This is a genomic window from Bacteroidota bacterium, assembly GCA_026391695.1.
Lineage (GTDB): Bacteria > Bacteroidota > Bacteroidia > Bacteroidales > JAGONC01 > JAPLDP01.
In genome coordinates, this window is the sequence record JAPLDP010000085.1 from 1 (window position 1) to 84,374 (window position 84,374).

Annotated in this window: 84 protein-coding genes and 1 tRNA gene; 29 read left to right on the plus strand and 56 right to left on the minus strand. The window is 43.4% G+C overall.

What is annotated here, in order from left to right; translation table 11 throughout:
* Nucleotides 1–209: 209 nt before the first annotated feature.
* Both NT175_12710 and NT175_12715 read right to left on the minus strand, forming a co-directional pair.
* Nucleotides 210–428 carry a hypothetical protein gene (locus tag NT175_12710; protein MCX6235556.1) on the minus strand — a complete coding sequence of 73 codons (219 nt, stop codon included), beginning with the start codon at nt 426–428 and terminating at the stop codon, nt 210–212.
* Nucleotides 429–689: 261 nt separating this feature from the next.
* On the minus strand, nt 690–2,138 hold the full coding sequence (locus tag NT175_12715; protein MCX6235557.1) for a T9SS type A sorting domain-containing protein: 1,449 nt from the start codon (nt 2,136–2,138) through the stop codon (nt 690–692).
* A gap of 571 nt (nt 2,139–2,709) precedes the next feature.
* On the opposite strand from NT175_12715, the gene NT175_12720 reads away from it, so the two are divergent.
* Together NT175_12720 and NT175_12725 are read left to right on the plus strand one after the other, a co-directional pair.
* A complete protein-coding gene (locus NT175_12720) occupies nt 2,710–4,149 on the plus strand; it encodes an MBL fold metallo-hydrolase (protein ID MCX6235558.1) in 1,440 nt (479 codons plus the stop codon).
* A gap of 62 nt (nt 4,150–4,211) precedes the next feature.
* On the plus strand, nt 4,212–5,534 hold the full coding sequence (locus tag NT175_12725; protein MCX6235559.1) for a T9SS type A sorting domain-containing protein: 1,323 nt from the start codon (nt 4,212–4,214) through the stop codon (nt 5,532–5,534).
* A 60-nt stretch (nt 5,535–5,594) separates the two neighbouring features.
* On the opposite strand, the gene NT175_12730 is transcribed toward NT175_12725, so the two are convergent.
* Nucleotides 5,595–5,954: a DUF3795 domain-containing protein gene (locus NT175_12730; protein MCX6235560.1), complete on the minus strand. Its 360-nt coding sequence runs from the start codon at nt 5,952–5,954 to the stop codon at nt 5,595–5,597.
* 608 nt (nt 5,955–6,562) lie between these two features.
* Here NT175_12730 and NT175_12735 point away from each other — a divergent pair.
* Entirely contained in the window at nt 6,563–7,837 is a 1,275-nt protein-coding gene (locus tag NT175_12735; protein MCX6235561.1) for a CBS domain-containing protein, read from the plus strand.
* Nucleotides 7,838–7,853: 16 nt separating this feature from the next.
* Entirely contained in the window at nt 7,854–9,110 is a 1,257-nt protein-coding gene (locus NT175_12740; protein ID MCX6235562.1) for an Nramp family divalent metal transporter, read from the plus strand.
* Between the two features lie 217 nt (nt 9,111–9,327).
* Here NT175_12740 and NT175_12745 read toward each other — a convergent pair whose 3' ends face one another.
* The gene (locus NT175_12745; GenBank protein MCX6235563.1) at nt 9,328–9,615 is read right to left on the minus strand and encodes a hypothetical protein; all 288 of its coding nucleotides are present in this window, start codon (nt 9,613–9,615) and stop codon (nt 9,328–9,330) included.
* Nucleotides 9,616–9,848: 233 nt separating this feature from the next.
* Between NT175_12745 and NT175_12750 the strand changes: the two genes are divergently transcribed.
* Nucleotides 9,849–9,923: transfer RNA gene (locus NT175_12750), tRNA-Val, on the plus strand.
* Nucleotides 9,924–9,973: 50 nt separating this feature from the next.
* Here NT175_12750 and NT175_12755 read toward each other — a convergent pair.
* The gene (locus NT175_12755) at nt 9,974–10,537 is read right to left on the minus strand and encodes an outer membrane beta-barrel protein (protein ID MCX6235564.1); all 564 of its coding nucleotides are present in this window, start codon (nt 10,535–10,537) and stop codon (nt 9,974–9,976) included.
* Complete coding sequence (locus tag NT175_12760) at nt 10,509–11,363, minus strand: metallophosphoesterase (GenBank protein ID MCX6235565.1); 855 nt, start codon at nt 11,361–11,363, stop codon at nt 10,509–10,511. Before NT175_12760 ends, NT175_12755 begins: the two co-directional genes overlap by 29 nt.
* A 121-nt stretch (nt 11,364–11,484) precedes the next feature.
* Here NT175_12760 and NT175_12765 point away from each other — a divergent pair, with 121 nt between their 5' ends.
* Together NT175_12765 and NT175_12770 are read left to right on the plus strand one after the other, a co-directional pair.
* Complete coding sequence (locus NT175_12765) at nt 11,485–12,018, plus strand: hypothetical protein (GenBank protein MCX6235566.1); 534 nt, start codon at nt 11,485–11,487, stop codon at nt 12,016–12,018.
* Between the two features lie 43 nt (nt 12,019–12,061).
* Nucleotides 12,062–13,303: a penicillin-binding protein activator gene (locus NT175_12770; GenBank protein ID MCX6235567.1), complete on the plus strand. Its 1,242-nt coding sequence runs from the start codon at nt 12,062–12,064 to the stop codon at nt 13,301–13,303.
* A 56-nt stretch (nt 13,304–13,359) separates the two neighbouring features.
* On the opposite strand, the gene NT175_12775 is transcribed toward NT175_12770, so the two are convergent.
* The 3 genes from NT175_12775 to xseA are packed head-to-tail and all read right to left on the minus strand — an operon-like array spanning nt 13,360 to nt 15,963.
* Nucleotides 13,360–14,370 carry a hypothetical protein gene (locus NT175_12775; protein MCX6235568.1) on the minus strand — a complete coding sequence of 337 codons (1,011 nt, stop codon included), beginning with the start codon at nt 14,368–14,370 and terminating at the stop codon, nt 13,360–13,362.
* A 38-nt stretch (nt 14,371–14,408) separates the two neighbouring features.
* Nucleotides 14,409–14,639 (minus strand): exodeoxyribonuclease VII small subunit, encoded by a 231-nt coding sequence (xseB, locus tag NT175_12780; GenBank protein MCX6235569.1) that lies wholly within the window; start codon nt 14,637–14,639, stop codon nt 14,409–14,411.
* Nucleotides 14,602–15,963, minus strand: coding sequence for an exodeoxyribonuclease VII large subunit (xseA, locus tag NT175_12785; GenBank protein MCX6235570.1), 1,362 nt, complete (start codon nt 15,961–15,963; stop codon nt 14,602–14,604). Before xseA ends, xseB begins: the two co-directional genes overlap by 38 nt.
* Before the next feature lie 573 nt (nt 15,964–16,536).
* Here xseA and NT175_12790 point away from each other — a divergent pair.
* A complete protein-coding gene (locus tag NT175_12790) occupies nt 16,537–17,319 on the plus strand; it encodes a glycosyltransferase family 2 protein (GenBank protein ID MCX6235571.1) in 783 nt (260 codons plus the stop codon).
* Between the two features lies 1 nt (nt 17,320).
* On the opposite strand, the gene NT175_12795 is transcribed toward NT175_12790, so the two are convergent.
* Nucleotides 17,321–18,136, minus strand: coding sequence for a DUF362 domain-containing protein (locus tag NT175_12795; protein MCX6235572.1), 816 nt, complete (start codon nt 18,134–18,136; stop codon nt 17,321–17,323).
* A 253-nt stretch (nt 18,137–18,389) separates the two neighbouring features.
* Here NT175_12795 and NT175_12800 point away from each other — a divergent pair, with 253 nt between their 5' ends.
* From NT175_12800 to NT175_12810, 3 genes are all read left to right on the plus strand, one after another.
* Nucleotides 18,390–19,403 carry an endonuclease gene (locus tag NT175_12800; protein MCX6235573.1) on the plus strand — a complete coding sequence of 338 codons (1,014 nt, stop codon included), beginning with the start codon at nt 18,390–18,392 and terminating at the stop codon, nt 19,401–19,403.
* Nucleotides 19,404–19,518: 115 nt separating this feature from the next.
* Nucleotides 19,519–20,352, plus strand: coding sequence for a CHAD domain-containing protein (locus NT175_12805; GenBank protein ID MCX6235574.1), 834 nt, complete (start codon nt 19,519–19,521; stop codon nt 20,350–20,352).
* A 226-nt stretch (nt 20,353–20,578) separates the two neighbouring features.
* Nucleotides 20,579–20,803 carry a DUF302 domain-containing protein gene (locus NT175_12810; protein MCX6235575.1) on the plus strand — a complete coding sequence of 75 codons (225 nt, stop codon included), beginning with the start codon at nt 20,579–20,581 and terminating at the stop codon, nt 20,801–20,803.
* A gap of 20 nt (nt 20,804–20,823) precedes the next feature.
* Here the strand turns inward: NT175_12810 and NT175_12815 are convergent, their stop codons facing one another.
* The 43 genes from NT175_12815 to rpsL form a co-directional block, all read right to left on the minus strand.
* Entirely contained in the window at nt 20,824–22,950 is a 2,127-nt protein-coding gene (locus tag NT175_12815; protein ID MCX6235576.1) for a ComEC/Rec2 family competence protein, read from the minus strand.
* A gap of 82 nt (nt 22,951–23,032) precedes the next feature.
* Nucleotides 23,033–23,974, minus strand: a complete 942-nt coding sequence (locus NT175_12820; protein ID MCX6235577.1) for a tetratricopeptide repeat protein — start codon at nt 23,972–23,974, stop codon at nt 23,033–23,035.
* Nucleotides 23,975–23,982: 8 nt separating this feature from the next.
* A complete protein-coding gene (locus NT175_12825; GenBank protein ID MCX6235578.1) occupies nt 23,983–24,597 on the minus strand; it encodes a tetratricopeptide repeat protein in 615 nt (204 codons plus the stop codon).
* Between the two features lie 67 nt (nt 24,598–24,664).
* A complete protein-coding gene (lpxB, locus tag NT175_12830) occupies nt 24,665–25,804 on the minus strand; it encodes a lipid-A-disaccharide synthase (GenBank protein ID MCX6235579.1) in 1,140 nt (379 codons plus the stop codon).
* Nucleotides 25,805–25,817: 13 nt separating this feature from the next.
* Nucleotides 25,818–26,105 (minus strand): hypothetical protein, encoded by a 288-nt coding sequence (locus NT175_12835; protein ID MCX6235580.1) that lies wholly within the window; start codon nt 26,103–26,105, stop codon nt 25,818–25,820.
* Entirely contained in the window at nt 26,095–26,874 is a 780-nt protein-coding gene (gene surE, locus NT175_12840) for a 5'/3'-nucleotidase SurE (protein ID MCX6235581.1), read from the minus strand. The genes NT175_12835 and surE overlap by 11 nt, the downstream gene beginning before the upstream one ends.
* Nucleotides 26,875–26,992: 118 nt before the next feature.
* Nucleotides 26,993–27,577 carry a Maf family nucleotide pyrophosphatase gene (locus NT175_12845; GenBank protein MCX6235582.1) on the minus strand — a complete coding sequence of 195 codons (585 nt, stop codon included), beginning with the start codon at nt 27,575–27,577 and terminating at the stop codon, nt 26,993–26,995.
* Between the two features lie 9 nt (nt 27,578–27,586).
* The gene (locus NT175_12850; GenBank protein MCX6235583.1) at nt 27,587–28,108 is read right to left on the minus strand and encodes an HAD-IIIA family hydrolase; all 522 of its coding nucleotides are present in this window, start codon (nt 28,106–28,108) and stop codon (nt 27,587–27,589) included.
* Between the two features lie 41 nt (nt 28,109–28,149).
* On the minus strand, nt 28,150–28,935 hold the full coding sequence (locus NT175_12855; GenBank protein MCX6235584.1) for a DUF2520 domain-containing protein: 786 nt from the start codon (nt 28,933–28,935) through the stop codon (nt 28,150–28,152).
* Entirely contained in the window at nt 28,935–30,239 is a 1,305-nt protein-coding gene (gene eno, locus NT175_12860) for a phosphopyruvate hydratase (protein ID MCX6235585.1), read from the minus strand. The genes NT175_12855 and eno overlap by 1 nt, the downstream gene beginning before the upstream one ends.
* Before the next feature lie 3 nt (nt 30,240–30,242).
* The gene (gene rplQ / locus NT175_12865; protein MCX6235586.1) at nt 30,243–30,863 is read right to left on the minus strand and encodes a 50S ribosomal protein L17; all 621 of its coding nucleotides are present in this window, start codon (nt 30,861–30,863) and stop codon (nt 30,243–30,245) included.
* Nucleotides 30,864–30,868: 5 nt separating this feature from the next.
* Nucleotides 30,869–31,861: a DNA-directed RNA polymerase subunit alpha gene (locus NT175_12870; protein MCX6235587.1), complete on the minus strand. Its 993-nt coding sequence runs from the start codon at nt 31,859–31,861 to the stop codon at nt 30,869–30,871.
* Between the two features lie 48 nt (nt 31,862–31,909).
* The gene (rpsD, locus tag NT175_12875) at nt 31,910–32,518 is read right to left on the minus strand and encodes a 30S ribosomal protein S4 (GenBank protein MCX6235588.1); all 609 of its coding nucleotides are present in this window, start codon (nt 32,516–32,518) and stop codon (nt 31,910–31,912) included.
* A gap of 86 nt (nt 32,519–32,604) precedes the next feature.
* A complete protein-coding gene (gene rpsK, locus NT175_12880; GenBank protein MCX6235589.1) occupies nt 32,605–32,994 on the minus strand; it encodes a 30S ribosomal protein S11 in 390 nt (129 codons plus the stop codon).
* Nucleotides 32,995–33,049: 55 nt separating this feature from the next.
* Nucleotides 33,050–33,430, minus strand: coding sequence for a 30S ribosomal protein S13 (gene rpsM, locus NT175_12885; GenBank protein ID MCX6235590.1), 381 nt, complete (start codon nt 33,428–33,430; stop codon nt 33,050–33,052).
* A gap of 53 nt (nt 33,431–33,483) precedes the next feature.
* On the minus strand, nt 33,484–33,600 hold the full coding sequence (gene rpmJ / locus NT175_12890; GenBank protein ID MCX6235591.1) for a 50S ribosomal protein L36: 117 nt from the start codon (nt 33,598–33,600) through the stop codon (nt 33,484–33,486).
* Between the two features lie 27 nt (nt 33,601–33,627).
* A complete protein-coding gene (infA, locus tag NT175_12895) occupies nt 33,628–33,846 on the minus strand; it encodes a translation initiation factor IF-1 (protein MCX6235592.1) in 219 nt (72 codons plus the stop codon).
* 25 nt (nt 33,847–33,871) lie between these two features.
* Nucleotides 33,872–34,642 carry a type I methionyl aminopeptidase gene (gene map, locus NT175_12900; GenBank protein ID MCX6235593.1) on the minus strand — a complete coding sequence of 257 codons (771 nt, stop codon included), beginning with the start codon at nt 34,640–34,642 and terminating at the stop codon, nt 33,872–33,874.
* Nucleotides 34,643–34,678: 36 nt separating this feature from the next.
* Nucleotides 34,679–36,046: a preprotein translocase subunit SecY gene (gene secY / locus NT175_12905; protein MCX6235594.1), complete on the minus strand. Its 1,368-nt coding sequence runs from the start codon at nt 36,044–36,046 to the stop codon at nt 34,679–34,681.
* Between the two features lie 6 nt (nt 36,047–36,052).
* Nucleotides 36,053–36,499: a 50S ribosomal protein L15 gene (rplO, locus tag NT175_12910; GenBank protein MCX6235595.1), complete on the minus strand. Its 447-nt coding sequence runs from the start codon at nt 36,497–36,499 to the stop codon at nt 36,053–36,055.
* Between the two features lie 26 nt (nt 36,500–36,525).
* Nucleotides 36,526–36,705, minus strand: coding sequence for a 50S ribosomal protein L30 (gene rpmD, locus NT175_12915; GenBank protein ID MCX6235596.1), 180 nt, complete (start codon nt 36,703–36,705; stop codon nt 36,526–36,528).
* Nucleotides 36,706–36,726: 21 nt separating this feature from the next.
* Nucleotides 36,727–37,245, minus strand: a complete 519-nt coding sequence (gene rpsE, locus NT175_12920) for a 30S ribosomal protein S5 (protein ID MCX6235597.1) — start codon at nt 37,243–37,245, stop codon at nt 36,727–36,729.
* Nucleotides 37,246–37,250: 5 nt separating this feature from the next.
* Nucleotides 37,251–37,613: a 50S ribosomal protein L18 gene (gene rplR / locus NT175_12925; GenBank protein ID MCX6235598.1), complete on the minus strand. Its 363-nt coding sequence runs from the start codon at nt 37,611–37,613 to the stop codon at nt 37,251–37,253.
* 28 nt (nt 37,614–37,641) lie between these two features.
* Nucleotides 37,642–38,199: a 50S ribosomal protein L6 gene (gene rplF, locus NT175_12930; protein MCX6235599.1), complete on the minus strand. Its 558-nt coding sequence runs from the start codon at nt 38,197–38,199 to the stop codon at nt 37,642–37,644.
* 16 nt (nt 38,200–38,215) lie between these two features.
* Nucleotides 38,216–38,614 (minus strand): 30S ribosomal protein S8, encoded by a 399-nt coding sequence (gene rpsH, locus NT175_12935; GenBank protein MCX6235600.1) that lies wholly within the window; start codon nt 38,612–38,614, stop codon nt 38,216–38,218.
* 37 nt (nt 38,615–38,651) lie between these two features.
* Nucleotides 38,652–38,921, minus strand: coding sequence for a 30S ribosomal protein S14 (rpsN, locus tag NT175_12940; protein ID MCX6235601.1), 270 nt, complete (start codon nt 38,919–38,921; stop codon nt 38,652–38,654).
* A gap of 5 nt (nt 38,922–38,926) precedes the next feature.
* A complete protein-coding gene (gene rplE, locus NT175_12945; GenBank protein MCX6235602.1) occupies nt 38,927–39,484 on the minus strand; it encodes a 50S ribosomal protein L5 in 558 nt (185 codons plus the stop codon).
* Nucleotides 39,484–39,804 (minus strand): 50S ribosomal protein L24, encoded by a 321-nt coding sequence (gene rplX, locus NT175_12950; protein ID MCX6235603.1) that lies wholly within the window; start codon nt 39,802–39,804, stop codon nt 39,484–39,486. Before rplX ends, rplE begins: the two co-directional genes overlap by 1 nt.
* Before the next feature lie 24 nt (nt 39,805–39,828).
* Nucleotides 39,829–40,197, minus strand: coding sequence for a 50S ribosomal protein L14 (gene rplN / locus NT175_12955; protein MCX6235604.1), 369 nt, complete (start codon nt 40,195–40,197; stop codon nt 39,829–39,831).
* Nucleotides 40,198–40,199: 2 nt separating this feature from the next.
* A complete protein-coding gene (gene rpsQ, locus NT175_12960; protein ID MCX6235605.1) occupies nt 40,200–40,454 on the minus strand; it encodes a 30S ribosomal protein S17 in 255 nt (84 codons plus the stop codon).
* Between the two features lie 11 nt (nt 40,455–40,465).
* A complete protein-coding gene (gene rpmC / locus NT175_12965) occupies nt 40,466–40,690 on the minus strand; it encodes a 50S ribosomal protein L29 (protein MCX6235606.1) in 225 nt (74 codons plus the stop codon).
* Nucleotides 40,691–40,695: 5 nt separating this feature from the next.
* A complete protein-coding gene (rplP, locus tag NT175_12970) occupies nt 40,696–41,124 on the minus strand; it encodes a 50S ribosomal protein L16 (GenBank protein MCX6235607.1) in 429 nt (142 codons plus the stop codon).
* A gap of 34 nt (nt 41,125–41,158) precedes the next feature.
* Entirely contained in the window at nt 41,159–41,881 is a 723-nt protein-coding gene (gene rpsC / locus NT175_12975; protein MCX6235608.1) for a 30S ribosomal protein S3, read from the minus strand.
* 38 nt (nt 41,882–41,919) lie between these two features.
* The gene (gene rplV / locus NT175_12980; GenBank protein ID MCX6235609.1) at nt 41,920–42,372 is read right to left on the minus strand and encodes a 50S ribosomal protein L22; all 453 of its coding nucleotides are present in this window, start codon (nt 42,370–42,372) and stop codon (nt 41,920–41,922) included.
* A gap of 23 nt (nt 42,373–42,395) precedes the next feature.
* On the minus strand, nt 42,396–42,662 hold the full coding sequence (gene rpsS, locus NT175_12985; GenBank protein MCX6235610.1) for a 30S ribosomal protein S19: 267 nt from the start codon (nt 42,660–42,662) through the stop codon (nt 42,396–42,398).
* Between the two features lie 22 nt (nt 42,663–42,684).
* The gene (gene rplB / locus NT175_12990; GenBank protein MCX6235611.1) at nt 42,685–43,509 is read right to left on the minus strand and encodes a 50S ribosomal protein L2; all 825 of its coding nucleotides are present in this window, start codon (nt 43,507–43,509) and stop codon (nt 42,685–42,687) included.
* Between the two features lie 4 nt (nt 43,510–43,513).
* Nucleotides 43,514–43,804 carry a 50S ribosomal protein L23 gene (gene rplW, locus NT175_12995; protein MCX6235612.1) on the minus strand — a complete coding sequence of 97 codons (291 nt, stop codon included), beginning with the start codon at nt 43,802–43,804 and terminating at the stop codon, nt 43,514–43,516.
* Nucleotides 43,805–43,843: 39 nt separating this feature from the next.
* Nucleotides 43,844–44,473, minus strand: a complete 630-nt coding sequence (rplD, locus tag NT175_13000) for a 50S ribosomal protein L4 (protein ID MCX6235613.1) — start codon at nt 44,471–44,473, stop codon at nt 43,844–43,846.
* Nucleotides 44,464–45,093, minus strand: coding sequence for a 50S ribosomal protein L3 (rplC, locus tag NT175_13005; GenBank protein ID MCX6235614.1), 630 nt, complete (start codon nt 45,091–45,093; stop codon nt 44,464–44,466). The genes rplD and rplC overlap by 10 nt, the downstream gene beginning before the upstream one ends.
* 38 nt (nt 45,094–45,131) lie before the next feature.
* Nucleotides 45,132–45,437 (minus strand): 30S ribosomal protein S10, encoded by a 306-nt coding sequence (rpsJ, locus tag NT175_13010; GenBank protein ID MCX6235615.1) that lies wholly within the window; start codon nt 45,435–45,437, stop codon nt 45,132–45,134.
* 55 nt (nt 45,438–45,492) lie between these two features.
* On the minus strand, nt 45,493–47,595 hold the full coding sequence (gene fusA / locus NT175_13015) for an elongation factor G (protein MCX6235616.1): 2,103 nt from the start codon (nt 47,593–47,595) through the stop codon (nt 45,493–45,495).
* Between the two features lie 28 nt (nt 47,596–47,623).
* Nucleotides 47,624–48,091 carry a 30S ribosomal protein S7 gene (gene rpsG, locus NT175_13020; GenBank protein MCX6235617.1) on the minus strand — a complete coding sequence of 156 codons (468 nt, stop codon included), beginning with the start codon at nt 48,089–48,091 and terminating at the stop codon, nt 47,624–47,626.
* Between the two features lie 68 nt (nt 48,092–48,159).
* Nucleotides 48,160–48,540, minus strand: a complete 381-nt coding sequence (rpsL, locus tag NT175_13025) for a 30S ribosomal protein S12 (GenBank protein ID MCX6235618.1) — start codon at nt 48,538–48,540, stop codon at nt 48,160–48,162.
* Nucleotides 48,541–48,550: 10 nt separating this feature from the next.
* On the opposite strand from rpsL, the gene NT175_13030 reads away from it, so the two are divergent.
* From NT175_13030 to NT175_13045, 4 genes are all read left to right on the plus strand, one after another.
* The gene (locus NT175_13030) at nt 48,551–48,880 is read left to right on the plus strand and encodes a hypothetical protein (GenBank protein ID MCX6235619.1); all 330 of its coding nucleotides are present in this window, start codon (nt 48,551–48,553) and stop codon (nt 48,878–48,880) included.
* 173 nt (nt 48,881–49,053) lie between these two features.
* The gene (locus NT175_13035; GenBank protein MCX6235620.1) at nt 49,054–50,127 is read left to right on the plus strand and encodes a glycosyl hydrolase 53 family protein; all 1,074 of its coding nucleotides are present in this window, start codon (nt 49,054–49,056) and stop codon (nt 50,125–50,127) included.
* Nucleotides 50,128–50,196: 69 nt separating this feature from the next.
* The gene (locus NT175_13040; GenBank protein ID MCX6235621.1) at nt 50,197–51,270 is read left to right on the plus strand and encodes a glycosyl hydrolase 53 family protein; all 1,074 of its coding nucleotides are present in this window, start codon (nt 50,197–50,199) and stop codon (nt 51,268–51,270) included.
* A gap of 56 nt (nt 51,271–51,326) precedes the next feature.
* On the plus strand, nt 51,327–53,693 hold the full coding sequence (locus tag NT175_13045) for a DUF4982 domain-containing protein (protein ID MCX6235622.1): 2,367 nt from the start codon (nt 51,327–51,329) through the stop codon (nt 53,691–53,693).
* Nucleotides 53,694–53,766: 73 nt separating this feature from the next.
* On the opposite strand, the gene NT175_13050 is transcribed toward NT175_13045, so the two are convergent.
* Genes NT175_13050 through NT175_13060 form a run of 3 tightly spaced genes read right to left on the minus strand, consistent with a single transcriptional unit; the run spans nt 53,767 to nt 59,576 of the window.
* Nucleotides 53,767–54,909 (minus strand): SusE domain-containing protein, encoded by a 1,143-nt coding sequence (locus NT175_13050; GenBank protein MCX6235623.1) that lies wholly within the window; start codon nt 54,907–54,909, stop codon nt 53,767–53,769.
* Between the two features lie 20 nt (nt 54,910–54,929).
* Entirely contained in the window at nt 54,930–56,513 is a 1,584-nt protein-coding gene (locus NT175_13055; GenBank protein ID MCX6235624.1) for a RagB/SusD family nutrient uptake outer membrane protein, read from the minus strand.
* A gap of 24 nt (nt 56,514–56,537) precedes the next feature.
* Nucleotides 56,538–59,576 carry a SusC/RagA family TonB-linked outer membrane protein gene (locus NT175_13060; GenBank protein MCX6235625.1) on the minus strand — a complete coding sequence of 1,013 codons (3,039 nt, stop codon included), beginning with the start codon at nt 59,574–59,576 and terminating at the stop codon, nt 56,538–56,540.
* 254 nt (nt 59,577–59,830) lie between these two features.
* On the opposite strand from NT175_13060, the gene NT175_13065 reads away from it, so the two are divergent.
* From NT175_13065 to NT175_13130, 14 genes are all read left to right on the plus strand, one after another.
* Nucleotides 59,831–60,565, plus strand: a complete 735-nt coding sequence (locus NT175_13065) for a DUF5668 domain-containing protein (GenBank protein ID MCX6235626.1) — start codon at nt 59,831–59,833, stop codon at nt 60,563–60,565.
* Nucleotides 60,565–61,635: a histidine kinase gene (locus NT175_13070; GenBank protein ID MCX6235627.1), complete on the plus strand. Its 1,071-nt coding sequence runs from the start codon at nt 60,565–60,567 to the stop codon at nt 61,633–61,635. The genes NT175_13065 and NT175_13070 overlap by 1 nt, the downstream gene beginning before the upstream one ends.
* Nucleotides 61,628–62,377 carry a response regulator gene (locus NT175_13075; GenBank protein ID MCX6235628.1) on the plus strand — a complete coding sequence of 250 codons (750 nt, stop codon included), beginning with the start codon at nt 61,628–61,630 and terminating at the stop codon, nt 62,375–62,377. Before NT175_13070 ends, NT175_13075 begins: the two co-directional genes overlap by 8 nt.
* A gap of 320 nt (nt 62,378–62,697) precedes the next feature.
* Nucleotides 62,698–65,817, plus strand: a complete 3,120-nt coding sequence (locus NT175_13080; protein ID MCX6235629.1) for a hypothetical protein — start codon at nt 62,698–62,700, stop codon at nt 65,815–65,817.
* Between the two features lie 132 nt (nt 65,818–65,949).
* A complete protein-coding gene (locus NT175_13085) occupies nt 65,950–68,523 on the plus strand; it encodes a TonB-dependent receptor (protein MCX6235630.1) in 2,574 nt (857 codons plus the stop codon).
* Between the two features lie 7 nt (nt 68,524–68,530).
* Nucleotides 68,531–69,445 carry a formyltransferase family protein gene (locus NT175_13090; GenBank protein ID MCX6235631.1) on the plus strand — a complete coding sequence of 305 codons (915 nt, stop codon included), beginning with the start codon at nt 68,531–68,533 and terminating at the stop codon, nt 69,443–69,445.
* Nucleotides 69,442–72,609 (plus strand): hypothetical protein, encoded by a 3,168-nt coding sequence (locus tag NT175_13095; GenBank protein MCX6235632.1) that lies wholly within the window; start codon nt 69,442–69,444, stop codon nt 72,607–72,609. The genes NT175_13090 and NT175_13095 overlap by 4 nt, the downstream gene beginning before the upstream one ends.
* Before the next feature lie 28 nt (nt 72,610–72,637).
* Entirely contained in the window at nt 72,638–76,402 is a 3,765-nt protein-coding gene (locus NT175_13100) for an ATP-binding protein (GenBank protein MCX6235633.1), read from the plus strand.
* 27 nt (nt 76,403–76,429) lie between these two features.
* Nucleotides 76,430–77,050 carry a hypothetical protein gene (locus NT175_13105; protein MCX6235634.1) on the plus strand — a complete coding sequence of 207 codons (621 nt, stop codon included), beginning with the start codon at nt 76,430–76,432 and terminating at the stop codon, nt 77,048–77,050.
* An 11-nt stretch (nt 77,051–77,061) separates the two neighbouring features.
* Nucleotides 77,062–80,169: a T9SS type A sorting domain-containing protein gene (locus tag NT175_13110; GenBank protein ID MCX6235635.1), complete on the plus strand. Its 3,108-nt coding sequence runs from the start codon at nt 77,062–77,064 to the stop codon at nt 80,167–80,169.
* 269 nt (nt 80,170–80,438) lie between these two features.
* Nucleotides 80,439–81,308, plus strand: a complete 870-nt coding sequence (locus NT175_13115; protein MCX6235636.1) for a competence protein CoiA family protein — start codon at nt 80,439–80,441, stop codon at nt 81,306–81,308.
* A gap of 512 nt (nt 81,309–81,820) precedes the next feature.
* Nucleotides 81,821–82,003, plus strand: coding sequence for a hypothetical protein (locus NT175_13120; protein ID MCX6235637.1), 183 nt, complete (start codon nt 81,821–81,823; stop codon nt 82,001–82,003).
* Nucleotides 82,004–82,115: 112 nt separating this feature from the next.
* On the plus strand, nt 82,116–83,051 hold the full coding sequence (locus NT175_13125) for a hypothetical protein (protein ID MCX6235638.1): 936 nt from the start codon (nt 82,116–82,118) through the stop codon (nt 83,049–83,051).
* A gap of 426 nt (nt 83,052–83,477) precedes the next feature.
* Nucleotides 83,478–84,251: a hypothetical protein gene (locus NT175_13130; GenBank protein ID MCX6235639.1), complete on the plus strand. Its 774-nt coding sequence runs from the start codon at nt 83,478–83,480 to the stop codon at nt 84,249–84,251.
* Nucleotides 84,252–84,374: the final 123 nt, after the last annotated feature.

Below are 84,374 nucleotides of genomic sequence, written 5' to 3' on the forward strand. Positions count from 1 at the left end.
TATCAGAAACAAGATGGGTATTTGGGCTTTTTGTATCTTTACTCATGGAAAAGTTTGTTTAAAAGTTTATACACCTCAAAGATAATGATTATCAATGAGATAACAAACTTTTCCATTTTTTTATGAATAATTCAGGTTAGAGTACGGATTTCTAAAATTAAACTCTTTGGTAAAAGTGAGATTGAATTCGTTTCAACAGGTAGTCCCTTCTATTCATTAAGAATATTTAAAAATCCTTTTGTAAAAGCTTGTCGTTTAAACTCTAAGAATTTATCATCAAGTTCAATTATTAGTTGGGCATTGTAAACAACAAATTTGTCTTTATAAGAACTATCAAATTTTTTTGCCTCAAAAATTTGATAACCCATTCCTGTTTCAGGTACGGATAGAAACTTTTCTGTGTCTGAGGAATAGGCTTTGTAAATCATTGTTGTGTTATTTTAAAATTGCTGCTAACTATTCAGGATTTCATCTGCAAATTACGAAAAAAATAAATATTAAAGACAATTGGATATTTATAGTAGATAAATCTGGGTTGAACAAAGCCACCTATACATCAGAAGTACTAACTAGGAGAAAGCAATATTCATTTACTAATTGACAAAAGGCTTATAGGATATACAATGAGGGAATAGGACATACAGTTTGTCCTACGGACGCAACGAATGCTTAGTTGTTATAGGCTGTTTTTAATTCTTAATCAATGTAAATGTCTGCTTAGTATCGTCTCCAAAACTGAACATATAAATACCTCCCGATAAATTACTAAGTTCAATTGTTGAATTTTCAGTATTCAGTTTTCCTGTCATTGCTATTTTGCCCAATTGGTCGGTAATGGTATAAGTAGCACCAATCAGACTTGCATTCACCTGAACATTTATATTGCTGTTGGTAGGGTTTGGATAAACCTTAAACAGATTTTGTTCAACGGCTTCGCTGATTCCGAAATTGTTAATCACAGTTAATATTGCAACCGTAGAAGTATCGCTGCAAGAAATAGAAGTTACAATGCAACGGAATTGTTGATTGTTATTTGCAAGTGTTGTGTTTGAAACAGTCAATGTGTCATTTGTTGCTCCGCTATATTGACCAGCATTGCTAATGTTCTGAAAACCCAAGCCTGCATCTGTTTGCCATTGGTAACTAATATTAGTTCCTGAAACGTGAAGAACAAATTGCGCGCTAACGCCAACGTTTACATTTTGGTTTGCCGGCTGAGCAATAATCGAAAAGCACGCCTGAAACAACACAGGACCATGTGGTGATGCCAATTGGGTGGTAATCAGGTTCTGAACATTTGCTCCAAATAAATCACTCCGGAATACACGGTTAGCGCTCATATCTGTATAGTAAATCAATGAGTTGGTCGTATCAACAAAAAATCCACCTGGCTGAAAGTTAAAGAGAAGATTGTCGTTCGTGCCGTTATAGTTTATCTTTCTGCAGGTGCCGCCATCTCCAAAATAGATAACGCCATTCTTTACATCGAGTCCCAGATATTCTACATCATAGCCGGAAACTATTGTTACGTTATTGGTTCCGTTCAGATCAACACGATATAAGCCCATAGTTGCACCAATAATATACTGTCCGTAAAACAAATATCCGTGGACCAAATCAATATCCACATCCCCAACGTAACCCAGACCTGAGAGGAAGGTTACTTGGTTTGTTCCATTCAGGTCCGCGCGATAAATTTTGTTTTCTGGTGTGCTTCCCCAGTAAATATGTCCATTTGCAGTGTCAACGGCAATGCCACAACTGTAACCACCGGCAGGGTAAGAAACTAAAGTATCGAAACCGCTGCCGTCATAATTCATAGAGTAAATGCCATAATACCACGCCATATAAATCTTCTCATGTACTGGGTCAACATCAGCATCATAAAATGACTGAAAAAGTCCGCCTATATTAATAGTATCAAGATTGCTTCCGTCTATATTGGCAATTACAATCTGCGAATTGTTATTGTCGCCTATAAGCATTTTGTCGTATTGCGCATTGGCACCTGCACTAAATAGTAGGAAGAGGATGAGCAGTTTAATACTGAATTGGTACTTGCAACTATCAAACCTTTTGGCTGTAGCAATAGTTGTCTTGGCCATAATATAACTAATTAAGATAATTGATTTTTTCATTTTATTTAAATTTAAAAAATTTCTACTCATTTGGCTTTTCGGTGTCGCCCCGTTTTTGTTGTGGTCGCTGGTCTCCACTTTTTAGATTTATTGATACCCTTCTTTAAATATTAAACAAATGTATATATTCCTGAACAGATTTCCAAATCATTAAGTAATGTACCCTATAAATGCCTAATATTACCCCACCCATTAGCTCCTTTTATGCATTTTCTCATAAAAGTAATAGCTGGTATCAACTTTTAATAAATGATGACTGGGCTGCTCTCGTTTAACAACTTTAATCACAGGTATGAACCCCGGGGCAAGTTGAGCTTGCGAAATGCCGCTCCAGCGGCGCCCTGGCCCCTTTTTCCGCCCCAAGGGGCGGGGTATTATACCTTCCGACTTTGTCGGGATTATTCGACTTACAATTTTTGATGCACCTTCGGCTTTCAAAAATCGAGTCTCATAAATAAAAAATAGGACAGAAAGTTTGTTTTTTAGAGAACCCTTTTTATATATTTGTTTTTGATAACAGCATCAAAAAAAATAGTTTTCTGATATATTTAATAAATACAAGGAGGCAGTTATGAAGAAGGGTCTGACGCGAAGAGAAATGTTAAAACTTTCGGGTGGTGTCGTCGGAGGGCTGGCACTGGGAAGCACTCTGAGCAGCTTTGGTAGCAGACCGTCCGGTGTGCCATTAACGGATCCAGCTGAAAAAAATTCCTTATTTGACGCATTGCCTGTTTTTCCGCTTGGGGAAGAACTGGCAACAGACGAGATGAGGATTACATTCCTGGGGACATCCTGCATACCACGGCTTTCACAGGAGTGCAACAGCATCTTTGTTGAAGTAGGCAGCGGGGATCAATTCGTTTTTGACTGTGGAACAGGCGTAGTAGCTAAATATAATGCCATGGGTATTCCGATGAGCAGGATGAACAAGATATTTCTGACACATCTTCATGGAGACCATATGAGCGATCTGACCCACATTTATTGTTTCGGACCTGCAGAGGACCGTAAATCGCCCCTATACATATGGGGACCATGTAATTCCGGATTTACGTACACTGATCCTGATGGAAATGTCCGTGGTCCCTTTGATGACGGGACTAAAGCTTTCTGTGAGAAATTCAGGGAAGTGATGCGTTGGCATACCGAAAGCTTCAGCTTTGGAGCAACCAGCTATCCTGATTACGAGATACCTTCTCAGGAAAGCTGGGGGCTGCCGGTTAATCCAGTTCCGGTGGGCTCCGATACGCCCGATGACGGCTTCGCCATTATACCCATAGAACTGGACTGGACAACATCAGGCATAGTGGCTGGTGATAATGTCGCTTATGATAATCCGGTCACCAAAGTAAAAATAACACATTTCCCGGTGATACATTGCAGACAAGGGTCTATTGGTTACAAACTGGAGTGGAATGGCTTATCGATGATATTCAGTGGTGACACAAAGCCTAATTATCATATTATCAGGCAGGCAAGTGGAGTAGATGTGTTTATCCATGAGATGGTCATGCCTGCAGATGTCTGGGCAACAAAGAATTCGGGATTACATCCCGGAGATCCTAACTGGCCTGCAGTGTTTGGTTACGCCAAACAGGTCCAGAACAGCTCTCATACCCCGCAGGGTGCTTTTGGTTATATTCTGAGCCAGATTACTCCACCTCCACGACTAACTGTAGCTACACATTTCCAGGCTGCTGACGATACGATTGCTTCGGCTATGAAAAGTGTTCGTAACCATTATCCTGCAGGCGAGGTCACTTTTGCCACGGATCTCATGGTCTTAAACGTCTCCAAAACCCAAATTAGCCAGCGGAGAGCTGTTGTTTCAGCATTTGCCTTTTATCCGGTGAGTACACCACTCGATGAAGTTAATACTCCGAAGTATTGGAAGTATAATGCTCAGAATAAAAAAGTCGGAGATCCATTCGCACAGATTGATATAACAGAGGCGGTTCCGGCTGTTGATCCGGATACAGGTGATGTCAATTATGATGAAAACGGCTATTGATTCATTGATTCATCCATGGATAGTAATTCGAATTATCATGTAACTTTTTAATATTTATAGAGATGTCAAAATCATCCATCCTCACTGTATTGATGTTTATTTCCGTGGTAATTTACGGACAAGACCTCACCATCACCTTTACCGCTACAGGTGCAGCCACCCAGATCGATAATGTGACAGCCACAAACCTCAGAACCAACCAAAGTGTCACCATGCCCGGTGATGATACTTTAATACTTGCAGTTAATACAGGAATCCCTTCCTTTTGGGATTTAAACCAAAAAGGAATCGTATTTCCAAATCCGTTTTCGGGCAAGACAACTTTGGTTACAAACATTCAGAAGCCGCAAACGGTTTATATAAGAGTGCAGAATCTTACCGGGCAGACAATAGTCCAGGACCAAATTGACGTTCAATCCGGGTTACAGAATTTTGCATTTTCTGTATCCAGGACTGGGATTTATTTAGTCAGTCTCACAACTGATCAGGGAACGGCCAGTTATAAAGTCATCTGCACAAATGCAACTGAAACAGGGAACGGGATACAATACGCCGGTATAGAACAAGGTACTGACCAGGCACCTTCAACACCCCAGTTTAAAAGTTATACGACCGTTTACTCCCTGGGATATGCGATTGGTGACATAATCCATTATAAATGCAACAGTGGTATCTACACCACGATTATAACCGATATGCCTGCCTCCTCCAAGAATTACGAAGTTGAGTTTGTCGCCTGCGCTGATCCTGACGGAAAGGGTTATGCAATTGTGAAAATCGGCACCCAGATCTGGATGGCCGAGAACCTGGCTTACCTGCCAGCTGTCAGTCCATCAAACATCGGTTCCGATTCTGCAAAATACTATTATGTGTATGGTTATGAAGGAACAAGCGTCGATGCAGCCAAAGACTCGGCCAATTATGCAACCTTCGGGGTTCTTTATAATTGGCCCGCTGCTATGGATGGAGAGGATGGCAGTAACTCTGTTCCAAGCGGGATACAGGGAGTTTGTCCGACCGGTTGGCATATGCCGAGTGATGGGGAATGGAAAATTCTGGAAAAGAACCTCGGGATGAGTCAGTTGGACGCAGATAGCATCAATTGGCGGAATTCAGGGGAGGTAGGGAATAAACTTAAATCCTCAACAGGATGGCTCGACGACGATAATGGCACCAATCTGAGTGGCTTCACTGCTCTGCCGGGCGGCTACCGCAACACTCATGGTGTATTTCGCAGCATTGATAACTATGCCCTCTTCTGGTCGGCCTCCAACACCGACACCTTATCCTGGTACCGGAATTTTGCCGGCATTGACGACGGCGTGTACCGGCACACCACCTTCAAGAGCCATGGGTTTTCGGTCCGCTGCGTTAAGGACGACTGACCTCACCCCACTCTTCCTGTGGTTATGTCACAAAGGGATGACTTCTCCGGCTCGGAGATGTCATCCCTTTGTTCTCTTTATGGTCTGCCGTTTGTTTGTCGCCATTTCAGAAGCATAATTATCATAGCCGATTTCCTTAATTCGTTTGATACATGCCGGCCGGTCTGAATTAAAAATTACTCCAAAAAGACGTGAAATGAAGTTGTTGAACTTTGTGCATGCCATGAAATCGACTTTTGTGCAATCGGCACAACTCAAATACTTATTTTCGATAGCGCAGCGTCTGGTTTTGCACCATGTCGCTTTGACATTTTCAAGACAACCGGGGCACTTGCCTTTCAAATATGTCCGGCACGCACCACAGTATAATCCGCAATAGGCTATCAGGTTCTTGTCTGTTACGATTTGCTTATTTCCCATAATTCCGTTTTTAATGACTTCATTCCTTTTCAATAGTATTCAATGTTCCGGCTGCAAATGCATCGCGGATTGTTGCCTGTGCGGGTGGGCAAATTGCTATTAAATATGAAGTATGAAGCACTAAGTATTTAATATTTAGTACTTCATACTTCATGCTTAATAGTCAGAATAAATCCGGGTTGGCATTTATGCGTTCGTATATTCCCCCGAATGGCAAATATAGTGAAAGTAATGTCCTTTTGGCTATTCCGTGAGCAACTTAATATCTGTCGCTGTGCATAGTTAAAAATAGTTGTTAACATGGGATAGTTTTGTCCAGACGTGAAAGACGCAGTTTTGTAAAGTATTGATATTCTCGCTATTAAAAAACAGGGAATTAAATTAGGTTTTCAGAAAACGATCCAATACATTTGCGTTGAAAATGGCATTAAAAAAAATAGTTTTCAGAGATGCCCATATCAGATAAAAATATATATTTGTTCTCAACGATTATTCACATCTAAATGGACGACGGACCGGCGCGATATCATTTAATTACCCTGGTATAGAAGGATGACATCCCCGCTGATGTGCTTCCTTCATATTACCATTGCAGAAAGGAGGCACATATGTCTATTCTCAAAACATTTTACCTGAGTCAGGTTATAGGTAAGAAAGTTAATGACGCAAGTGACCATTACATTGGTAAAGTCACCGATTTTCTGGTTGACCTGGTCCCCTTGCTTTCCGATACGTTCTCGGCAAGAGCCAAAGTGACCGGAATAAGGATTAAAACACATGAAGGCAAGAAAAGCTATTCCATATCAGGCTTCAGCATACAGAAAGTAAAAAAGCATCTGGAGGTCACTTGCCTAACCTTAATTGATCTTCCCAGGGAGATCGAAAATGAAGGAATTTTTCTTTGCGACTCTGTGCTGGACAAACAGATTGTTGATATAAACGGTCATAAAGTTGTACGTGTCAACAACATACGGTTGGTCACAATAGCGACAGGAATTTACGCCATAGCTGTCGATATTGGAATGGAAGGATTATTGCGGCGTATCGGCATTGATAAATTAATGCAGAATTTTACCTCATTCTTCAGGTTGACCATCCCTTCAAAATTCATTCTCTGGGATGACGTTGAAGCCATCGATTACCGCAACCTGAATATCAAGCTGTCGAAGTCATCATCGAAACTTAATACCCTTCACCCCTCCGATCTGGCAGATATTATAGAAGAGCTTGACAAGGCATCGAGCAAGATTGTATTCGAATCACTTGATGAGGAAAAAGCCGCCGATGTTCTTGAAGAACTCGAACCGCATGCCCAGGTCGATATGATTGAAAGCCTCCCCGTCGACAAAGCAGCCGACGTTCTTGAGAAAATGCCGGCAGATGAAGCAGCAGATATCATCGAGGTCCTTGAGACTGACAAAGCCGAAAGCCTTCTGACCGAAATGGAACACGAAGCATCGCAGGAAGTCAGGGAACTGTTGAAATACCACGATAAGTCAGTTGGAAGTATCATGTCAACCGAATTTCTTGCCTTCCATAAATACGACTCAGTTTCAGAAGTTCTTGCTGAACTTCGTATACAAAAACCTGAGGAGGCAACATTATACACTTTATTCGTGACAGGGCTGAATAATGAACTCATAGCTACTTTCACACTGCGTGACCTGGTCATTACCGAGCCGGATCAAAAGGTGGAATCCATCATGCATCTTAACCCGGTAGTTCTTAATGATGAGGATGACATTGATGAAATCGCCGAAGTGGTTTCCAAATACAACATGCTTGCTGTTCCTGTAACTGATCATAGAAAGAAATTACAGGGAATGGTGGTGGTTGACGATATCGTTGAAGATCTGATCAAGAAAGGCAGAACAAAACGTTAAGACACACTTTACTATGATGGCGGTATTTTCAAGAAGAAACAGATCTCTTGTCAAGAGGATTGTTTTATTTCTGACAATACTCGGGCCTGGCATTATAACCGGAAGTGTCGACAATGATGCCGGAGGTATTACAACCTATTCGGTTGCAGGAGCTGTTTATGGGTATAACCTGATCTGGACCTTAATCCCTTCATTCATAGTGCTCATCGTCATACAGGAGATGAATGCCCGTATGGGTATTGTCACCGGAAAAGGATTAGCTGATTTAATCAGAGAAAATGCCGGGGTGAAAGTGACGTTCTTCATCTTTATCGGGCTGCTTCTCGCGGATATCGGCAATACCACAACTGAATTTGCCGGTGTTGCAGGAAGCATGAATGTCTTTGGGGTGAGTAAATACATCTCCGTACCTGTCGTTGGATTTATAGTATGGATACTGGTCGTCAAAGGAACGTACAAAATTGCGGAACGGATATTTCTGGTGTTAAGTGCAGCATTACTCATGTATATTGTTTCCGCTATTATGGGAAAACCCCATTGGGGGGAGATAGGGATGTCAATCATTAAACCACAAATGGAATTTAGTACCGAATCCATCGCTTTGATCATCGGGATCATAGGGACTACCATAGCTCCATGGATGCAGTTCTATATGCAATCGGCTGTGATTGAGAAGAACCTGAAAATGAAACATTACAAATATACCCTCCTGGATGTGATAGTCGGTTGCACGGCCACTGTTGTTGTTGCATTCTTCATTATTGTGGCATGCGCTTCAACGCTCCATGAAAACAATATCACCATTCTGGAAGCAAAAGATGCAGCCATGGCTTTAAAGCCATTGGCAGGTAATCTGGCTTCAATCCTTTTTGCTTTTGGGCTTTTTATCGCCTCTATTTTTTCAGCTACAATCCTGCCTTTGGCGACAGCATTTTATGTATGCGAGGCATTTGGATTTGAAGCAGGGATTAATAAAAAATGGGAGGAAGCACGCGAGTTTTATACGCTTTACACGGCAATAATTGTGCTGGGCATGATCATCATCCTGCTACCAAATGCGCCCCTGATAAAAATCACTTTGTGGTCGCAGGTGATTAACGGCATTCTTCTGCCAGTTGTGCTGATTTGTATGATCTTGTTGGTAAATAATCCGAAGATCATGGGTAAACATGTAAACAGACCGATTAACAACATCATCGGATGGAGTGCTGTGGCCATACTGATCTTACTTTCGGTTACATTGATCCTGATGCCTTTTCTGCAAAATTTATAAAAGCCATTTAAACCGGTAAACTAAATGATGACGATTTACAATATTTGTACTTATATATCCAGATTAAGCAGAAGACATACATACCGCATAAGCTTCAGCAAGGCTTTCGATTTTTTTGTCCGCTGCCTTAGTTGATGCGTTCTAATTTTTCATACATCGCACTGAGAATCCATAATTTGTGTTGATAAGGCTGCGATAGACGGCGGTGGAATCATGTTCAATGGTGCGTATCCAGGCCGATGCTGTGCCGATACGTGTTGATGACTACCAGGATGTGGTCACACCAGCTATGTCCTGTATCATAATTCAGATTTTCCTTCAGCCAGCACTGGTTGCCGATCTGAACCGTGTTGTACGATTGCCCATGATAAACTATTAGCAGTGTCGATGGGCAGAATTCACCCAGGATAGCGGTCTTCTCATCCACCTTGCATCCGGTGTGCAAAGTGATTAAGATATATGCTATTATTATAAGTGCCGGTGATAAGGAAGACTGATTTCCCATTAAAATTATCGTTTCATAAATATACATAAAACTGATAATTTTTGATCAGAAATCCAGAAGCAATTCAAATTATCCTGATGGAAATCATCTCCTGTATGTGGAATTATGAAAAAAACTGGAAGGGTAAAATGGTGGTAAGGAAAGGATTAATTTTTAAAATCCGATATTTGTCCGTGATTAAAAATATTTTTAATTTTACATCCTTCATTCTTCATGCTTCATTTTTCGATCTTGGGGTATTAGCTCAGTTGGTTCAGAGCGCATGTTTCACAGACATGAAGTCACAGGTTCGAGCCCTGTATGCCCCACAAAACGTATCTTCTGTCCATTCCGATATCGATTTCTTAGTGTTGGATAATTACTGATTGTTTATACAGACCGGAATCACAAATCCCACTGTTGTTATCATCCCGCTTATATTGAGTTCCTCCATAGCAGGGGGAACCAGGAGGTTATAGCGGATATCAAATGACAATGATACTTTATCATTCAGCTTTATTGCCAACCCTCCACACACATGATAGCCATAAGTAAACGAATGATGTGCATGTTCAAGGCTGAGGTTTTTGTCGCTCTTTGCGCATAATCCGAAACCTCCGCCTAAATACGGAACTACCTTAGTGTCGGGAACAGGTAATTCATAGAGCAGCGAAATAAAAACCGGAACCAGATACAGATGGTGCCGGCCGGAGTTATATTTGAAGGAGTTATATCCAAATCCGGCCGACACACCGATAGTGAGGCGGGATATCAACGGAAAATCATAGCCGGCAAAAACCACCGGCGACAAGAGGTAAAATTCGCGGGCAGCTTCATCTGTAAAGTCATAGATACCGGCCCTGGCTGTCACTTTCTGTGCCTGAACCTGGATCGATATCGAAAGAATCAATACCTCACAGATTAAAATCTTCAATAACCTCATTAAAAATACCGATAGTTTTTACGTTTATCCTGTTTTCGCTGCTGTAAAAGGAGATTTTGACAAAATGGTAATAATCCCCTCCGGAACCATGATACAATGAAGCTTCCACTCCCCCTGTGGTCAGATAGGTCATCCCATCATATTCATACCTGTTGAAGACATGATCATGCCCGGCAATAACAGCTCTTATCTTTGGATGTTGGAGAAAGAGAGAGTGGAGATCATCTGCATTTTTCAGGTTCGATCCCTTGAATTCACCCTGGGGATACAGTGGATGATGCATAAAAATAAAAATATTCTGAACCGTGTTCACCTCTTTAACTGAATCAAGCTGATGTATAAGCCAGTCCATCTGACCATTTCCAATGCTCTGCTCTTCGCCTCTCCGTTCAGTATCCAGAATGATAAAGAAAGTATTATGGTTGTTGAATGAGTAATAAAAGTTGTCATTTGGCAGGTTCAGTTGTTTCCTAAGAAATTCTTCCGAAGCAGGGTCGTTGCCTTCATGATTTCCCCTGACAAAGTAGAGGGGAGTCCTGTCGGTGAGGGGCTTTGAAATATGCCAGAAATTGAGCCATTCGACTTCATTTGCAGGCCGCAGCATGATATCGCCGCAGCAAATAGCCAAAACGGGTACAGGATCGATCTTGCTGATGTTACCCACAAGCTGCCCGTATAGTCCATATCCCTGTCTTACATCGCCCATGACGATAAATGACCAGCCCTCATCACCCATTTCCTGAACATCATCCGCGCAATGAATGAAACAAACCGGCACTATCAACAGTAAAAAGATTACCAGGGAGATTTGTTTTCTTTGAGGCATTTGAGGCATTCAAACAGTACAGGTTATAAAGATAATAAAAATCACCTGATATTTCATTATATCTTTACAAATGACTTAAAGTGACCATACCTGTTATGTTAATTAACTCAAAACGAATATAATGCTAAAAAAAATTGCAATTATCTATTCAGTTCTGACTGCTATCTTATTCATTCTCGCCTGTGAGAAACTGGATGTAAAGGAGGATTTTGGTCTGGAAATGGAGATTATTGTCGCTTCTGCCACAGCCGATTTCGATGTGACAGTCATGCTGGATGCTGCTGCTGAAAGCAGCATTATTGACGAGTACAGTACACATATCAAAGACATCGAAATCCTGGAGGCAAAATATACCATTACCAATTTTGTAGGTACGGATGACCAGCAGATCGATACGATGACCATAACTGTCGCCGATGAAACAGGTGGCGGTATAGTGAATATCTCCACAATGAACAATATACTGCTGCCGCCATTGGTTGGCAAAGAAGAGGTATTGCCTGTCAATCAGGCAGGTGTAAGCCGTTTCATAGATCTTTTGAAAAGTCCGCCACATAAAACCCAGTTCCATTTATATGGCACAGCCAACAAAGGGCCACTGGATTTTACGATAAAACTCAAATTCGATGTACGGATGACAGCTAATCCTCTGTAAGTTATAGGTTTAATTCATTGACAGAGCCAGATAAACAGCTATTATGAATAAGTTTAATACACTGATACGGATATTGGTCGTGTGCTTATTATCCTTTACTTCATGTAATAAAGACAAAACTACTGATGAAATCGAGGGACGAGAAATAAAAATCGGACTTTTACTGCCGGTGACGGGGAGCGGAGCATCGGCCGGTGAGAGCATGCAGGCAGCAGTTAACATTGCTTATACGGATATAAATAATTTTCTCACTAACATAGGTTCCCTGTGGCGGCTGAATCTGACTATTGAAGACACCAAGACTGACACGGTAGTGGTGCGGCAAAAGCTGACGGCCATGAGTGAGAAGGGCATTCAGATTGTCGTCGGGCCATATAGCAGTGCTGAAGTGAGGGCTATAAAAAACTATGCCGATCAGATGGGCATTCTGCTGATAAGCCCTTCGAGTGTAGCTCCTTCCCTTGCCATTGCAGACGACAATGTTTTCAGGCTGGCGCCCTGCGATCAATACCAGGGAGAGGCTATGGCAGCCATGCTTGCCGCTGACAGCATGATAGTTTTAATCCCTGTTGTCCGTGATGATATTTGGGGCAATGAACTTCTGGAAGCTACATCTGCAAAATTCAGCCAGGGAGGTGGAAGTACCATGGAAGCAGTAAAATATGATCCATCGGCACAGGATTTTGCACCATACATCAGCCAACTTATCACTAAAGTCTCTGAAGCGCTGTCGTGGCATGCGGCTGATAAGGTCGGCATTTATCTCATCTCCTTTGGCGAGGGCACGACGATCCTCAACCTGGCATCATCTGAAATCCTTTTACAGGATATAAATTGGTATGGCAGTTCGGCTTATGCCGAAGAAAAGTCACTGCCGCTGAATCTGCAGGCAGCAGCGTATGCCAGCTCACATGGCTTTTCCTGTCCTGTGTTTGGATACGATATGTCGGCCAAAGATAAGTGGCAACCCTTGCTGAATCAGATACAGTCGACCATAGGCCGCAAGCCGGAAATTTATGCCCTGGTGGCTTATGATGCGCTGTGGCTGGCTGCATTGACGCACCTGGCAGTAGGCCATTATACCGATATTAACACCCTCAAATATGCCTTCACGTGCCAAGCCAATAATTTTTTCGGCGTCACCGGAAGGACAACACTTAACAGTGCCGGCGACAGAACTTATGCCACCTATGATTTCTGGGGGATAAAACAGTCCTTAAATGATTTTCAATGGCAGCTTGACGCCACGTACAATAATATGACCGGTGAGCTGGTGAGGTACTAGTCGGCAGTCGGCAATCAACAGTCAGCAGTCAGCAGTCGGCAGTTGTCAGTTGGCAATCAGCGGTGTTCATCATAATAAATTACCGATATAGCTTTCACAGAGCGGTCGGAGAAAAAATCAAATGCCGGAAACACCGAAAAATCACCGCCATCCATGTCACCCTTGCGGTCAATGAGCAACAATTTCTGTTGGTCGTTGCGGTTAAAGATCTCACTGTATGAAAAAACACAGCGGTAGCCGTCGGCAGCGACGATGGCGAAGAGGCCATGCCGCAGGCTCCCTGCATTTATTGCATATTCTTTTCCCAGCAAGTCGTCTATCGGCACACCATTAAAGGTTGATATACCGTGTATTCCACGTCCGCGGCCGTAAAAGACAGTGGGATAATGCTGCTTTTGATAGCCGTCGGGATACTTCTTAAGAGTGGTGATAAGTTCCGCATTATTGAATATCCGGATTTCAGGGGAATACAGGGGATCCATATCCCGTTTTACAGGAAAAGATTCCGGATAGGATCTGACCGTTATTTTCACCGGATTGGAGATGTTCCGTTCGGACACCAGGTCACAACCTGCCACCAGCTTAGGTTCTTCCGGTAGTGGCCACAGCTCTTTCGTCTTTGATGGTACAATGCGTGTCACCTGTATAGCAATGATAATGTTATGGCGTTGTGAAGGATAATATATCTCACCCCAGCTGAAAACCACTTTCTCCCCCTTATTATTTTCTACCTCGACAAACAGGTCGATGATGGGTGAAAACTCCATTTCATTCTTCTTTTTCAATATCCTGTCATTTAAAATATCATACAGCGAATAGCCATCATAGCGGTATGCGCCAACGAAAACTGCGCTGTCGTCCTGCAGTCGTGTTTCCTTACAGATGATAGAATGTAATGGCAACAGGGATAAATCGGCTATTCCCGGATTGGCAATCTCGCCGGTTACTTCAATCCGGGGAACAGATAATAGACCTGTCAGCGCATCATCATAAAAGTCATTGGTCTGAGCCTGAAGCATTAAAACTGCAGTACAAAGTGCCATTAAAAGAATAACGGGTTTCTTCATGGGATTTATTAATTATTTATGAATCATTTTAAGGAATTCTAATCATCTGACGTAGTGATATCTGAATCTTTGACTTTCAGGTCTTTCAATATCTCATCCACTTCATGCCCGGTGGATGCCAACTTTTCCTTGCAGATCTTTATCAGCCTGGCGGCGCGTTTGACTTTTTCTGACAGGATATCGACCGATATCTCACCCTGTTCGATTTCTTCAATGATGGCCTGAAGCTCTTCATAGGCCTCCGTGTAAGTGATCTTCTTTTCCATGATCTGTTTGTATTGAAGTGACGTTACTGTTGATAGTGCCGGAGAACAAGTGGGTTGTGATGGCCTCTCCCTGTTTCAGCACTCCGGCATCAACTAGAGGTTTCCCTTTGTATTGTGTTATACTGTATCCTCTCTTAAGAACATTCAGGGGATTGAGAAGCTGAATTTTCGTTTCACTACTGTTGAGAGCATAATGTTTCCCGCTGATGTATGTCAATACAGTGTATTTTAAGGTGCCGTTAGCATCCAAAATTTCTTCGCCTGCGGAGAGCAGGAAATCGTGTATCGTTGTATGCAGGCCCCGGAGAACATGGCCGAACCCGAGCCTGTATGTATCCAGTATATGAAGCGTCAATGATCTGAACAGCCTGATGCTCTCCTGCAGGTTATGATTTTCAGTGACAAGCATATTTTGAGCATAAGCGACGATTCTGTTCTGCATGTCATTTATCTGAACCGAAAAATCATGAAACCGCTGCACGAGAAAGTGGCCGACATCGGTTGGTGTGATCTTATTGGTGTGGGCGATCATCTCTACGACTGTTTCATTTGTGGAATGGCCTATGCCGGTAATGACGGGGATGGGGAAAAAGGCTACCTCCCTGGCCAGGGCATAGTGATCATAGCAGCTCAGGCCTATATCGTCACCCCCGCCGCGGATGATGGCCACCGCATCAAAAAAGGAAGCCTTTCGTTTAATGATAGAGAGCTGCTTTATGATGGAGTCCACGGCTTTATCACCCTGTAAAATAGCCGGGAATAAAACATGAATGAACGCATACCCCCAGGGATTATGATCCAGTGTGATCATCAGGTCGCCGTATCCCTTTGATGTTTCGACAGATATGATAGCGATATGTTTCGGCAGAAGGGGCATGCGAAGCTGTTTATTTTTTTCGAAGAGGCCTTCATTTTTCAGCTTTTCGATGGTATCTCTTTTTTCGCGGGCCATCTCGCCGAGGGTAAAGGCAGGCTCTATATCAAGGATATTCAACGCCAGGCCATAGACCTCATGGAACGTGATGGTGGCGAGCAACAGCACTTTCATGCCGCCGTCAAGGGGTTCTTTTGTGACATCTTTGAATTTGCGGGAGATGGCAAAATAATTGTCAGCCCAGATGGTTCCTCTCATCTGGGCTTTGATAGTGTTTTCCTGCTTTTCAAGAAGATCGGGATAACAATGGCCGCTATAGGGGTAATAATTCAGTTTGGCTATTTCGGCGATGACCCAAAAGCTGCTGGGAAATTCACCGGCCAACGCATATTTTATGGCACCGGTGATCTCTGAAAGAGTGTATATGGTCCGGTCGTTAATGCTGTCGGGCATCAGTGAGAGTTATTATCAGTTTTTCGACAGGAATATATCCTGTATTAAAATCAACTGCAAAATAATAAATATCCATTGATTCATCTTAAAATTGCGGATTTATCTATGAAAATAAATTCTGTTAAGAGTATCATTTCTTTATATGCCGTTTTCTTTTGCTTGTCCAAAAGAAAACGGCGAAAAGAAAAGGACAGCCTGGGTTTTCGGCGACCCACTAAGGGCTTGATTCCTAAGCCAGTCGAGCCGTTCTCCAGACCAAAGTCTGGAGAACTTTTGTGCCTGGCTTTTAACGGAATCTTCGCCCAGTGGGTGCCCCGCCTGCAAACCCCAAGGCAACTAAAATAGTGCTACTGGACAAGCAAAAGAAATGGCATAATAATATTAATTTTTTTCATACTTTTATCCAATCAATTGGTATGAATCCCAAAGCAAGCTCTGGACTCAAATTCCGCAGCGAGCTGCGGGGAATCTGACCGATCCCGACTCGCTTCGCTGTCGGGATTAATTCGACTTTCAAATTTTACTGCACTTCGTTTGTAAAATTTGAGTCTCATTAATAAAAACAAAAAAACTATGCCCCGGATATCTGCAGTTTTAATTGTTTACAATGAGGCGCACAGCCTTCCTCCAACGCTCGAGAAACTTCAATGGTGCGATGAGATCGTGGTGGTGGATTCGGGGAGCACCGACCACACCGTTGACATTTGCCTCTCTTATAATTGCAGGGTGCTGCAGCGGGCATTTGACGGGTATGCCTCTCAAAAGCAGTATGCGGTAGATCAGGCTTCCAACGACTGGGTGCTGTCGATAGATGCCGATGAAGTTTTATCTGACGGACTGGTAAAAGAGATGAAACAGGTTTTTGCTAAAGAATCGCTGGAAGTAGCCGGATTTTATGTTCCCCGCCGTACATGGTTCATGGGAAAAATATTGCGCTTCAGCGGATTACGGCGCGAAAAGCTTATCAGAGCCTTCGACCGCACCAAAGGGAAATTCACCACCTCAGCAGTACATGAAACCATAATGGTGACGGGGAAACTATCCGCCTTCAGGCATCCGGTGATCCATTATACTTACAGCGACATTGCCGAGCATCTGAGTAAGACCAACAGGTACACTTCGCTGGCGGCGCAGGATTATTTCAAGCTGCATAAAAGATCTTCCAGGCTGATGATCATCATGCAATTCCCTTTTAAATTTTTAACTGTCTTTCTCTGGAAAGGTGGTTTTCTGGATGGCTACCAGGGGTTTATGTTCGCCTTCATGCATGCGGTGTCATCCACCATCAAATATGCCAAGCTGCTGGAAATGGAAGCAGAAAAGGGATGTCATCTCGAACGAGATGTCATCCCTTAAATTACAATCCCTCTTTAATGACTTTCTTCGATAGATAGAGATTATCGTTTTGTAGGACAATTTGATATACTCCCGGTAAAAGAAAATCGCTATTAAATTTCAATTTATATTTCCCTTCCGATAATTCTCCTTCGCTTATAACTTTTACAATCCTATCATTCAAATCAACAAGCCTTAATGTCATCTGGCCGGGATCAAGAATCTTGAAACTAATTGTCACTGTTCCGTTAACCGGATTAGGATAAACCTGGAGGCTATTTTTATTGTCATTAGCCAAATCTTTCTTCTCTATACCGGTACCTGGGAGTACATCCCGGTTATACACCGACATCTGTGCTGAATCTTTTGTGCATGGCAATCCTGCGACACCGGCGAGGTAATTGCACCAGTTGGTGAGGCATGCGGCGAAGCTGCTGCCAGGCAGATCGGGGTCGGTTTCACCGGGGTCATTGGCAACGGGAGTGAGGATAAACTTCGATGTGTACCAGTCGGCCACCACAGGATCGGTTGAAGCAGCCAGCATGTTGGTATTATGCAGGTAATTCAGATTATTCGGTCCGACACCCGATGTCCAGGCGGCATCAATAATGCTCAGGCGGGGATAACAAACCTCCATGACACGTGCAACAAGGGCATAAGTACCAAAGAAGTAATCGCTGTGCATGGTGTTCCACCCTCCATAGCGCTGGCTGGAATAAGCGGTTGTGAGGACGCCGATCCAGTTTTTTACGGCTATGGTGGCACCGGCCGTACCATGGGCTTTCAACACCGGGAAATCGATGATGCATAGTTTTTCCTCACAGACTGCGTTCGGCACCACCTATGATTATACGCTTGGTCTCACTGCCGGTGACTGACATTTTTATCCTGAATGAAAAATTCTTTCATACAAATATAGGGTAACATTCATACTTTTTCAGGATTAACAGAAAAGAGTTGTTTAATTATTTATGAATGGCATGTCACTAAAAGACTTCATCAGATTATTTATTCAGTTGTTATGTTGTTGTTTGTGCAACCTGGGCCTGACACAAATACCCCTTTCCTTTGACCAAGAACAACATACGGAGATGTTAAAAAACCTCTGTGATGAAGAAAGGGGCGATACGACTATACGGATAGTATTTTACAATCTTGAAAACTTTTATGATACCATTAATGACAGTCGTAAAATGGACGATGAGTTCACGCCGGGGGGTGCTAAAGGCTGGAATGCATTCCGGTTCCGTAAGAAGCTGAACAACACCTATAAGACCCTTCTGGCCACCGGGGGCTGGGAGCCACCCGATATCATCGGCTTATGCGAGGTCGAGAACAGGTATGTACTCGATAAAATCATTCTCGGTACACCTTTAAGGCGTTTCAAATATCAGGTGATACACTATGAATCGCCGGATGACCGAGGTGTGGATGTCGCTCTCTTCTATCGTCCGGGAGAATTTACCCCTGTCAGCCACAAACCTGTAGCAGTTCGCTTTCCAGGCGACAGCCTTGCAGTAACACGGGATATCCTGTATGTGAAAGGCATTGTCGCAGGTGCCGATACCATTCACCTTTTCGTCAATCACTGGCCTTCACGCTATGGAGGTTATATGGCGAGCATGATGAAACGTTTCCGTGCTGCCGAAGTCTTGCGGCAACAGGTGGATTCACTGTTTTCTGTTAATCCTGTCTCGTATATCATTATCATGGGTGATTTCAATGATGAACCAACCGACGAAAGCATAACCAGTATCCTCGGGGTTTATAAGGACACTGCGCGAATGCAGCCTGACAGGTTATTCAACCTGATGCCGGAGGCCATCAGTTCTGATCACCCCGGCACCATTAAATTCAGAGATCAATGGTTTACTTTCGACCAGTTCATTGTATCAGGTTCACTTTTAGGCGAGCAAAAGGATCAAAACCTCTTTGGTGCCTGTGCAGGAATTTTTTTTGCTCCATTTCTTCTGGAAGAAGATGAAGCCTATTTTGGCTTTAAGCCATACAGGACCTTCACCGGGCCAAATTACAGGGGAGGCTTTAGTGATCATCTGCCGGTGTATCTGGATGTGAGGATGAGACAGGTAGGGAATGGCGAATAGCGAATGGCGAGGAGCGAATAGCGAATGGTGAGGGGCGGGATAAAAAACTTAGGATTTTGTGTTGAAGATGGAGGGATTTTTATAAATTCACGGCACGAAAAAGAGCCAGGCAAAAATGGTTAATCACCTGACCAGTAATTATTTCACCAGCCAGCGGCAGGCATTTGAAAAAAACTTACCGCTTATCGACGATATTCATAGCCAGGATGCCATCCATGATATACGGGTATCGCTAAAAAAAATCCGCACCCTTTTCATGTTATTTGAGTTCATCGCACCTGAAAAATTCAATAGTAAGATCTACTTCAGGAGTTTGCGCCGATTGTTCCGGCAGGTGTCCGTGATACGGGATCTGCAGGTACAGCAGAATCTCATTAAAGAGATGGCTGACATATCGGATGGCGATTGTGCCGGATTCATCGATTTTCTCGCTGATCTCGAAACAAGGGAAAGGAAAAAACTTGAGCAGTGGCTCACGGGTTTTGTCCTGCCTGACATGAACGCATACCAGGCTGCTGTCGACACTTTTTCAGAAGAAATGGATGAGGGATTATTTAACGAAAAGCTGACTGCCTTCATCAATGAAAAGTTGATGATAATAAAGAGTAAAAGTACGGGTATTCCGGATGATGAAACCCTTCATGATATTAGAAGACTTTTAAAGGAAGCCCGGTTCATGATTGATCTGAAATGTGCCGGAAATACCGACAAACTGCAAGTACCTGAACTACATAAGGCCATTAAGGCCGCTGAAGAGATTCTCGGTAAGTGGCACGACATGACCATCGGAGCCATTTTCATGCGGGATTACATAGCCGACCATAGTACACAGGATCAAAGCCCACCTGAATATTGCAACAACTTTCTGTCGTACCATCTTGAAGAAAAGGAGAGGCTTGAAAAAGTCTCCATCGCAGCCATCAACGGCATTATATCAGATTTTAAATAAATTTCGTATCTTTACTTCAGTTACAAATTCTATTGTTTAATCCCCTCTTCACTTAAAATTTCAATTATGATTTACATTACCAAAATTGTTGAGTACTCATACGAAGATGCCTTGGTGAAGGTGACGGAAGCGCTGAAAAAAAGAAGGTTTTGGCGTCATCACTGAAATTGATGTCAGGAAAACCCTGAAAGAGAAGATCAATGAAGATTTCAGGAAATACAAGATACTGGGTGCCTGCATTCCGCGGTTTGCCTTCCAGGCGTTGTCACTTGATCCAATGGTGGGGCTGCTGATGCCCTGCAATGTTATTGTGCAGGAACACCCCGATGACAAGGTGGAAGTCACCACCTTTAATCCCATTTCAAATATGCCCGGAGTTGCGAATCCGCAGCTCGAGGATTTGTCGAAAGATATGGAATGTAAACTGACTGACGCCATTAAGCAATTATAGTGCTGAAAGAAGTATGTGCCTTACCAGGAAAAGATAAATGCCCCACTCTCCGGCACTATATATGGCATCTTCTTTAAATTGGTCCCTTCATCTCTCCATTTCCCTGTTTTCCAGGATTTATTGGAAGAGTCAATGATTATGCAGGTTACATCAAACAGAGCATGGATATCTTCAAGGGTTATCCTGGCGTTATGACGGATGATGGCGAAATCGACTTGCATTTTTGCGCTGACAGATGAAGGCTTTCGGAAGTCATCATCAATGATGACTATCCGTTTATCCCTGAACTGTATGAAATGACCATAAGAATAACAGCAAGGGTTGCCGGGGCACAGGCCTTTATAACGGGCTGTTTTGTCCAACATGATGGGGTAACCTGTTTTCAATCCAAGTGAAATCCAGAAATCGCGTATTAAACGCTCGGTCTTTTTCCCGTCTGTCAATACTGCACTGTCTGCGATCAGAACATGCGACTTCCCATCGATGAGATCATAGGCCGATGACCCGGGTACACTATACACGGCTATGATGCACTGCCTGCAACGCTCCAGATTTCTTATGAATAACAGAGTACACAGCACCAGCAGGATCATCAGGGCAGATATAAGGTAGTTGGGCCTCCTCTTCTGCCAGAATATAACCAGGCTGACGATCATTCCATATATCAGGATGCATTGTAAAAGAGTCACCGAAATGCCGGTAATTGTTGAGTAGGGTAAATATTCAACTTTATCGACAGTGAATAACATCAACCGGGTCATAAACAAAATGATCGTTGCCAGCAAAGATGAAATGACCGCGACAGGCGACATGATGAGGAAAATTATACCAGCATAGATGACGAAAGTGGACAAAGGTATTATGATCATATTAGCGAGAATGAAATAGACAGGGAACTGATGGAAATACATCAATGCCAGAGGCAGCGTGCCGACCTGTGCGGCAAGGGTAACGGCTATTATAGACCAGATCTGGCCGGGTATCCACCTTTTGATGGAGAACATCTCATAGATAGGCCGTTGCAATGCGACAATACCTATTACGGAAGCATATGACAACTGGAAGCCGGTATCGCTGATCAGGAATGGACTGAAAAGAAGAAGAAGAAATGCCGACACGACGAGGGTATTATAGATGCTGGTCATCCGCTGTATGGAATTACCCACGGCAACAAGGCTGAACATGGCTGCAGCCCTTAGTATCGACGGTCCGAAACCCGTTATCAGAGAGTACAGCCACATCAGCATGATGACCAGCAGCGTATGACTAAAACGGCCCAATGCTCCTTTTCTCAGGAATCCAAAAAGTGAATTCAGCACGACATAGATAAGCCCGACATGCATGCCCGACACGACGAGGATGTGCAGCACACCGGCTGCCGCAAAATCCTGCTGCAGGTCCGCATCGAGGTCATCCTTGGCGCCTATGAGTAAGGCTGTCACAACTGCAAATTCATCTTTATCAGTGAAGGTACGGCGAAGCGTGATCATGATCTTTTCCCTCAGCGCATTTGCAAAGGCTCTCACCGGTTTACCCCTGTTGCTGTCGAGCAACTTCCACGACCCAGATGACACGAAGGCTGAATGATATATTCCCTTATTTGCCAGATATTTCTTATAGTTGAACTGGGAGGGATTAGCCGGTGGGGTAATCAGACTGACCTTCTTCCTGAAAATGATCACATCTCCATACCTGACATCTTCTGACAGGCTGTCCTTCTGAAGATAAACGATTATTGTCCCGGTAGCGGCTGACCATTCTGCCGTATCTCTTGCAGCCCAGACTTTCATTCGGGCCGAATAGGATTTTTCTTTTTCCGATAAGGGCTCATTCACCATGCCAATTATACAATCAGGCGGGACCCGCCGGTTGATGATATGCTGGTGATCAAACATCCCTGTGGATTGGATGGTGATCTGATATCCAAAGATGTAAAAGAGGACCAGGATAGCTGCGCCCTGTATCCACTGGTGGGAATAGGCCATAAAACGGCCGGAATGAAAAATAAGGAAAAAAATGCCAACCAAAAAAAGGTAAATAATCAGAGCCGGCATGTAAAACCGGTATCCGGTGAGGGAAGCAGTAACTATCCCGGCGATATAAACCATCAGCAGCCGGAATAACGGAAATGGATTCCGGGAAATCATCGCGGATGTTTATATTTTATCCGGAAAGGAGGAAAATGTGACCCTGGGAGAGGCGAATAGCGAAGGGCGAGATCGCTGGTCCTTATTTACAGTATTGGTCTATCAGTTTCTGTGCTTCGGCATAGCCCAGTTCGACAGTTTTTCTCCAGTCATCGCAGGCGTGTTGAGTATCCTTGGAGTAATAGAGGGCCAGCCCACGGTTATAATAGGCATCGCGGTATTCAGGCTTTAATTCAATAGCCTTTGAAAAGTCCAGGATGGCCTCCGCATATTGCTTCTGTGCTTTCCGGATGGCACCACGGTTATTATAGGCTTCGGGATTATTGGGCTGGAGCTCAATAGCTTTATTGTAATCGCTTATAGCGCCTTCGTAGTCTTTGGCCAGAGCTCTGGCATTACCCCTGTTGTTATATGCTTCAGGGTAATTGGGCTGCTTTTCGATGGCTTTGTTGAAATCGTCGATGGATTCATTGAACCTTTTCATGACAGCTTTGGCGATGGCCCTGTTATAATAGGCATTGGCATATTTCGGATTCAGGCTGATAGCCTTGTCGTAATCCTTTATTGCATCTTCAGGATAATTCAGATATGCCTTGGCCACACCACTGTAGTTCCAGGCAGCTTCGAATTCAGGCTTCAGCTCAATGACTTTGCCGAAATCGTTAATGGCGCCATCATAAATCCCCAACTCAATTCTTACCTTACCCCTGTTATAGCGTGCTTCATAATCATTTGGATTCTGCTCTACAACTTTATCAAATTCATGCATAGCACCCTGGAAATCTTTGGCTTCAGCCTTTTTCACACCGGCATCCATGATGGAATCGCGGGGAGTGGAAGGGCCCGTATGACTCTTATTCATCATGACAGATTTATCGCCAGACTTATCACTGGAATTTTTGAGTGACTCCAAGGACGTGGCCTTCTTAATATTTGCCTTATCTTCCGGTGTAAGTTTTTGTTTGCACGATGCAACAGTCAGCAGAGCTATGGCTGCCCCCACCAATATAAAAGAAGTTTTCATTATTTTCATTATTTGCAGTTTTTCTGTATTAATCTTTCAGCGCCCCTGTTTCCTTTGTCGAGTGATTTCTGGAAAGCCATGCAGGCACCTTGTGTATCGCCTGATTGAAGCTTGGCATAACCAAGGCTCTGGTAATTGATTGCATTATCAGGTTCCAATTCTGCTATTTTTGTGTAATCGCGTATGGCCTTCTGCAGATATCCAAGCTGAAATTCCGATTCAGCGCGATAAAATAATGCCTGTGTGTGATCACTGTTCTTTTCAAGTAAAAAATTCATATCCTGAATGGTTGACTGATAATCCTGGATAAGGTAATTGGCTTTACCACGGAGCAAGTGTGATTCACTATTGAGTGGGTCGATCTGCAGGGCTTTATTATAGTCATCCAAAGCGGAGTGAATATCCTTTAATCGGATCAACGCCTGGCCCCGTCCGGTATAAGCCTCCGCGTTGGTGGAGTCGGCCTGTATAGCCCTGGTGAATTCATCCCTGGCCAGCAGGAAATTATTATTGGAAAGAGCCTGTCTGCCGGCAAGGTAGTATTGTTCAGCATCGCTCTGAGCATAACCTCCTGACATGCCCAGGATTAAAACAAGTATTAATAAAAAACCGACGTTCTTCATAAACTTTACATTTGCTGACAAAAGTAGGAGAAAAATCCATACCCTGCAACAGCCTGTCAAGGCTGGTTCAAATTGCAAGAGTCATGTGCAATGACTTCAGTTCGCCCATGATGAAGGCCGCTGTCCGGCCTGAAGCGCCGCTGCCTCCAAGCTTCATTTTAAGCTCATGGTAATCATCAGCCATTTTATTCCTCATATTGTCATCATAAACACATTTTTTCAGGTTATCAGCCAGATTATCCACAGTGAAATCATTTTGTATCAGTTCAGGTGCGACAATACGGTCCATTATCAGATTGACTAATCCGATATGCCTGACCTTTACAACACGTTTGGCAATCTGATATGACAAGTATCCGCCGCGGTAACAGATCACCTGGGGTGTGCCGATTATTGCGGTTTCGAGCGTAGCTGTCCCTGATGACACCACTGCAGCATGGGAGTGCTTTAACAGATCATAGGTCTGATCATATACTATTTTGACATCATATCCCTTAAAAATGCCATTATAAAAAGAAGCAGGAACCGACGACAATCCCGCGATGACAAACTGATATTCAGGAAAATACTCCACGGTGTGCAGCATGATTTTCAGGATACGGCTTATCTCCTGCCGGCGGCTTCCCGGCAATAGGGAAATGACAGGTCTTTCATCCAGACCATTTGAAGAGATAAACGATGCTTTATCCCGGAAGGGGTATTCATCCGTAAGGGTATCGAGCAGCGGATGGCCGACAAATTCCACCGGATAATCGAACCGGGCATAGAATTCTTTCTCAAAAGGCAATATGACGAACATGCGGTTGACATACGCCCTGATCGTATTTATCCGCGATTGTTTCCATGCCCATACCTGGGGTGATACGTAATAAAAAACCCGTAAATGATGCTGGTGTGCAAACCTGGCAATTCTCAGGTTAAATCCGGGATAATCAATGAGAATGATGGCATCGGGATGAAATGACAGAATATCTCTGCGACATCTTTTAAAATTCATGACAATAGCCGGAAGATGAGTGACCACCTCGGTAAAACCCATAAATGCCAGATCACGGTAATGCATTACCACTTCGGCTCCTTCACTTTTCATCCTGTCGCCGCCCCAGCACCGGAAACGGGCAGAGGGATCCCGCTTTTTTATCTCTCTGATCAGGTTCGACGCATGCAGGTCGCCTGAAGCTTCACCGGCGATGAGATAGAAATTCATAATTTCATGTGTATTATATCTGCCATTTATGGACAATCAAAAAAAAGAGTATAAAATAGATAAATGTGATCAATAAAACGCCGCGACCGGTTTTGTCGTATTTCCTGCCGATAAAATAATACCGGAAGATGAAGGCATTGACAGTGATACTAACAATCTGGAGTATGGACATTTTCACCGACAGGTCATTGGTTGCAATGGCATTAATCACAAATAATATCAGGTAAAGAAATCCGAAGACAATAGGCGGTGTGATGACGCCTAACACAACACCCAGCAGGAAAGAATCTTTATTCAGCATGAAGGTTCCATTTTTTTAATTCAGAGATGGCGTGATGTGCGGTGAGGTCAAAATGGACAGGGACCACTGACACATAATTATGGGCCAGGGCCCATTCATCGGTGTCATGACCATTCTCAGAGCTTTTAAAAGCGCCTGTAAGCCAGTAATAGTCGCGATCACGCGGGTCTTTTCGTTCATCAAACTCTTCCACCCAGGCACCTTTGCCCTGTTTACAAATTTTTATTCCTTTTATCTCACTGGCAGCGACGGCAGGGATGTTCACATTCAGGCTTGTAAATCCTGGCAGGCCATGTTTCAGGACACTTTCGGTGATGATTCTCACGTATGTTTCACATGCGCTTAAGTCAGCATTAAAAGAATAATCAGAAAGAGAGAAGCCTATGGCGGGTATTCCCTCGATGGAAGCCTCCAAGACTGCCGCCATGGTGCCTGAGTAAAGGATATTGATGGCAGAGTTGGTGCCGTGATTGATGCCAGACACCACCAGGTCGGGACGTCGGCGCAGCACAACACGTTGGCCCAGCTTCACGGCATCTACAGGAGTGCCGTTACAACTGTACCTTTCAAAATCAGTTTCCTTGCTGACAAGGCGCAACCGCAGCGGGACTTTGACCGTCACGGCATGACTCATGCCCGACATAGGCTCCTGCGGTGCAACCACTACCACACGGCCATAATCTCTCATGATTTTTGCCAGCAAATCAATGCCGGGAGCATGGATGCCATCATCATTCGTCACCAGAATCACCGGTTTCTCCATTACCATGTGGTCTTAAATATTTATATTCAACATTTTACAATACAATGTGCAAAATTAGGTATTTACTGAATCAAAAAGGCGGGTTTAACAATTTTTATATGTTGCTGCCAGCCTGTCATGCCGATTAAAAACGGAGCAGCTCTTCATAAAAGCGATGAATAGGCAGTCCCATGACATTGAAAAAAGAGCCATCGACACGGGTCACAGCCACATAGCCGATCCATTCCTGTACGCCATACGCACCGGCTTTGTCAAAAGGCCTGAAACGCTCAACATAAAATTCTATTTCTTCTTTGGTCAAAGGTTTAAACCAGACATCCGTGATGTCATAAAAAGATACTGTTTTATCTTTTGAACGGAGGCACATGCCGGTAATGACTTCATGCCTGTTGCCGGCCAGCATACCGAGCATCCTGATGGCTGCATTATGATCCTTCGGCTTACCCAGGTTCTGGCCATTAAGCCAGACGATAGTATCAGCGGTGATGACCAGGGTTTGATCTGAAAAAAAGGAATCGGGAAAAGCATCCGCTTTTTTTGCGGCCAGATATAGTGGTATCTGTTCCCTTTGGAGATGTAATGGATAAGTCTCCTCCACTTCTATGGTCTGAATGTCGAAATTCAGTCCAAGCTCCCTGAGCAGAAACTGGCGCCGCGGTGAAGCTGATGCAAGGATGAAATGATATTTGTTGAGATTGTCAGTTTGCATATACCGGCATTACCATGAAAAAGCTTCGTGGTCCATCCACTTACCCTGTATCTTCATCACCTGTTCGATGACATCCCTGACGCATCCACGGCCACCATTACAGGAGGAAATATATTTGGCGACAGATTTGATCTCTTCGCAGGCATCGGCAGGGCAGGCAGGCATTCCGACAGCTTTCATCAGTGCATAGTCAGGTATGTCGTCACCCATGTAGAGAACATGTTCAGGATTGATTTTATGGCGGGTAAGATAATCATTCAGTTTCTGAAGCTTATTATCCACGCCAAGAAAAATATCTTTCACTTTGAGTCGCCTGAACCGGTTGACAATTGACCAGGACTTCCCCCCGGTGATGATAACCACACGAAAGCCCTTTTTTACCGCCAGTTGCAAGGCATAACCATCCTTGACATTGGCTGTTCTCAGCGCCTCGCCTGTTCGCATCAGCACCACAGTCCCATCGGTGAGAACGCCATCATAGTCAAAAACAAAGGTGGTGATATCTTTTAACTGTTCTTTATAATTGTCCATGGCTAACTGTCATTGGTGAAAGAATGTACAAATCTATCTGATCATTTATAGTGAGCGACAATATTTCTGGTGATGATCTCATAAATTTCCCTGAAATCCGGATGTCCGGCAAGCATGAGCAGATGTTCTTCAATGACTGCCTTGTCATCCCGCACTGCCGGTCCTGTTTGAACGATATCAGGATTTTTTTTCTGGACTTTGCCGGCTGTCTCCAGGATCAGAGGCCTGATCAGATCAAAGGAAATACCCTCTGAATGGAGAATTTCCTGTGCAATGGTATACATATAATTGGGGAAATTACAGGCAAACACCGCTGCCAGATGGATCACTTTTCTTTTCTCAGAGTCCATGACATGCACCTGCTGCGCTATCTGCCCTGCCAGAAACATCAGAACATTGGTGCTACCGGTATGATTGCCCTCAACCACAATAGGCACATTTTTAAAGTCTATCTTTCTGTCGGGAGAAAAGGTCTGCAATGGATAAAAAACCCCGTAATTTTCTGAATGACCCATCAATATCTGTGCCGGCAGGGATCCGGATGTATGAACCAGAAGTTGGTCTTCTTTCAGCCGTATATAATTCAACAGGCCTGGCAAAGCATGATCCGGCACGGCAAAAATATAAATATCTGCATCCGGATTGAGAGATGTAAGATCAGAAGTGCTTGCGGCGTTGATCCTGTTAGCCAGCCGGGCGGCAGTTTCCAGTGAACGGCTCCAGACCTGTACGATCTGAAATCCTTTTTTTTTGAACGTTATGGCCAGGTGAGTGGCAATCCTGCCAGCACCGATGAAAACTAAACGGTCTATGGATGATAGGGCCATCAGGAAGAAATCCGTTTCTTCACGAATTTGAAGTCTTTTCCCCAATATCTGGCTGAATTGCCAAGTATTTCCTCGATACGAAGCAACTGGTTATATTTTGCAATCCTGTCAGTACGGCTGGTGGAGCCGGTTTTTATCAGTCCGGTATTGAGTGCCACGGCCAGGTCAGCAATGGTTGTGTCTTCAGTTTCTCCGGAACGGTGGCTGATGACAGCTGTATATGCATTCCGGTGTGCCATCTCAACAGCGCCAATGGTCTCCGTTAATGTGCCGATCTGATTGAGTTTTATGAGAATAGAGTTGGCAATGCCCATATCAATACCTTTCTTCAATCGCTCTACATTGGTCACAAACAGGTCATCACCAACCAGTTGTATCCTGTTGCCGAGAACATCTGTCATCAGTTTCCAGCCATCCCAGTCATCTTCGGCCATACCATCCTCAATGGAAATGACAGGATACTTATCGACCCAGTTTTTCCAGAAACTGACCATCTGGGCAGGAGTCAACTTTTCGCCTGATGACCATTTCAGATGATATACATTTTCTTCTGGTATGAAATATTCCGATGCGGCTGGATCGAGAGCAATAAAAACATCCTCTCCCGGCTTGTATCCGGCTTTTTCAATAGCCTGCAATATGACGGTGATGGCCTCTTCATTGGATTTCAGGTTAGGTGCAAAGCCACCTTCATCGCCGACATTTGTCGAGTAATTTTGTTTTTTGAGGACAGCTTTAAGGTTATGGAATACCTCTGCGCCCATACGCAATGCTTCGGAGAAATTCTGTGCGCCGACAGGCATGATCATAAATTCCTGAAAATCGATGCTGTTATCAGCATGTGAACCGCCATTGAGGATATTCATCATAGGAATTGGTAGCAGACGTGCATTGACGCCACCAATGTAACGGTACAGGTAATTGCTGCTTTCCTCAGCGGCAACTTTGGCCACAGCCAGTGATACGCCCAGGATCGCATTGGCGCCAAGGTTGGCTTTATTTGGTGTGCCATCCAGTTCGATCATGCGGAAGTCTATCTCGGTTTGTTCCGAGACAAAATACCCTTTAAGTTCTTCATTGAGAATTTTATTCACATTCTGAACAGCTTTCAGGACGCTTTTTCCGAGGTATATGCTTTTATCGTCGTCGCGTAATTCAACAGCTTCATGAGCACCTGTTGATGCGCCTGAAGGGATGGCCGCCCTTCCCATAGTGCCTGAGCTGGTATAGACATCCACCTCGATGGTGGGATTGCCTCTTGAATCCAGTATCTGGCGGGCGAAAATACTAACTATTGAACCCATAGTTTATTCTCCTGATTTTTTAGTTTTCCCGGTACTTATAGGCCTCCGTCCCAGGTCTTTCTTTGTAGCAGCCTTGACTTTCTGTGTGGCTGTCTTTTTTGGCGCTTCCTTTTTTGTCTTCGGAACACCGGTCACTTTCTTTTCAGCAGTGGTTTCTTTTGCACTTCCGGCTTCTTCCTTAGCTCCTTCGCCGGCTTTTTTCTTTGTTCCCCTCCTGAGCCGTGATGATTTTGCCTTTTTGACTTCCTTTTCGCCTTTGGAGATGACATTGAAGTCAACCAGCTCAATGAGTGCCATATCCGCATTATCGCCCTGCCTGATACCTGTTTTTAGTATCCGTGTATATCCTCCCGGACGGTCAGCTACTTTAACGGATATATCCCTGAATAATTCACCAACAGCATCTTTATTCTGAAGATATGAAAAAACAACCCGGCGTGAATGTGTCGAATCGACTTTCGAACGGGTGATGAGAGGCTCAATATACGTACGCAATGCCTTGGCCTTGGCCAGGGTGGTGGTGATCTTCTTCTTCAGGATCAGCGAAGCCGCCATATTCGATAACATGGCATCCCTGTGTGCCTTTTTCCTTCCCAGATGGTTGAAACTATTCCTGTGTCTCATCGCAATTATTCCTTATCTAATTTATATTTTGAAATATTCATCCCGAATTCAAGACCTTTGGTTTTCACCAGTTCTTCAAGTTCGGTGAGTGATTTCTTACCAAAATTCCTGAACTTAAGCAGGTCATTTTTGTTGAATGTCACCAGATCGCCAAGAGTTTCCACATCGGCAGCTTTTAAACAATTCAGGGCTCTGACAGAGAGGTCCATATCAACCAGTTTGGTCTTAAGTAACTGCCTGATGTGCAGAGTGTTTTCATCAAATTCTTCGGTCACGGACTTTTCTTCGGTATCAAATGTGATCTTTTCATCTGAGAAAAGCATAAAGTGATGAATGAGTATTTTGGCAGCCTCCTTCAGAGCATCTTTCGGATGTATGGAACCATCCGTCGACACCTCAAGTATCAGCTTCTCATAGTCGGTCTTCTGCTCCACCCTGTAATTTTCGACAAAATACTTGACATTACGGACAGGCGTGAAAATGGAATCCATGGCTATAGTCCCGATAATGGCATTAAGCGGCTTATTTTCTTCTGAAGGAACATAACCCCGGCCCTTTTCAATGGTAAGCTCTATGGCTAACTTGATAGAAGGTTCCATGTTGCAGATGACCAGTTCAGGATTCAGAACCTGAAATACCGACAGAAATTTATTGATGTCGCCGGCAGTAAAAACATCCTGATTGTTGATAATCACATTGACCTTTTCGCTGCTTTCGCTGCTGATCAACCTTTTAAAACGGATTTGTTTCAGGTTCAACAGGATATCCGTGACATCTTCCACAACACCTTTGACTGTGGAAAACTCCTGCTCGACACCATCTATCCTCACCGAGATGATAGCATAGCCTTCGAGGGAGGAGAGAAGGATACGTCGTAATGCATTACCGATGGTAATACCGAATCCTGGTTCCAAAGGCCGAAATTCGAAAGTGCCCTTATAATCATCGGCCTCGATCATGATAACCTTGTCAGGTTTCTGAAAAGCTAATATTGCCATGTGTTTTGAAGTTATATTTAAACTTTCGGACTGACGTTAAAATGGTTTTTACTTGGAATACAACTCAACGATAAGCTGTTCCTTGATATTTTCAGGTATCTCCTGCCGTTCCGGATAATTCATAAATTTTCCGACCATCATATCATTGTCCCATTCGAGCCATGAAAAACGGCTAGCTCTACCCGAAAACAAAGAATTGGTGATGGTTTCCAGGGATTTTGAACGTTCTCTGACGCCAACGATATCACCGGGTTTAAGAGAAAAGGACGGGATACTTACCACGTCACCATTCACGGTAATATGCCTGTGTGCGACCAGCTGCCGTGCAGCTGCCCGGGTAGGTGCAATGCCAAAGCGGAAAACGACATTATCAAGCCGGGATTCAATAAGCTGAAGGAGCACTTCGCCAGTGACGCCTTTTTTACGCGTGGCCCTCAGGAAGATATTTTTAAACTGGCGTTCCAGTATGCCGTATGTATATTTGGCCTTTTGCTTCTCCTGAAGCTGCACCCCATATTCCGACTGTTTTCTTCTCCTTTTTGAAGTGCCGTGCATTCCGGGAGGATAATTTTTCTTCTCGAAATATTTATCAGGCCCATAAATAGCTTCTCTGAATTTTCTTGCCACTTTCGTCTGTGGACCAATGTACCTTGCCATATTATTAAATTAAAATTGAAAAATTAAAAATTAAACCATCATTATGTTATATCGTATTTCGCCATTCGCCATTCGCTAATCCCGAATTACACTCTCCTTCGCTTTGGTGGCCGGCAGCCGTTATGAGGCAAAGGAGTAATATCCTGTATTTCCATCACCTCAATGCCTGATGTATGAAGGGTACGTATCGCTGATTCCCTGCCGGCACCCGGTCCCTTCACAAACACCTTCACCTTGCGCAGCCCAAAATCATACGCTACTTTTGAACAATCCTGTGCAGCCATCTGGGCAGCATACGGCGTATTCTTCTTGGAGCCTTTGAAACCCATTTTCCCTGCCGAGGACCATGCGATGACCTGGCCATTCATATTGGTCAGCGAAATGATGATATTATTAAACGATGCTTTAATAAAAGCACATCCAACCGTATCAACCTTAACAACTCTTTTCTTTGATGTTTTAGCTACTTTTGCCATATCTATTGCTGTTACTTTCTTTTATTTTCAAATGGTTATCTCACCCGGCCGACTGTTAAGCCTTAGGAGCTTTCTTTTTGTTGGCCACGGTTTTTCTCTTGCCTTTTCTTGTTCTGGCATTATTCTTTGTGCTTTGTCCCCTGGTAGGTAAGCCAAGACGGTGGCGGATGCCCCTGTAGGAGCCAATGTCCATGAGCCGTTTTATATTCATCTGAACTTCTGAACGCAATTCACCTTCTATCTTGAAGTTTTCGTTGATGATGCTTCTGATTTTATTTTGATCATCATCACTCCAGTCCTGAACTTTTTTATTCCAGTCCACTCCGGCTTCATTAAGAATTTTTTGAGCGCTGCTTCTGCCTATGCCAAAAATATAAGTCAGTGCAACTTCTCCTCTTTTGTTCCTGGGTAGGTCTATACCTGCAATTCGTGCCATATGGTTAAATTATTGTATGGTTATCAATGAAAATCATCCTGATGAAATCCGGTTTATCCTTGTCTTTGCTTGTATTTCGGATTTTTTTTGTTGATGACATATAATCTCCCTTTTCTGCGGACAATTTTGTCCTCAGGGGTTCTCTTTTTTATAGATGCTCGTACTTTCATTGGTTATATTGTTAGCTTGTTCAAATTTTATTTGTACCGGAAAGTTATCCGTCCTTTGGTCAGATCATAGGGTGACATTTCAATCCGCACCTTATCGCCCGGTAGTATTTTGATATAATGCATGCGCATTTTACCTGATATATGGGCAGTGATGATGTGACCATTTTCCAGTTCTACACGAAACATAGCGTTACCGAGCGATTCCCTGACAGTACCGTCCTGTTCTATGGTTAATTGTTTCGCCATACTGATAACTTACACATGTTTAACTTTACTGAATAACTTCTTCGATATATTGAAACGTTGTTAAAATCTCGCATTTATCTTTTCTTATCGCCACTGCATGCTCAAAGTGAGCCGAAGCTTTATGGTCAACAGTACGAATGGTCCATCCATCTTTTTCAACTACGACCATTCTGGTACCAAGGTTGATCATCGGTTCGATACATATCGTCATGCCTTCGTTTAACTTAACTCCTTCGCCTCTTTTGCCATAATTCGGTACTTCAGGTTTTTCATGAAGATGACGTCCTATACCATGCCCAACAAGGTCACGAACGACAGAATAACCAAATCTCTCCACATGGTTCTGTATTGTGTGTCCTATGTCGCCGACTCTTTTTCCGGCAGTGGCCATGTCAATTCCCATGTACAGTGACTCCTTCGTTCTTCTCAGCAACTCCAGTACATCTCCCATAACTTCTCCCACTGCAAAAGTATATGCTGAGTCACCATAATAGCCATTCTTAATTACACCGCAGTCGATGGAAATAATGTCGCCATCTTTCAATACCATGTCACCCGGGATTCCATGTACAACCTGCTCATTCAGCGAAGTGCAGAGTGTGGCAGGAAATCCTTCATAACCTTTAAAGCCTGGTACGGCTCCATGATCACGGATAAACTCTTCGGCCACTTTGTCCAGCATCTTGGTTGTGACGCCGGGTTTAATTAACTTGGCCACTTCAGCTAACGCTTTCCCAACAAGTAAAGAACTTTCGCGAATTAATTCAATTTCTTTTTCAGTTTTTATATAGATCATCTGAAAATTCATTCATTTCAACCGCTGTTTCTGTCATCAGTATGCTCCACCGGATCCTGAAGCTCGGCCTCGGATCCTTCCCGATTTGGTTAATCCGTCATAATGGCGCATCAACAGATGACTTTCGATCTGCTGCAATGTATCCAGCACAACACCCACCAAAATGAGCAGGGATGTCCCTCCAAAGAACTGGGCAAATTGTGTATTTACTCCCATAATCCTGATCAGTGCCGGCATGATGGCCACGAAAGCCAGAAATATTGATCCCGGCAATGTGATTCTCGACATCACCGAGTCAACGAACTCTGCCGTTTTCCTTCCGGGCTTGATACCTGGAATAAATCCCCCGTTCTTTTTCATATCGTCGGCAATCTGATTTGGATTAATGGTAACAGCGGTATAAAAATATGTAAATACAATGATCAGAACCGCAAATACAAAGTTGTACCAGAAGCCATTCATGTCAGAAAAAGTAGATGCAAATCCCGACAGGGCCTGTGAGCCAAAGCGTGCAAATGTCAGTGGCAGGAACATAATGGCCTGGGCAAAAATGATAGGCATCACACCTGCCGCATTAACCTTTAATGGTATGTACTGCCTCACCCCTCCGTACTGTTTATTACCGACGATCCGCTTGGCATATTGCACCGGTATCTTGCGTGTGCCCTGAACAAGCAGTATACATAACAGAATGACCAGAAGGAGTGTTGCCAATTCGACGACAAATACGACCAATCCACCTCCTTTGGATTCCAGCCTCGAAACCAGCTCACCAAAAAGGGCAAATGGCAACCGGGCAATGATACCGATCATGATTATCAGCGAAATGCCATTCCCGATACCCTTATCTGTTATCCTCTCACCCAGGTACATGATGAACAATGAGCCGGCAGTGAGAATGACGATCGATGATATCCCGAAGAAGGATAAGACCGAATGGGCGCCGACTTCAGAACTAAACGGGTAAATAGCTTCTGCTGGAAGCCTGTTTACAAGGTTAGCAATATAAGCCGGTGACTGCAGAATCAGAATGACGACGGTAAGGTACCGTGTGATCTGGTTCATTTTTCTCCGGCCACTTTCTCCCTCGCGCTGCAGCTTCTGGAAATACGGTATGGCCATGCCCAGCAACTGAACGACAATAGAAGCGGAGATGTACGGCATGATACCGAGAGCAAAGATAGAGGCATTGGAAAAGGCTCCTCCCGAGAACATGTTGAGCAGTCCCAGCAAACCTGATTTGGATTGAGCCTGCAGGTTGGCCAGTTGATTCGGATCAACACCCGGTATGACTATATAAGCCCCCAACCGGTATATCAGGATGATCCCAAGTGTGTAAAGAATCCTCTTCCTGAGATCTTCTATCTTATAAATATTTCTTATTGTTTCGATGAACCGTTTCATGGGCTGTTAGATTTTTGTTGCTACACCACCTGTGGATTCTATTGCTTTAATGGCTGTTGCCGTAAAGGCATGGGCTGCCACATCGATTTTGGTTTTGAGTTCGCCTCTGCCCAGGATCTTAATAAGATCATTTTTAGATACCAGTCCGTTTTCAATAAATATTTTCTGGTTAAACTCGGAAATACCTTTAGCATCTGCCAGCGACTGCAAGATGTCAATGTTGATGCCCTTGTATGCCTTCCGGTTAAAGTTGGTGAATCCAAATTTTGGCACGCGTATATGCAAAGGCTTTTGACCTCCTTCAAAACCGAACTTGGTCTTATAACCGGATCTGGATTGGGCACCCTTATTACCTTTTGTGGATGTGCCTCCTTTACCGGAGCCCTGACCTCGGCCTATTCTTTTGCTTTTCCTGACTGATCCCTTTGCGGGTTTCAAATTACTTAAATCCATATCGTCCAGTTATTTTTTTCAACAAATTAAATTTCTTCGACGGTGAGCAGGTGTTTCACTTTGGCGATCATGCCCAGGACCTGTGGTGATGCTTCAACTTCAATGGTCTGATGCATTTTTTTGAAACCCAGTGCTTCAAGTGTCCGTTTCTGCCTTAAAGGCTTGCCTATGCCACTCCTTATTTGGGTTATTTTCAATTTTTTCATGGTGATCTGATTTAAGTGATGTTAACCATTGAACACTTTCTCCAGGCTGATACCGCGGAGTTGTGCCACAGCGTAAGGATCTCTCATTTGCATGAGCGCGTCGATCGTTGCTTTAACCACGTTATGCGGGTTGGACGATCCTTTGGATTTTGCCAGCACATCCTTAATGCCGACACTTTCGAGGACGGCACGCATGGCACCACCGGCAATAACGCCTGTCCCGGGAGCAGCCGGTTTGAGGAAAACCCTCGCACCACCGTATTTTCCTGTCTGTTCGTGCGGTATAGTACTTTTCAGGATAGGCACCTTGATAAGATTTTTCTTGGCGTCATCGATACCTTTGGCGATGGCAGCCGTCACTTCCTTGGCTTTGCCAAGACCATAACCAACCACACCACTTTCATTGCCAACAACGACAACGGCAGAGAAGCTGAATGTCCGGCCACCTTTGGTGACTTTGGTCACCCTCTGGATGCTGACCAGCTTATCTTTAAACTCAATTTCGCTTGATTTTACTCTTTTTACATTTATACTTGTCATAATGATTAAAATTTAAGGCCTACTTCCCTGGCCGCAGTGGCCAAAGATTTAACCCTGCCGTGATACAAATACCCATTACGGTCAAAAACAACATTATTAATTCCGGCTTTTATCGCCTTATCGGCTAAAAGCTTGCCAACCAGCCTGGCCTGCTCATTTTTTGTGATCTTCTTACTGGCGATCTCAGGAATTCTTGAAGATGCAGCCACGAGTGTCTTGCCTTGACTGTCATCAATCAATTGGACATAGATTTGCTTATTGCTTCTGAAAACAGTCATTCGTGGCCTTTCAGGTGTCCCCTGCACGATCTTCCTGATCCTCATCTTGATCCGCTGGCGACGGAATATTTTCTTATCATTTACTGCCATCACTGAAAACATTAAATGGTTAATAGAATTATTTCTGAGCGGCTGCTTTTCCAGCCTTTCTCTTTATCTCTTCATTCAAAAACTTGATACCCTTGCCCTTATATGGCTCCGGCTTCCTGAAAGAACGGAGCTTGGCAGCTATCTGTCCCAGCAATTGCTTATCGATACCTTTTATTGTAATCGTCGGATTCTTACCCCTTTCGGCTGTTGTTGCAACTTTTATTTCAGGGGGCAGCTCCAGAACAATGTTATGTGAATAACCCACGGCTAATTCAAGTAGCTGGCCATTTACACTGGCTTTATATCCGACGCCGACCAGTTCCTGGGTAATGGTGAAGCCCTCGCTTACACCTTTCACCATGTTGGCCAGCAATGCCCTGTAAAGTCCGTGCATAGCCTTGTCCTGTTTCTCCTCTGTGGGCCTCTCCAGAAGTATCTCCGTGTCCTTTACGCTGACCCTGATCCTGGGATTGATACTCTGCTCGAGTTCGCCTAATTTCCCTTTTACCCTGACAATATTGTCATCGCTGATTGAGATTTCTACACCCTGGGGCAGGGGAATCGGTAATTTTCCTATCCTTGACATATCTGTAATCTCCTTTTTAACTGACAAAACATAAGACCTCGCCACCAATCTTGAGCCTCCGGGCCTCTTTATCGGTCATGATACCCTGTGATGTGGATAAAATCGCAATACCAAGGCCATTCAACACCCTTGGCAGCTCCTCCACTCCAACATATTTCCTTAAACCGGGTTTGCTCACTCTTTCCAGTTTCCTGATGGCAGAAATCTTGGATGTAGGATGATATTTAAGGGCAATCTTTATTTTCCCCTGTTTTTCATCATCTTCAAATTTATAATTCAGGATATAACCCTTATCTTGAAGAATCTTGGTGATCTCTTTCTTTTCATTCGATGCAGGAATTTCGACAATTCTGTGGTTTGCTTTCACAGCATTGCGTATCCTTGTTAAATAATCGGCAATCGGATCAGTAACCATTGTACTCGGATTAAATATTAATTGATGTTATTTTCTATTACCAGCTTGCTTTTTTCACTCCCGGGATCAACCCTTGCAGAGCCATTTCCCTGAAGTTAATACGGGAAAGCCCGAACTGACGCATATACCCCCGGGGCCGGCCTGTAAGTTTACATCTGTTGTGTAAACGGACAGGAGAGGCATTCCTGGGTAATTTCTGCAGGGCAGCATAATCCCCGGCAGATTTTAAAGCAGCTCTTTTATCAGCATACCTGTTGACGAGTTTCTGCCTTTTAACTTCCCTGGCTTTCATCGATTCTTTTGCCATAGATATTATTGATTTAAAATTTTAAACGGTAAACCAAATTCCTTTAATAATGCGAAAGCTTCCTTATCAGTGCGCGCAGAGGTGACAAACGTGATATCCATTCCGTTCATTTTTGCCACTTTGTCAATGTCGATTTCAGGAAAAATAATTTGTTCGGTTACGCCGAATGTATAATTTCCTCTGCCGTCAAATCCTTTGTCGCTGATTCCCCTGAAGTCCCTTATTCTTGGCATTGCCACTGATACGAGCCTGTCGAGGAATTCATACATCCTGTGCCCGCGCAGGGTGACCCTGACAGCAATAGGCATGCCGCGGCGCAGCTTGAAATTGGATATATCACTCTTCGACTTGGTGGCCACAGCCCTCTGCCCGGTGATCGTTGTCATCTCACTGATGCTGGATTCTATCAGCTTTTTGTCGGTGATGGCCACTCCGACACCCTGGTTGAGACATATCTTATGCAGCCTGGGGACCTGCATGACCGTCGTATAACTGAACTGCTTCATTAAAGCAGGCACGATCTCTTCGTCGTATTTTTTCTTTAATCTTGGTACGTATTCCATTACTTGATAACCCCCCCCGATTTTTTTGAATAACGAACTAGTTTATTGGTCTTGCTATCTTTCCTGCGCCCTGTCCTGGTGGGATGTCCTGCTCCGTCAATAACCTTCAGGTTGGAAATATGAATCGGTGATTCCTTATGTATGATGCCCCCTTTGGGATTCTGGGTGTTGGGCCGGCTGTGTTTTGATACCATGTTGATACCTTCCACGATAGCTGTCTGTTTATCTTTGTTTATGATAAGGACTCTTCCCTGCTGGCCTTTTGAATCCCCGGAGATAACCATCACTGTATCACCCTTCTTGATGTGCAGTTTATGTATCATATGTGTTAATATTTGAATCCTTTAAAGCACCTCAGGTGCAAGTGAAACTATCTTCATATATTTTTTATCCCTCAGCTCCCTGGCTATGGGCCCGAAAATTCGCGTGCCGATCATCTCGCCAGCAGCGTTCAGTAACACAACAGCATTATCATCAAAACGGATATAAGATCCGTCATTTCGCCTGATCTCTTTACTGGTTCTGACAATGACCGCTTTGGAGACTGTTCCCTTTTTAATGTTGCCTGATGGCAATGCATCTTTAACTGTGACAATGATCAGGTCACCCACAGAAGCATACCTTCTTTTGGTTCCGCCAAGGACCCTGATACAAAGTACCTCCCTGGCACCGCTGTTATCGGCAACGACAAGTCTTGATTCCTGTTGTATCATAATTATTTAGCTCTTTCAATGATTTCTACTAATCGCCAACATTTAGTCTTGCTTAATGGTCTGGTTTCAGCAATACGTACTGTATCGCCTTCATGGCTTTCATTCTTTTCGTCGTGTGCAACAAAAGTGCTTGACTTTTTAACAAACTTGCCATACATGGGATGTTTCACCTTGCGTGCAACCTCCACGATAATGGTCTTATTCATTTTTTCGCTGACCACTATTCCGATTTTCTCTTTTCTAAGCTTTCTTTCCATCTTAAAAAACTTTACTTTGTAACTTGCTCATTTTTTTTCAAAGCTTCTGCCATCCTGCGTTTATGCAATTCAGTTTCCAGCCTGGCAATGCCCTTCCTGTAAACCTTAATTTTATTAGGGTTCTCAAGAGGCGACACGGTGTGCGTCAGTTTCAGCTTTATCAGTTGTTTTTTTTCTTCTTCAAGTCTTTCAAGCAATTCAGGCGTTGAAAGCTCCCTGATGACGGATTGTTCCATAGTTATTATGCTATTTCTTCAATATAATCTTTTCTGACAACAAATCTTGTGAGTACCGGCAATTTTTGGGCAGCCAGACGTAATGATTCCTTCGCTATATCGAGGGGTACTCCATCTATCTCAAAGAGAATCCTTCCGGGCGTCACACAAGCTACGAACATCTCCGGGGCACCTTTTCCTTTGCCCATTCGAACTTCAGCAGGCTTCTTGGTTATAGGCTTGTCAGGAAATATTCTTATCCATATCTGCCCTTCACGTTTCATATGACGGGTGAGGGCCTGACGGGCTGCTTCAATCTGGCGGCCAGTGATCCACTCCTGCTCCAGCGTCTTAATGCCAAAGGAGCCAAAAGCCAGTTGGTTGCCCCTCATAGCACATCCCTTCATTCTTCCCTTTTGCTGTTTTCTGTATTTGGTTTTTTTCGGCTGTAACATAGTTACTATCGTTTAAGTTGAACTATTAATCTGTTTATCTTGGTCCGCGGCCTTTAGGTCTTCCACCTTTGGCTCTCACTCCCGGTGTGGGCTTTGCTTTGACCACCGAGCCGGAAGGTGAGAGTTCGCGTTTTTCGTATACCTCACCTTTGCATATCCACACTTTGATACCGATTCTTCCATAGGTTGTATGGGCTTCAGCTGTAGCATAATCAATATCGGCCCTGAGCGTATGTAGTGGGATGCGGCCTTCCTTATACTGTTCACTCCGTGCCATTTCAGCACCACCAAGACGTCCGGATATCATGATCTTGATACCTTCGGCGCCGATCCGCATGGAGGAGGCTATCGCAGTTTTTATCGCACGGCGGTAGGATATCCTGCCCTCAATCTGTTTGGCAACAGTATTGCCGACGATGATGGCATCCAGTTCAGGCCTTTTGATTTCCGATATGTTGATCTGCACTTCCTTATTCGTGAGCTTCTTAAGCTCTTCCTTAAGCTTATCGACTTCCTGGCCGGCCTTGCCGATGATGATACCGGGACGTGCCGTGTTAATGGTCACAGTCACCAGCTTCAACGTACGTTCTATGATCGTCCTGGAGATACCGGCTTTGGAAAGACGTGCATTCAGATATCTCCGTATTTTTTCGTCTTCTACAAGTTTACTTGCAAAACTTTTCCCTCCAAACCAGTTGGAATCCCATCCACGGATGATCCCTAATCTGTTGCCTATTGGATTCGTCTTTTGTCCCATTAAGTTTCTTTTTTGTGATGATTGTTATTTGGGGTGATTTATACGTTAGCTGTTTCTAATACTTTTTTCTTTTCTTTTACAGGCTTATCAACCACTTCTTTCATGCTGTCGAGCAGCAGGGTAATGTGATTGGAACGTTTCCTGATGCGGTAGGCGCGTCCCTGTGGTGCAGGCCTGACACGTTTCAATTGCCTGCCGCTGTCCACATATACCTCCTTCACATAGAGATGGCTCTCTTCTATACGGGCACCTTCATTCTTGGCCTGCCAGTTGGCAATAGCGGATAGCAACAGCTTATGCAGGTCTTTTGATGGTTCCTTGTGGGTATTCTTTAATATATGCAGGGCAGATTCCACATCCACACCGCGGATGAGATCAGCAACCAACCGCATTTTACGAGGTGATGACGGACAGTTGCGAAGCTGCGCTGCAAATACCTTTTTACTTGCTTCCTTTATCTGCTCTGATCTGATTCGTTTTCTGGCTCCCATAGCTTTATAATTTCAATTATTTCTTACCTTTTACTTCCTGCATGACCTCTGAAGATGCGTGTCGGGGCAAATTCACCCAGCCGGTGCCCAACCATATTCTCGGTGACATACACCGGAATAAACTTGTTACCGTTATGCACAGCAATGGTCAATCCGACAAACTCCGGTGAAATCACCGAACCTCTTGACCATGTCTTAATGACTGATTTCTTCCTGGTCTGAACGGCATCTGATACCTTTTTCTCCAGTTTGTAGTGAATAAATGGTCCTTTTTTCAGTGAACGGCTCATGATATAATGATTTAACTGTTCTTTACTTTTTTCTCTTTTCTATGATATATTTATTGGAGTCCTTTTTTGCCTTCCGTGTGCGGTAACCTTTGGCCGGTATACCCTTTCTGGAACGGGGGTGACCGCCGGATGCACGGCCTTCGCCGCCACCCATAGGATGGTCAACAGGATTCATGGCGACGCCTCTTGTTCGCGGGCGGCGACCCATCCAACGGCTACGGCCGGCCTTGCCCGATACCTCCAGGTTATGGTCAGGATTGGAAACCATGCCAATGGTCGCCCTGCATGTCTGAAGAATCATACGTGTCTCGCCTGATGGCATCTTCAGAATGGCATATTTGTTATCCCGTGACATAAGCTGTGCATACGACCCGGCACTGCGTGCCATCTTTGCACCCTCTCCCGGCCTCAGCTCCACATTGTGTATGATGGTGCCAAAAGGTATCTCGCTGAGGTACATCGTGTTTCCGATTTCCGGGGCAACACCTTTTCCCGAGCTGACCTGCTGGCCAACCTTGATACCATAAGGCGCTATGATGTATCTCTTCTCGCCGTCAGCATAATATAACAGGGCCACCCGCGATGATCTGTTTGGATCATACTCGATGGACTTCACCAATGCAGGTATGCCCTCCTTTTCACGCTTAAAATCTATAAGCCTGTACTGACGTTTATGACCTCCGCCATGGTAACGGATAGTCATCTTACCTTCATTATTTCTGCCGCCGGTCTTGTGTATCGGCACCAATAATCTTTTTTCAGGCGTGCTGGCTGTCAGGTCATCAAACGCACTGATGAGTTTAAAGCGCTGACCGGGCGTTGTCGGTTTGAATTTTTTTAAAGCCATTTATTTAAATATTGCTGTAAAAATCAATAGTTTCACCTTCTGCTAATGTGACAATAGCCTTTTTGTATGCATTCGTTCTACCTTGAAGAATGCCTGACTTTGTATACCGGGATTTGATCTTGCCCGAATAATTCATCGTATTCACAGAGAGCACGTCAACGCCATAGATATCCTTTATAGCCTTCTTGATCTGAAGCTTATTAGCCCTCCTGTCGACGATGAATCCAAACTGGTTGAGCGCTTCTCCCTTGGCTGTCATCTTTTCCGTTATGATCGGTTCTAGTATGATACCCATTGTACTTTTATTTAAATGTTCTTTTTGAGCCTTCCGGTATTATTCTGCCAAAACTTTTTCAATATCCTTCAGGGATCCTTCCACAATGAACAACCTGTTGTGTTTGAGGATGTCGTATGTGTTTATATCGGTCGCATTCATGATTTTCACCTGTTGCAGGTTCCTGGATGAAAGAAGGATATTCCGGTCGGAGGCAGGTACGACAAATAATGCTTTCTTGTTCCCCGTTTCAAAATTCTTTAGTATCTCTATAAAGTTTTTGGTCCGTGGTTTTTCGAACTTCAGATCGTCGAGGATGATAATCTCATTATCTTTTGCCTTGTAACTTAATGCAGAGACACGTGCCAGGCGTTTGACCTTTTTATTCACCTTAAAATCATAATCTCTCGGATGGGGACCGAATATCCTTCCGCCGCCCCTGAATAAGGGCGACTTGATACTTCCGGACCGTGCCGTACCGGTGCCTTTCTGCCGTTTAAGCTTCTTTGTGCTTCCCGACACCGCACTTTTCTCCAATGTGTCATGTGTACCCTGCCGTTGATTGTCCATATATTGCTTCGTGTCGAGGTATATGGCATGGTCATTTGGTTCTGCACCAAATATGGCACTGTCCAGGGTAATGCTCCTGGATGTCTTGGTACCGTCCATTTGAAATACTGCTAACTCCATCTTTCTAATATTAAATATGAACCATTTGGCCCAGGGACTGATCCTTTGACTATGACTATATTCTTATCAGGGATAAGTTTCATGATCTGAAGATTGATCATTTTAATCCTGCTGTTTCCAACCTGACCAGCCATACGCGTTCCCTTGAATACGCGCGAAGGATATGATGATGCGCCGACAGATCCGGGTGCTCTCAGCCTGTTACTCTGGCCATGGCTGGCTTCGCCGACACCTTTAAAACCATACCGTTTCACAACACCCTGAAAACCCTTGCCTTTTGTATATCCTACCACATCGATAAACTCGCCTTCAATGAAAACGTCTACCGTAATAACATCGCCGAAAGTCTTCTGGTGTCCAGCTTCAAACCTAGTGAATTCACGGAGGATCTTCTTGGGAGTGGTTTTGGCTTTTATATAATGACCTTTCATGGCCTTGGTGGTCTTATTCTCCTTTTGGTCATCAAAAGCGAGTTGAATGGCCTCATAACCATCTGTATCCTTGGTCCTGACCTGTGTTACGATACATGGCCCGGCCTGAATGACCGTACAGGGAATATTCTTTCCGTTGTCATCGTAAATGCTGGTCATTCCGACCTTTTTTCCTATAAGTCCTGACATGATATGCTGTTTTTAAGACTTTTATTTACTCTCGTTCTCTACACTTTTATTTCCACTTCAACACCGCTGGGCAATTCAAGTTTCATCAACGCATCAATGGTCTTGGATGTGGTGCTGTAAATATCCAGAAGCCGCTTATAGGAACAGAGCTGAAACTGTTCCCTAGACTTCTTGTTTACAAATGTTGACCTGTTCACTGTAAAAATCTTCTTGTCCGTCGGCAATGGTATCGGACCACTGACAATAGCACCCGTCGATTTCACGGTCTTGACAATTTTTTCTGCAGACTTGTCAACAAGGTTGTAATCGTAAGATTTTAATTTAATCCTAATCCTTTGGCTCACGGTTTTGAGATTTTGTTTATATCTTAAATCTATATGTGTTCTATTGTTCCTTCATTTAAATCAGGACATACCCTTTGATCTTGTAAATGATCTCCTCTGTTATGTCCTGAGGTACTATTTCATAATGTGAAAACTCAAGTGTTGATGTGGCTCTCCCTGATGTGATGGTCCGCAATGCGGTGACATATCCGAACATTTCTGCCAGGGGAACCCTTGCTTTTAAAACCACTGCGCCAACCCTTGTGCTGATATCTTCGGTGTGGCCTCTGCGTCTGTTCAGGTCACCGGTAATGTCACCCAGATATTCATCAGGGGTGACGACTTCCATTTTCATGACAGGCTCGAGCAGAACAGTCTTGGCTTTTTTGGATGCTTCCCTGAAAGCTTTGTTGGCAGCGATTTCAAATGATAAAACATCAGAATCTACCGGGTGGTATGAACCATCCAGCAGCCTGACTTTCAGGTTATAGACAGGGAATCCAAGCAGTATGCCGTTATTCATGGCTGTCTTGAAACCTTTTTCAACAGCAGGGATGAACTCCCTGGGAATAGCGCCGCTTTTCACTTCATTGATGAACTGCAAACCTTTCAATCCTGTGTCTGCCGGACCGACTTCAACAAGTATATCGGCAAATTTGCCACGTCCGCCCGACTGTTTTTTATAGACCTCATGGTGTTCTACTGCATTGACCAAGGCTTCCTTGTATGCAACCTGAGGCTGACCTTTATTACATGCGATATTGAATTCCCTTTGTAAACGGTCAAGCAGCACTTCTAAATGAAGCTCTCCCATGCCGCTGATGATGGTCTGGCCCGTCTCTTCATCCACTTTGACCGAGAAGGTTGGATCTTCTTCAGCCAGCTTATGCAGCGATATATCCAGTTTATCGACGTCATCCTGTGTTTTTGGCTCCACAGCTATCCTGATGACAGGTTCCGGGAACTTAATGGATTCGAGTGCCACCGGATACCGCGGATCGCAAAGCGTGTCACCGGTGCGTATTTGTTTCAATCCAACAGCGACGGCAATATCCCCGGCTTCCACATGCTGTACAGGATTTTGCTTGTTGGCATGCATCAGCAACAGACGGGATATTCGCTCTTTATGACCTGTTGTCGTGTTCAGAACAGTTTCACCGGCATCAAGGTGGCCGGAATAGATCCTGAAAAATGTGATACGTCCCACATAGGGATCTGCGGCTATTTTAAAAGCCAATGCAGTGAAGGGTTCATTTACATCAGCATATCTGGTTTCTTCTTTTCTCGTTACCGGATTAACACCTTTAACAGGCGGGATATCGGTAGGACAAGGCAGGTAACGTACAATGGCATCAAGTAGGTTCTGTATGCCTTTATTTTTGAAGGCTGCCCCGCACAATACGGGGGTCATGCGCAGTTCAATAGTAGCTTTGCGGATCGCTGTATGAATATCCTGCACAGTGATGGAGTCGGGATCATCAATATATTTGGCAAAGAACTCTTCATCTTCTTCTGCAAGGCCTTCGATCATGAGATTTCTATACTCTTCCACTTCAGCTTTCATCACTTCGGGAACAGGGCTTTCGAAAAATTGCATGCCGAGAGAGTCATCATCCCATTTGTAAGTTTTTCTGTTGATAAGGTCAATCACCCCTGAAAAGGCATCTTCGGCACCGAGAGGAAGCTGAATGGGCAACGGCCTGGCGCCGAGTTTTCTTTTGATCTGTTCGATGACGCTGTAAAAATCCGCTCCTGCCCTGTCCATCTTATTGACAAAGCTGAGACGCGGAACACCATATTTATCAGCCTGTTTCCAAACCGTTTCCGACTGTGGTTCCACGCCGCCGACGCCGCAGAAAATAGCTATAGCGCCGTCAAGGACACGCAGGGAACGTTCCACTTCGACCGTAAAATCCACATGTCCCGGCGTATCAATAATGTTTATTTTGTGGCTTACCCCTTCCAAATCCCAGAAAACAGTAGTAGCTGTAGAGGCGATGGTGATGCCACGTTCCTGTTCCTGTACCATCCAGTCCATGGTGGCTGTGCCATCATGCACCTCACCCATGCGGTAATTGATGCCGGTATAATACAATATGCGCTCAGTCGTGGTGGTCTTGCCAGCATCGATATGAGCCATTATGCCGATATTGCGCGTATGTTTGAGTTTTTCCGACATTACTGTATTATACCCGTCTGTTGTATCGTTAAAATCTGAAATGGGAGAAGGCTTTGTTTGCCTCCGCCATCCTGTGTGTATCTTCTTTTTTCTTAAAAGCTGCACCCTCTTCTTTATAGGCTGCCATAATTTCGCCTGCCAGTTTTTCCTGCATGGATTTCTCATGCCGTGCACGGGCATACTTGATCAGGTTTTTCATGCCTATTGACAACTTTCGTGAAGGCCTGATCTCCGAAGGTATCTGGAATGTGGCGCCACCTATTCTGCGGCTTCTCACCTCAACAGAAGGTGTGACATTGGCCAGCGCTTTCTTCCATACCTCAAGCCCGTCTTCCTTGGTACGCTCAGTGACCTGATCAATGGCGTCATAGAAAACCTGAAACGCCACGCTTTTCTTGCCTCTCAGCATAATATTGCCAACAAATTTGGTCACCAGAGGATCATTAAACTTCGGATCCGGTGACAATTCTCTCTTTTTTGGCTTTGATTTCCTCATCTCTGATGAATTATTTTTAAATTTCCTAATCTAAAACTATTATTTGATCATTGATCACTGATCAATGTCTACGCCTTTTTCTTCGGCCTCTTAGCCCCGTACTTGGAGCGGCGCTGTGCCCTGCCTTCGACACCTGACGTATCAAGAGCACCGCGGATGATGTGATACCTTACACCGGGAAGGTCTTTCACCCTGCCACCCCTGATCATGACGATGGAGTGCTCCTGCAGGTTATGGCCTTCGCCGGGGATGTAGGCTGTCACTTCTGTTTGATTGGTCAAACGCACCCTGGCCACCTTGCGCATGGCTGAATTGGGCTTCTTTGGCGTGGTGGTATAAACCCTGGTGCAAACACCCCTGCGCTGAGGACAGGAGTCCAGAGCCGGAGACTTGCTTTTATACGTCAGCTTATTCCTTCCCTTACGTACTAATTGTTGAATAGTTGGCATATCAACGGTTTTGATTATTATTCACTTCGTCGTCCTCAAAAAAAGGACTGCAAAAGTACACAATTATTTATATTCTGAAGTAAAAAATCAGGAAAGAAATGATTTTGGTAAGACTGACAGGCTGACCGGAGCATGTGAACTGATCCTGTTAGCAGAAACCTATAGCTGTCTTACTTTGTCAGGTTTCCTAAATTGTTTTACTTTGATAATCACCACCTCAGTTTTTAAAAACCGGGCAGCAATTTTAGCGGGTGCAAAAGTACAACATTTTTTTAAAAAAACAATTTTTGATAATATTTTTGCTAAAATTATCCGCACTTATGACTTGCCCTGCCATTAAGGACAGGAAGATAAGAGAGCGTGATCCTGGCATGAATCCAAGTCTGTTCATTTCGAAAAATCATAACTGATTAACTCGAAGACCGATCTTTAAAATCGATTATTATGTATCTTTGACTGTGATTATCTCAATCAGCAACTGTCCTCAGGACGTTGATCCAAATAGTAAAACAAATGAGGCCAAAACTCTTTTTAACGGCATTTTTTTTACTGATTATTAGCTGTGGTAAAGATAATGTTTCGGATAATTCTTCTCCAGATAATTTTATCCGCGGTGCTGACCTGTCATATCTTCCTGAAATAGAAACCTATTCGATTCGTTTTTATGATGCTGAAGGAAAATCTAAAGATGTTCTGACTATTCTGAAAGAAGCAGGCTGCAACACCATCCGGTTAAGGCTCTGGTATGCCCCACCAAGCAATCATTCCGGATTTGATGAAGTCCTGGCCTTCTCGGAGAGAATCAAAAACGCCGGATTGAAAGTCTATCTCACCGTTCATTACTCTGACACATGGGCAGATCCTGGGAAACAAACTATTCCTCTAACCTGGCAAAACTTAAATATCGACCAATTAAAGGATAGCATTTACGCTTATACATATCGGATTATGACAGCCATTCAACCGGATTTCATCTCTATCGGCAATGAAATAAACTCAGGACTCCTCTGGGATTTGGGCCAAATTGATCATCCAGCCAATTTCATTGCATTGCTGAAAGAAGGAACCCGTGCTGTCAGAGATGCCTCAGGTAAAACAAAAATCATCATCCACTTTGCCGGCATTGAGGGTTCAGATTGGTTCTTCAACCTGATCAGCACCAACACTGTTGACTTTGATATCATCGGCATTTCCTATTATCCCTTCTGGCACGGAAAAGATCTGGAGTCCATGAAAAATGCATTGACCAGCCTAAGCAATGTCAGCGGAAAAGAAATACTCATTGCCGAAACCGCTTACCCTTTTACATTGGGATGGAACGACTGGACGAATAATATCATCGGCACAGCTGATCAGTTAGTCTCCGGGTATCCTGCAACACCTCAGGGACAGGCCAGTTTTATGCTGGCCATGAAGGAAGCTATCCGGTCGGTAAACAAAGGTATTGGTTTCTGTTATTGGGGAGGTGAATGGATTGCTTTCAAAGGACCGCAGTCAACAAACGGATCAAACTGGGAAAATCTGACACTTTTTGATTTCGATAATAAAGCCCTTCCTGTAATGAGTGTATTTAAGAAAGAACCGTAATCTTATACAATGATCAATGATCAATTATCAACGATCAATTGAACAGAATTAGTTATTAATGATTTAGCCATGTCAAGAAAAGTATCGTTACCACACAGGAAACCAGCAGGTTATATTTACGTTTTACTGTTGACTCTATTTCAGATCATCTGGTATTCCGGTATAAACGCCCAGGAATATGCCATCGGAGCTGATCTTTCATTTCTGAAAGCCGCAGAAGACCAGGATTTTGAATTCAGGGAGAATGGCGCGGGAAAAGCCGGATTACAAATTTTCAGAGACCACGGCTATAACTGGATCAGGTTACGTCTTTTTCACACGCCCACCGAGCTTCCCAATGACCTGGAGTATACCATTGCCCTGGCAAAGGAAGCAAAGAACATGGGATACAAGTTCCTGCTTGATTATCATTATTCCGACACCTGGGCTGATCCGGGTAAACAGTATATTCCCAAATCCTGGGAGGGAAAAACACATGAGGAGCTAGTCGTTGCGGTATTTGAATATTCACGGGAGACAATGACTGCATTCAGGGATGCGGATGCTTCTCCCGATATGGTGCAGGTTGGCAATGAAGTTATCAACGGCATGCTATGGCCTGATGGACGAATACCGGATAACTGGGATCACTTCGCCCAACTTCTACAGGCCGGTATTAACGGTGTGATCGCCGGCTGTGGCAATCTTCCCCGGCCCCAGATTATGATCCACATCGACCAGGGTGGAAATAAAGAACGAACAAAATATTTTTTCGATAAAATAATTGACTATAACATCAGTTTCGATGTCATCGGACAGTCTTATTATCCCTGGTGGCATGGTAGTCTGCTGAACTTACGTGAAAATATGAATTTCATGGCACGCGAGTATAAAAAGCCCATTATTCTGGTTGAAGTTGCCTATTGCTCCAATCCTACCGAGTACGTCAATAAACCTGCACCATTTCCGGAAACACCAGAAGGACAAAAGGAATTTCTTGCAGAGGTGAACCGCATTGTTTTGAGCACTCCCGACAATCTGGGTGCAGGGATTTTCTGGTGGGAACCTGCTACCATTTTTGACACTTCAAACCGGGATTTTTTTGATGATAAAGGCAATGTATTGCCGGTGATTGACGTCTTTGATAAGTATACAAGGCATTAAATCATATCGTGTACTTGTTGACATTTTCACCCAAATATACAATTTAGCTTCAATTAATGAGAACCAAATTCCGCCTGCTGAATATTTTAATCCTATTAATCGGTTTTGCTTTTACCGGTTGTCAGGAGAAACTTAAAAATACCTCCTGGTCAACTCAAAAATTCAACGGTAATTGGGAATTTATTCTTTCGGCCGACAGCACATCTATCTTTTCAACTGATATTGATGATCTTCAATGGCAAAGTGTTAAACTGCCGCATTCTCCTGTTATAGAACCACTGGTCGTGAACAATCAGTGGCAAGGGATATGCTGGTACCGTAAAGACTTTGTACTGCCTGACTACACCAAAGGAAAACTTCTTTTCCTGAAATTTGAAGGTGCCATGAATGTTGCAGATGTATGGATAAACGGAATTAAAAAAATTACACACCTGGGAGGATACCTGCCGTTTGCGGTTGATTTTACCAAAGAAGCCAATATTGGAGGACAGAATCATGTGATTGTAAGGTTGGACAACCGGGACAATCCTATAACCGGGCCTAAGCCACTTAAACAGCTTGATTTCAATATGTATGGCGGATTATACCGTGACGCTTTTCTCATTATTAAAAATCCCCTTTTTATAACAGATGCAGTTTATGCAAACAAGCCCGGCAGTGGAGGGATATTTATCAGCTATCCGGAAGTTTCGGAAAAAGAAGCCATTATTAAGGTAAAAACGCTTGTAATGAATGCCGACAGCAGAGATAAACGTTTCTATATACAGCATGAATTATGGAAAGGAAATGAGATGACCGTCATGGTTAAATCATCAGAGCAATTTCTAGAGACCGGTGATGACTGTGAAGTTGTTGTTGATATCAGTCTGAAATCACCTGAATTATGGTCACCGTCATCTCCCACTTTATATAAGCTGGTGACAGTGGTGATCAATGACCGGCATGTCATTGATACGGATACCACCCGGATTGGCATCAGGCATTTCGATATTGCCCCAAATTATTTTGCTATAAACGGTAAAGAGATCTTCCTGCGTGGGGTTAATCGTCACCAAGAATATCCATATGTAGGTTATGCCTTAAGTAATGAAGCTCAATACAGGGATGCCCGGAAAATCAAGGATGCCGGATTTGACTTTGTTCGTTTATCACATTACCCTCATTCACCAGCTTTCATGGATGCTTGTGATGAACTAGGCATTGTCGTTCTCGATGCTATCTTAGGATGGCAGTATTTCAGCGAGGATGATGCATTTCAATCACAGGTACTGCAATGTTGTCGTGATCTCATCCGAAGGGACAGGAATCATGCATGTGTAATGGCGTGGGAAGTTTCGCTAAATGAATCTGCCATGTCAAAAGAGTTTATTGATAAGGCTGTTGCCATTGCCCATCAGGAGTATCCTGGTGATCAATGTTTCACAGCCGGTTGGATAAATTACGGATATGACATTTTTCTTCAGGCACGGCAGCACCGTCTGCAATATTATGAAGAACCTGATAAACCATATATTGTATCAGAATATGGAGATTGGGAGTATTATGCCATGAATGCAGGATTCAATCAGGAGCGATGGCAGGATCTTTTACAGGAAGATCGTTCCAGCAGGCAGTTGCTTTCAAGCGGGGAAACGAGGTTATTGCAACAGGCCACAAATATTCAGGAGGCACAGAATGATAATTTCACCACTCCTGCCTTTGCCGATGGATACTGGGTGATGTATGATTATAACCGGGGTTTTGCCAATGACCTGGAAGCCTCTGGGATCATGTCGATAAACCGTCTGCCCAAGTTCGGTTATTACTTCTTTCAGAGCCAGCGCGATGCCCCTGAGGTTTTATCAACCTATACTTCTGGTCCGATGGCATTTATTGCAACTTACTGGAATGAGAAATCAGACCTTAATGTGCGCGTCTTCAGCAATTGCGAAGAAGTTGAACTGTCATTGAATGGTGAGGTAATAGCACGGCAAGGTCTGGATTCAAACCGGATGTCAACAAATCTGACACATCCACCTTTCACATTTAAAATAAAGGAGTTCAAATCCGGTACACTCACGGCCAACGGTTATATCCATGGAGACAACGTCGTAAGGCATTCGGTTTCAACGCCTGGTAATCCTGTTGCTGTCAGGCTGAGCTATGATGAGAGTGGGTGTCCACCAAAAGCAAACGTCAATGATATTCTTTTTATATATGCTCGTCTCGAGGATATGAATGGCACGGTTGTTCCGGTGAATGGCGTAAAGATCGATTTTGCGATTACTGGAGATGCAGAGCTTATAAATCCGGATAATACAGATAGTGAGGCAGGCATTGCAACGGCCCTGGTCAGGATCGGTGAGGCACACGGAGAAATTTCTATCCGGGCTGTCTGTAAAAATCTTTTACCTGGAAATTTAAAAATACCTGTTGTGAGGTAATAAAATAAAAAAGGCTGTCCGGGTGATTAAAATAATCTCTGCGACAGCCTCTTTTTATTAACCGATCGCCGCTTTATTGCTGTTCGACCGTGTACTGCATGGTCGTCAGATCAACAGTGATCTTGTATTGGCCTGCAACACTGGGAGCGGGGATGCCAGGTGGATCCGGTACGCCTTCCGTAGGTCGATATATGAGAAATCCCTTTTTGTTGGATCCGTCACCATTTGTCCCCCATTGCGGAGCCCACTGACCTGACACTTCCAGGAATTTCATAGTACCTGTCGCATTAAGTGTAGTTATAATACTGAACACATGAGGCTGATCTTCTGTCAGTTTCAGCCCTGCAGTGTTATCCCATCCGGCAAGAGTTGCATCACCAAGCAGGTACAATTCCCCGGATGTCAGGAAGGTTTCATAGGCAAGCTGCAGTGTGTCGGCCATAATGTAATATGGTCCAGCATCGACACCAACGGGGATGGCAGGCGGATCCGGCACACTTTCCGTCGGCCTGTATACCAATATTCCTCCTTCAGCAGTACCGGTCGCATCTGTTCCCCACTGCGGAGCCCACTGACCTAAAACCGAAATGAATTTGATATATTGTGCGCTACCGGGTGTGAGAGTTTCCACTCTTGCAAATTGACCTTGTCCGATATGCTCCATCGGAAGTGCCAGTATATTGCTCCATCCTATAGTTGTACCGCTGCCGAGCAGATAGATCGGCTTTATAAATATCTCATCACTGTATGGCGTAATGGTCAGAGTGATCACAGCAGATATAACATTTGAATAAGTAGTTATACTGTTGACAAAAGAGCGAACGCGGAAGGCGAGATCATAGGCAACGTCAGGATCAAGCTCTAAAACCAGAAGAATCTTATTCATCTGGGTAACTGTCATTTCATAAGCCGTACTGGTGGTGGAAGTGAGGGTATACGGACTGGAGAAATTGTTTTGTTCCAGGTCCATCTCCAGGATATACTTTGTAGTCTCAAGATCAGTCAGATTGTAATGTGTTTCAGACCATATGAACGTGGTAAGCACACTGTCGGCCTGATCTTTTAAAAGCACGAATGAGGATCCGCTAGTAGGGCTTGAAATTTCTGGTTTAACCGCCTGGCTTGGGTCCAGTTTCGGGTCTCTCAGCTCTTTCTCACAGGAAAAGAGTAAGCCTAATCCTATGAAAACTGTTACTATAAATGCTATCTTTTTCATTCCTATAATGTTTTAAAGAATTAATAACCTGGATTCTGTATAAGATTTGGATTTGCGTTGAGATCTGAGGACGGGATCGGGAAGAGATTGTACTTCACATCAGTAGCTAAGCCTCCACTCACATTTCCTTTCCAGGGCCAGAGATAATCGCCGCCGGTAAAGAGTCCATACCTGATCAGGTCAGTTCTCCTATGGCATTCCCAGTAAAGTTCACGTGCTCTTTCATCGAGGATGAATGGCAGGTCAATCTGGGTAACATCTCCTGAAGCATCACCATAAGCTCTTTCCCTGATTGCGTTGATATAACCGAGAGCAGTTCCTATATCTCCGCCTGTACCACCTCTCAGGACTGCTTCCGCATACATCAGGTAGACATCTGCTAATCTGAACATCGGAAAGTCAGTATCCGTATGAACGAGATTAGAGCCCGGAGCACCACCCCTGGTCACATTTTTAAATTTGGTAGTCGGATATCCATTTGTAAAGTTGGAGATATCGGTGATTTCCAGACTTTGCCCATCAGTATAAAACGTGGCACGGCTATCTGTATTGCCGGTAATATCATCAAACTTATTTACGAAAGCGCTGGTAGCTCTGATACCTCCCCATCCTCCGTCGATGCCGAATGCACTGGGATTCATGTTACCGCCAACCTCGGAATGAATAATAAAGGTGGTTCCTCCCCATGTCCTCGTATTATTACCATCGAATGTAACCGGGAAGATGACCTCGTCGAGGTTGGCATTATCAGCCAGGAAGAGATTCTGATAAACCGGTTCAAGAGAATATCCTGCATCGATGATCTTATTACAATAAGTGAGACACTCGGTATATTTAGGTTCTCCGATATAGACCTCGGCATTCAAATACAGTTTTGCCAGAAGCATCCAGGCAGCTGCTTTGTCAGCCCGGGCATATTCGTTCTGCCTGGCATCGATAAGGAGGTTTTCAATATCCAGTAATTCGCTTTCAATATATTTATAAAGGTCAGGTCTTAAAATCCGTTGCGGGAAGAATACTCCAACCTGATCATTGTCGGTGACGAACGGTACATTGCCAAACAGATCCAGGGCATGCCAGTAACTCAGAGCCCTCAGAAAGCGTGCCTCTGCACGATAATATTGGATATCTGTTCTCAGCTGACCACTCACACCACGCTCATCAAGCTTGCTGTCGGCAGTTTGACGTATATATTCATTGCATAGAGATATTTGGACGAAGATACGGGAATACATAGCCGCGATAAAGACATCACTTGCTCCCCAGGTCTGCCAGTGCAGATCTTTGATGGTCTGGTCATTCCATCCGATGACCGCCTCATCGGTCGTCAGTTCCTGATGATACCAGTAACCTCTGAGATATTGTCCGAATCCTTCATCTATGCCGCTGATATCAGAGTTGCCATGCGGGCCTGTCTGTCCGGATACGGCTAATCCGGCATATAATTTTGCCAGGACCTGCCTGTATGAGGAAGGATTATCATAAACTTTTGCAGCCGTTACTTCATCTTTATCCAATGGTATCGTATCCAGATCTTTAATGCAGGAAGAAAATGCCAGGACAAGTGCTGCAGTAATCAGAGTGATATTCAATAACTTTTTCATAATTATTCTGAATTTGAAGGTTAATTAAAACATGAGATTCACACCGAACACAAATACACGTGGTCGTGGGTATATCCTGTTATCAATACCATTACTGATTTCAGGATCGATACCTGAATACCTGGTAATCACAAAAGCATTGTTAACAGTTGCTGAAAGCAGTAGTTTTACCTTGCCATTAATAAGTTTGTTGAACAAATAACTCAGCGTGATATTATCCATTCTGAAAAATGAGCCATCCTGTATGAAATAATTTGACAGGTAACGAGGTGATACAAAGTTAATCATCTTGACATCCGACGTCACATTGCCAATGTAAGGACCTTCGGGGCGATAAAGTCTTTCCCAGACTGCATTTTCGGAAATCACGTTGTTATAAATATAATTGCCGATGTTGGCACGTCCTGAAAAGGAAAAACTCCAGCTTTTATACTGCAAATTTGAAGATATACCAAAGTAATAATCCGGAGCTGGATCCTTAAAACGGTAACGGTCGTTATCGGTTATCTGTCCATCTCCATTTCTGTCAACATACATGCCTTCTATCGGATTACCGTGTGCATCGTATACTTGCTCAAAAACAAAATATGAGTTAGCCGCATATCCTACACTATTGACCTGGCATGTATTTCCAACACCTCCTGAAATACCCCCGGTCAGTACTCCTATGTAATTGGGATCATCGGTAACTGTCAGTTTTGTGATTTTATTAGCGTTGTAAGTGGCATTCAAATTAACTTCCCAGAAAAAATTCTCCCTTGAGACAGGTTTTGTATTAATTGAAAACTCAACACCTCTATTTTCCATGTCTCCGACATTGGTCAGGAGATAGTTAGTGAGGTTTGCTCCGGCGGGAATCGGTATAAAATTGATAAGGTCCTTAGTCTGTTTGAAATAAAAATCCAGTGAGCCATAAAATCTGTCATTGGAAAAGCCATAATCCAGACCAAGATTCCAAGTGGTAGTTTCTTCCCACTTTATTTTTTTATCGAATCCATTAGGACGTAAGGTTACGAGAAATTGATTCCCAAACTGATACATCGCATTTTGTTCACTGTAAGTATAACGGGCCAGATAGGGATAATCACCCTGTCCGATGTCCTGCTGCCCGGTAATACCATATCCTGCTCTCAGCTTGAGTTGCGATAAAACAGTAACATTTTTCATCCACGGTTCTTCATTGATTTTCCATCCTATGGCAACAGCAGGAAACAAACCCCAGCGTGTATCGGGTGAGAACCTTGAAGTACCATCGTCACGTAATGTGAAGGTTATTAGATAGCGGCTCATTAATGAATAATTGACACGTCCGAAGAATGATACAAGGTAACTTTCTGTTGCATAATCAGAGCTGTCATTAACTACTGTTTTAATAATATTGGTCGAGTAATTTGAGCCTTTTCTCCAGAAATGTTGCCAGGAGTAACCTGCCATAATATCAAAGGTGCTTTTTAAATCACTGACGTTTTTAACATAATTCAAGTAAAAGTCGAGGAGTTCATTTTTCTTCTCCTGCTTATATACAGTGGATAAGCCACCTCCATAAACTGCATTGAATACCCAGGGGGCATAGTCAGGAACATACACGGTTCCATCGCTTTTGGAATAATCATACCCCATATTCAGATTTGCACGCAGATCCGGGAGAAAGTGCAGTTTATAGTCGAGTTGAATATTGCCGATGATTCTTTTCACATCGGATTTATCATCTCGCAGGTTCAACAAAGCGACCGGATTGCTGGAGCCTTGTGATACAGGTGCGCCATTTGGCTGTGTCCATGCATAATATCCGCCATAATCTGTTGTGAGTGAATCCGGATTATTATTCACATCCGTGTAATGAACAGTATACACGGAATCAGACTTTACCGGTTTAGTGGGATCATATTGCACCGCAGCACCGATAGCACCCTGATCGGCAAATTTATTTTTAATAAACATGCCTTTCACGTTGAAATTAATCTTCAAATGATCATCAAACAGCGACGGATTCAATGTAGCCGACAGGGTTGTACGTTTCATATTATCCGTTTTCAGAATGCCATTCTCATCAGAGTAACCCAGGGAAACCATATAGGGCAGGATTTTATATGCACCGGTTGCGCTCAGATAATGATCCATTCCCAGGGCCGTCTGATAAATTTCATTCTGCCAGTCTGTACTAGCCTTCCCCAGCAGTGCTAATACGTTCTCATTACTGGCATAACGGTTATTGATGATCGTACGGTACTCATCAGCTTTAAGTACATCAATCTTCTTGGGGATCGTATACACAGAAAAAGTCCCATTATAACTAAGATTAATAGATTTACTGTCTTTGCCACCCTTTCCAACTGCTCCCTTTTTTGTGGTAATCATGATAACCCCATTGGATCCCCTTGAACCGAAGATAGCCGTTGCAGAGGCATCCTTCAGGACTGTAACTGATTCAATGTCACTGGGATTAATGAAACTTAAGGTATTTCTGGAGCCTGAAATACTTTCATTGTCCATGGGTACTCCATCGATCACTATTAAAGGATCATTGCTTGCTGATATGGAGGAGCCTCCCCTGATGCGTATAGTAGTTCCACCACCAGGTGCGCCACCGGTTGACGTAATCTGGACACCGGGTATTTTACCAATGAGGAGCTGGGAAGGCGACGCAATTGAACCTTTATTGAAGTCCTTTAATTGAACAGCTGAAACCGAACCTGTTGCATCATCCTTTTTCTGTATCCCATAACCAATCACAACCGTCTCACTCAGAAAGGTCGATTTAAACTTAAGAGCAACATTTACAACGGAATTAGGTTGAACCAGGATTTCCTGGGTCTCATATCCGATAAATGAGAACACAAGCGTTGTATTGGGATTTACACGAATCTTGTAATACCCGTCAATATCGGTAACTGTACCCATCGTGGTACTCTTGATCAATATGGTGACTCCCGGAAGAGTTTGTCCATCTGAAGCATCGGTAACCCGCCCGGTAACATCACCTCCCTGAGCAAAACCTGTCGTATAGCACAAAATGAATAGCGACAGGAACAGGAGTAATTTAATAGTAAGATGTTTTCCCATAGTGCTGTTGTGATTTAGTGAATATTTAATTTGAAACAGATATTGAATATATCTGTCATTTGTTTAGATAGATCAGTACAAATATAGTATAAAAAAATACAAATAATCATATATAGGGCATTTTCAAAATAAAACTTATCCGTGCTCGCCGTATAAAATCCTGTACTCACCGATTTTGTGTTTCATACTTGTACCGGCAGGTCTAATTTTGCACCGTTAATGAATTTCATGTTTAACCTTTAAATCATAAAAAAATGGAAACACAGAATCACAATGAACCCTGCTGCAGAAGAAGAGGATTCGGCTCAAGTACACTGATATTCGGAATTGTCGTCATCTTGGCAGGCCTCGTCATGTTGCTCAGCAACACCGGCCTATTACCCCACAACTGGCATCATAATATTTTTTCGTGGGGCATGCTCATCGTCGTCATTGGTTTGGTAAACATCATCGGCCGGAAATGGTGGTGGGGATTACTACTGGTCATCGCCGGAATATTCCTGATGCCCGACGTCTTTCATAATGTATTCAGCGAGGATGTCAATTTCTGGCATGTCTTCTGGCCTGCAGTGATTATCTTATTCGGACTTGGGATGATCTTTGGCACAGGACATATGTTCAGGCACAGACGTATCGACACTATCTCTTCAGGTGACGATTATATCGATGAAGTGGCTGTCTTCGGTGGCGGCGATAGGGTCGTCCATTCCGAGGCATTTAAAGGAGGGCGTATGGTAGCTGTATTTGGCGGATCTAAAATCGATCTTACCAACACAAAAATGGCTCCCGGCGTCAATGAGCTGGAAATGATCGTGGTCTTCGGCGGCAGCGAATTAGTCATCCCTGCCGACTGGAACATTAAAATAGAAGTATTTAGTATTTTTGGAGGATATTCCGACAAACGTGGCCCCACCCAGGTCGATTACAGCAAAACACTGATCATCAAAGGCGTGACCATTTTTGGCGGCGGCGAAATAAAACGTAAATAATGCTTGACGGTATCCGGAAAAATATCTTCAGCCTCTCAAAATCCCACTTGGCCATACCTTATGTCATGATGTGGATAGCTGTTTCAGCTATCCACTTTTTCATTATGTTCCGGGTCTATAAGCTCACTGCCCCACAAGCTCTTGGCGACAGCTTGGTATACAACGGCCTGTTTGCAATAATGGGTACCGGGTTGTGGTTCATGACCCGATATTCCGACATCAGGAAAAAAACGCTTGGCGAAATACTGATATTTCATATCACAGGTGTCACCGTCACATTATTAATATGGCTCGGTGCCGCCTATCTCCTGTTGAACCTGCTCTTTGAAAGCCAGCCTGCATACCGCCAGTTTCTGAAAGATTCGCTTGTCATCAGAATCATCAGTGGTGTGCTCTATTACGGACTGCTGGTTTCGATCGCCTACCTGATCATCAGCTTCCGCGAACTGAAAGAGAAAATGGAACATGAAGCCCAGCTTAAATCATCATTGCGCGACGCCGAGCTGAACTTGCTCAGGTCGCAGATACGTCCGCACTTTCTCTTCAACAGCCTGAACTCCATCAGTGCACTCACCATTTCCAACCCGGATAAAGCCCAGGACATGATCATCAAACTGTCGGAATATATGCGGTATTCCCTCAACCAGTCGGAAGAAATCCTCAGCGACCTGAAAAAAGAGCTGTACCATACCGGTTTATATCTCGATATTGAAAAGGTCAGATTCGGTGACAGGCTTATTATAACTGAAGAGATCAACGAGGAATGCCATATCTGCACATTGCCGGCCATGATCCTGCAACCTCTCATCGAAAATGCCATTAAACATGGTGTATATGGCTCAACTGGGCAGGTGAAAATACATATTAAAGCTTATCTGCAGGGTGGCTTCCTGAGGATCAGCATATCCAATAACTTTGATCCGGTTGGCATCATTCGTAAAGGGACAGGCACCGGACTGAAAAACGTTGAAAACCGGCTGCTCACTTTTTATGACAGGCATGACCTGCTTAAGGTCAGCAAACAGGAGCAATATTTTGAAGTGTTTTTAAATATTCCGCAAAATGGATAGAAAAATCAAAGTGCTCATTGTAGATGATGAAATCCTGGCCAGGGAGCTGATAAAGAATTATCTGTCGGGAGTGCCGGGTATAGAGCTTGCCGGTGAGTGTGAAAATGGCTTTGATGCCCTGAAAGCAGTGCAGGACATTAAGCCCGACCTGGTGTTCCTCGACATACAGATGCCGAAGGTAGATGGTTTTGAGCTCCTCGAAGTCCTCGACCATAAGCCTGAGATCATCTTCACCACAGCTTATGATCAGTATGCCATTAAAGCCTTTGAACATAATGCTGTTGACTACCTGCTGAAACCCTTTTCAAAAGCCCGGCTTGAACAGGCTCTTGACAAAGCCAGAAAGAGGATAGCTCACAAGCCTGCATCGCCGGCAACAGCCATAGGACAGCTGCAGCAACACCTGGACGAAGCCGATAAGATCATCGACCGTGTTGTGACACGGATGGGATCAAAAATCATCATTATCCCTGTTGGCACCATCCATTATATTGAAGCACAGGATGATTATGTGATGGTTTATTCGGATGCCGGCCGTCATCTGAAAGAAAAGACCATGAAATACTTTGAACGCCACCTGCCTTCCAACTTCATCCGCATACATAGAAGTTATATTGTAAATGTGGATCAGATAGCCTCCATTGAACTTTATGAAAAGGACACCCACCTGGTATCTTTAAAGGACGGTGCGAAACTGCGCACAAGCCAGGAGGGATATAAAAAATTACGGGATTTATTGTGATTTTTGGAGGCTGATAATCCACCGTATCTCATGCCATCTCGGTGGTTAATAGGCACTAATATAACCGCAAAGGGCGCAAAGGAGGCGCAAAGGGTGCAAATGCTGAAATACGAAAATAAATCTTTGCGTTATCTGCGATACCTTTGCGTCCTCTGCGGTTACAAAACCTTTCACACACCTGAAACTTTCAAAAGGGAAGAAAAAAATTAAATTGATTTTCTAATAATGGTATTTTACCCTTTTTATTAGTTTTATCCAAATAATAACTAAATTGGTTGAAATTTTCATGGTTATCATCTTCTATAGTTAATTATATCAACATGACCGACATACAATTAACTCCCAATCCCTTTCCCGGAATAAGAAGCTATGAGCCGCATGAAGATTACCTGTTTTTTGGGAGAGATCAGCAGACCAAGGACCTTGTATCCCGATTATCCTCCTCCCATTTTCTGGCGATAACAGGCGCGTCGGGTTGCGGTAAGTCATCCCTTATCAAGGCAGGCTTAATTCCGGCACTGGTTAAAAGGAAAGGTGTAAAAGATCCCAACAGCTGGGAAGTCTCTATTTTCAGACCCGGTGATGATCCGATAGGCAGCATGGCTAATGCATTGTATGAAACATGCCTGAGGACCGACCCTGCACAGAAGATGTTTCAGGATGCCTCTGATCTGGAAAAGGTGCTAAAGTCAGGGAAAAATGGTTTAATACAGGTACTTGGCATGCAGCCAGCCCTGTCTGAAAGAAACAACCTGATCATCATCGACCAGTTTGAAGAGTTGTTCCGTTTTAAGAGCAGCCTGACAAGCTTTCACAACGTCATTGAAGCTTCTCATTTCATTGATCTTTTCCTTATAGCCCTTGAACAGGATACAGTTCCTGCTTATGTAATTATATCAATGCGGTCGGACTTTATTGATGAATGCACCGAATACACTGGACTCACCGAAAAGATAAACCAGGGGCATTATCTTGTGCCAAGAATGACAAAAGCCGAGATCCGTTCTGCTATTGTCGATCCGGTGCGGGTTTGTGGAGCTGTTATAACGGATGACCTGGTCGACAGGTTACTGGAGGAAGCCGGCAGCGATCCTGATCAACTCCCAGTACTTCAGCATGCACTGATGCGAATGTGGGAATACTGGCAACAGAATCCCGGCATTCATAAGCTGATTGATGAACACCATTATGAAGCCATCGGCACCATGAGTGAAGCCCTGTCGGTGCATGCAGAGGAGGTATACAATGAATTGCCCGACCGGCGACACCAGGATATTGCCGAGAGACTGTTTAAAGCTCTAACAGATGTAGGAGAGGATAACAGGGGAACACGCAGGCCAACGCAGCTCGGTGAAATATGTTCCATCGCTGGTGCAAAGGTTGAGGAAGTCATCACGGTGATCAACCATTTCAGGCAGCCCGGAAGGACATTCCTGATGCCTCCTTACCAGGTACAGCTTAATGAAGATACTGTCATTGACATCACTCATGAGAGCATCATGAGGATATGGCACCGTCTGCATCAATGGGTGGAAGAAGAGACACGGTCAGCACAACTTTACATGCGCCTGTCGAAATCTGCCGAATTATACCAGGAAGGGAAAACCGGGTTATGGATTGATCCTGAATTGCATCTTGCCATTAACTGGATGGAAAATAACAATCCAAACCAGGCTTGGGCAAACCGCTATGATCCTGCTTTTGACAGGGCTATTGGCTTTCTGAAATACAGTAAAAAAGAGGCTGACCTTGAGGTGGCAAAAAAGGAAGAGCGTCAGCGCAGGGAGCTTATCAGGACCAGGAGATTTGCAATCATCCTTGGAGCTGCTTCCATCGTCTCCATTTTTTTTCTGATCATATCATTGAACCTGATGTTCAAGGCAGAAGCCAGTGAAAAAAAAGCTCTTGAGAAAGAAAAACTGGCACAGACTGAAAGCAGGATCGCTGCCGAGCAGCGACAGGAGTCGGTCATCCAGCGGAAAATATCAGAACAACAGCAGCAAATTGCAGAGCAGCAGAAAATAATAACGGAGAAGCAGAAGCAATATGCCATCCAGCAGCAAAACATAGCCATACAGGAGAGAAAGGAAGCTATTCATCAACGTCAGGTGGCAGAAACTGCAAAAAATGAGGCTGATGTTGCACGTGATGAGGCAGAAGAACAGAGGAAGGTAGCTGTGGAGCAAAAACAAATTGCCGATTCCGAAAGGATAAAGGCGGAGACCTCCGAACAGAATGCCAGGCGTTTGCGGCTCATCGCCGTTGCGAAAGCGATGGCTATTAAATCAGTTGAGCTGCAGTCATCCGGCAGGAATGACCTGACTGTGCTTCTGGCATTACAAGCCTATAAATGGAATAAAGAAAATGAAGGACTACCGAATGATCCCGACATTTTCAAAGCACTGGCCGATGTGGCTGGCATACCCGTCACACTTCGTGGTCATAAGGATGAAGTGCGTGCCATTGACATCGGAAATGACGGCCATACCCTTGCATCCTGCAGCATTGATGGTACCGTAAAAATCTGGGACATGGATAATCCCGATCAGCCACCTCGTGATATGTATACCAATAATATGGGACAAAATGGTTTCTGTTCTTTGGCTTTCAGTCACGATTATCACCTGCTGGCTTCAGGGAGTTATAATGGTGATATCCTGCTTTGGGATATGTTAAACCTGAACAGTGAACCCAGGCTTTTACAGGGCCATACCTCTTTCGTGACGCAATTGTGTTTTGATAAGTCAGATGGAACATTAGCTTCAGCCAGCGCCGATGGAAGTGTCAGATTGTGGAACATCAGCAAGGATCCTTTTACCTGCAGTTTCATCGAACAGTCAACTTGCCGGATCAACACGGTTTGTTTTACACCTGATGGTTTAAGTGTGGCCTGGGGAAATGAAAAAGGCGAGGTAAAAATGTGGAACCTGAGAAGCATGATGGCTGCACCGGTAGTGGTGCAATCCACTGGTAAATCTGTCTTCTCCCTTGCTTTTAGTCCAGATGGCAATGTGCTGGCTTCAGGTGATGAAGACGGTCTGATAAGGTTATGGTATGGTGAAAATCCCTTTCAGCAGGCTACTGAACTTATCGGGCATTTATCACGCGTCACTGCATTGTGTTTCAGCCCCGATGGGCAGACCCTTGCCAGCTGCAGCTATGATGGAACCATACGTCTGTGGATCTACAAAAATCCTGAAGAACAACCTATTATCATTGATGATCAGGACTTCTGGATCTCTGACATTGTGTTCACTCCCGACGGCAACCGGCTGGCTTCCAGTAGCCCGGATAAGACCATCCGTATCAGGTTGATTAACCCCGCCCTGCTCGCAGGGAAAATCTGCGGGATGGTTTCCAGAAACCTTTCGGCCGATGAATGGAACAAGTATATCGGTATTGATATTAATTATGTTAAAACATGTACAGACAAGCCTTAAAGGACATGAGAGAGTGACATAAATGCCTTAAACCACAAAGGTCTCAAGTTCCAGCAAAGGTGCACAAAGAAGATGCAGGACAGTAAATGAAATAACCGTCATGCAAGGTAAAACGATGAAAATAAACGTTCTATGAGAATTATAAAATACTATTTTATCCTGATTTTCCTGGTGATGTCTATCCTGCCAGTTCTATCCCAAAATGAATGCAGCGATGTGACATTGACCGAAGCGCGGAAGAAATATGAAACAGGAAATTTCAATCAGGTCATTACTCTCCTGAGCGACTGTATTCATAAAGGATTCAGTGGACCACAGCAGGCAGAAGCCTACAGATTGCTGTCACTGACCTATCTGGCAATGGATTCTGTCAGCACGTCAAGCAAACTGGCAGAAGATCTTTTAAAGATAAATCCGAACTTTGAGCCTGATATTTTTGATCTCCCACGATTTATAAATCTGATCAACCGTCTTAAGCAGGCTTCTTTATCCGAGCAGGTCACATCCGTTTCAAAAAAGGCAGAATCGATTTATGAAGCTCCTGCCAATATTATCGTCATCACTCGAGAAGAGATAGAGCAGCGTGGTTACATGGACCTTGTTGAATTATTAAAAGATGTTCCGGGATTCGACATCACCCTGTTTTATGGGTCGCAACTGGCGAATATCTATCAACGGGGATTCCGCCAGAACAGTACAGAAAAAACACTTATGCTTATTGATGGTATTGAGGACAATGACCTGTGGACCAACTGGACCGACATATCCCGGCAGTATCCATTATCCAATATTGAACGTGTCGAAATCATTTATGGCCCTGCTTCCACCATGTATGGACCAAATGCCTTTGCCGGCGTCATCAACGTGATTACTCAAAATGAAAATAGTTTTTTCAGTGGCGAAAAGAAATGGGGACTCAAAGCAAATGCCGGCTATGGAACCTATAATACCAGATGTCTAGACCTGAGCCTTGCAGGCAGGGCAAAAAAGTTCAGTTTTTCCCTGACGGGAAGGATTTATGCATCGGATGGAATGGACCTCTCAAGCCAAACGTACTTTGATTATAATCCGGATGCATACGACAGTGTGGATTACATCAGTCTGTTAAGCATAAAAAAGAATGCCAGGGAATACCTTATCGATAATCACCTCGCTGCCAGTAATCCATTTTATATTGTATCTCCCGACACTTCAGAGATCATTCTTACGGAGGAGGGCAATAATGCTGCCTGTGCATTTGACAAATCAGCTTATGACCAGGTCGTGAACGGCAACAAAATAGGATTTACCGACCATGCAAAAAGCTGGTTCCTGAATGGCAAGATGAGGTTTGGAAAATTCAGCTTCGGCTTCCAGACCTGGAAAATGAGCCAGGGCTCAACAACCCAATATACCGACCTTTATGTACCTGGTTCAGAAAACGGATTCGTCTGGGTACCGCAATTATCCTTCGTCTATGCGAAATATGAAGACCAGGTCAGCGACAAGTTGTTTATTTCAAGCCTCACCAATTACAGGATACATGCTTTAACTGAAGACTCCAGGTTTGTCTCGCTGAGTAACTATGCAAGGGGCAACAAAGACCTTGCTGACCTTGTAAATGGTATTGAACCTGAGTGGATCACGCAATATGCCTTTGAGATTTCAAAGCAGCTCCGCACCGAGCTGAAATTCATCTATACACCCCTGACGAAACTCGATATTGTCACCGGTATAGAGGTCAGAAACAGTTCCCTTCAGGGTGGTTATCTGTTCAGCACCGATTCTCATCCCCAGGATTCAGCCGTTGTCCTTCCATCACCCATGGGAGGCAATCAATTCAACGTCTGGGATCTTGGCATTTATGCCCAGGGAACGTATGAACTGCTGAAAAATCTTAAGCTTACATTAGGTGCACGGTACGACTATGACCGGATCCGCTCCAGCGGCGGCTTTGGTTCTGAAATAAGCCCGAGGGCTGCCCTTGTCTATTCACCCAAAAATTTTGTTTTCAAAGCTATCTATTCACGAGGCATTGAGAATGTATCAAACTGGACCAAGTTTTCCATGGCAGGCAACCGTATACCCAATCCGAATCTGCGCACTGAAAGCATTCAAAACTATGAATTCACCGCTACATGGATGCCAAATAAAGAATTGTATTTTGACATAGCTATTTACCATTCGAATATCTATGATGTAGTTGGAACAATTGCTGTTCCGGAACAACCGGGTAAAAACCAGAATGCCAACATAGGTACCTTTAAGATCAATGGCATTCAGGCCAGTGCATCCTATAAAACAAACTATTTCACAGCTTATTTGAATTATACATTCACTGACCCCAGACAAACATACAATGAAACAGGACCTGTAGATAACAGGGTCGGAGACATAGCCGGTCATAAGTTCAATGCCGGAATAAATAAGGTCTTCTTTGAAAAACTAAATATTAACCTACGCATGAACTATGTAAGTGAAAGGAAAACAGGTCCTGGTACAACAGTTCCGCTGAACTATGATAAATTCCCTGCGGTAACTGTCTTCAATGGTGCCATAAGTTATTCGGATATTTTACCGGGGCTGAAACTTGAGTTTGTCTGCAATAATATTTTCAATAAAACTTACTTCCATCCGGGAACCAAAGCAGCGGATGGCGCACTGAATCCGACAAGTATCCTCCAGCGTGGAAGACATTTCGTAATCAGAATCCTTTATGCACTCTGAGATCATCATGGCAAGAAACAAAAAAATGACGGATAAAAATTCCCTAAAAGTTTCCGGGTCAAAAGGCTCATTCAGGGTCATCGTCAATGATGCATCTGAATGGGGACAACTTTTTATCCCTGTAAACATGCCGGAAAAGAAGGATGGACTGAGAATCGCCGTTTTCGGAAGCACCACTTCCATGCATCTGGTTATGGAAATCCTCATACGTATGGATAGGAAATTCCCCGGAAGCATCAATATCAGAGCTGTTGCCACTGATGATCCGCTGGATCCAAGGGCAAGAATATTTGTCAGGAAAAGAATCTGGAAATATTATTCCATTGAAGAAAAATCATATCTGATGAACCTTGTGAAAGATACTGTGCTTTCATATGGGTTACCCTGTTATACAGGGGGTGTCAAAAATGATTATTTCAGAGCGCTCCTCAAAACATGGGATCCGGAAGTGATTATCATGTGTTGTTTCGGACAAAAGATTGACGCGCCGATTTATGAGTATCCTTCCTATGGGATGTACAATTTTCATCCTTCCGACCTTGCATCCAATATCGGTGCAGGTGCTGAGCCATATATCATGACGATTGATAACGGAAGGACCACTTCAAATATGATCCTTCACATTGTAACAGAAACAATCGATGGCGGGCCAATTGTCGGGATATCGCCGGTCATCAATATCGCTCTGGAAAACGGGAATTACCCTGACAGCATCCTGTCATTACAGGAGAAAATCCCGTCAATATGTGGATGGATGACCTATGGCTTAGTCATGAAAATCCTGGAGAAAAAAAGAAAGGGAGAAACAGGCAGTGTAAATCAGGTGGACTTTGAGAAAATCATACCCCTTCATATAAAGAAACTGTTATTGAAACCATCTTCCAATGATCCTGATGAAGATTATAAATTACCATACCCATGACAACTAACAGGACCAACCGGATCTTAACCCTGCTGAACGTACGTCAGGGTGAAGGCAAACCCGTGGTTTTGCTAATCCTGTTTTCATTTTTCATGGGGCTGGCATTAGCATTTTATTTTACTGCTTCCAATGCCATATTCATCAGGCACTTCTCCTCACGGATGATATCCCTGTCTTTTATTGCTTCAGGGATAGCCGTCTACCTGACATGGCTCTTGCTCTCCCTGGCAGATAAACGGTTAACTGTTGCCAATCAGCTGATCGTTAAATTCATTTTTGTCCTTGCAGCAGTGGTGGTTATCAGCCTCGGCATCCAGTTTAAGGAATCGGATGTACTCACCTTCATCATGTACACATTCGTCAGGGTATTGGTATACATCAGCCTGGTCACATTCTGGGGGATCGCAGGAAAACTCTTCAATCTCAGGCAGGGGAAGAGGATTTTTGGTCTCATCAGCACCGGAGAGGTGATATCCATTATCATTGGATACTTTTCCATCCCTCTGCTGCTTCAATTCATTAAAACACCGTCGCTTCTGTTCCTTTCCTCTTTTTCATTCCTGATCTGTCTGGTTGTTGCGCTGATCATCATTAAATCATACAGGAAAGAGCTCGATATTACTGTTCCCATAACTACTAAAAAAACACTACAGGAGGGCAGGCAATGGAAATACAGGAGCCTGATTAAAAAGCCGTACTTCTTTTTGACATCGTTAATGGCTCTCCTGCCAATATTCGGCTATCTATTCGTCGATTTCATGTTTTTACATCAGACCAAACATGAATTCAGCAATGACCAGGAAACCATCGCTAGGTTCTTCGGATATGTCCTTGGATTTGTTGCTGTTGTTGAGCTAATTTTTAAGCTCTTCGTTTCCGGAAGGATGTTGAATAAGTATGGTCTGAAAGCCAGTTTATTATCCCTGCCCATGGCATTGCTGATCAGCACTTCGCTGGCTGCACTGTTTGGTACATTCTATGGACCCATGGGGATGTTCTTTGCATTCATCGTGTTTACCCGTCTCCTGGAACGGGCCGTAAGAGGATCGATCTATGAACCTGCCTTTCAGATTCTCTACCAGCCGGTACCTCCGGAACAACGGCTTGCTTTCCAGAACCAGATTGAAGGTATTCCAAAGGCCCTCGGCACAATAATCACCGGATTAGTGTTGACGCTGTTCACCAGTGCAGGCTTTTTAAATTTGGTTCATTACAATTGGTTCTTCCTGCTTGTTCTGATATTATGGATAAGGTTTGCCTATAAGATGTACAGGTCATACCGCGGCCGGATAAAAGAACTGCTTGAAGGACAAAAAACGGAGATCACGGAAATGGCTCACCAGGTTTCCGCACATAGCCTTTCATTTCTGAATGAAAGCATACTGAAAACCGATCCAAAAAGTATCCGGCAGCTCTTCCGTCTGGCCGAGAATATTGATCCGATCAGATCGGAATCCATGATCACTGATCTTTTATCGCAGTCCCCTGCGCAAAAAAAGACGGAGATCATCGGCTACATCGAGCAAAGGCAGATCATTACAGCCAGAGAATCTCTTAAAAACCTTCTTTCCAATCCGGAAAATGAATCACTGGCATCCTCAATCCGTTCAACTTTAAAAGAGCTGGACATTGCTGAAAGCTATTCTCTCGATCTGTTAACCAATCTTTCCAAATCAAAGGAAACAGAGAACAGGGAAACAGCGGCAAGGCTTCTCGCATATTCACCCCGGTATAAAACCATTCAGATATTATCCGAATTGATGGTGGACAAGAATCCGGGTGTTAAAAAGGCAGCACTGATCGCTTCAGGCAAGGCCAAACGGTTTGAATTGTGGCCCAGACTTGTTGAAAACCTGACCTCTCCTGAATTTGGATCCACCGCATCTTCTGCCATAAGAAATATTGGTGAACCTATCCTTGGTGAACTTGAAAAGCTGTTCCGTAAATCCATGAACAATACCCAGGCTCAGATGAGGATTATCAGGTTATACAGGGAAATAGGCGGTGAACAGGCGATTAAGTATCTCAGAAGCAAGATCAATTTCCCCGAGAAGGATATCCGCATCCAGGTACTGATCGCACTCAGCTTACTGGGATATAAGGCTGATACTTCAGAAAGGGTTTCCATAAGGCAAACCATTGAGAACATCGTCGAAGCCATGGTATGGACTATGGCCACCATCGTTGATACCGGTGAAGAGAGCCAGACGAAGTATCTACACCAGGCATTGAACGATGAATTAACCCAGAAAAAAGAACATATCTTTCTGTTGCTTTCGCTTATGTATGATTCCCAAACCATAGGACTGATCAGGAAAAACATCGAAAGCGGAAATAATCAGTCCAAAATTTTTGCCCTGGAAATAAGTGATATGGTGGTTTCCCTGGAAATAAAGGATATCCTGTTACCTCTCTTTGATGACATTTCGATCCAGGATAGATTGCACATGTTCAGTGCTCGCTTCCCTCAGGAAAAACTATCCCGTTATGAACGGCTGGTTGACATCATTAACAAGGATTATAATGTTGTCAGTAAATGGACAAAAGCATGTGCCATGGAACTCCTGGTGAATTATGACCGCGAGCTTGTTTCACCTATTCTATGTGCTAATATCATTAACCCATCGCAGATTATCAGGGAAACAGCCGCATGGGTGCTTCATACCATTGACATTGAAAAGTTTTTCGACACCCTCGCCTTACAAAAAATCGAGGATAAAAAAAGGCTCGAACCCATAACGAAAAAACTGGAAGGCGGAAAGTCATACAGGGCAAACCTTCTTGTGTCGGAGAAAATCGAATCATTGAAGAGCACTGGATTATTTTCGGTATTGCCGGATTTTATCGTTTCTGAACTGGCGATGTCAGTTGCAGAAATGCGTATCGGGAAGGACGAGATTCTAGAGAGACACAGTGGAGGTCCGGCATTCATTTATATTGTTTTATCAGGTCAAATCGTCATGACCACGGGCCAGCAGAAAGAAAGAGCCTTTAAAAGCGGGGACATCTTTATAATTGAAACAGAAAGGGATTCGGTAAAGGATGCTAAATATATTGCCATCAAAGAAACCCTTTTATTAAAACTGGATATCAGGGAGATTTATAACATTATGCCGGAACAATCAGATTTTACCCAAAAATTCATCCCGTATTATATTAATTAACATGATCCTGAAATAAATACCTCACGATATGAACATCTGGTCAAAACTGAAGCTGTTGCTCTCGCTTTTCGCATGTTCCTGTCTTTCGCTCATGGAAGCCTCAGGCCAGGGAAATGAAGAAGGATACCCGTTTATCAGAAATTTCAGTGCAGATGACTATAAGGCCAATACACAAAACTTTGCCGTTGTGCAGGACCACAGGGGAGTAATGTACTTTGGCAATTTTGCAGGAATTCTTGAATACGATGGTGCGACATGGAGGATCATAACAACCGCGAACATCTCTAAAGTCTCCTCTCTCGCTTGCGACAGTCTGGGGAGAATATTTGCCGGGGCACGCGGCGAGATTGGCTACCTGGCACCCGATCGCACTGGCAATATGAAATTCAATTCCTTAAATGGACTATTACAGGTCAACAACCGGGATTTTCTGGATGTCATCAGCACGTTTGCAACACCCGAAGGCGTCTACTTCGTCACGGAAAAATCAATATTGCTATATGATTATGACACCATAACCTGCCTGCGTTCAGACAGTGGCATTCTATCCTCCTTCTTCGTCAACGGTATTCTGTACTATTTTGTAAAGGACCAGGGACTTATGAAGTTACAGGGAAGCCAACCATTAAAAGTAACTGAAAGCAACGGATTACCCCTGGCAACCGAAATCACAGCCATGGTTCCATCATCCATGAATCATGTGATTGTTGGCACCTTCAACCAGGGATTGTACATCATGACCCAAAATGGAATTGAAAAATTCACCACTGAGGCAGACCAGGATTTTGAGTCTTCAACAATTACATGCGGCATAAAGATGAATGACGGGACACTCGTCTTTGGTACTGCAAGAAAAGGATTGATCACGATTTCGTCTGATGGCACCAACGAACAGGTCATTGATAAAGATGCAGGTTTACGGAATGAAAATGTCACAGGGCTGTTCACTGACAGAAGCAACTCTTTATGGGTTACATTAAACAACGGCCTCGCTCTCATCGAAATTCCCTCTCCCCTCTCCGTCAGCGATGAACGGAAAAGAATCAGCGGTGGCGTTACCGGGATGGTGAGGCTGGAGCAACAGCTCTATGTCTCAACATACCAGGGTTTATACAGATATTCAAAGGAAGAGAAAGGATTTAAGGCTATACCCGGGATCACGACTGCATGCTGGTCCATCCTTCCTTACGATAATGATCTCCTTGCCGCCACCACAGAGGGTGTATACGAGATAAACGGCGATGACTGCCGGCTTATCTGTGACGGATTTTCACTGGTACTCTGCCGCTCTGAATCAAATCCATCCATCGTTTTTGCCGGACAAACCGATGGTCTCCTCATCCTGCAGAAAATACAAAATCACTGGACAGAAAAGAGAACTGGAATTTCAACAGAAATCCGGGAGATCGCGGAAGATCAAAACGGAAACCTGTGGCTGAATACACCTATTAACGGCATCTATCTCTGCAATACGTCAGATGGAACGCTGATACAAAAAATTGACACAACAACAGGTCTTCCTTTCATGACAGGTAACCACATCAATGATCTGTCGTCCGGAATCATTCTGACAACAAGACAAGGTCTGTATCATTATAGCACTATTACGAAATCAATAGAGATCTTCCCGATGTTTCAGAACGACAGTATTGACAGGACCATCTGGCTCAGCAGGATCATCGAGGATAAGTCAGGAAATCTGTGGACAACCGGTGGTGATGAGGAGGATGTGACATTATATAAAAAGTCAGGCGTCACGTATGAAAAATTCAAAACCCCGTTCCTCCCTATCAATGATTTTGTTGCATGGATCATATTCCCGGAGGAGGATGGCATTACATGGTTTGGCGGACCTGATGGACTGATACGATACGATCCTGCAGTAATAAAGAACTATAATGCACCCTTTTCCACATTGCTCCGAAAAGTGACACTAAAAAATGACTCGGTCATCTTCCAGGGCACCTTTTTCAATGCAGGAAATATTGCCGTGGAAAGCCAGAATGCCAATCTCATCCCCGAGATCGATTATGCATATAATTCGGTCTCTTTTGGTTATTCTTCCACAGGATATTATGTCAATGGCGTTATCAGGTACCAGTATTTTCTTGAGGGATTTGACAGGATATGGTCGGAATGGCGTGTTGAAAATACAAAAGAATATACCAATCTTACCAGGGGCGACTATGTTTTTCATGTTAGATCCAGAAACATCTACGACAAGGTCAGCAATGAAACAACCTTTGCATTTCAGATACTCACACCATGGTACATGGCATGGTGGGCCTACATCATTTATATAATCCTGGTGGGTGTAGTCATTTATTTTATCGTCCTGCTTCGCTCCAGAAAATTGGTAAAGGAGAAGCAGGTCCTTGAGAACATCATCCAGGACAGGACAACAGAAGTGGTCAGGCAGAAAGAAGAGATCGAGCAGAAATCGCTGGAATTATCGGATAAGAATGAGGAACTGGAGAAGATAAATAATGTCGTTAAATCGATCAATGCAGAGCTTCATTTTGCCAGGCTCCTGCAGTCGGTACTTGAGAAGATGACCATGATCAGGGGCGTGCAGAGAGCCTCCGCCTATATTTATGATAAAGGCGCCGAGGCATATAAACTCAAAGCCAATTTTGGATGGGACCAGAAAGAGGTTGAAACCATCCAGTTTGGTCTTGAAGAAGCTGAAGAAAAGATCCTGAAAAACACGATTGAAATCTATGAGGACATCTTTATTAAAAGCGATTTAAGAGATACAGAAGATAAAAAGGATCCGGGTAAAGCGGGCGTGGCCCGATCCATGCTCATCCTGGTCATCAAGGTCGAAAACAGGATTGAGGGATTTCTTATCCTTGAAAATATGACAAAGGAGAATGCCTTCAGCAAAAAGGATTTCGGATTTATCAAAAACTCAAAAGAACATATCATCTCAGCTTTTATTAAAACAAAAATCCTTGAAGACCTGCAGGCAACGCTGGATAATCTTAAGGAAACACAGAAACAACTCATTCAATCCGAGAAACTGGCATCTCTTGGTCAGCTGACCGCAGGAATCGCTCACGAAATTCAAAATCCGCTGAACTTCGTAAATAATTTCTCTAACCTTTCGATCGACCTGGCAGAAGAGCTGAAGGGATCGCTTGAGAACCTCAAGAAGAATGTGTCATCCGGTTCCTTGGAAGAGATGGCCGAAACTGTCGAAATGCTGTTGTCAAACGTTAAAAAGATCAATGAGCACGGCAACAGGGCTGAACGGATCGTGAAGGGCATGCTGCAACACTCAAGGGGCGTGGCAGGAGAGCTCCTCCTGACGGATGTCAACGTTCTCGTTGAAGAGTACGTCAACCTCTCCTATCATGGAACACGGGCAGAGAACAAAGAATTCAATGTAACTTTTAAGAAGGATATGGATCCTGCGGTTGGCAAGGTTAAAATAGTCCCACAGGATTTCAGCCGGGTCATCATTAACATCGTTAATAATGCCTGTTATGCCGTTTTTGAGAAGAGCTTACGGCAAAAACAAGGGTATTCACCTGAGATAAGCATCTCGACAAAAAGATTGGGCAAACAGATCGAAATACGCATTAAGGATAATGGCAGCGGAATACCACAGGCGATCATCGACAAGGTATTCAATCCGTTCTTTACGACCAAGCCGACAGGAAAAGGCACAGGATTAGGGCTTTCGGTGAGCTATGATATCATCAAGAACATCCATAACGGGCAGCTTGAGGTTAACTCAAAAGAAGGCGAATCAACGGAATTCATCATTACCATCCCCGACAGGGGATAAGGGAAAATCAGATTGCAGATTATAGATATGAGAAAGAAATATTGCAAAAGTGTCTACTTGATTTTATCCATCTATCTGATCCTGGGGGCAGGCCAGTGTTTTGGTCAGCCCACATTCCTGATCCACCAATTCAACCTGGCATACAAGGGTGCGGTGAAACCACGGCTTACCATCAGAGCCGAATATTTTTTCGATGAAAAAATTTCTTTTAGTAGCTATCTGTATGCCGGCCCTGGCTGGGGCGAAGGCGTTGCAGGTGTCGGATATCAGCTGAAGGATTGGATCTACATCGGTTTTATGGCCGGGTTCCAGGACGATAAAGAGCACATCTGGAGGATCATGCCGAATTTTTATTTATCAAAAGGCAGATTCTCACTGCTGGGTTTATTCGGACATGGCCCTGGCAGCGATAATGACCGCTTTGCGTTACAGTTTTATTATAATCTGAAATCCTTTAAAGTCGGTATCGAAGGGATCAAGGAATTTACTATTTATGCCCTGGGTCCGCGCTTTGACTATACCTGCCTGAATAAGCCTCCTATCCATATATGGGTAGCTCCTTACTGGGATTTCACCTATGGCAAACCTGCTGCTATGTTTGGAGTGTATGCCATCTTCGGTAAGAAGGGTGTCATCGAAACGGATTAAAATAAGCTATAATGAAAACGGTCCTGCTTATCTTTTTTATCTTTTCTTTCTCCATTACAGAATCCCAAATTTTGACCGTGTTACCCGAATTCCCTGTTAACACGGATTACATAGAGATTATTTATAACGCTTCTCTTGGTAACGGCAATTTGGCAGGGTATAACGGTGACGTCTATGCTCACACCGGGCTTATCACCACCGAAAGTGTCGACTGGCATGACTGGAAACATGTTGTGGGTAATTGGGGCCAGCCCGATCCTAAAGTTCTGATGGAAAAGATCGGGGAAAATCTTTACAAAATAAGTTACCAGATCCTTTCTTTTTACAACTTCAATCCGGAGGAAGAAACAGCGCTCCAGATTGCCTTTGTATTCAGGAACGCTGACGGCTCCCTGATCGGAACAAATGCCGATGGAACGGATATTATATATTCCATCAACCTCACTCCGGTCGGTGAATATCTTAGCCATTCATGGGACGGGCACCGGCTTGTCATAACAGCCAGTAATGGGCAGATGGAACTACTGCCATATACAGCAAATGTTTTGCGGGTTACTTTCATTCCGGAAGGAACGGCCTTTAACGATACCTCATACAGTGTTATTCTTGAATCACAATCTACTTCACAAATGCTCGAGGATCATACCGGTTACTTACTTTTTAGCTATGGTGAAAAGGATGTCATAGTAACTAAGCATCCCTTGCGGTTATCCTTCCTGGAGAATAACGAACCTTTATTATCTGATGAGCTGGGCATTTACACACGTTTTGGCAGAGAAGGGGTACGGTTTAACCTCCATGATGAAGAAAAGCTCTATGGCTGCGGATCCAGAGCATTGCCAGTGAACCGGCGTGGTTTTGTGCTGGAAAACTATAACCAGCCGCACTATGGATATAGTTATGGCGAGATGAACCTGAACATTTCAATACCAGCCATTGTATCCTCAGAAGGTTATATGCTTTTTTTTGATAGCCAGTGGCCCGGAAGGTTTGACCTTGGCGCCACCAATCCTTCTGTCCTCGATTTCTCAAATGAAGCTTCCCCCATGCCGTATTTTTATATCTCCGGAGATTCCTTTGATGACCTGTTGGATGAATATACACTTTTGACGGGTCGTCAGCCATTGCCACCATTGTGGGCATTGGGATATTTACAGTCGCGTTATGGATATGAAAACGAAGGAGAAGCACGTTCGGTGGTGGATCAAATGAGAGCAGAAGGCTTTCCCATGGATGCGATCATTCTCGACCTATACTGGTATGGCGGTACCTCTCAAATGTGCAACATGACATGGGATATTAGCCGCTGGCCAAATCCGGTCACTATGATCAGCGACTTCAAACAGGAAGGTATTAAGACTATTCTTGTTTCAGAGCCCTACTATACGCTTGAAAGTACCTGGTACCCGTTTCTGAATGCCAATCACTATCTTTGCACAAATACAACGGGTAGCACTTATATTTTGGATGATTTCTGGACCGGTCCCTCTGCCCTGCTTGACCTCACAATTCCTGCAGCACGGAACTGGATGTGGAATTTTTACAGAGCCAGGATCAACGAAGGTGTGGAGGGTTGGTGGTGCGACCTGGGAGAACCGGAATCGCATCCCGATGACATGTTACACAAGCAAGGACCGGCAAGAGAATTCCATAATGTCTATTCCCTTATGTGGGCTCAGAATATCTATGAAGGGTACGTGGAAGAATATCCGGATAAGCGATTATTCAATCTGATCCGCTCTGGATATAGCGGAATGCAGCGTTACAGCACATTTCCGTGGTCGGGCGATGTGCAAAAAAGCTGGGACGGACTGCAGGCACAGATCCCTGTCATGCTGGGTATGGGGATGAACGGTGCAGCTTATATGGCTTCCGACCTGGGTGGCTTTGCAGGATCGGAACAAGATAATGAGTTATATACACGCTGGATGCAGTTCGGAACTTTTTGCCCTGTCATGAGGGCACATGGCTCTGGGGTTCCAACAGAACCTGTCTTTTATCCACAACCCTATAAAAACATTCTCCGGAATTTTATCAGACTGCGATATCAATTGCTGCCCTATAATTATACCATTGCATGGAAAAACAGCACAACGGGGCGGCCCCTGGCAATGCCAATGAACTACTTTGATCCCGGTAATCCCGTTCTGGGAAATATCAACGACCAGTATTTCTGGGGAGAAAATATACTGGTGGCACCGGTAATGGAAAGCGATCAGACATCCAGAGAGGTGTCAGTCCCGGAAGGTGTCTGGATCGATTTCTGGACGGAAGCAAGATATACCGGTGAAGATTTTTATACAATCAATTCTCCGATCGAAAGGATCCCTGTACTCATCAAAGCAGGCAGCTTCATTCCTGTGACCGCTCCGGCAATATCCACTGACTATTACAATTCAGATACGCTTGCAATTTGGTATTACCCCGACAAAGATGTGAATACATCAACGGATGTGCTTTATCTGGATGACGGGGTGACAAGGGATGCCTATCTAAATGGGGCTTGGCAGATATTCTCCTTTAGTGGTGATGTGACAGAAAACCAGGTTTCAATTCTTATCGAAAAAAATGGACCCGGATATACAGGTGCTCCGGAACAAAGGGAGATGATCTTTGATATTAAACGAATAAGTAAAAATCCGGATGAAGTTAAGGTCAATGGTGAGAGTATTACTGTCGTCAGTACACTGGAAGAATTTTTTAATTTGCCCGAGGCAGCTTATACAGATCAGTCTGAAAATACGCTAAAGGTTCATTTCCAGTTTTCAGGTGAGCAGGCACAAGTGGTGATAACCGGAGGAAATCTGGGCACAGAAAATAAATACATCGGTGAACAAGCATCATTCATTCTCTACGATCCTTCCCCAAATCCATTCACAAATGAAACAATCATCCGATTTGACGCCAGGGAGCACAGTACTTTTATAGTTGAAATTCAAAATATTGAGGGAAAGAGAGTGCTGAAAAAAGGAATTAATGTGAAGCATACCGGCATTAATGAATATAAATGGAATGGCAAAGATGAAGATGGAATTGAGATGGGAGCAGGAATCTATTTTGTTTCAGTGATTGATTCAGATAATCAGCGCCAAACAAAAAAGCTCATAAAACTGGAATAATTTATTGATACGGATGACATCTTTCGAAAAAGATGGCATCCGTGCTTTCTTAGAAATGCCACCTAAAAAAAGTCAAAAAATCAGAGGCAACTTGCCGGCATGTTGCCCCTATTTTTCATAAAAAAAGCCGGTACCAATTTAAGTGCTGGTTTATCCTTGGAAGGGTCTACACCATACATAATCCATTGGTTTTATTTAAATTAGGATTTTTCTAAAATAATTAGTAATATTGCTGTTAGCAGATAGTTGGTGCCCATTATCAAAAAAAAGTGATTTACGCAATTGATAAAATAGGAAATAAAGTTCGTGCGTATCCACAAGGACGAGCATTGTGTCCTAATCCCTCTTGTAGATCAAATCTTATAGCAAAATGTGGTGAATTTAATATTTGGCATTGGGCTCATGAAAACAATTCTGATTGTGATTCATGGAATTATGAACCGATGACTGAATGGCACATTTCCTGGCAAGAAAATTTTCCACATGAACGGACAGATGTGTTTGTTAGAAAAGGTAATGAATATCATCTTGCTGATATAGTTTGTAAAGATAATTTAGTGATTGAAATTCAAAATTCTCAAATATCTTCAACTGAGGTTCGAAAAAGGGAGAGCTTTTATGGCAAAATGATTTGGGTAATTAACTCAAAAGAGTTTAAACATAATTTTATCTTAAAAGATTTCGGATTTGAGTTTGTTGATGAGATTTGGTTTAAGCATATAATTCCTTATCACGAAGGGGATCTGGATTTTGCCATCATTATACCTGAAGATGATAACGGATCAATATTAGAATCAGTTCAGATGAATAACTACAAGAAATTTTTCGATAAAGGGAAAGGAAAAGAATTCTGGGCACGAAAAAGAAATGGACCTGATCCAAAACTTCCACTTGAAATTCAAAATAGTTTTAGAGGTTATCTACTTGATCAACGGATTAAAAAATATTGCAAACCGACAAAAAATCATGGTACTTCTTTCCGTTGGAAAACAATGAGAAAGTCATGGTCTATTACGAAAATGCCCAAATTTATCGATCTTAATAATGGATTTCTTTTTTTAATTAAAACTCTTCACTCAAATGGAAATGGCTTTGGATTGATAATTTCAAAATCTACTTTTTTAAATAAATATCAATGATAACGGGCACTAACGAGCCGGCAGCCTCAATGTGGGGTAAGGTGGTAAGGAAAGTGGTTGGAGCTACTAAACATGATTACGAAACTCAAATATAAAATCTGCTAAAACCCGCACTGCGGCTGCCGGCCAACCGTGTGTGCCTTGAACTTATTCCCCTGAACAAGGAATAAGGGCTGTATGAAAGATGGAAGACTCTTTGAAAATTCTTGTAAGCGTGTGGAGGTCAAGCGAACAGACTGGCCGACCTTACGAATCGGATTAGAGAAATGGACTTCCGTAGATGACTGTCAGGAGTAGTTTACAAACCACCTTATGCTGCAACTAGCGGAAACTCTCGTTGTGGTGAACGATAAGGAAAAGCGAGGGCAAAGATTCTTGCAGGTGAGTATTGTCGAACTGAATTGATTGAACCAGCGACTGAAGCTTCGTAAGCGGCAAGAGAAGATGTCAAAACCGGGTAGCTACGTTTGTACCCGGGACAAAGTGTAACGGGTGACCTGATTTTCGGTTACATGACATACGGGGTAAAGCTGGCAGGAAGACAATACAGGCTATTGTACGGAACAAGGGAAGTCGCTATCGATCTATTAACTGAACAAGGAAGTAGACGTGGAGGAATACCACGAGATAGCGGCGGCGGACTAAGTCGTAGTAGTGATGAACCCTCTGTGGTGGAGGCGGAGCGAAGGGCTTAGCCTGTTCAGTTTCATGATAAACGACAACCAGTGATGGGAAGATTGACTATAATGAAACGAAATCACAGCCAATTATCAGTAATGGTAATATCCACAATGTTCTTATACATTTGTGATTGAACAGGAAGAGCCGTATGAAGGGAGACTTTCACGTACGGTTCTGTGGGAACGCAGGGGTGAAATTCCCCTGCGTGACCCGACTAGGCAACATTTAAAAAAATCGCACATTCATTATAATACTCAAATTATGAAAAATACACTACTATTTATTTTGATTTTTAATCTATCTATTTTGACCATTTATTCTCAAGATAGACAGATTAGAGAAAAGGCAGTAATAGGAAACACAATTCTCGGACAATTGAATAGCGCAAAAGGTTGGATGCTTTGCCCGCAAGATGATTGGATTTTTTTAGATAACACTATTCCTCAACAATTATCATTAGAGTCAAGGTCTTTATTGAAGCATGAAAAAACCGGATTAGGACTTGATAATTTTTTGTATTTTCAAATACGAGAAATCAAATTTCAAGATACAGCTTATTACATATTAATAAAGAAATTTCGAGATGGTGCTTATAGGTATCCCGATTTAGAGAAAGAATGGATGCCTTATACTTCATATTATGCTTATGTTTTTGATAAAGTAGAATTTGATAATAAAGTAAAAGAAATTAAAACGAATCAAATAAACAAGGTTGAGCTTAGAGTTATGAGTAAAACTTTTGCTTCGTGGAAATCTGATAATAATATTTTAAAATACTTAATTGATGATATTGATTTGAGAGAAAAGAATCCGACATTTATATGTACTGAAAATTGTCATATGAGATTAATTCTCCATATAGCGCCTTTTAAAGAAAAAAATATTGTTCAATTTCAAATATACTCTATTTGTGGTAATGAATATCCTACATTTGATGGACTCGCCAGCGAATCGTTTTCATATTATAAGAATTACTTTAAATATAATTCGGATGAGCTTTTCAAAAATTGCTATTACGAAACATCATATAGTAATTTTGATAATTTTATAAAATTAAAATAAATGTTGCCTAAACAACTAAGCGTTCATTGCATCCGTAGGACGAACAATGAACGCCCTGTTGCACGGAACCGTAAGTGGTATACATAAATTATATAGGGGATTGCGTTTTTGCGTAAAAGACTGTTAATTATCAAATTATAGTGTTATTTTGTATAAAATAAAAATATAACATGCAGATTGTCAGCAAAATAACCTTTAAATCTTTGATAATATTTTACGAGAAAGAATTTGAAAAATATTTTTACAAAGATAGTAAAACTACCGAAGGTTTAGTGCAACAGCACTTACCTGCAAGCAGGGTTTAGGTGCTTGAGTGACAGGAAAGTAATATATTTGAAGTGCAGTACCACGTAGAGAGTTCAGAGGTTCATTTCCCTGCCTGCGGGTAGCTGCAAAACGTCGGCAACAAGGTTAAAGAACGACACAATGGCAATTTGTAAACTTTGCATAAAGGATAAACAACTTATCAAGAAATCTCATATAATTCCGGATTTTATGTATCAAGATTTATATGATTCTAATCATAGGATTAGTTCTTTTACACCTTATGAATTATTGATTGGAGAGGCACATATTAGTAAACCATCATCAGGAGAGTACGAAGAAGGAATTTTATGTGCAGATTGTGATATTAAACTTTTAGGGCAAATATATGAGGATTATGCAAGCAAAATGATGTATGGGAAATCTTTACCTGAGAAAGATGCCCCAATTTGTGAAAATTATAAAAGTCAAGATGGATTACAATTTACAATTTGCAAGAATATTGATTATAAAAAATTCAAATTGTTTTTATTGTCAATTCTGTGGAGAGCGAGTATTTCTTCTCGACCATTTTTTTCCGAAATCCAACTTGGGCCACATCAGGAAAAAATAAGAGAAATGATTATTAATGGTAATCCTGGCGATAATGATGATTATCCAATATTTATAATGTCGTATGTTACTGAAAATTCAGTACCACAGGATTTGATAACTCAACCAAGAAAGATTAAAATAAAGGAAGGGCATAATACATATTTGTTTGTTATAGGAGGTATCTTATACATCTTTTATGTTAATTCCAAAGACCATAAAATACCAGAATTTATTTTATCTTCGACCATAAGAAAGAGTAATGAGATGAATTTAATTCATATTCCTCCAGACAAAGCATGGAATATAATTTTAGGATTATATAAACGTAAGCCTTCGGCATGATGCATATTGTTTAGCCTGAGGTTGTGGTTTACTTTTGCGGATTGATAAATTTCAAGCGCATGAGTAACACCACCGAGCGACAGGCTCAAATGTTTTCCCTTGTGGAAGAATCCCATCAATGCA

Coding starts and splice junctions, on each gene's coding strand:
- NT175_12855 (MCX6235584.1), bottom strand. CDS start 28,935: ATGGCCCTATCATCCATAGACCGTTTAGTTTTCATCGGTGCTGGCAGG.
- NT175_13110 (MCX6235635.1), top strand. CDS start 77,062: ATGAAAACGGTCCTGCTTATCTTTTTTATCTTTTCTTTCTCCATTACA.
- NT175_12715 (MCX6235557.1), bottom strand. CDS start 2,138: ATGAAAAAATCAATTATCTTAATTAGTTATATTATGGCCAAGACAACT.
- NT175_12790 (MCX6235571.1), top strand. CDS start 16,537: ATGCCCCGGATATCTGCAGTTTTAATTGTTTACAATGAGGCGCACAGC.
- lpxB (MCX6235579.1), bottom strand. CDS start 25,804: ATGAATTTCTATCTCATCGCCGGTGAAGCTTCAGGCGACCTGCATGCG.
- NT175_13100 (MCX6235633.1), top strand. CDS start 72,638: ATGAACATCTGGTCAAAACTGAAGCTGTTGCTCTCGCTTTTCGCATGT.
- NT175_13075 (MCX6235628.1), top strand. CDS start 61,628: ATGGATAGAAAAATCAAAGTGCTCATTGTAGATGATGAAATCCTGGCC.
- NT175_12825 (MCX6235578.1), bottom strand. CDS start 24,597: ATGAAGAACGTCGGTTTTTTATTAATACTTGTTTTAATCCTGGGCATG.
- rpsN (MCX6235601.1), bottom strand. CDS start 38,921: ATGGCAAAAGAATCGATGAAAGCCAGGGAAGTTAAAAGGCAGAAACTC.
- rplD (MCX6235613.1), bottom strand. CDS start 44,473: ATGGAGTTAGCAGTATTTCAAATGGACGGTACCAAGACATCCAGGAGC.
- NT175_12735 (MCX6235561.1), top strand. CDS start 6,563: ATGTCTATTCTCAAAACATTTTACCTGAGTCAGGTTATAGGTAAGAAA.
- NT175_12755 (MCX6235564.1), bottom strand. CDS start 10,537: ATGAGGTTATTGAAGATTTTAATCTGTGAGGTATTGATTCTTTCGATA.
- NT175_12740 (MCX6235562.1), top strand. CDS start 7,854: ATGGCGGTATTTTCAAGAAGAAACAGATCTCTTGTCAAGAGGATTGTT.
- NT175_13050 (MCX6235623.1), bottom strand. CDS start 54,909: ATGAAAAAGATAGCATTTATAGTAACAGTTTTCATAGGATTAGGCTTA.
- rpmD (MCX6235596.1), bottom strand. CDS start 36,705: ATGAAAAAATTGAAAATAACCCAAATAAGGAGTGGCATAGGCAAGCCT.
- map (MCX6235593.1), bottom strand. CDS start 34,642: ATGATCTATATAAAAACTGAAAAAGAAATTGAATTAATTCGCGAAAGT.
- NT175_13120 (MCX6235637.1), top strand. CDS start 81,821: ATGACATACGGGGTAAAGCTGGCAGGAAGACAATACAGGCTATTGTAC.
- rpsM (MCX6235590.1), bottom strand. CDS start 33,430: ATGGCACGAATTGCAGGTATAGACCTACCCAGGAACAAAAGAGGAGAA.
- fusA (MCX6235616.1), bottom strand. CDS start 47,595: ATGTCGGAAAAACTCAAACATACGCGCAATATCGGCATAATGGCTCAT.
- eno (MCX6235585.1), bottom strand. CDS start 30,239: ATGGGTTCAATAGTTAGTATTTTCGCCCGCCAGATACTGGATTCAAGA.
- rplB (MCX6235611.1), bottom strand. CDS start 43,509: ATGGCTTTAAAAAAATTCAAACCGACAACGCCCGGTCAGCGCTTTAAA.
- NT175_12805 (MCX6235574.1), top strand. CDS start 19,519: ATGGTTAATCACCTGACCAGTAATTATTTCACCAGCCAGCGGCAGGCA.
- NT175_13080 (MCX6235629.1), top strand. CDS start 62,698: ATGACCGACATACAATTAACTCCCAATCCCTTTCCCGGAATAAGAAGC.
- rpsS (MCX6235610.1), bottom strand. CDS start 42,662: ATGAGCCGTTCACTGAAAAAAGGACCATTTATTCACTACAAACTGGAG.
- NT175_13040 (MCX6235621.1), top strand. CDS start 50,197: ATGTCAAGAAAAGTATCGTTACCACACAGGAAACCAGCAGGTTATATT.
- NT175_12850 (MCX6235583.1), bottom strand. CDS start 28,108: ATGGACAATTATAAAGAACAGTTAAAAGATATCACCACCTTTGTTTTT.
- rpsG (MCX6235617.1), bottom strand. CDS start 48,091: ATGAGGAAATCAAAGCCAAAAAAGAGAGAATTGTCACCGGATCCGAAG.
- rplC (MCX6235614.1), bottom strand. CDS start 45,093: ATGTCAGGACTTATAGGAAAAAAGGTCGGAATGACCAGCATTTACGAT.
- NT175_13070 (MCX6235627.1), top strand. CDS start 60,565: ATGCTTGACGGTATCCGGAAAAATATCTTCAGCCTCTCAAAATCCCAC.
- NT175_13065 (MCX6235626.1), top strand. CDS start 59,831: ATGGAAACACAGAATCACAATGAACCCTGCTGCAGAAGAAGAGGATTC.
- infA (MCX6235592.1), bottom strand. CDS start 33,846: ATGGCGAAACAATTAACCATAGAACAGGACGGTACTGTCAGGGAATCG.
- rplF (MCX6235599.1), bottom strand. CDS start 38,199: ATGTCAAGGATAGGAAAATTACCGATTCCCCTGCCCCAGGGTGTAGAA.
- rplP (MCX6235607.1), bottom strand. CDS start 41,124: ATGTTACAGCCGAAAAAAACCAAATACAGAAAACAGCAAAAGGGAAGA.
- NT175_12720 (MCX6235558.1), top strand. CDS start 2,710: ATGAAGAAGGGTCTGACGCGAAGAGAAATGTTAAAACTTTCGGGTGGT.
- NT175_12815 (MCX6235576.1), bottom strand. CDS start 22,950: ATGATTTCCCGGAATCCATTTCCGTTATTCCGGCTGCTGATGGTTTAT.
- NT175_13105 (MCX6235634.1), top strand. CDS start 76,430: ATGAGAAAGAAATATTGCAAAAGTGTCTACTTGATTTTATCCATCTAT.
- NT175_12870 (MCX6235587.1), bottom strand. CDS start 31,861: ATGGCAATATTAGCTTTTCAGAAACCTGACAAGGTTATCATGATCGAG.
- rpsQ (MCX6235605.1), bottom strand. CDS start 40,454: ATGGAAAGAAAGCTTAGAAAAGAGAAAATCGGAATAGTGGTCAGCGAA.
- rplN (MCX6235604.1), bottom strand. CDS start 40,197: ATGATACAACAGGAATCAAGACTTGTCGTTGCCGATAACAGCGGTGCC.
- NT175_13045 (MCX6235622.1), top strand. CDS start 51,327: ATGAGAACCAAATTCCGCCTGCTGAATATTTTAATCCTATTAATCGGT.
- NT175_12800 (MCX6235573.1), top strand. CDS start 18,390: ATGTTAAAAAACCTCTGTGATGAAGAAAGGGGCGATACGACTATACGG.
- rpsE (MCX6235597.1), bottom strand. CDS start 37,245: ATGACAAGTATAAATGTAAAAAGAGTAAAATCAAGCGAAATTGAGTTT.
- NT175_13055 (MCX6235624.1), bottom strand. CDS start 56,513: ATGAAAAAGTTATTGAATATCACTCTGATTACTGCAGCACTTGTCCTG.
- rpmJ (MCX6235591.1), bottom strand. CDS start 33,600: ATGAAAGTACGAGCATCTATAAAAAAGAGAACCCCTGAGGACAAAATT.
- xseA (MCX6235570.1), bottom strand. CDS start 15,963: ATGCCCGACAGCATTAACGACCGGACCATATACACTCTTTCAGAGATC.
- NT175_13060 (MCX6235625.1), bottom strand. CDS start 59,576: ATGGGAAAACATCTTACTATTAAATTACTCCTGTTCCTGTCGCTATTC.
- rplV (MCX6235609.1), bottom strand. CDS start 42,372: ATGGGAGCCAGAAAACGAATCAGATCAGAGCAGATAAAGGAAGCAAGT.
- NT175_12725 (MCX6235559.1), top strand. CDS start 4,212: ATGTCAAAATCATCCATCCTCACTGTATTGATGTTTATTTCCGTGGTA.
- rplR (MCX6235598.1), bottom strand. CDS start 37,613: ATGGCAGTAAATGATAAGAAAATATTCCGTCGCCAGCGGATCAAGATG.
- rpsL (MCX6235618.1), bottom strand. CDS start 48,540: ATGCCAACTATTCAACAATTAGTACGTAAGGGAAGGAATAAGCTGACG.
- NT175_13085 (MCX6235630.1), top strand. CDS start 65,950: ATGAGAATTATAAAATACTATTTTATCCTGATTTTCCTGGTGATGTCT.
- rplW (MCX6235612.1), bottom strand. CDS start 43,804: ATGGGTATCATACTAGAACCGATCATAACGGAAAAGATGACAGCCAAG.
- NT175_12745 (MCX6235563.1), bottom strand. CDS start 9,615: ATGGGAAATCAGTCTTCCTTATCACCGGCACTTATAATAATAGCATAT.
- rplE (MCX6235602.1), bottom strand. CDS start 39,484: ATGGAATACGTACCAAGATTAAAGAAAAAATACGACGAAGAGATCGTG.
- rpsD (MCX6235588.1), bottom strand. CDS start 32,518: ATGGCAAGGTACATTGGTCCACAGACGAAAGTGGCAAGAAAATTCAGA.
- rpsH (MCX6235600.1), bottom strand. CDS start 38,614: ATGGTTACTGATCCGATTGCCGATTATTTAACAAGGATACGCAATGCT.
- NT175_12730 (MCX6235560.1), bottom strand. CDS start 5,954: ATGGGAAATAAGCAAATCGTAACAGACAAGAACCTGATAGCCTATTGC.
- rplO (MCX6235595.1), bottom strand. CDS start 36,499: ATGGATTTAAGTAATTTGAAACCCGCAAAGGGATCAGTCAGGAAAAGC.
- secY (MCX6235594.1), bottom strand. CDS start 36,046: ATGAAACGGTTCATCGAAACAATAAGAAATATTTATAAGATAGAAGAT.
- NT175_12775 (MCX6235568.1), bottom strand. CDS start 14,370: ATGAAGAAACCCGTTATTCTTTTAATGGCACTTTGTACTGCAGTTTTA.
- NT175_13035 (MCX6235620.1), top strand. CDS start 49,054: ATGAGGCCAAAACTCTTTTTAACGGCATTTTTTTTACTGATTATTAGC.
- rpsK (MCX6235589.1), bottom strand. CDS start 32,994: ATGGCAAAAGTAGCTAAAACATCAAAGAAAAGAGTTGTTAAGGTTGAT.
- rpsC (MCX6235608.1), bottom strand. CDS start 41,881: ATGGGACAAAAGACGAATCCAATAGGCAACAGATTAGGGATCATCCGT.
- NT175_13090 (MCX6235631.1), top strand. CDS start 68,531: ATGGCAAGAAACAAAAAAATGACGGATAAAAATTCCCTAAAAGTTTCC.
- NT175_13095 (MCX6235632.1), top strand. CDS start 69,442: ATGACAACTAACAGGACCAACCGGATCTTAACCCTGCTGAACGTACGT.
- rplQ (MCX6235586.1), bottom strand. CDS start 30,863: ATGAGACACAGGAATAGTTTCAACCATCTGGGAAGGAAAAAGGCACAC.
- NT175_12845 (MCX6235582.1), bottom strand. CDS start 27,577: ATGCAAACTGACAATCTCAACAAATATCATTTCATCCTTGCATCAGCT.
- NT175_12770 (MCX6235567.1), top strand. CDS start 12,062: ATGAATAAGTTTAATACACTGATACGGATATTGGTCGTGTGCTTATTA.
- surE (MCX6235581.1), bottom strand. CDS start 26,874: ATGGTAATGGAGAAACCGGTGATTCTGGTGACGAATGATGATGGCATC.
- NT175_12710 (MCX6235556.1), bottom strand. CDS start 428: ATGATTTACAAAGCCTATTCCTCAGACACAGAAAAGTTTCTATCCGTA.
- NT175_12835 (MCX6235580.1), bottom strand. CDS start 26,105: ATGCTGAATAAAGATTCTTTCCTGCTGGGTGTTGTGTTAGGCGTCATC.
- NT175_12765 (MCX6235566.1), top strand. CDS start 11,485: ATGCTAAAAAAAATTGCAATTATCTATTCAGTTCTGACTGCTATCTTA.
- NT175_12760 (MCX6235565.1), bottom strand. CDS start 11,363: ATGCCTCAAAGAAAACAAATCTCCCTGGTAATCTTTTTACTGTTGATA.
- NT175_13130 (MCX6235639.1), top strand. CDS start 83,478: ATGGCAATTTGTAAACTTTGCATAAAGGATAAACAACTTATCAAGAAA.
- rpmC (MCX6235606.1), bottom strand. CDS start 40,690: ATGGAACAATCCGTCATCAGGGAGCTTTCAACGCCTGAATTGCTTGAA.
- NT175_12820 (MCX6235577.1), bottom strand. CDS start 23,974: ATGAAAACTTCTTTTATATTGGTGGGGGCAGCCATAGCTCTGCTGACT.